Consider the following 115,343-nt stretch of genomic DNA (forward strand, 5'->3'; position numbering starts at 1 on the left):
AATTACGAAATAAATCAAGGGAATACCAAAAGCAATATAGTAACATCGGAAAATACTCACCAACAACAACATACAGTGATTATCAAGCTACACAGAAAGGGCTCGGGTTAGATGGAAATTCGAATGAAGAATTTACATGGAGCGATGAAGAAATTAATCGTTTTTTACCAAAAAAACTTAGAGTCAGTTAGTGCAACAAAAGCTTTGTTCCTACGTTTAATTATATATTTTTGCAAAAAAAAAGTAAATTATAGAAATAGAAGCATGATACAATCCCTTTCTATAGAAAACTTTCTCTCATTTAAAGATGAGGTAACTATAAGTTTTGAAGCAACCAGAGATACTCATCTGGAGGATTTTCATTTAGTTGAAGTTGCTAAAGGTATCCGGCTACAAAAATTAGGAATAGTATATGGTTATAACGCTTCTGGGAAATCAAACTTAATTAAAGCATTCGAATTTTTGAACAGTTTTTGGTTGAGTATTGCCGACAGCAAAGACGAAGCTACAGGAATAATTCCGTTCATGTTAGACAATGAAAGTAGAAATAATCCCTCGTCTTTTAAACTTACATTTTTTCAAAACGGCATCAAGCACCGTTATTCATTGAAAATCACCGATGATATTGTAGTAAGCGAGAAGTTAGAATACTACCCTGGTGTCCAACCTGCTATGATTTTTGACCGAAAATTTGAAAAGGGAATTTCAAAAATAGTTTATGGTCCGAAAATCAAAATAAGTTCTATTGAGGAAAAGGAGATTGCCATAAAATGTATTCCTAATATTTCAGTTTTTGCTTCATATATTCAGGTAAATACAGTGATTAATGAGATTGAACTTGTTGTTGATTGGATACGGACAAGAATTATGCAAACGATTGAGCCCTTAACTGTTTTGCAGAAATTTTCGGAAACCCTTGTAGGCGAAGACAAAAGCTTTAAAACGTATGTTCTTGATTATTTACGAGAAGCTGATTTTAACATATCCAATATTAAAAGCGAAAAAATAGAGGAAGAAATTCCCGAAGAATTTATTGCAAGAGCAAAAATGATTGGAATACCGGAAAATGAACTGGCAAGGCTTGAAAAAGAAAAAGTAATCAGGATAACTGATACAGAATTTGAACATTCTGTTATTAATAAAGGTGAAGAACAACGGCATTTCTTACCCATTGACTGGCAATCTGACGGGACAAGACGTGTTTTTGGTTTATCCGGGGCAATTTATAAAGCAGTTGAACGGAATGCCTTTCTACCGATTGATGAAATTGAATCAAAACTTCATCCAAGGTTAGTAGAATATATTTTGGAAAAATTTCTAAAAGAATCTGAAAATGCACAGTTGTTAATTTCTACGCACTATGATAACCTATTTGATGAAGATGACCTACTACGGAAAGACAATTTTTGGTTTACGGAAAAAGGAGAAGACGGAGCAACAAAACTTTATCCATTAAGTGGGTTCACAGGTTTAGGTAGGATTTCTTCACTTCAAAAAGCTTATAAATTTGGGAAATTTGGTGCTGTTCCAAATATTGATTAGCCTGTATGAAGCTTCGAGAATCAATATACGTAATAGGTGAAGGGTTAACCGAAAAGTACTATTTTCAACATCTTAAAAAATTAAAATTTTATTCTTGTGTGGTCCGTCCAAGGTTCTTTTCAAGCAAGAATAGCATTTATTACCTTGAAAAAAGAACAAAAGAATTATTATCTGCTGATGTAAAAGTAATTTGTGCTTTTGATGCGGATGTCTCCCAAAGGAACAAAGAAGAACAATTGAAACTGCAAAGATTTATTGCCAAGTATAAAAATAATGACAAGGTAATTCTTTGTGATAGTCTGCCATCTATCGAATTTTGGTTTTTATTGCATTTCAAAAAAACGAATAAACATTTTGAAAACTACAATGCAATAAGAGATGAATTGAAGAAATATATTACAGACTACGACAAAACAGAGAAATATTTAATGCAGGATAAATGGGTAAAAATTCTTATACTTAAACAAGAAAAAGCTATTGACAATATTAAGAGATTAAAACAAAATAATATTTCATATACAAATATTTATAAAGCGATTGAAATTCTTGAGAAATAGAATACTTCTGTCGTAAATAAATTTGTAACCTCATTAGGCTATCAAATATGCCCAAATTTACCAACGAAGTAATCGAAAAGAAAGTTACTTTCGAACATTTAATAACCACAAATTCCGCTATCGGAAAGACCCCGAGTTTGAAATAACCGATAATTTCACCACTTCGATAAGCGCCGTTAAAAACCGAAGAAGCATCATTAAACTGGATGAGAATTTCCACCTATCTGTCCACGACAATCGAGATTTGGTTGAACAAGAATTTGATGAAAAAGAAAAATTCTATAAAGTTTATTATCAGCAAGAAAAATAATAGGAGCAAAAAATCTGGGATAAAGATTGATCCCTTAATTTTAATCGCAAAAATACAGGAGTACCATGGACAAACAACAAGGTTAAATCCGCTGGATTTGATTCAGAATCTTCCTTTTAGTTCCTAAAACAAAAAGCGTATTCCAAATCAAAACCTTGCCTGAAGTCCCTGCTATCCTGTGAATGGTAAGCAATAAAATTATTGTTTAACAATTTAAAGCTTACTGTTATGAAAATCGATTATTTCAAAGTTTCCGAGATTAAAGTGTCTTATACTGACAAAGTAAAAGCATCAGAAAGACCTCAAATTGGCGCATCAAAAGATGCTGCTCATATTTTCAAACACATTTTTAAAGATTGTATTCAGCACCATGAAGAGTTTTATGTAATGCTGTTAAATCGTGGCAACAAAGTTCTTGGTGTATCCTGTATTTCAAAAGGTGGAATTTCCGGGACCGTTGTCGATGTAAAAATAATTCTGCAACTGGCTTTAAAAGCAAACGCATCTTCTTTGATTGTTTCTCATAATCACCCGAGTGGTAACCTTACCGCAAGTGCGGCTGATGTAAAAATTACCGAAAAACTAAAGAATGCCTGTCAGCTTATCGATTTAAGTCTTCTGGACCATCTGATTGTTACAGATGAAAGCTATCTGAGTTTTGCTGATGATGGATTGTTATAAATCCACTTCATAGAAAACAAGGGCTACTCGTATTGAGTAGCCCTTGTTTTTTGTGCTTTAAGTTTCCCGACAACCTTTGTTTCCCAGCTCATTGTTCTTTACAATACAGTCAGGATTCTACCCTGTGATTTTCAAAAACAATTCTTGTATCAAATGATTAATGAACGGGGATAGTACACGAATCATAAAAAATGAAAATTTGGATTAAAAATATTTTCTATCTTTTAAGGGCCATATACATATACTTTAATACACTTATAATGAAAGACGTATTCCGTTTTAATGAATTCTTTATTCATCAAAGATTAATTCTTCAGCTCCTGGACTCCTATCATAAAACGATTCTATCGACATTGCTTCAAAATACTAAATATTATGATGATCACCTGAAACAAACCTTTATTAACGATTCATTTACTGAAGTTATAACGAAATATTTTGCAGCAAAGAAAATTAAATCTCTGGAAGAATTATTGATAACCAACTCTAAACTAAAAAAGGGGCAAGTAATCTGGTTTTATAATAATTTTTATTTCAAAGGGATTGTAAAGGCAAGTAAAGATTTTGAAAAAGGGAAATTACCAGCTTACGCGGAATTTCACATCCATCTCAAAAGATATAATAAAACCATAAAGGGGAAATACAACTATGAACACGTGCATTGGTGTAGTGCAACAGACAGGTTATCTGGACATAAAAGTAAATTCGTAGTGGCATATATTGATGGAATACAAAAAAATGAAATTGTATTAAGGCCAATGTTTATTAGTGATCGATTCTTGAAAGATGAAATTTTATATGAATATGATTCACCTTCATTAAAACTTGATATTAGTGAAATTGACGAATTTAATCAAGTAGAATGTGTTCCTCATGATTACGAAGAACTTGATATTCAAAAGAACAAGGATATTTCAGAAGAAAGAATTAAACACTCAATTGCAGAAATATTATATGAAAATAATATTCCTAAAGACTGGGGAGGAGAATCTTCGGATTTATTTACCAATCATATTCATATCGATGGAAAAAGATACAATGCTGCGTTCTTGCTAAAAGGACCATCAAAATTCCATCAACTGACAGTTAAAGATTTAGGTGTTAATGGAAATCAAATTGTTCGACTGTTTGATGAACCAGCGGAAATATTAGTTCTACAACACTGCCACTATATTAAAGCGGAGATTTATAAGACCATGGATGCGTTTGCATCAAGATTTGATAATATTAGGAGGTATTGCATTATTGATGGAATTGATACGCAAAGATTATTGATGGCTTATGAGAAAATATAGGAAGGCAACCAAAGTTACCTTCCTAATTTACAAACCCTATAAATACATCAAAACCGATTGACTGGCTTCGCTGTTATCAAATCCTTGCTCTTTACTATAAAACGCTGGTGCCTCCCCCCATTTTTCTCAAATAGCTCAACTACCAATTCCTTTTTGTCTGGTATTGTAAATGATTTGAAAACAAAAACGGTTGCTTCGACAGAATTACCATCAATAGTAGTCAGGTGATTTAAAGCACGAACCGGTCTTATAACCGTCTCCTGAATGGCTGTTCTTTTGGCAACTTTCTTGTCCACTATCTTGAACGTGAGAAAATCAATTTTAAATGGGATATCGGAACAATTTTCCAACTCGGTGCGAAAGTAGATCAAACCGTTCTGGCTGTACAGGCCGGTTAATGCAAACTCAATTCCAAACTGTTTGCTATTGATATTTTTGATTTGTTTCTTCCTTGTCCCGTAAATTTTCTCCATAGACAATTGGATATTTTGAGGTGTTTTATTTCCAAGCTCAACAAGTTGTATCTCCAGAGAGTTTTCCGGCTGGTTTCCCAACTTGTATTCATGCAAGAAATCTTTCATTTCGATATTCAGCTTTGCGGGATTTTCAGCGTAATTGACAATAAACGAGTAGAAACTGCCCTCGTCGGTTATCACTGAAAAGTTGGTTTCTTCTTTAAAATCCTTAACCGAAGCTTTTACCCGGACCACATTTTCTGCACCATCGGCTTTCCCCGCTATGATATTTGAAGAACCAAGATCGATATAGGTTATAGCTGCCGGGAATAGAATATGTACAGTTTTATTGTAGGTTACTTCAATGTTGTAGGATGAAATTACCCTGTCTTTGGAAATAACTTTGGTGTACTGATTTTGAGCAAAAAGTGAAAAGCTGCTCATTAGTAATATTGTTATTAATAATTGTTTCATGATGATCGTTTTATAATGAATAAATTGAATTTTATTTGGCGGGCATCAGCAATATCCGGTGCCCTGCTTTTAGGGTAACTTTTGTGGTTCGAAGTTTTTTGGATACATACTGCGATGTCCCTTGTATAAAACTTCTTCCCACATCGGCTGCCAGTTGTTCGCTTGCAGTTGTCCCTTGGTTTATACTTATGCTTGTCCCTGCATCGCGCCCCATAGTAGCAGTAATTTCCTTTAAAGCACTGACCTCAACCGAACCGGGAATAAACAAACCAGGCTGTCCGTCGGTGTCGTAAGCTGTGAGTTGCACCAGGATGATATTTCCGTTTTGTTCCAGCGAATTGATAAAAATATGTAAGCGTTCCCCCTGTATCCGGGCAATACCCGTGATCAAAGCATTCTTTTGAAAATGTAGTCCTTCGGTTTCAATGGCTTCCAGTAATCTTAGCTGCACATTTTGTCCGTTAACCAATTTTTGAGTGCTGTTTACACAGGCATTAATTGTATTACGTTCTGTGGTTTCCTGTTTGTTCTCTGCCGATATGAATGAATAGTTTCGGGGCTGTGAGACCTGCTTTAGAAATGCCGAGTCAGAAACGGATTGTTGCAATGCTGTCGTTGTGCTTTTTGTTGAGACCAGAACCGATTCTGCAACATTTTCATCTGTTTGCAGTTTGGCAGGGTGATCAGTTGTCGGCACGGTAGTGCCTGGTTGTACTGGCGCATTATTTGGCATATATTTGGCTGCCATCTGGTATGATTTCTCCATTAACAGAAGTTGTTCATCTATGCTGTTGTCTTCCTGCTTTTCTGCCAGTTGTTGCTTCAAAGCTTCAAGCTCTGCCTTTAGTTTTTCATTTTCAGGATTCGCCTTTGGTTTTTCGTAAAAGCTGCCCAGAGTATTGTTTATATTGTTGTAAGCAGAAGCAGAATGCTGAATTGCCCGTTTTGGGTGTTCGCTCCCGGAATATTTCTCTGACAGGCTTGTTTCAGCTTTGGCGGAGGAAAGCAAATCGAATTTTGTTGGTTCATCCTTTTTAATCATCGACGAGAAATCATCCAGCGAACGCACCGGCTTTTGCTGAAAAAGTGCTGCCTGCTCAAAGGCATTGATTTTATCCTTCAGTAGATCCTCTTCCTGCGGTAGTGGGATCTCTGTATTCAAACCAATTACTGTTTTGTTTTCCTCTTTGTCCGATGGCTTAAATATCAGCCATAGACTTGCCCCAAAAACAAGGAACATCAAAGCAAATACCGCGTACTTCTTTAGCATCTGTTTTTGCCCCGGCTTCAGGAGTGTTTTATTGTTTTTGTCCATCTGTTAAATCTTTTAAGTGATTAATGATACTGTCTTGTGGTAAGTCAAGTGGAGTGATGTGTTCAATCTGAAACAGGTCTTTTAATTTCGGATCGCGGAACGAATCCCAAAGAATAAGAGCAAAAAGAAGCGTAAACAAAACGCACATCCCTAAAACCACCATCCTTCTATTTTTCTCAGGAATTCTGTCACAACTCCTTTTGAGTTTTTCCCGGCTAAGCCGTTTCAACTCCGAAAATCTTTTCTGCATGGTGTTACCTTGTTACCGTTTGAATATCGTTGTTGTGTATTACCTCAAAGTTCTCCACCGTAAAACCATGTGGGTTATTATCGCTGCGAACCGAGTTGATAAGACTGCACTTTGTCACCAGGTTTCGTTCCGTGATATTGCTTTCGCGAATAATTACCTGACGAGCATAGGTAGATGCCGTGTACGGATAGTTCATAAAATCAACAACCACACTATCCACCTGTAGTGTCTGATTGATATTTCCAGATATAATCCGGTTGTAATAGCCTTTTTCAAGCAGATCTTTGTAATAGGTATACACGCTTTTATCTGCCAGAAACATGGCCCGGTTGATGTTCGACTCAATGGCATTTTTATCGGGTGAAAGCGTAAAAAACAACTCGTGGAAACGCCGGATATGCTCCCGTGCCTCTACCGGCCTGTTTTGTGCCAGATCCTGAGAAAGGGCGAGAATTAAAGATTTTCCCTTGTCCAGCACATAGATCTTTTGCCGTTGTTGTTCTGCAAAGCTATAGGCACTAAACACTGAATATCCGGTAATGCCTGCACAGAGCAGGATAAACACCATTCCGAAAAAACGGATGTGCCTGAAGCTTGTTTCGATATTTTTTAATGATTTAAATTCCATAATTCTTTTGTGATTAATTTTTCATTAGTTTTCCTGTCATATTACCGGCCGATGCACCGGCAACACCTGCAGCCATTGACGCCGTTTTTCCTGCCGACGATGTCACATTCTTACCGTAATTTCCCATACCACCAGCCATAATGATCCACCCGGCAACAGTTGGAATAGTGAAATACCCGATGATACCGATAATCATAAATACAATGTAAACGCCGTTGGACGCTTCGACTGAATACGTAGCATCGGCCTGTAATTTATCAATATCGGCTTGTAGCATCAGCACCTGAATACGGGCAAGGATGGAACTAAACAAATCAGAAACCGGTAACCAGAGGTACACGGAGATATACCGCGAAAACCATTGCGTCATGGTGGACTGAAAGCCATCGTAAATACTGATGGCAAAGGCAATCGGACCAAGTATGGACAATACGATCAGAAAGAAGGTGCGGATGGTATCAATAACCAATGCCGCTGCCTGAAACAGCAATTCCAGAATTTCACGAAAGAAATCGCGAATGTTCTTTTTCATGTTGTACAAACTGCGCTCGATATACATCCCTGACATAGTTGCCAGATCTGACGGACTCCAGCCCAGTTCTTCCAGCTGTTTGTCAAATTCCTCGTTACTGACCAGGTAAGCTGTTTCCGGATTTCGTTTCATGGCTTCCACCTCCAGTTCCTCTTTTAAATCGCGGTACTTTTCCATATCAAAAGTCTGTGCTTCCAGCATTTGGTTAGTACCGACAACAATTGGGCTAAGCACCACGTTGATCGTCCCCAAAACAAAACCGGGGAAAAACATGATACAGAGACCAATGGCAAAGGGACGTAAGAGCGGGTAAACATCAATGGGCTCGGTGCGTGACAGCGACTGCCACACACGCGAAGCCACATAGAACAATGCCCCCAACCCGGCAATACCTTTTGCCACACCTGCCATGCTGCTACACAAGGGTGTCATCTCAAGGTAGAGGCTGCGTAATATCTGATGTAGGTTATCAAAATCCATTACCAGTATCTTTCGCTTGAGTCACCATACAGCGCCAACATCCTTTCGGTATCGCCTTTCTTTTGCGCCCTCAGGTACGAAACGGCAATGTTTTTATTGGTGTAATAGCTCACTAAATTCCGGTAATGTTTTACTGAATCGTAAACACTGTCTATCACATCCATCCGCTCTTTGTCGGTCAGCGAAAGTGTGCTGGCATTTACAATGCCTTTCAGATCATTCAGCAGGTAGGCGCTTTCTTCCAGAAGTTTGGTATAGCCAAAGGCAATTGCCCCCAGTTCTTCCAACGAATAGTTTTCATCCTGCAACATCCGCTGATAGGCGTTTATATAGATATCGGTAATCTCGCCTACCATCAAAATGGTTTGCTGCACTTTTCGGGCATCTTTCACCAGGTTGTTTACCGCCTTTAGTGCATCGTAATAGGCTTTGCCCTGCTCATAGACCTTTTTCACTTCCTTGAAGTTTTTGATCACATTCGAAACGGTATTGGAAGTTTGGATAATCTCCTTGGCCGTATTGGCAATACTTGTGGCCGTATTAATGGGATCGTTTACAACCCATTGGGCTTTCAGGTTTAGAGAACCAAGCATGATCAACAGCCCCGCTATAACTAATTTTGTTCTCATGTTCTTATTGATTTGAATATTTACGAATTGCGTTTGCTTGCCGCCAGTTGTTTAATGGCAAGCTCAATATTCCCATCCAATTGCTCCGTTAAACGGGTAAGTTCCAGTTTCTCGGTTTCTTCGGTGGTGTAAGTGTAGTATTCCTCCAAAGAAACTTCAGTAGCATAAACCGCAGATTGTACACCTCCCAAACCAATCCAAACCTCCTTGTACAAGCGTTGCGGATGGTTGGCAAGATTGATGGATAGAATCTGAGATTTTTCTTTTTCTGTTAATCCAAGTAGCTCCTGAATGGAGGCAAACTTGTTCATGTACTTACGCTGGTCAAGCAGGATCTTGCAATCGGAGTTATTGATGATACTTTCCTTCACAATTTCCGAAGCAATAATATCATCCACTTCCTGTGTTACAACTATTGCCTCACCAAAGAATTTACGTACGGTCTTAAACAGATATTTGATGTACTCTGCCATTCCTTCCTTGGCAATGGCCTTCCAGGCCTCTTCCACTAAGATCATCTTGCGGATGCCTTTTAATCGCCTCATCTTGTTGATAAAAGCTTCCATGATGATGATCGTCACAATGGGGAAAAGTACTTTATGATCCTTTATATTATCCAGTTCGAAAACGATAAAACGTTTGTTCAGCAAATCCATTTGTTTGTCTGAATTCAGCAGGTAATCGTATTCTCCGCCCCGGTAATAAGGTTCCAGGACATTCAGAAAATTGGCTACATCAAAGTCCTTTTCGCGCACCTTTTTCGATTGGAGTAACGCTGTGTATTCATCGCGCACAAACTCAAAAAAGGTATTAAAAGACGGAGCCACCTTACCGTCCGATTTTAACTTCTCGATATACAGGCTAACCGCATTTGACAGTGCTACCTCTTCGGAACGTGTGGATGCCTCATCCTCACTTTTCCAGAGGGTAAGGATCAGCGTTTTTATACTTTCCCTTTTTTCAATGTCAAACACACCGTCGTCGGTGTAAAACGGATTAAATGCAATCGGGTTATCCTCGGTATACGTAAAGTAAACCCCGTCTTCGCCCCTGGTTTTATAATGTATTAAATCACACAAACCTTTGTAGCTGTTTCCGGTATCGACCAGAAGAACATGTGTTCCCTGCTCGTAATATTGCCGTACCATGTGGTTGGTAAAAAAGGATTTCCCGCTGCCCGAAGGACCAAGAATAAACTTGTTCCGGTTGGTTATTATTCCTTTTTTCATTGGCAGATCGGAAATATCCAGATGCAAAGGTTTACCGGTTAAGCGGTCCACCATTTTTATGCCCACCGGCGATAATGAACTTTGGTAATTGGTTTCACCGGTAAAAAAGCACAAAGCTTGCTCGGTAAACGTGTAAAACGATTCTTCTGCAGGAAAATCGGCCGCATTACCGGGGATGCCTGCCCAATACAGGGTTGGAACATCAACCGTGTTGTACCGTGGTTTACATTCCATCAGGGCAATTTGCGAGCCCACATCATTTTTTATCTGTCGTAGCTCCTCAGATCTGTCGCTCCATGCAAGCACATTGCAATGCATGCGTACCGAAACCAATCCTTTGCTGTGTGCTTCATTCAGGTATTCGTCCAGCCATTGTTTGTTAATCTGGTTGGCCCGGCTGTACCGGGAGAGCGAAAGCATATTACGCGCCATTTTCTCGAAACGGGCAAGGTTGGCGGTGTGGTCGTCGATAAAAATGTACTGGTTGTAAATATGGTTGCATGGCAACAACAAACCTAACGGAGCGGCATACGAAAGCAAACAGGAACTCCGGTCAGTCGACAGTTTTTCGTAGCGGCTTTCGGTTGATACTTTAGCAGGCAGATCGTCTAAATCGGAAAGCGTATGAAGTATCAGCGAGTTGTCGCCGATTTTCAGTTCTCCCGGATTTAAGATAAGATCTTTCAATACATTATTCTGCCCATGGGAAAGTGAAAAATACTTTTCCACTATTCCCTCATGGGCATCAGTCCCGGTAATCTGGTCGGCTGTTAAGCGCCTGAGTTTTACAAAATCGCTGTCGTTAACGATTTGCTCAAACTGGTTGACAGCTTCCACAAAATGCAGGACTGTTTCCTTATTTTTTATCTCTTTGGGCACAATAAATCCCCTGCCCAGCGTACTGAAATTGCTTTGTTGTTTGCTGCGTTCCTTTGTTGTTTTGGTAAGGAACAAATAACAGGTGTGGTTTAAAAACGGACGCTCGTTGAAGTGCCATTCGAACGATGAACTTAAAAAACTTAAATCCTGTTGTGGCTTTTCGGTTTTGTAGTTCTCTTTGATGTACCAATCCTGTTTATGCACGATGGAATAGTCGGGCAACACCTTTATTGCCTTGTTCCATACCGAATGCATGGCTTCGTATTCTTCCGTTGTTATCGTAAATAGCTCCGGGAGCTTTACCTCAAAAGCAATGGTTATATCAGCATCTTTGCTGATAATACACCCCTGCTCCACTGCAAGCAACGGAAACCGGCTTTCCAAAATGGCAGCTTTTAGTGTGTTTCTCATACTGCCTCCTTTCTGTTGGTTTTGAACAAACGGGGAATACTACGGCGGTTGATAACCCGGCGTGGGAAATTATGCCTTGCCTGTAATTTCATTAACCCGTAACGCCCGAATTTTCTATTTAATGAGAAGGTGAGCCAGACAACCACAAATGCCAGAATAAGCCCGGTAAAAATACAGGCCCATTGGTTGATACCGGCCAGGTACATAACAATGAAAACCACGAATGTCCCCAGCAGGCCACCTGCAAAAAGAAACAGGTACTGGCTTTGCAGACCTTTAAACTCGGCCGGCTTATTTACCCCTTTATTGATGGAATACACTGCCATAGTTTATAGGAAGAAGGAACGTAAAATAGTGGCAGCAACAATCAGGAAAATACAGGCACCAAACCAGGCGGCTGCAGTTTTTCCGGTGTCAGGATCTCCACTTGAAAATTTACTGTACACTTTTACACCACCAATCAATCCCACAATGGCACCGATGGCATAAATAAGTTTTGTTGCCGGATCGAAATACGAGGTGACCATATTGGTGGCTTCGGTGATTCCGGCAGAGCCATCGCCCTGGGCAAAGATGGCAGTTGCCAGAAAGGTGAAAAATAAGGTGATGGATATTTTATATGAATTGATTTGTTTCATAGCATTTTGATTTTGCTCCCCGATCCCCCGGACCAGAGACTGTTTTGCTTTGATTTTTTGATAAAAGTGTGGTGAATATCACTCTGCGAAGGATCAAATTTTACCCGTAATCTATTTCTTTCATGAGCTACTCCATTTAGTTCGTATTCAGACAGCAGTTTTGCTGCCTTTGAACCAAATGTATGGGCTTAAAAGCTGGGGGAAATAAAGCTGGATGTAAGTGGTTGTTTGTGGCTGTGTTTGGCGTTGGTGAATGATCATCCATGACTCAATACAATACCCCATATCCAAGTATCAATAAAGGATTCTATTGGGGGATTATCTGGATATTACATTGAGCTTTTTATTGGATATGATGAGAGATCTATATATTTCTAAAATAGAATAGAAACTTATCATTTCTGATATTTATAATTTATGAAGGAGAGGAGTATTATTTATTGTTTTTGACGATCTCATTAAACTTCCGGTTATAATTATCGGATTCCAGAAATACGTAACACCTTTCACCCTTTATAACCTCACCTTTAAATTGTTGATAAAATGAATTTTTCGGGTCTGATTTTGATTTTCGTTTAGTCCCATTAATATCAAATAGATTGGTTATGGAATCTGAGACCAATTTCCTTTCACCATCTTTTACGTTTGGAATCCATCCCTTTTTACTTAACTCTAAAAATAGTTCACACAGCTCTTGCTGAGAACCTAACCATTCTATGGATTTATTCTTATTATTAACTAGAGTAATTTTACTTGAAGTTCCTAACAAAGTCTCAATATCTGGATTTAAAACCATTAAACGAGCTTCTATAAATTCGATAAGCATTTCTGTTATAATATCTGCAATTTTTTTTGTTAGCTGAATTCCCCAGAAAACACTTAATTGTATTGAATCGTCAGACAATATACTTTTGTAAAGTTTTAATAAATTTTTTAATATAATTGATTCATCCTTCACACCATAAAAGAAGTGAAGCTTCTTTGTATTTTTTAAATATTTCTCGTACCAAAAGATTAATTCATGAAAACAGTCTTGCACATATTCATATATCAACCACTCATCACCTTCACGTATCTCAGGCTTGGCAAATCTTTCCTTTACTTTCTCTATGACTGAGTTTTTTATAATCCCATCAGAAGATATCTCATTGTACAAGTCAAACAGTTCTCTTGTATAAATTGACATGCCAATGGATTGCGATTGAGGCTCTACGTGATAAGGAAATGTACGAAATATCTCATTAAATCTTAGCGTAATATTCTCTTTGGAGAAGTCATGAATAGAATTTTTCCTTATTAACCATACCTTCTTTTCGTAGCTAGTTAATTCCTTATTGATTCGGTCTAAATCATCTGAAAAATGGTCGTATTCTGTAATCATTTTTTTATTTCAAAATAAATATAAATGTTTCAGTGGTGCAATTACGGCCGACTTACGGTAAGTCAAACTATAACTGCGGAAAGTTTTATTTAACCTTTAAAATTTATTCCGACGGGACTTTTTCTGGGATAAAAGTTAGTTAATTGCATAGGAGTTATTTATTGCCTCCGTCGGTGTTCTTCCAATCTCCCAAGGATAAACAGATAGAAAACCATACTCAACACTAACTGAGTTTCTCTTTTTTTTGGTATCAGAAAGGTTTGACACAAACATTACATCATATCTTGTTTTAAAGGTTTTATCAATACTATAAACAATACACGGATCTACAATTGCTGGCGAACGATCTTGCCCATGAATATGACCAAATTGCCATTTATTTAGCTCTACCTCTGTTCTTTGAACGCGAGGCAATGGTTTTATTCCTTTTACCTGAAGGCTCTTTTTTTGAAATAATGATTCAATTTTAGAATCAAAATCAACAACTTGGGTAAGGGACATTTCAATTAAGGTCAGAATATTCTCCTTATATGCTTTCTTTTTTGATTTGATACCAGTATTAACCCTTTTGACCATCATCATATAAAAAACGAATTCGTCAAATAAATAGTTAATTGTTCTTTCTGTAACAACTTCCCAGTTATATAAATCATCTGACCGAAGAAAATCCACACCGAGCGGTTCTGTGAAGGCTACTTGGTGCTTCTTTCGTTGATACCTATATATTGGCTCACCATTAGACCATAGGTCTATCTCGAACATTTTAAAAACGTATCTATTAGCCAAGAATTTATTGAGTTCAACTTTATATTCCATATTGCCAATTATTATATAATTACTTAAGCATAAAATTGCACTATTTAAAGCAATGATACATTACAAACCTTTTGGTACTTTTCAACATTTGGCAAATATGTTACCTGGTTTGTTCTTAGAAACGAATAATCCGAAATTTCTTTTAACGAACAAACTCACCAATATCAAATCCATCTAAGCCATAGTCGGACACAGGGTCATCATTATGCCCCAACTTCCCCAAATGCAAATCAATTAAACTGGAAATACGTTTTTGATAGCTTTCGGAAGTTGCGGCCAGTTGCTCTACCCAATCGGTATTTTCATTTTCGTAAAGTAACTTCCCGGTTTGGATTGGTTTTTCCGATTGCTCATTTTCGACCTCGGTAACTACCTCCATCATTTCTTCAAAAGTTAGATCAACCAAAGAACCGTTGGCAATGCCAAGTTCTTCCAATTCTTCATCGAGCTCAACGTCCTCATAATCCAGAGCGACTTCAATATCCAGCTTTCCTGTGGAATTTGAATGGGATTGAATCTTTCTGTCCGTATTCAAAACGAAGGTGCTTTTCCCTATAATTCCACTTTCATCTGATAAATTGCTTTTTCTTTCTTCATTGGCAACAGGAGACGAAGAACGCTTCCAATCCTTAAAGAAAATACTTAGAAGAATGATTATCCCGACTATTACAACAAATTCAATCATAACTTCTGCTTTGGGTTAAAAAATACCTTCATTGTTTTCGTTGTATCGTTTGACTATTTCTTCCTGAAATTCGTCAAAATGATGTGTCAGTACATTATCGATATAATTATAAATTGAAATCTCATCCTTACCGATTACTCGGATAATTTGCTGAATTCGTTTATGATATTCCTGCCGGATGGGAACATTCTTTCCAAAGCGTGCCTTCGTTTTGGAATCTGAAAGGAAAAGCTCATCATAAGCCTGATTTGTCTGTTTCTTTTTTGCAACAGTTGTTGGCTTTTTCTCCTTCGCCTTTCCTGCCTCCGGTTTTTCATTATGAATAGTGGAGATGATAAATTCTTCATCGATCTCGTCGGGATTATATTTTTTTCGTGCCATGTCTATTATTGTTTAATGGTTTTTAGGATTTCATCAGCCAGTGGAATCAGGTTACTTCCTTTTAAAAGGCTATTGTGAGCCGGAAAAAGTGTTGAGCGAAATACAGGCTTATGGACGGAAGTCAACTCCCTGCGAAATCGTTTTGAATCGGGCACAAATGTTTTCAGAATATTTAAGCCTAACTCGCCGATTACATTTTCATAAACATCGTAGAGTTCGTTTTTCTCCCTCCCATCAACCATATTCCAGATCAGGAATAAACCTTTGATATCGCTCTTCCCAACGCTAATCAGATTTTCATTCAACATAGTGGCAAATTTCAGTGTGCTTTCCATTACCACACGGTCGGCACTTACCGGCGAAAAGATATAATCCATTCCACCCAGTGTTTTTACCACTCCTCTGCTATTTAAAGTTCCCGGGAGATCGAAAAATATTATATCGGGCTGAACCGTAGCACCGTCGATCAGATTTTGTGCGACATCAATCGCATCTTCAGGCATACTTTTTTCAACCTGGTAAGCCTTTCGTTTCAGCGAGGTAAATTGTTTGTAGGCCAATTGTTTGTAATAGTTATCCTTCATCACCTGTTCCATATCGCGCTGCCGCATTTCAGCAATACTGTGCTGCGGATAATCACAATCCACCACCGCAATTTCCAGGCCTTTTACATAGTGCAGATAACTCGACATTAAAACAGTAAACGCTGTTTTCCCGACACCTCCTTTTTGTGTGCTGAATGCAATAAATAATGTTTCTTTTTCCATGACTTTTGTTTTTTATAAGTAAATTATTTCTATAGTTATTCAATCAAATAGGATAATATCAGTATCATTAATTGATTAATGAGCTGTGTAAATGAGTTTGTGTTGCAATGTTCAATTAATGAAGTGTTGCAACGTTTCAACATTGAAATATTGGACCCCTTAAGCTCTTCATTGTTGCATTATTTAACTATTCAGTTCTTTGCCAAAATCACTTTTTAAATATTTCGTTTGCAACTTGTTTCTTTCCTATTTTATTTATTCCGACTAACATAACTTTGCTTACACCAACCATTAAATAATCCATCATTTCACCGACCAAATGAACAAATAAAAAGCTACCAAAACCGCGCTTTTTACAGGACTGGAAGTACTTGTCCTTCTCTGGCAGCATTTGGCTTATTTGCGGATAATCAGAATTCAAAACACCCATTTTACCTTTGTTTCCAACAATTTTTAAGAGTAAAAACATGATTGGTAAAACGGCTTTGCCCAATAACTTTTATGGTAACGCTACAAGGTGTGCACTGGCACACGGCAAGTTGTGTTTTGAGTAACTCAAAACGTTCCGAGCAACTCGGAACCACTTGCCCCGTTGGGGAAAATCATCACTCCGAAGTCGTATGATTTTTTATAAGAATTCCGGTAATGATTAATGCTTTAAATACAATAAAATGGGTACAGAAAAAAGAAGAAATAAACACAAAGGGGGACGTAAACCGAAAAAAGATCCGTGTATACATCGCTATGCTATTAGCTTAAATGATGTTGACAATGCACGATTTCTTGCTCTTTTCGAGGCATCGGGAATGGAAGTTAAAGCACATTTTATTACTGCCTGCATTTTTGATAAGCCCGTTAAAGTGGTAAAAATCGATAAGGGATCGATGGATTATTATATGCGCCTGACCTCATTTTATTCTCAATTCAGGGCGATTGGCGTGAATTACAATCAGGTTACCAAAGCAATAAAAAACAACTTTTCGGAGAAAAAGGCACTGGCTTTTCTTACCCAACTACAGAAAGCAACATTTCAACTGATTGCGATAAACCAGAAAATATTGGATTTAACCAAAGAATTTGAAAAAAGATGGTTGCAAAAATAAGCTTAGGAAGTTCGATTTATAGTGCATTGGCGTACAATCAGGGTAAGCTAAAAAAGGATGCTGCTTCTGTTTTACTGGTCAACAAAATGATTGAACCTCTCGATGGAAAGTATTCCATTGGATTATGCACGAGTTCTTTTGAACCGTATTTGAGTGCCAATAAACGAACCGAAAATCCGGTTATTCATATTTCGTTAAATCCTGATCCAAAGGATAAGCTAAACGACGAACAATTCTCTCAGTTGGCTGAACAATACATGGAAAAACTGGGCTATGGAAATCAACCCTACATCGTTTACAAGCATGAAGACATTGACCGCCATCATTTGCATATTGTTTCAGTAAAAATTGACGAGACAGGGAAAATGATTCGGGACAATTTTCAACACCGGCTATCCATGCGTATTTGTCGGGAACTGGAGCAGAATTTTGAATTAACACCTGCCAATGAAAAACAAAAGAAAGGAATTTACAGCTTAAAGCCGGTTGAATTCGAAAAGGGAAATCTAAAACAGCAAATTGCCAATGTGATTCGTCCTGTATCGAGGACTTGGAACTTTCAATCGTTTAATGAATACAAGGCCTTGCTCTCATACTATAATGTTCATGCTACTGAAGTGAAAGGAGAAAAGAACGGGAAACCTTTTCATGGGATTGTTTATGCGGCATTAGACAATAAAGGTGAAGTATTCGGGAATCCAATCAAGTCATCAAAAATTGGAAAATCTACGGGCCATGAAGCTTTACTTATTCAAATTGAAAAGTCAAAAGAACAGATCAGAAATAAAAAGCTAAAAGAGCAGCCTAAGGAAGTAATTTCCAAGGTATTTCATAAGTGTGAGAATAGAAAAGACTTCGAGGACCAATTACTTAAACATGGTATTTCTGTGCTCTTTCGGGAGAATGATTCCGGGCGCATTTACGGAGCAACCTTTATCGATCACAAGCAAAAGTTTGTGTTTAACGGGTCACGTCTGGGTAAAGAATTTTCTGCCAATGTTTTTAATGTACGATTTGGCGTAGAAAACAATACGGATGAACAATTCAAGTCTCCAGACCAGGATCATTCAGAATTTCCAGATAACAAAGATTCAAGCATTGAGAATCTGACCGGATTGTTCGGTATTGAGACTCTTGGCGAGGATTACCAGGAGGAAGCTTTCATTAGAAGAATGAAACGAAAGAAAAGAAAAAAACGAAAAAGCTAAGCTATGCAAAACGAAGACGATGTAAGAGCCCTTGCCAAAATAATTGAGCTAATCAGGGCAGTGAGTATCCTGATTTTAATATTTCATATTTACTGGTTTTGTTACGAGATCCTTGTTGAGTTTCATGCAACAATTGGCATCATCGATAAAATTCTGCTGAATTTTCAGAAATATACCGGAATCTTTTCAATCCCAATCTGGTCGAAGCTGGCAAGTTTTGTTTTGCTGGCGATCTCCTGCCTGGGAATACGAGGTGTAAAAACGGAGAAGGTGACCAGGACCAAGATTCTGATATTTCTCGTTTTCGGATTAGGTTTCTATTTCTTGAATGGTTTTATACTGAAACTTCAAAACTCGTTAATAACAAAAAGTATTCTTTACATCTTATCGTTGTCAATTGGATATATCCTGCTTTTGAAATCGGGATTATGGATGAGTCGCTTATTAAAAAATAACCTGATGCAGGATGTTTTTAACGACGAAAACGAATCATTTATGCAGGAAATGCAATTAATGGAGAATGAATACTCTGTAAACCTTCCCACGCGGTTTAAACATAAGGGAACAGATTACGATGGATGGATTAATGTGGTGAATCCTTTTCGGGCAAGTATTGTTTTGGGTACTCCTGGTAGTGGGAAATCTTATGCCATTGTAAATAATTATATCCAGCAGCAGATTCAGAAGGGTTTCAGCATGTACATTTATGATTTTAAGTTCGACGACCTGAGCGTAATTGCTTACAATACGCTATTGAAAAACATTAACAGATACGAAATACCACCGAAATTTTATGTAATAAATTTTGATAATCCGGAATGCAGTCACCGCTGTAATCCTATTGCCCCGGAATTTATGACTGATATTGCGGATGCTTATGAATCGGCTTATACCATAATGCTGAACCTGAACAAAACCTGGATTCAGAAACAGGGTGACTTCTTTGTTGAATCGCCTATTATCCTTTTAGCTGCCATTATCTGGTATTTGAAGATTTATAAAAATGGAAAGTATTGCACTTTCCCCCATGCAGTGGAATTTTTGAATAAAAAGTATGCCGACATTTTTACTATTCTAACTTCTTATCCTGAATTGGAAAATTACCTATCTCCTTTTATGGATGCCTGGGAAGGTGGTGCGCAAGACCAGTTACAGGGGCAGATTGCCAGTGCCAAAATCCCATTATCACGAATGATTTCTCCTCAACTTTATTGGGTAATGTCTGGTAACGATTTTACTCTGGACATCAATAATCCCAGTGAACCGAAGATCCTTTGTGTTGGTAATAATCCCGACCGTCAGAACATTTACTCTGCAGCATTGGGACTGTATAATTCTCGCATAGTAAAACTCATCAATAAAAAGGGACAGTTAAAAAGCTCAGTAATTATTGATGAGCTCCCGACTATATATTTCCGTGGACTGGATAACCTGATTGCGACAGCACGAAGCAATAAAGTTGCGGTTTGTTTGGGATTTCAGGATTTTTCGCAGTTAAACCGGGATTATGGCGACAAAGAAGCAAAGGTTGTTATGAATACCGTTGGAAATATCTTTAGTGGTCAGGTGGTTGGTGAAACTGCCAAAACTTTATCGGAACGATTTGGGAAAGTATTGCAAAAGCGCCAGTCGATGACCATTAACCGACAGGATAAATCCACTTCTATTAACACTCAGATGGACACCTTAATTCCGGCATCGAAAATCAGCAACCTTACTCAAGGAACTTTTGTAGGTGCCGTTTCCGATAACTTTGGCGAACGTATAGAGCAAAAGATTTTCCATGCAGAAATTGTCGTTGACAACGAAAAGGTGGCCAGAGAAACAAAAAATTATAAGCCTATCCCGGTTATCACAAACTTTACCGATAAAGACGGGAAAAACCAGCTGCAACAGGAAATTAATTTCAATTATTCACGCATCAAAAGCGAAACTGCGCAGATTGTAGTGGATGAATTGGAAAGAATTAAAAACGATCCGGGATTGGGGCATTTGATAAAAAATTAAATATATCAAGGGCTATCCATTCAAGGTATGCGAATGTGGAGAATAATTTTTTTAAACAGTTTATGAGATAGTGCTAAGAATTATCCGGAACTTCCTTATATCATTCCTTTTTTACACCAATAATACAAGCTGCAACATTCTTCCAAATTTGTTTCGTGTATGGAATATTATTCAGGATTTCTCTTAATTGTTCTTCTGCAAAGACTATATCCTTTTCTTTCTTTAAATCATTCAAATAATATCCTTTTCGCCTATTGGCCTCTCTTTTTAAGTAAAGAAACGGATTTAAAATATCTAACCATATTTGCGAGTAGGCATATAAATCAATCGAGAAATCGTCTTCCTTTTTAGCAGATGATTTAAAAGTTCTCAGCACTTTAGTAAGTAAGCTTTTTCTTTGGTAGTCCCCTTCCTTTTGGGCTTTTTTTAATTGTTTGTTCATCAAATGTTGTGCAACAAATAAAGCTCTCTTTCTTTTGTTTGGCAGGCTTGCTATTTCTTGTTGCTGTAACAGTTTTATATATTGCTTTAGGCTATGGCTTGTCGTTTCATTCCATTTGTCTTCTTTGCTTTTCCAGTCACTTTCCTTAATGTTTTTTATATGAGTTCGCAGAAGCTCACATATAACAGGGAGCTCAGTATATATTTTTTTATTGCTGTCTATAAAATACCATTGGGGGACAATATATTTATTTCCTCTTAATGCAATAAACAGCCATGGTTTTTCAGATTCAGCTACACTCACTTTCACCTTCACTGAGGCATCAACGCCCTTTAGTGCTTCATATTCTTGCTCTTTTATTAAAGGAGAATCTCCTCTATACAAATCATGCACAGGCTTAAAAGCATCTTGGAAACCAGACCAAGAAATATCTTCACTTTTCCCCTTTTTTAGCTGCGATATCATTTCTTTAGCATCATATTCATAAGGCAACACCTCTCCAATTAATTCTTCTGGGAAATCCGTGTTAGAACCGATAAGCACTTCTGCATCCCGAGATGCTTTTGCCAGCCTTTTATCTGCTTTTAATTTATATTGCTTCCCATCTTTTGGCCATAATATTTTTATTTGTTTGTGTGGACTATCAAGTCTATCAATTCTTCCTATGCGTTGCTCTGCAATACGCAAAACACTAGGCATATCGAGAAATATCATGGTCGATATTTGTTGAATATTAATCCCCTCAGAAACTGAATCAGAACAGAGCGCTATAATATCCTCTTCTTTGGAGCCTAATACAAATTTGTCAAGTACTTTTTCTTTTTTTGTTGAGCCTGTAATCACTACTGGCCTGTATTGCGGATATTGCTCTTTGATGAGTTTATTGAAATAGTCAAGGGTTACCACAATATGATCAAATGCAATTACAAACTGTTCTTTTTTTATGTAATCGATAATTGTCTTAATTTTTGTTTGCTCCCTATTTTCACTTAGTCCCGTACTTAAATCTGCTATTTTTTGATATATTTCTAACTCCTTTTCACATACCTCACGATATTCTTGAAGATTAGTAAGCCAACTCGGTAAATCTATACTAGTAAAATTGCTTTTTGGTAATGTATCCTTCTGGTCATTAATTTTCTGAATAAAGTTACCGGAATAAGACTTTGCTGTTTTAAATCTAAATTGTTTCTCTACATATTCAGTTCCTTTAATATGTTCCAACAAAGCAACCTTCGAAGATCTCAAAGTTGACTGTATGTTGTATCCGGCAAGTGCAGCCGCCATATCAATTCGCTTTTCGATATATTCTTTGTGATTGTACTCGTAATAGAAGTTCGGTTTTTCAATCCTTTTCAAGTAAACAATCCCGGTTAAATTTTTAGAAATTTCAATAATTTTTGAAACTATTGCTTCATCGTTTTTAGATTCTCCTGTTTCGTATAATTTATGATCTTGCACGGGAAATTTGCACGGTTCATCTAATTTATTCAAGTAAGCTGCCTGATTCTTATTGATCTCTTTGTTAATCTCATTTTTGGTTCTTCTTACCATTAATTTACCAATGAAGCGCTTTAATGTCTCATAATCCTCCTTTCTACTCAACATTCGAGGATTCTTCAAATGATAAAACTGCTCAATTTCCTTATCTGAAAGGTTATCTACTCCCAATAACTCTACAATGCGTAATAAATCTTTTGCCCTTTTACTAATGGGAGTCGCTGTCATCAATATTATATAATCAGCCAGGTTTTCTGAGATTTTTCTACTTCTGTTCGACTTCACATTTATTAAATTGTGTGCCTCATCCAGAACCAAAATATTTGCATTTTTTATTTCCTTTACCAATTGTAGATGATCAATGCTACTTACATTGGAAAGTTTTCCAATTGAAATCTGATTATTTTCAGCAAACCGAATACTCTGAAGGTCATTTTCCCAATTCTTTACCACCAGAGGAGGACAAACGGTAACAGTATAAGACTTATCTTTTCGACCTGCTTCCCATAATTTGTGCTGTAAAGCCAATTTTAGTGCATTAACCATTTTTGTCTTTCCAGCACCAGTAGGATCAGCAATAAGTACACAACCTTGTTCTTGTAAAATATTTAATGCCTGCACAATTCCTTGTAGCTGGGTAGGCCATAACTTTAACGCATCCAGCCTAGCCTGTAAGTCAGGCATATCCTTAAACCAACTAGTATCAATAAGCTCAGTTATCGCTCTGGCTAAGGCTTCTTGCCAACTTACCACCTTCAATAATTGCTTTAATAGTTCAATTAACTCCTTATTGTATTCATATCCCTTTTGGAAATAATTATTTGCAATTTGGCTAATATTCTTAAAGTGAGCCTCTCCCTCATTTATTCTAATGTTAGCCTCTAGCTGAGTCCTTAATCCGTTGAAACTAAAGTTTGATGATCCCAGTATAGCATGTTCATCGCCGATATATAGTTTAGCATGTAATCCGGGAAGTATTCTGAAAGTTATGTAGCCTTCATTTATGTAATTTATTATTTTAAAGACATTCCCTCCTTTGAAGATCGAATAACCTTCATCAAGCCAATAAGATTTAATTTCTTTTGAAAGTTTAATTTCTCCATAACTTTTTCTTGCCCTTGTATCCGGTTCTGTCCCTAAAACAACCCTAACATTTTTTGTTTTTGCACCTCTATGTTCTTCTGAAAAAAAATCAATGATTTGGGCTAATGACGTGAATCCTGTAACTATTAGATATTTTTCTGAATTATTAATGTCTGTTTTTACTTCACTATAAACCTCTTGCTTATTAATATTAATGGGGTAGCCTGAGTGCGCTGGCCATTCCATCTCAGGTTGGTCAAAATTCAATACTCCTTGCTTTTCTAAATTCTTTGCAGTTAATCTTCTAGGTCTTCCCATTTAAAATTACTCTACATTAGCTTCAATTAAGGCTATCATCTTTTTTATACTATATCAATTCACGATAAAATGTGAGGCAAAAACAACTTTACGTTTAATTCAGTAATTGCTTCAGCATGCTTAATCAGATACTCAATTTCCCAATTCTTTAACTTTGACAAACTTGTACCAATTCCTCGTGCTTTAGATAGTTCCTGTTGAGTACAAGCTTTTGATAAGATATCTTCATAACCAATATTGCTTTCTAGTTGAGTTTTGATTTTATTCCAATTTCCGGCTTCTATATCTTCATTCGAAATTTCGTGAGCTTCAATTACGGGTATAGCAATGTTGCCATCTTTAAGCATGCGAACGAATTCGGGGATAGAGCTTTCAACGTCAAAACTTAACGACTGGTAGGCTACAATTGAATTATTATCCCTTCCTCGATAAAGGCTGTTCATCATTTGCAACTTTTTTATCCTTTCCATAAAAACGTCACTTGTATGAATAAGAAGAGATATTAAGTTTCTATAGTTCCTTTTAAATGGAAATCCTTGGCCGGCATCACTAACAATTACATTATTGCAATAACATGAACTATTCGATTGCGTTAGTTTATGTATCCCTTGATTATCATACACACCGCCATCGACAAGTCTCGGATTAATCTTTTGAGCATCCTCTGGGTTTGCAAAATACTTTGAAGGGATTCGTACTGGAGTAAATGCAAAAGGAACGCATGTTGAAGCCATTACTGCTTTTGCAACAGGAAACTCGTCGTTTTTCAGTTTTACAAAATTATTCTTCTCATGATCATTGTAAAAAGAGTCTGTCATTCTTGTCCTCTCGAAGGTAAACAACCGCGTTGTTTCCATATTAGTAGAATTCAACACTGTTTTCCATCTGTCAGTAAAATCTTTTAACTTCTTTCCCTTAAAAAATATCCTGTTATAGATCCGTTCAATGATTGAACTCAATGGAAGAATATAAAACTGAGCATATGCAAGTATCAAAATCATTAGGGCAACGATAGCAAGATTCAACCAGCCTGGAGTATTGAAGAACGGGAATACAGCATTAACAATAGGAACCAGAATTATGAAGATGCCTAATAGAAATCGAGGAGCTATAATTACTCTTCTTATTATTCCTTTTTTCACTCCTTTTAGGATTACCTCTTCAAATTTCTCACCATAAAGTGCATAGCAAGCCCCTGTAATAGAACCTCCAGAATTCGTCGAAATCACATCTATCTTCTCAAGTAGTTCTAACTTTTTTAATGCACGAAAAGTCCCAATGTGATATGTCGCAGCCCTGTAGCCACCACCGGAAAGGGCCAAGCCTAATTTTGAGTCATTGCTGTTACTTTCCATATTTTATAAATTTGCGGAATCTTTATTTATTGCTCTAATATCACTTAATCGGATTGCAATAAAAGAGACTTCATTTTACGTTGAACTTATCTCAGAATTTATTTCTTTACCTTTCCAAAAGTCTCCAACTCCATAAACTTCGATTTAAAAAGACCAGAGGGCATTTTCTTTTTGAGTAGATTGTGAAAGTTCTCATCATGTGTTGATAGGATGATTTGCTTTTCCTGATTTACCACAATACTTCTAAACAAGTCAATCGTTGAAAGGATATTAATACTATCCATTGATTGAATTGGGTCGTCAATGAATATGCAATTAATAGGACTTTCTTTATCGTCTTTTGCATTTAACGCTTTAGCTAAGAAAATACTAAGACTTAAAATGTTGAGCTGTGCTGTACTAAAATATAAATTAGGAATTATTGGAGCATCTTCACTGTCATTTCTATAAAGACAAACATTTAGTTTTGGTTTATTTTCTTTAAAATCACAAACAAACTTTATTGTTTTATAATCGGGATGAGGGTCAATCCTTTTATATAAATCATTGATTAAATCTTCATAAAAGAACGAACGAACTTGGTTGTCCAAATAAGAAGAAACTTTTCCCTTTTCTTGTTCTAATAATGGTTTAACCTTCTTTTCAAGAAATCTTTTTTCTTTTAGTAATTCCGCTTCTTCTTTTTTGGCTTCCTGATATTCTAAAAAAGGTTCAACGTCCTTTTTTAACTCTTTAAGTAAATTGAGATTGAGAATCTTTTGCTTTAAAGATTCAATTATTTTAAGCTCTTTATCCTTAATGTTTTCTAGTTGGTCTGTTAGCTTCTGCTTATCCTGTTCATTTACGACAAAACCGAATTGGGTTTCTAACTTCCGCTCAAATGAGATAATAATTTTCTGTAGTTCTTCAAGTTTGAGTTCTGCTTCTTTAAGTTCCTTTTGCACCAACTCTTCTGTCGTATCTTTTAGAGTCTCATCCAGCTCTTTTTGTTTGTTATAAATCTCCTTTTTAGTTGTGGAAATACTTTGTAATTCCTTTGAAATAGTAGCTATTTTCTCTGAAAGCTTTTCAGTGGTAGTTTCTTGATCCGGAAATTCAACATTGAAGAAACTAATTATCGCTTTGTAATTTTTATCTTTTTTAAGCTCTTCAATTGTTCTTCTTAACACATCTGCTTTTCTTGCTATATTTTCATCGTCTGATAACAATTGTTTTAAATCAGATTGTGTCTTATTTAAAGCATTATTGAGCTCTTTAATTTTAGTTTCAAAAGCTCTAAGGTTATCAACTGCATTCTTTCTGTACTCGTCAAAAGACAAACCGTTTAATAAGTTTTTCAGTTCATCGATTTCTCCTTGTAGAATTTTGCTATCCTCTTCTAAGGTTTTCAATAAGTTTTTACTTGTATCCATTTCTTCATGCATAGATGCAAGAGACTCTTTTTTATCTGAAATAATCTTTTGGATAGCCTTTCTTAATGAGTCAGTTTTGACTTTAGAAAGCTGACGTTGTTTGCTAACTTTTGTTTCGATTTCACTTCTGGATTTTAATAAATCAGATAGCTCTTTAGAAAGGAATTTATTATTCGAGATTTTTTCAGACAGCTCATAAAAAGAACCATATACCTGACTGCATAGAGGGCAAGTTGAGCTTTGGGACTTATCTGCAATTTCTGCCCCCTTAGCAATAAAAGCTTCGATATCCTTTGCCAATTCTTGTTGCTCTTTTATTTTTAGTTTGAGAAGCTTTAATTCATCATCTTTTTCTTTTATTGACTTTTGAAGTCTTTCAATGTCTTGTAACGCTTCTTTATAGTCAATAAAGTCTTCTTCGTAAGGTGAAGGATATTTATTAATACTTAAATCTTCTAAAGATCGTTCATAATTTGCAGTTTTGAGATCGACAAATTGTTTCTCCTTGAATTGTATTTCTATTTTCTTTTTAAGTTCATTTATATCCCGTACTACTTTTATATACTTCACATTATCTTTTGTAGTCTTGGACTGTAGGTTTTCTATTTTCTCCAAATGCTCACGTTGAGACTTTAACTGCGTTTGTGCTTGGTTTAATTCGGTTTTCGTCTTTGCTTCCTTTAACTGTAGAGCTTTTATTTTTCTGTCAGTTTCTATTTTCCTATCGTTTCCTATTAATATTTCTGATTCATTTTCTTTAATCTCAGTTGAAACTTTCTCATAGAAGGGGAACATTTTTATTAGTTCATTCAAATGTTCCTCTTTTCTGAAAAGCTCTTGCTGTTTTTCATTCAGATTTGCTCTTTCTGCATTCAGGTTTTCTTTTTGCCTAAACTTTTTAAGCTTAGCATTAAGCTCTTCATTTCTTTTATCAAGCTTTGTTCTTTGATCCCTTGAATCGTAGTAGATTTCAATACTTTTTATTGAATCTCCTCCTGCAAATACTTCATTTAAAAATTGAATAACGTTTTCCTTATCTACTTTCTCGGAGTTTAGGACATTGATTCTTTCTGTTAAAGTGTTTGCCAGACTTACGGATTCATCAATTGTATAAAATTCATCAATTGTTTTTAGCTTCTCTCCAGAGTCATTGAGTTCCTTAATTTTTTCATTTACCTTTTTCAATATCTCCTTGTCTCCTTCAAAATTAAGTTCCAATTGTTTGCTTCGTAGCTTTATCTTTAACTCTTTGATTTTACCTTCACATTGTAAAATAAGATTAACGACTTTTTTATAATATTCAGCTGTTTCTGTATCTCCAAAATAACTCATAAACTTCTCATATCGATCCTTGGGATCATCGACTTTAAGAAAAGCGTCTATCCATTCTTGAGACAGAATAACCGTCTGAAAATATTCATTTTTAATCTTACTCCTGTCAAAATGAAAATCAGTACTGTTACTTCTTCTATTTGAAGGAACTTTTCGAGTAATAGGATTTGAACGTTGTGTTGTGTACAAACGAACTTCAGAAGCAATGCTTTCATCTTCCACATATCTGTTTCTTAAAATCCATTGTCCGCGTTTGTTTTTATATAGTTTACGTTCGTTCGTAGCTATATCTTTTGGTTGAGGACTCTTCAAAAAACGGTCAATACTGTTTGTTATACCGTACTCCACTGCATCATAAAACGAAGTTTTCCCAAAACCGTTGGGAGCATAAATTGAAACGAAATCTGCTGTATCTTTTTCTTTAGCATCTTCTATTTCAAAGTCAAACGTGCCATCTTCAACACTTTGATATGCTCTAAATGCCTGTATTTCTACTTTCTTAAATTTCATTTTTCAGTGACTTTTCAATTTCTTTAAGTACCAAACCCATATATTCAGATTGCTCCATTTTTTTTGAGGGAGCCTGAATCTTATTTAGAGCATCATAAATGATTGAATTTTTTTCAATTCCCTTTATATCATCCTTAACCTCTTCGATAATATTATCAAATGCTATATGCTTTTTGAATAGCTCTTTTTGTCTGTCATTATTTAATTCATCTTGGTAATTATCAATAACAATTTTTCGGCTAGAAACCGTATCGTGCTCGATTTTGTGTTTTAAATCTTTATTGACTGACTCAGGGGTAATAAAAAATAGATAAAGATTCCAAATTTCAAATTCTGAATGTAACTTGGATTGGAAATATACACCAACCTTGTTCCTAATATTTTCCCAGTTTTTTTCTACCTCTTCTTCATGATCACTCAAAATAAAGAAGCTATAGATATCTCCACCAAATTTTTCCTGAAGTATTTCAAATTTTGAATTAGGGAAAGATTTCTGTAAAATATCAACAATATCACTGTTCATGATCAATAAGGATTTTATATTCGTTTTTCAATTTTTCTAATAAAACATCATCTTCAAGAATATCTGAATACTCTGCGTGTTTACTGACTATGGCTTTCTTTTTAAAATATTCGATGTGAATAAATGTATAATCCTCTAAAGGAAAATTTATACCATCATCAATTTGTAGTAAGTTTCTCTTAAGCTCTCTTTTTCTAGTTTTAATTGCACTGGCTATATGAGGTATGTTTTTCTCTAATATGTATGTTTCTCCATCATCAGGCGGTGTTGAGATTCCAACAACTACTAATCCATCTTTTCTAAGACCTTTAAAATCTGAATATACCAAATTGGTTAATTCATCAGACCAATCTCCTTGATAATCGGTGTAAACTAATCTTATATCATTGAAAATATCATCTAAATCACTTTCTGGAATTTCTTTATTCTTTAAAATGTTAAGAATAGTGAGAAATTCTAGCCAGATTATCCATATATGTTTTGAATGAAGAACCTCATCTTTCTGTTTGAATAGTAGCAATCGAGATTTAAAAAGGTTCTTAATGCACAAGGGAGTAATTGAGCTTTTAACAACAAGCTCTGTCTTGTCTCTAAGAAAGTTTTTGACAAAGAGTATGTCTTCCTCATAAAAACCAGCTCTTAAATTAAAAGCCTCATCTTTTAAGAAAGAGAAAGATTTTAAATGATATGGGAGAATAGGTGCGAGTAAATCAGGATGCTTTTCAATTATTTCATCAAATGCCGAAAGCAATGTAAATCTAATTTTCCCCAGTTGTTCACTAGCACTAGCCATTCTGTTTTGAATACCAGAAATGAACAACTGACCATTAATGATTTTCAATATACAGCCACCAGAATCTCCTCTTACTTCCTCAATAATTGGATTTCCAGGTATTCCTGCTTCGAATTGCAAATTTTCCCTCGGGTCAAATATTTGTATGTGATCATTTCTTCTAAACCACTCACTATTTTTATCAGGATTCTCGTTTCTTCTTATTTCTGGATAACCTAGTAAGTGAAAATCGTTTTTAACGTCAGTTAGTCTGTCAAAACGATATATCTTATCAAATCCTTCGATATAGTCAACTTTAATCAATGCAACATCTATATCACTATTATCATGTATGAAGTAATTTACTCCCAGAGTAGTACTTTCAATTGTTATTTTTTTAGAAACCCAACCATTGCCATTGAATTCAAAGTAAATAACATCATCAATCTGCCCCCCATTCTTATCGATATTATGCTTAGCGGTAAGAATATAAAGATATTCATTAGTCATTGGTTGTAAAATACACCCAGATCCGCCATTAACTATTGCACAATGTTTTCTTGCAGCATCTATGTTCATGATTAAATAGTCGTTTTCAATTGAGAGGTTTCATAGATTCTGAAGTCAGGAAAATCGCTTTTGTCTTGTAATGAGAAAATCGCTTTGGCGAGATCTGGATAGTTAAAATATATTTCACAATCATTTTTTTGATTTATCAGTCTGGCTAAAAACTGTTTATTTGGATGAGAATGTTTAGCTCCATTGGTTGAAATAACATATTTATTTGAGTCTATTAGCCTGAGTAATTCATTATTATTATTTGCTTTACTGCCATGATGAGCAACTTTTACAAATTCACATTTTAGAGGATCGTGTTCTGAACAACCCAATGCTTTCATACTGGAAACAACAACATTTGGAAACGAATCTGCTAAGAAGAGATAGTTTTTACCATCGAATGAGAGAATAAAGCTTATAGAACTTCCATTGTGTTTAGAGGTGTCTTCTTCAAAAGTATCATCCTGAATGTGTTGGGCTAAAGTTTTTTTGTAATCATCTTTGTGTCCAGACGTATCCAATGAATCTGGTTCTTCTTTAGTCCATTTTCCAAGTAAATCTTTTAGTCTGTCCTCATCTGGAGATAAAATTTTAAAATCTAAGCCATAAATTGATATTTCATCTCCTGTTTTAATAATCTTCTCGTCCCAAATGCCAGGTTGACTTTTTAGAAAATCCTCGAATTTAACTCCCTGAGCAATACTTGTGTCAGTACTTGAACTCCTGTTCAGTTCAATCGAATTATCGTATTCAATATCGCAATCGGTTTCAAACAGTTTTTTTATAGTGCGTCCAGAATTGAACCATACTTTTCGGACCAGATCAAGAGCATCCTTGTCGGTTTCAATCCACTTTAAAATTCCACCAATATGATCATCATCAACATGAGTAAGAATTAATAAATCAATACGTTCACCATTCTCTTTTATAAGTTTGAGTTCTTGAAACAGGTCGTTGTATTTAATTCTTCCTCTGCTCTTTTGAGAATAGGTATTACCATGACCTCCATCAATTAAAACATTTCTATTAATTGTTTCATCTTTAATAGTGATAAGAATAGCATCACCGTTAAAGGCTTGTAGGAATTTTATTTTCATAAATAAATCTGTTAAATCTAGTTTTATTAACCTCTACTGTAAGTTCACCAAAGACAAGTACAATTGTATTCATCCTATTCTTCAATATAAATTGCTTTTAAGGCTTATATTGAATCCTACAACTATGTTGAAATATATTGATTGTTAAAATACTTGCATATTGGGTTACTAATCACCCATAAAGTTAAAATAGAAATTAATATGATTGTAATTGCATATTGAAAAATCTGATTTTTTTTATTAAAAGCAGTAACGGGATTAAAAGATACACTGGTTATTCCTTTCTATTTTAATTGCTATCTCTTGCAAAAGAAACCTGCTATAGGCTAGTAATCATTAAATCTATGTCTTAAAATAAACGGGGGATTATATAATTATTAACACCTAAGGTATACATTGTATGAGTATAGGAAAAGTGATTCCAAGAGTTAAGTTCATCTGTCCATAATGACATCAGGGCATTATGAAAATTCCCAAAAGGTTTTTACTACTTTTGTCCACTCAGTCTTGTGAAAAAGAAGCGGGGATTCTATAGCAGATAGCAGTAGGGTCTCTCAGTTACGGACACAATACCAAAACTCTTTGGGGAAAAACTAAAGCTATAATTTGAGCTTAATTTTCTGTGTTTCAGCACTCATAAATGTCAACACCGCCTCATAATCTTTGAAGAAAAAATTCGATACTGCCCCAGGTGGGCCCACTTGTCTTCAAAAGGGTATGATTTGTCTTCATTACCCTTTTGTTTTTTTAACGACTTTTTCATATACATTTTCAACTTTCACCTAATCTCCAATAATTTATCGGATATATTCATGTTTTATCAAATATTTTATGGGTGATCCGTCTTCTCCGAGGTATTCAAAATTGAATTTTGACAATTATGCCGCGATTCTTTTTGAGTCCATATTGAATCATTTATGAGCCAGTTGAGTCAATTATGAGCCAATTGAGCCAATTATGAGCCAATCAATTTATAAGACGTTCCTGCTCCAACTTCTCCTGACCTTTCTAATAGCTTGAATTTTTCAATTAATTCTGTCAAGTCCCGTGTTGCAGTTGCTTTTGATACTTTGCAAATCTCCTGGTAAATTTTATTTGTTATGCTTTTATTTTCTTTTAGATATTCTACAGCCTTTATTTGCCTTGTACTTAATCCTATTTCAATTAAACTTTTTTCGTTAAACTGATTCTTTAAAATTGTTACACTAATTCCACCTGAAGCATACTCAATTATTGGCTCAGGGAGTCCTGCCTTCTTACATTCGTTTATGATTTTTATTGTTCCACGTCCCCATGCTTCAATTAGTCCGCCTTTAAAAAATGTACTTGCAAGAATTGGATTATGAGGACGAGATGAATGTTTCTTTTTCAAATCCTCAAAGGTCAAATCCTCGGGCAATGAGCCTTCATTCCAAACAATGAGTTTATCGTCGTAAACACTTATTTGAATTGGTGCACCCATGTAGTCCCGATGTACGATTGCATTCAAAATAACCTCACGAATCGCTTCATAAGGATATTCCCAACTTTCTACGCGCTGTAACCCTTTGTAAGAAATTGGAGAAACAAAAAACTTTCGATCAAGAACTTCCAGAACTTTATCAGCCAGTTGAAAAGCATTTCCTTCAATTATTTCCTGAAAACGTAGGTCATCATCGGTTTGCCCAAACCTGCCAATTTTTACAAAAGCGTTAATGAAAAATCTACATGGATTTTTACCAAACAAAAGTATTGCAGAGCGTTTTAACTTATCATCTTCCAGCAGTAAAAGGTTGTCAAGTATTTGCTCAAGATTTTCTTCCTCAGCAATAAAAGGCAATCTTTTACTTGTAGTAGCTCCTTTTTTAAAGGCATGAATTGCTGAAAGGTCAATATCCTCAAAGTTAGCACGTGGCTCAACAACATCATCCCACGTTTTACCTGCTTTCTTAAGCAGAAAATTATTTAGAGCATTTCCTTTAAGTTCTTGTTTAGTGCTTCCGCTTCTGTAATGATATTTTCCTTGGTATGAGATGAGTACATCGTATGGTTTTACATCAATCTCAATATAATCTTTTCCGTCTTCCTCTTTTAAATCGACGTCGCATATTATTCCAAGTTGTGTTTGAATTTTGTTGGGAATATCTTCCATTAATCGTTTTGCCTTTGCAACCCCGACAATTTCTCCATTGTCATTTTTACCAATGAATATCTTTCCTCCTTTGGCATTGGCAAAACCGCAAATCCATTTAAGATATTCATCCCTCCAACCTTCTTTCCATTCTATATTTTGACTTTCTGGCATCTATTTTAGTAGTTTGTTATAATATCGTTTCCGTTGTTTGAACATTTTCTCAAAGTAATCAATTTTTGAATCCCTGTAATCAAAAATTACCGGTGGATTTTTTGAACGTTGAATCCGTCCAATGTATTGAATTAATTTTCCTTCGAAAGCAAATGGATAAACAATAAATAAGCACTCCAGGTTACTAATATCGATACCTTCTCCAAAGTATTGACCTGTAGAAACTACAATTTTGAAATGTCCCTGTTTTATTTGTTCAATTTTACTCTTTCTGGCACTTTCCGAATCATCTCCATGTATCGTTATTGTTTCATATTTATCTTTCAAGTATAGATTTAAAATATTGACATGTGATTTTCGCTCTGACAATATCAGAATTGTTTTAAATCTGTTGGCATTATTTTCAATGTCATGAAGAATCAGCGAATTTCTTTGGGTGTCATGAACCAAGATCCTCGAAATAGTTTCGTATTTGTCAATTTTGTAATCGAATGGTGCGAAAAGCTCTGTTTCCTTGATGTTGATTTCAGTTTGAATATTCCTTTCCGCTAAAAACTGCTGTTGGTTAACTTGATGAAGAATATTTCCGATATAAACGAAAATTAGTTTCTGGTCGTTGTTTTTTCTTTTGGGTGTTGCAGTTAAACCATACAAATAGAATGCATTAAAATTGACAATTGCTTCACGAAATGATTTTGCAGGAATATGATGGCATTCATCAATGATTATTGTTCCAAAAGCATTTGAAATTTCGCTATAGTCATCTAATCTCGATAAAGATTGAATCATAGCAATCGTAATCTGTTTGCCAATCTTTTTCTTTTGATTTCCAAATTGTCCTATTTCTTTCTTCGGAATTTTTAGGAAATCCTGAATACGTTCAAGCCATTGGTCAAACAACTGTTTCCTATGAACGATGATTAGAGCAGGTTGTCGTTTTTCCGCAATTATTTCGAGTCCGATTACTGTTTTACCTGAACCGGGTGGTGAGACAATTACTCCAAAATCTTTTTCACGTATTTTTTCTAGTGCAATCTCTTGATGGTCCTGTAACATAATCTCCGATTCAAAATCAATGGGATCTTTTTTTTCACGGTTATCAATTATTTTGAAAGGAATCTTTTCTTTGGCGCAGAACTGAACCAATGATGCTGAAAAACCTCGTGGAATCATTACTTCATTCTCTGATTCCTCAATTAACTTAAAGAACTTTTCGGTATTAAAAACACTCTTCCCAAGATTCTTCTTGGCTAAATAATCAGAGTTGTAAAAATTTAATTGTTCTCTCAGAAAAACGATTAGTTTTTGACTTAACTGAGCCCTTTTAAGGTAAATCTGATTACTTATAACGATTCCCAGTTCATACGGTTTGTCAGACTCTGGGGAGGATATAAAAACATCATTAGGTCGAGAATCAAATAATTTTTCGTAAAGAGTTTTTAGTTCCGAAATAGAAACCTTTTTAATTGATTCTAAAAATTCCCATTGATTCTCAATTGGTTTAAAATCTTTAGGGTTTATGAAACAAGAATTCCCATTTGCCAATGAATTCCCTTGGAAAGGAAGTGCAATTAGGTTTCCCATTCCTTTGCCCGAATGATAATCCTGATTCGGAAATAACCTGTCGAAACTTGGTTCTTTTTCAAAATGCGAAATAATATTTGCGTGTCGCAGCAACTCAAACATGATTTTTCGGCTTTGTTCTGCCGGAAAAGCATATTCGAAGAATACCCACAAGTGACCTCCATATCCGGAACGTGAACGTTCTATATAAGATGGAATTTTAAAGATTGAGCAAGTATCGTATAGTTTTAAAATTGTTTCTTTCCAATTTTGTTTATCAAAATCAACTACAATAAAAAACGAAGTATTGTCTTCGAGTAAGGGGTAAATACCACAGGTTTCCTTCCCTGAAAAGTGCGATTCTATTGCAGAATTATCGAATGGTAAATACTCTTTGTTTTTGTAATTTTTAAAAGTTCCTCCCTGAGCTTTGTGTCGATTATAATCCGTCCAATCAACTTTATATGCTGGTATATAACCACTCCGTCCATCCTTTTCCCAACGAACTGCATATATGTCTGTCCTTCCTCGGAATAGTGATTTGTATAGGTCTATATTATTTTCTGCAACCATATTACAAATATAAATATTCCCACAGCAATTATATTCGTCTCTAATTCTGACTATCAGTAAGTAGAACTGGCGTGAATTATTGTGTATTAACAGTCAGAAGAATTAACCTAGTATTTAAATCACTTATAACCTGAGTTTCCTTTTCTGATTTTCAACACTCATAAACTTCAATACTGCCTCATAATCTTCAGCTAAATTGTTCGATACTGCCCCAGGTGGGCCCACTATTTAGAATAGTAAAATTCATAAAAATGCCTGTTATCAATGGATAGCGGGCATTTTTCGTTTTCACACAAAGGTAAAATTCACAATTATTCCCTATCTCCAGGTGGGAAATTCGGGAGTATTTTTCAAAATACGATCCTATTTAGTGGATAATTAATGAATTAAAAATGTGATTCAGCCCCATGTAGGATCATCCAATTACCATATCCAATTTTTACTTATAGTACTTGCTTTCTAAAAGGCTTATATGTGAATCTTTCATTTTGCCAGATTCCTTAAACCTGAGAAACTATTAAGAACTAAAACACAGGCTGTCTCAGTTTAAGTTATTGGACAGCCTCTTCAGAAACTAAAACTACCTATTAACCTAAAACTTTCGGTATTCAAAATCAAGTAAACTATTAGCTTCCTGTTCCACAAACCTCGCCGAAGCAATATCCCAGTGTAATAATTTCTTCGGGAAACGATTTGCAATTACACCCAATAGAATTGACTCTGTAAGGCGTGCTGCATATGTAAACGAAGCACTGCACTCATCTTTACCCAAACATGTGTCGACAAACTGATGGTAGTGGTCGGCTTTATCTATTTCAAGAAAACTAATGGATTCATACTTTCCGTCTACAATTAATTTTGGATAATCCCAGTGTGGAAGAAGGAGGTTTCCTTTATCACCAATAAACATAGCTCCCTGATCAGGAAGTTTCTCATTATCCGGCAATTTCAAATCGGCATGTTCCATGGGAGCTCCCGGACCATCGGACCAAATCCATTTAAATTTATCAGTTGTATATTGTGTTCCCTGGAATTCGTAAGTCACCACATTGCGTTCAGGATGACCGAAGCCAGTAGGGTTTCGACATTCCGTCATAATGGTTTTTGGCACATCCAAATTAAGTGCAGTATAAGGCGTATCAAAAATATGCACTCCCATATCACCTAAAGTTCCGCAACCGTAGTCCAACAACTTTCGCCAGTTTCCAGGATGATAAAACCCTTCTTTATAGGGGCGTTCTGGCGAAGTCCCCAACCACAGGTTCCAATTCAATGTTTCAGGAACAGGATCACTTCCTACAGGAGCTTTTCCATCGTATCCCCAATTTTTTGGAGACCATGCACGAACCGTATTTACTTTGCCGATAATTCCTTGCTGAATTAAGGCCACAGCTTTTCGGTACATATCGCTTGAGTGACACTGAATACCCATTTGGGTAATAAGGTTATTCTCTTCGGCATATTTACGCATCGCTCGTGCTTCAGACACATGATGAGTGAGCGGTTTCTGGCAATATACCGGTTTACCCATTTGCATGGCCAACATAGATGCCGGTGCATGGGTATGGTCGGGAGTTGACACTATTACGGCATCAATATCTTTCCCAATATTATCAAAAAGTACCCGGTAATCAATAAAAATTTTTGCCTTGGGGTATAACTTATTAGCTTCTGCCAGACAAATGGAATCGACATCGCAAAGTGCGGTAACCTCAACCATCGGGTGCGAAGCTATTGATCTCAAATCGGAAAGCCCCATTCCTCCAACTCCTATATGTGCAGTTCGCAATTTCCCATTTTTTGTTAATGCCCATACTGATGATGGGAGCATAGTTATGGAAGCAAATGCTACTGAATTTTTCAGAAAATCTCTTCTTTTCATTTAATATATTTTATCATTGAGCATTGACAAAGAAATAAAGGATTGTTCTCCTTTACCCGAATCTGTAATATTATAGTTTTCGAATCTTCAAATTTCTAAATTGTGTAAGGCCACCATGATCCTGTAACCCGATATGCCCTTTCTTAGCGATACCGTAGTACGGTGCATCTTTCCATTTACATTTGTTTTTACGTTCTTTCCATTCTTCGGTCCAAAGTTCATATTCTACCACCCTTTTTCCGTTCAAATAGTGTTCTACTTTGGATCCGTTAACGATAATGCGTGTTGCATTCCACTCGTCAATTGGCTTTATTGCTGCACCAATTGGTTTTTGCATAGCATAATTCGATCCACTATATTGACTGTCGCTAAGTTTTGTTGGCCAGCCGTTGTCATCTAATAACTGATATTCAGGTCCTGATTCATAAATTTTATCAGCAACACCCTCCTGCACACGGTAAAAAACACCGCTATTGCTTTGCGGTGCGATTTTCCATTCAAGATATAACTCAAAGTCTCTATACTTCTTTTTAGTAATAATGTCTCCTCCATGATCGCTACCAACACCAGAGTTATAAAGAATGCCATCAATTACTTTCCATCCTTTTACTTCTCCACCCTGGAAAATTTTCCAACCATCAAGATCATGTCCGTTAAAAAGTAATTCCCAACCAGCCTTTTTTTCGGCTTCAGTTAAAGTATTTAGTTCTTGTGCATTTCCTAAAAATGCAGTTACCAATATGGCTGCAACAAATAAAATTGACTGTTTCATATTATCAAGATTGATAATTCATAAATTATTTAAATTAAACATACTCCTATTTAATGGGACTCTTTTCATTCTTTATTTGCATTTAAGTTTTATCAGGCATCGATCTTTATGTATCGTTACAAATAATCCGACAACCTGTTTATTTATTTAGCTATATCTTTTATATAAATTTTTAGCTAAACAAGAGACTTAAATATCAACATTATTCATCAAACTTTTGGCAATTGCCAGTTTTTATTGTAATTGAGTTTAATAAGATCGTTTGCAGCGGCCTCGTTAAACAACATCGTATCATTATTCCAGTGAATACGTTGCCCAACACGATAAGCCATATTTCCCATCTCGGAAACGATAGCCGTTTTTGCGCCAACTTCAACCGAAGCATTTAAGGTGCCGCCTTTTCGAATACATGACAACAGGTTTTGAACATGCTCATCCAAACCATCGCCATAATTCTTCTGGGCCTTAGCTTCAAAAAATGGTCCTTTCAATTCGTTACTGCGGTCGGGTAAAATTTCGTAGCCACTTCGTGTAACAACCAAAGTTCCTTTTTGCCCAACAAAAGCAATACCGTGTGCTTTTTGGTACGGCCCTATTCCCGGATTCAAGCCACACTCCCAAATCATGGTATGTTTTGGGTATTGATAAATGGCCTGCTGAATATCAGGCGTTTCAATGGCTCCCGGTTTGTGATAAAAAATACCGCCACCCGGAGAAATTGATTCGGGCATACCGGCATCCATGGCATACAAGGCGAAATCGAGCAGGTGAACGCCCCAATCAGTCATTGCGCCGCCGGCATAATCCCACCACCAGCGAAAGTTGTAATGAAAACGATTCATATTAAACGGACGTTCTGGTGCGGGGCCCAACCACATGTCGTAATCGACATAATCCGGTGCTGCAGAATCTTCCATTACCGGATACGCCGTATCGTAACCTTTGTATATCCAGGCTTTTACCAGGTGAACCTCACCCAGCATTCCTGACTTTACAATCTCAGACGCTTCAAACCAATGTCTCGAGCTGCGTTGCCACATGCCTACCTGGCAATAAAGTTCAGGGTGTTTTGCCTGGGCAGCCACCATGGCATTACACTCTTCAATGCTGTGCCCCATCGGTTTTTCCACATACACGTGTTTTCCCGCGTCCAGTGCCATCATCATCATTATGGCATGCCAATGATCGGGTGTACCTATAATTACCGCGTGCACATCTTTGTTGTCCAGTACATCTCTGAAATCGGCGTAAGTAAGTGGCCGTTTACCCGTCATCTTTTCAACTTCGGCAGCTTTCTCCTCCAATACTCTACTGTCAACATCGCAAAGAGCCACACAAGCTACATTGTTCTCTTTTCGTAAAAAGCTTTTCAGGTTGTTAAAACCCATCGAACGGCAACCGATAAGTGCCACATTTACCTGCTCTGCCGGCGAAGCACAAGCATTTAAAATACCTGGCGCAACTCCAATAGCGGCAGCAGCAATTGCCGACTGTTTAATAAACTCTCTTCTATCTGTCATTTTATTACTTTATTCGGTAACTGAATAGCTCCGGTTTAACTATTTCTAGTTAAACTACCGTTTTTAAATCCCCCATTTTTTATTGGGCACATCCGAAGTACGGATAACCAACTCGCCCCCTGCCACGATCTCCTGATGGGTTAACCAGTTTCGGCTAAGTGTTTCGCCATTCAATTCAACACTTTTTATATAGAAATGATCTTTGTTGTAATTCTCAACGCTGATTGTAAATGTTTTTCCGCTTTCCCAATCCAGTTTCACCGATTTAAACACAGGAGCAGTTAAGTAATACACCGGCTCGCCAACATTAGCCGCCGACAAACCGAGACTCCGCAAAACGAACCACGACGACATTGTACCTGCATCATCGTCCATGGTGCGCAAATAGGCACGAGGTTGGTTTTTGTAAATGCGCCCAATATACGGATCAACTCCTTTACTGTTGTTATTAAAGTAGCACTGAACAACGGTATCGAGCAGCAATTCCCTAAACAATTTTTGTGATTTCCAGGGTTCTTTTGTTGTGTTGTATAATCCCGGCACCTGAAGATCGGGCTGATTGGCATGGTTGTAATTGTTCTCTTCGAAAAACCGGTCGAGCTGCTTCAGGAAAGCCTCTTCCCCTCCTGCCAGTTCCTTTAGCCCTTCCACATCAAAAGGCACAAACCAGCGATACTGCCAAATAGTGCCCTGATAAAGTCCCCTGGCCTGCATCCTGTCAATATCGTTTTTGGTAAGATCTGCAAAGTCTTTCAACCAGTACTGTTTATATTCCATGGCTTTTTGCCGGTATTTTTCGCTGAGCTTTTCATCTCCCGTAATTTTCAAAATTTCTGAAAGTGCCCAGCAATCGTAACTCGATTCCAAAGCTTTATCGGGCGATCCGTAATCCAGCGACTCCGCTTCTTTAAGCAAATATTCTTTAATCTCATTTAGCGGAACATCATAACCTTTTTTCCAGGCATCTAACAAAACAACCATTGCGTGTTCGGTGCGAACCGTTGGCGATGGTTCGTGTTTGGTTGCCCAGTTATCTTTTCCGTAGGGGTACAAATTGGCAATGGATTTTGCGATATCAGCATACTGATCTGGATAAAACAACGAAAGCATCGGAAGCTGTTCGCGGTAATTGTCCCAAATGGCCCAACCATTATAAATGGCGTCAGCGGTATGTTGTACCGAGCCATCAATGGCCCTGTAAGTTCCGTCTTCTTCCGAAACAAGATAAGGAGCCTGCAAACCTCTGTATAGCAACGAATAAAACAAGTCCACCCGATCTTCCTCGCCTGTTACCTGAATCCGGGTTAAAAGCCTGTTCCACTGTGCAGCAGCACTTAAGCGAAACTGCTGAAAACTGTTTTTTTGAATTCGCTCTTTGGCATAATCGGTATTTACAGATGAGAAGCCAACATAAACCAGGAGGTCACTTGTGTTATTCCCTTCAATCAGAAGCTGATGCTCACCGGCCTCAACAATCGATTGGCACTCCGGGATTTCCAGATAATAATAAATACGGTAAATTCCGCGGCTACATGTTGTTTTAGTATCAATCCAGCCACTTACTGTGTTTTCAGCAATGTGATGCTCCTCATCTACAAAACGTCCCGATAGTGCATAAGAAAGATCAACAAACAAGCCGTTATTATTTTGCGGAAAGTGATACTTATGAAGGCCAAAATTATGCGCTACAGTCATTTCCGATTTTATTCCGTTTTCGAATAAAACCTCGTAGTACCCGGGTTCTCCATGTTGCTTTTGTTTAATCAATTCGGTTTGAATATTACTGGCCAGAATTGGCTTTATCAGAATATTTCCACCGGAGCCGGTACACCCAACACCTTCGAGATGTGTATGTACAAATCCTTCGTACTTTTTGGCGTAATACTCGTAACCCGTATGCGTATGTGGCGAAGTAACCGGCCCAATACTCAGCATACTGAAGGGATATGAGGCCGATGGCGACATTTGCCCATGATCTCCGGATGTTCCGAGAAACACATTTACCGAATTGATTAATTCCTTAGTATCCGTTTTCGGAATATCCTGTTTAGTCTCTTCCGAAGAACAAGAAGAAACCAACAAAATACCGATAATCATCATTTGCAAAAACGCGATCCGCCTCATATCCTATGTCTTTCAAAAATCTAAAACTATTTATTCAACTCCCCATGATCTGTTGGCTTTGGGCCCCATTTCTACAACCAGTTTCCCACCGTTTTCAATGGCCTGGTGCAACAACCATGGCGTACTTAATTTTTCACCGTTTAACGTTGCCGACTGAATGTACTTATTTTCCTCAGAGGCATTCTTTGCTTCTATTTCAAAGGTTTTTCCATTCTCTAAACGAAGTGCAACATGTTTAAACATGGGGCTGCCAATCGAATACGCAGGAGTTCCTGGTGTTACGGGGTAAAATCCCATGGCTGAAAAAACAACAAAAGCCGACATTCCGCCACCATCTTCGTCTCCGGGAACTCCCATTAAATCGTTTCTAAACCACTCTTTAATCAGTTTCCGTATTCCTTTTTGTGTTTTCCAGGGTTGCCCGGCATAATTGTACAAATACGGAATATGCAACGAGGGCTCGTTAGCCATCGAAAACTGGCCAACATTTCCGGTTTGATCGGGTAATTGAGCATAAAAACCATATTTACTCCTTCCGAGCGATTCTGTAAATGTTCGGTCAAGCTCTTTTACAAATTGCTCATCTCCTCCCATCAACTCAATTAAATCCGGGATATTATGCTGAACATCCCAACGGTAAGTCCAACCATTATTTTCGCCATAATAGTCTCTTGCTCCCATTCCGCCCGAGAATTTATAATCAAAAGGTTCAATGAATTTTCCGTCTTTATCTTTTGGATGAAAAAACCTGGTTTTCTCATTAAACAGATTCCGGTAATTTAAAGAAGCTTCTTTAAAGAAAGCAGCATCCTCTTTTTTCCCCAACTCTTCGGCAATTTGCGATAAACACCATTCGTCATACGAGGTTCCAAGAGTTACAGCAACAGGCTGACGCTTTTCGCCGGAAGTAACCTCCTGAATGGTTTCTTTCTCGCCCGGATATAAGGCGGGAATATAGCCATGTTCTTTATAAAAATCGTCCAGCTCGCCGGCAGGTTTCCCCGACCAGGGCGCCAACGTTTTTTCGGTAATTGCACCTTTACATGCCTCGTAAGCTTTTTCAAGATCAAAATTTTTCACCCCTTTACGGTAACCATCAATAACCGTAGCAACTCCATGATTGGAATTCATACGGCGGCTGTCGCCTGTAATTTCGGGAAAAGTTGGCCACCAAAAGTTATCCATCTGTTCCGACATTCGTACAAAAGAATTCAGAATATCCCCCTCCTTCTTTTTATCAACCAACACCCGCAGCGGATGATGCGCACGGTACGAATCCCAAATCCAGTCGTCGGTGTAAAACGGACGGCCTTCGTCGTTATGAACGCTCTTGTCAAATGCGCTGTAGTAACGTCCGTCTTCCGAAATACACACCGGACGCTCGTAGCAACGATACAACGATGTGTAAAATACGGTTCTTTCGTCGGCAGTACCGCCCTCAATACTTATTTTACCAAGTTCGTTGTTCCAAATTTCCCGGCCAATATTTTGAAGTTCAACAACCGATTTTCCAACCACTTCACGCTCCATATTGGCTTTGGCCTGATTTTCATCGATAAATGAAATTCCGTAATGAACAGTGAGCTTTTTTGTTTCCTTCGGATAGTTTAGAACAAGGCAGGCATTTCGGCCTTCCATCGTTTCCGATTCTGCCAGCTTACCATCTTCCAACTTCGAAACGCCGGCAGGTTGTTCGCCGGGCACCAGGTAGATATAAACCTTTGTATGGTTGGCAATCCACTGATAACCACTTAATGCATTTCCATCCCAGTTTAGTGCGCCATTCCCCGAGCTCAGAATCAGATACGAAGGTGCATCCTTTTCAAACTCGATTTGGTATACCGCCGACTGGTGCGACAAGCCATAATCAACCTGAATTTGCTGCTCATCGAGGTAAACAGCATACGAATAAGGCGTGAGTTTTTCCTGGTCGTAACTGTAGTTTATAACCGGACGTAACTGATTTTCGCTTCCCTGAAACGGGCTTAAACGAAAGGCCGAACTTCCACGATGGCTGGTTACAACCAGGGGCAAAGCGTGTAATCGCACACTGGTATAGTCGCCACGCTCGGGATAAACACGTAACATACTGTTGGGCAAATGAATCGTTGGGAATGTTGGCACCAGCAGGTGGCTGATGTTTCCCATGTAAGGATTCACAAAATCTACAGGTTGTTTTGCACTTTCTGTACTGATGCCTTCACTTTTTACACACGAAAAAGAAAAAGCTGCAATGCTTATAAGCAATGCTTTTTTTAAAATAGGTATCATTGGTTTAAATATTAATTTGTTAAGTAATTCCCCCAACTCTATTTCTGAGTAGTGGCAATTACGCCCCGAATATAACCTATTGACTCCGCAATTCCCATAAAAGGGTTATCCATGTTGCGTTCGTGCTCCAAACTTATCATTCCATCGTACTTAACTTTCCGTAGCATGTTAACCACACCCGGAATATCAATAATTCCACGGCCCACTTCAACTGAATAGCCTTTGCCCGTGTTGCCGGTTACGTCTTTTAAGTGTACATCAAAAATTCGTGTATGGTACTTTTTAATGTCTTTAACAACATCGTTTCCGTAGCGTGTATCGTGGCCAATATCCAGGCACATGCCAATTCTCGGATCCAAATCTTTTACATGATCCCACACATCTTTTGCATCCGGGAATTTATTAATATCCGGGCCGTGTAGGTGAATGGCGATATTAAATCCATATTCCTTTACTTTTTTATCTACGTAAGGTAATAAATCGTATTCCGGCACAGCAACAATTAGTTTAACGCCCACTTTTTTAGCGTATTCAAAAGCACGGTCGATTTCTTTTTCCGATTTCATGTAGATTGGGCCAACCGCATAGCCTTTTATTCCATTGTCATCCAATTTCTTCATAAAGGCATCTATCTCGTCTTGCGAACTGTTAAGCGGCAAATGAAAATCTTTAATACACAGGTTATGTACATCTGTACGCTTCAGGGTTTCAATGGTCTTATCAATATCAAATTTAACAAAGGTATAGCCTGCTATTGCCACTCCAAATAGTTCGTTTGTTTCGGGTGCCGGTTGCGGTGCGGGTTTTCTTTCGGCCTTTACAACATTGCTGGCAAATAATACTATAATTAAAATAACTGCTAATCTTTTCATTATATCGAATTTTAAAGGAACTGCCAATGCGAATTTCAGAATCAGTTCCTGTTATTTATGAATCTTTCTATATCAAAGTATCGAGTGTGGTCGGTCAGCCGGAGAGGAACCAAAATCGTAATTAGGCGTGCTGCCCATTACAAATTTAATTGCTCCGCCATCCATTATATCCTGATGCCTGATGTAACTTTTTGAATAAGGCTGACCATTAAGTTCAACTGCCTGGATATAAACATTTTCGTCGCTATTATTCACGGCTTCTACCGTAAAGCTTTTCCCTTCAGGAAGATTAATACTGGCCTTATCAAATAAAGGACTTCCAAAAACATAAATGCCATTTGATGGATTTACCTGGTAAAAACCAAGTGACGACATAATGTACCAGGCCGACATTTGTCCGCAATCTTCGTTGCCAATTAAACCATCGGGCTGATTGGTGTAAAACTCATTAAGAATGTAACGGATTTTCTCTGCTGTTTTCCATTGCTGCCCGGCAAAAGCATAAAGGTAAGCCATGTGATGACAGGGCTCATTTCCCTGTGCATACATTCCAACCAGGCCGGTAATATCAATAGAAGCATGTTCTCCCATGTCACCTGTAATGGTGAATAAGGAATCGAGTTTTGTGGTAAAATTCTCATCGCCACCAAATAATTCAATTAAGCCTTCCGGATCTTGCGGAACCAGGAAGGTATATTGCCAGCCATTTCCTTCCGAGAAATCGCCAACCATATGAATCGATTCCATCGGATCGTAAGGAGTTGCCCACGAACCATCTGCAAACCGGGGATGAACAAAACCGGTACTTTTGTTAAAGTAACTTTTATACGATTCCGATCTTTCAAAAAAATATTCGAAGTCTTCTTCTTTCCCCAACCCTTTTGCCATTTGAGCAACACTTCGGTCGTCTATCGCATTTTCCAGGGCTACAGAAGTTGCTTCGCGAGCTTTTTCCCGGGGAATAAAGCCGTATTCCATCAACGGTGCAATACCGCGTTGCAATTGAAAAGTTCCGGATGCTTTTAAAGCTTCAAAAGCCAATTCTTCGCTAAAACCATCAAATCCTTTTTGCCAGGCATCAACAACCACAGGCGCTGCACTGTAGCCCAACATCGCATTGGTTTCATTTCCCATCAGGTGCCATTGCGGTAATTTGCCTTGCTGCTGGTAAATGGCCAACATCGAGTTTATAAAATCGTTCACCCTTTCCGGCTGCACAATTGTCAGCAGTTCATGCTGTGTACGGTACGTGTCCCACAACGAAAACACCGAATAGTTTTGAAATCCCGGATTGCTGTATACTTTTTTATCGGTACCCCGGTAACTCCCATCGGCATCGTTGAATAAAACCGGTGCAATAAACGAATGGAACATGGCAGTGTAAAAAATCTCTTTTAGTTCCGGGTCAGCAGTTTCAATTTCAATTTTTGAAAGTTCTTGATTCCATTTCTCTTCTGCCTCTGATGCTATTTTGTTGAAATTCCAACCGGTTGCTTCTGCAGTTATATTGGCCAAAGCATTTTCTGAGCTTATCGGAGAAATACCAACTTTCAAAATCACTTCTTTAGGATTACCCGCAAAAGAAATTACTCCTTTTGCACCCTTTGCTTTAATAACATACTCACCGGCCGGAGTTGTATCGTCATACACCTCCAGTTTTTCAATTTCGTGGTTGCTTTTTAGGGTAAACCAAAGACGCTGGTCTTTTGCCCATCCTTTTGAAAAACGATATCCTTCAATGGTATGTGCATCAACTTTTTTCAGAAAGGTATCAGTTGATCTATCGCCGTTTCCTTCTTTTAAATCGATAACAACATGGTTATCATTTTCGGATGGGAAAGTATATTTATGAATGCCTACTCTTTCAGTTGCTGTCAGCTCTGCTTTAACGTTATATTTATCGAGTAAAACCGAATAATACCCTGGCTTTACCTCCTCGTTATCGTGACTGAAATATGAAGCGTATGCATTGCTTATGTTGTCTTGTTTTCCACGGTTAACACTCACCTCACCGTGTACGGGCATCAACAAAACATCACCCAAATCAGAACCGCCGGTTCCGCTTAGGTGTGTGTGTGAAAAACCAATTATAATACTGTCTGAATAATGGTAGCCCGAGCACCAATCCCAACCTTTAAAAATATTGCTGGGACCTAGCTGAACACCACCAAAAGGCACACTTGCTCCCACAAAAACATGCCCGTGCCCTCCTGAGCCGATAAACGGATCAACATGTTTAGCTAAGCTTTCTGTATTCTGGTCTGATAGTGAACACATACAAAACGCAGGCAGCAAAAACAGTAGCAATACAAATTTCTTTAATCTCTCTTTTCTCATCATTTAGTTGATTTAAGTTTTCTGAACAGGTTAAATTGTATTTCGCATAAAAGGCTGTAAACTTTGATTAAGGAAAAACAGAACTCCCCTTCGTGCCAAACGCACTCCGGGAAGTTCTTAAAAACCTATGCTAACCAGACAATATATAATCTGCCTTATGAATAATTCTTACTCGTAACCAGGATTCTGCTCCAAAACAGCTCCTGTATTCAAATCGATTTCTGTTTGTGGAATAGGCCACAGATTTTGATAATCCTGAATACTTAATCCAGGATTGCCCGGATTGTTGTTGTACTGACGCACACGTTCAACCAGTTTACCTAAGCGCATAAGTGTTAACATACGCCATTCTTCGGTATATAATTCGCGCGCTCTTTCATCCAGAATATAATCGATAGTAACATCGCCGGCTGATACCGGTTTTGCATTTGATCTTTCTCTTATTTCGTTAATATCTGCCGCTGCTTTTCCGGGTTCGTTTAATCCCAGGTATGCTTCAGCTCTTATCAAATATGTTTCTGCCAAACGAATCGCGTACACATCTTTGTGGTTTACACCACCTCCGGCTCTCGACAAATCGGTGTAGTGATCGTTTGGAGCAGCCGCCTTCATAAAATAAGGATAAATGTACTGGTTGGTATCTTTAAAAGCACTTGAACGCGATTCGTACAAGCTCCAGTCAATCTCCATTCCGTCGTATGCTGAATTTGGATTATCGAAATAGAAATGTCTTTTAATACAGGCTTCTGAATTTCGGAAATCGTTATCCCAGTCGCTTCCCCAAATTTCGTAAGCAGTATAATTTGTGGGCCTTGTCCAGGCCACCGGGCGGCCTAAAGTGTCGCTGTACCCGGTATAAGAACCGTCATAAAAATCGCCTCTGAAAGCTTTAAATCCGTCTGGCGTATTTCCCATTCGGTAATAAGCGCACCCAAAACCCCTTTCGCCGGCATAAAAACCTCCGCCAGTTACATCCGGATCGTTTTGAATAACCCAGATTGCTTCTTTATTACTTCCGAGGTTGTGGTTTTCTTTGGTAAATAAATCGAAATAAACATTCTCGGTACCAAACAAATTAGGTTGCGAGCCAAAACGCTCCCGCATTAAATCGTAATCGTAATCGTTAATTACATGATCAGCCGCCTCAACAGCCAACTGAAATTTGTTTTGTGCCAAATAAGTTTCACTCAACATGTGCCAGGCAGCTCCCTGGGTTAAGCGTCCGGCAGCAGCTTCATTTCCACTTATCGGCAGTTTTTCTGCGGCAAAAGTAAAATCCTGTTCCATCAGCTTATAAATATCCGCTTTTGGAGCTCTTACAAAATCAGTTTTAGGAGTAACAACCGGCTCAGTTACAAGCGGCACATCGCCATACAATGTAACCAGTATACGATAACTAAATGCGCGGAAAAAACGGGCTTCGGCTAAGTATTTATTCTTACGATCCTCGTTTTTCCACTCCAGGCTCTCGATACCGGCAATAACAGTATTTGCCTGATAAACCAAATCAAAAGCTTTGGTCCAAAACCTTTTTGGCAAATCGCTGGTTGGTGTAATATCAGTGTCCCAGTTACTCATGTAACCTCCGGCAGGGTCTTCGCCAAAATAAGCCATATCGGTACCTAAAGACACAAAAACAAACATGTATTTTTCGTTAACTGCCGAATACCAGTCGCGGCCAAAACTGTATAATCCAACAACACCCATTTCAACATCATCCGGAGAATTAAAGGCATTTGTTGTAGAAATAAAATCAAGAGGAGTTTCATCAAGAACATCTTCGTTACAAGAGTTCATCCCCAGCAGCAAGAGCACCAAAACGATACTCGCGCTTATATATTTTTGTATTAAATTCTTCTTTTTCATTTTATTGTTTCTAAAGTATTAATAACTGATTGTTTGATAATTACAATAAGCATTTTGATTAAAAACTAATATTTACACCAGCCACAACACTTCTCATCATCGGGCTTCCAGTTTCAGGATCCCAACCCGACCAGTCAGTCCAGGTATAAAGGTTTTTTCCGCTTACATATACTTTCAGGTTATCAACTTTCAGTGCAGATAACAGGCTCTTATCGAAAGTATATCCAAACGAAACATCTTGCAGGCGTACAAAACTTTTGCTTTGGTAAACTCCCGGATTTCTTTTTGGGTTGTAATAAATACCAGGAGCGTCATTCACCGGACGATCGGGGCGCCAGTAATCGCGAATTGCAGTTCTGTTTAAACGATAGGCATTGTCGGTTGCTCCGGCAACTACAGCACCCGAATTATTTCCCAGGTAATAATTGTTACCACCCTGAATAGAATTTAGGAAGAAGCTGAATGTAAAATTCTTATAGGTTAAAATATTATTCATACTAATGCGATAATTCGGATCAGTAGTACCAAGAATTTTACGGTCTTTTTCAGCGGTAATTTCGTCATCGTCGCTTAAGTCGCGTACTTTAAACTGGCCAGGGTAATAACCTTCCATTATGGTGCCGTTAAACAGATCTTCTTCCTGCCAAACGCCATCATTTACATAGCCGTAAATTGTACTGATTGGCTCGCCTACAAACCAACTGTTTCCAAGATCTTCGGTAACCTCATCATACAGTTTGGTAATTTTATTCCGAACCAAAGAGAAAGCAAAAGCAGTCTTCCATTTAAAATCGCGGGTTCTGATGTTTTCGGTCACCAAACTTACTTCAACTCCACTGTTTTCAATTCCGCCAATATTTGTCCAAACACTTGAGTTACCGGTTGTTCTTGGTATTGATCGTTGTACCAAAACATCTGTTGTTTTTGCATTATAGGCATCAATGGCACCTGATATTCGGTTGTCGAACAGGTTAAAATCACCACCAACGTTGAAAGAAGCTGTTTTTTCCCAACCTAAGTCGGCATTTCCTAATGAAGAAGCATAAAGCCCAACAGCGGTAGAACCATCAAAAACGGTAGATACGCTTCCCATTTTCGACTGGCTGGCATAACGTCCAATTCCCTGGTTGCCGTTTACACCGTACGACAAGCGAAGTTTTAAGAAATCCATCCACTCCTGCTGCGCCATAAATGATTCTTCGGAGATTACCCAACCAAGAGACAACGAAGGAAAGTTTCCGAATTTAGTGTTGTCGCCAAAACCAGAGAATCCATCACGACGGATAGTGGCAGTAAGTAAATAACGGTTGTTAAAACTATAGTTAATCCGCCCCATGTACGAGATGGTATTCTCTTCGTAGGCAGACGTTGAGAGCTCCTGGTTTTCTCCTAACTCAAGTGCATTGTATCCCAAAATTTCATTGGCAAAACCATAAGCATACAAATACGATCCGTCTCCTGAAACATTTTCGCGGCTATATAAGTAATTTATATTCAATTTGTGTTTATCGGCAAAAGTTCGGTTGTAGGTAAAAAGGCTGTTTAATAACCATGTTCTTTGATTGGAGTTGTCGACATAACCAGAGCCATCGGTTTTTGATCCGTTGGCCATTGAAGTTGGGTAATAACGCGCTGTTTTATCAAAATCGTAGGTTTTCGAATAATTGGCTTCGTATTTTAAACCTTTCACCCAAGGCACTTCAACAATTCCTTTCAATACCAAGCTAAAATAGTCGCGTGGCGAATTATCGTCAGCCAACAGGTTACCAAGTGGGTGGTAATTGTACGATTCTCCGGCAATGTAAACCGGGTAATTTCCATTTTCGTCGTACATATTTCCGAGTGGGCTTGCCTGTAAAGCATATCCGGCCGAAGCACTTACGCCCGAATAATCGCGGTGCGAGAAAGTTGGGTCGAAACCCAGTGTTAACCACTCTGCAATTTCACTTTCAAAACGGCCACTAAAAGTCAGGCGCTCATAATTGTCGTTCAGTAAAATTCCCTCTTGTTCTAGATACGAAGATGATAAGTAATAATTTGTACGTTCCGTTTTTCCGGAAACACTTAAACTGTACGACTGTATTGGTGCCGTTTGAAAAACCTCATCAACCCAATCAACCTCTTTTCCTGCCAGGTAGTTAAGTTGCTCTTCCTCTGTTCTCAGGTAGGTTGCCACTAAATCGCGGTCGGTAACATCCGGTCTAACAGGACGTCCTTCGGCGCTGGTAGGGTTGGTTTTGTACCAATCATATAAATCCTGCTGATAATAGTAATCAACCAGGCGAACAGCATACTGCTCCGCATTCATTACATTCGTACGTTCGGTGTTTGATAATCCCTGAACGCCATAGTAGGCATTGAACGTAAACTTAGGTTTTCCTGAAGTTCCTTTTTTTGAAGTAACAACCAACACCCCATTGGCCGATCGCGATCCGTAAACGGCAGCAGCACTGGCATCTTTCAAAATATCAACCGATTGAATATCGTTGACATTTAAATCGTTAATACTTCCGTTGTAGATAATACCATCTAAAACAATTAGCGGCTGGTCGCTGGCCGACAAAGATGTTCTTCCCCTGATTGAAAAAGAACCGGCATCACCCGCACTTGATCCGCCTGAAGCATTTAAACCCGGAGAATAACCTTGTAAAGCCTGCACCAAACTGGTATTTGCTGCCTGCTCTTTTCCATCCATCTCCATGCGCACAATAGAACCTGTAAGGTCTTTTTTCTTTTGTGTACCATATCCAATGGCAACTACTTCCTCCAGTCCAATTGTTTCATTTTCCAGTTGCACATCAATAACTGTTTTACCTGCAACTTCTACTTCCTGATTCTTCATCCCTACGAAAGAAAAAACCAATGTTGCATTGGTGGGTACGCCATTTAATGTGTACTGTCCGTCAACGTTTGTTGTTGTTCCAACTGTTGTTCCTTTCACTAAAATTGTAACGCCCGGAAGCGTTTGTCCACTTGTTTCTGTCACCTTACCTGTTACTGTCAGCATATTTGTCACACCCTGAGCATTAACATTTTTCAGCATAGAAAACGAGCAGAAAAAAATTAAAAGGAAAAACATTGCTGTCTTTCGCATTACATTAATTCGTTTAATGTGATTCATTGTCTAAAATTTAAATAGTTTATATAAACTCCATAGTTCACCCAATATGGGTGTTGCCATTTACTTTAATTATCATCATGATGTTTGAATAGAGGAGGAGCACAAACCAAAGCAAGAGTGTTAAAGAAATATCCGGTTAGACCAGGAGGAATACCCCTCCTGATCATTTAACCGGCTACCTTTTCTCTTTTTTTTATGAAAATTATTAGATGTATTTTTGTTTGATGCTCTATCCGGCCGTGCTACAAATCGTCTCCATACAGAGAAATTTCTCCGATGTTCACGCAGTTTGTATTTTGCCAGTTCGGGAATTTTACCAAAATGCGGACATAGCGTACTTTTCCACCAATCTCATTCAGATCGAAAGTAAAACCTTCGTTCCAGGCATCTTCGTCTGCCGAACTTTTGGTTCCGTATTTAAATCCGGATGGTTTTTTAATCTCAAAATCACCGAGTTTATGCCAGTCTTCCTGCCAGTTGTAAATTCCGTCTTCCGGTGTTGCTTCCACAAAGTTTTCGGCCTTGCTGTTGGTGTTACTTACCACGTCAACATAATTTGTATCGTCTTTACTGAGATAATCAACCGGATTATTTTGCACAACGTAAGTGGTTGAATAGTAATTCTGGTACTCTTCTTCTGTAGCAAAATCATCTTGCGTTTTTAATTCGTCAACTCCCCATACCTCAATAAAGCGTGCACTATGGCCGGTAAAAGGACTGTTATCGGTTCTTGGCCAAATCTTAAACTGGTACAAAGTGGCTGGTTTTCCCATATCAATTGTAAACTTATTCGGGAACCTAAACTCAATTCCTTCGCCAGAAGCGTTAGTATAATCAACAGTGTGCAAGATGGTTCCATCTTCACCATTATTACGAACTCCCCCATCGAAAATAGCAGAAAGAGGTCTTCCATTGTTTACGGATGTATTATCACCTGGTTTATCACTTGTACTAAAATCGGCTTTATCGATTTCGCGCTGAAATTTAGGCATCACATATGTAACTTTTGCAGTCGCGAATGTGTCAAGCCCATTTTCTGGTAAATAGCATGAATAGATATAAATTGTGTCGCCGGTTGACAATCCACTTACATATGATTTATTATCATCGTTGGGAACTTGTTGTTTTACGGTACTACCGTCTTGTTCGTACTCCACAACAGAATAAATTAATTCTTTATTGCTCACTTTATTCCACTGAATCTCCATTTCTGCAGTTTCGAGTTTTGCAATCCCTTCAACGCCCCTTTTACGGATGTTTTCAGTATAGAGGTCTCCCAAAACAGAAGCGGTAATTTCTATCGGCATTGAGATATTTCCCTGTTCATCCTGCATCTCGAACTCAAAAACATAATCGTTTTCTTCCATGTTCTCGATTATTGTTTCGTCCCAGAGACTACCAGTAGAATCAGCTACTGCATTCAACGGCACTTCAACGCTTTTTTCGCGTTCGTTCCAGTAAATTACAGTTTTTGTTGTTCGGGGATCGTTACCAACACGCCATCGAAACTTAATCCGATAATTACCCGGAAAAGCAATCATTGAATCTACTTTACCGATATATATCGTTTCGCCTTCTTCCAGATATTTTTCGTGCAAATAATTCTGATCCTCGCAAGAAAAAATAAACAAGGACAAAACAACTATAACTGCTGTTAGAAAATATCCTTTATTTCGATATGAATATTTCAATTTTATATTTTTCATCTTATAATTTTTTTGATTGTGACTATTCATTAGCAGCGCCACTTGCATCGCCAAAAACAGAAATTTCGGCTGCGTGCATTGCGGTTGTTTTAGCCCATGTTTCTTTAACTACAAACCTCAAATAGCGAATATTTGTAGCATTTTCTTTAAAATCAAAGTCAACCCCGGCTCTTGAAGCAGCTAAATCTTCTTCGGTATTTGTACCAACTCTGCTACCTGAAGGCTTTACAACTTCGCACTCTGATATCAGTTTCCAGTCATTTGTCCACTGATCAATATCTGCATAATATTCATCATCAATTTCGTGGGTTAACGAGTCAGTTCCATACACATCGAATAACCTCAAATTGTGCTGACTATAGGCATAATCATAACGTTCCCACAAAACGAATCTGGAAAGATTTCCTGTTACTCCAAGATCAACAGTGAAAAACTGAGGAACAGAATAGCCTGCAGCTGGATCGGTATGCCAGATTACATCGGTTGTTCCATCCCACAAATTTGAAACAGGACGGTTACTCCTTGTCGATACGTTATCTCCTATCAGGTGTCCGTCTGCAAAAAACTCTTTGCTGAATTCCTCTTCAAACAAAGGAGATATTTCCACTTTTACTGTATCCGACTTATTCTCGTATTTGTCCACAAGGCTTAAAGCGAACAAACGTTTATCAGTTGTATAGCCATGTAAACTTTTAGTGCCACTCGCAGCCGATGTATAGTAAATATCCTGTAATTCCAGTTCGCCTTCGTCGTTTGCAGCAAGGAAAGAGATGCCCACAAGAACTTCGGCCGGATTTTCCCAGCTTATTCTGGCTCCTCCATAGGTAGGAGTTACTACAAACGATTCCAAAACTGCTTTCATTGGCGAAGGCAGTGGAATAAAACTAGCCTCGTATGCTTCTGATATATTTTCGCTATGATCAACCACATACAGCGACACCTGCAACTGAGTTGTATCGCTCAATCCTTCAATTTTCAGGCTCGAATTATAAACCGATGAATTAATCGAATACGCTTTACCATCATATGCATACTCGCAACGAACGTAAGAGATGTCTTCTTCCTTAGGTAAATCATAGGCAATCAGTGCACCTCCGTATTGTGGCGTTATCACAACATTCGAAAGTCCGGATGGCGCGATATCATCAACAGGAATCTGCCCTACCGAGGCTTCATCGCACGAGTTAGTGCCGATTACAATGAGGCACAACAAGAAAACTGCGATGCCCACATTCTTTATATTATTAAAATATGCTTTTTTCATTTGTTTGTTGTTTTAAATAATAAACAGAATTACCATCCCGGATTTTGAACAAGGTTGCTATTTACAGTAAGCGTACTATTCTTAATCGGCCAGAGGTAGTTGCGATAAGAGAATCCTCTACTGGTTAGGTATACAGTTCTCTGATAATAGTCTTCGGCAGTTGTTCCCTGATAGTCCCAACCTCGAACAGGCTCGTTCATTACATCCATAGCGTCTGTCCAACGACGTAAATCGAAAGTGCGTTGTCCTTCAAAAGCCAACTCAATAAGACGCTCACGTTTTATGATATTTCGCATTCCTTCTTTTGTATTCGGATCATTCTGGAACTCAGCTCCTGCCATTTGCCATGTTTCCCGTACACCTTTTAATCCGGCACGAGCACGGATTTTGTCAACCATTTCATATACTTCTTCTGTTGGCGTACTATTAGATTCGTTTAATGCCTCGGCATACAACAAATACAAATCAGCTAAACGATAAATAGGAATTGAGAAACGATAAGGACTTGGGGATGGCGATTGGGTTGGGATACGGTAACTCACCTGTTTTTTTACAAAATACCCGGTTGAGATATGGGCCTTTTCGTAAATAAAACCATGCGGCTCGCCACTTTTGTTATGAATGATCAGGGGATTTTCTTCATCGTTGTTAACTAGTTCATAGATCCCTCTGTCGAAACCTAAATTGGCGTAAAACCTGGGTTCCCGAAAATAATTCAGGTTCGCTGTTTCACCTCCTTGTTCCACATAATATTTATGAAAACTTCCGGTATCTTCCCGCGTAGCATAACGGTCATCGTAATTCCAGTTCGGGTCTTGTTCTATCGGCAAACCATTACTTGTATAGAATAATTCGGCCATTTTCATTGTAGCACAAATTTCGGCAAGAGAACCTCCCCCGTTGTCGTAATCATAAAACATTGGAGTACAACGATTCTGAAAATCGTTATTGCTTTTCATACATGGCCAAATAATTTCAGGATTTAGATTTACCCGCTCGCTGGCAACTCCTCTCAGCGTATATTTTAAGGCTGTGGTATCCGACATTTTCTGAAATCCCGGATCAAAATGGAATAAATCATGGCCGGCAAGTTCGCAGGTGTCAATCGCATTATTAATGGCAACGGCTGCTTTTTCCCATCGCGCCTGAATATCTGAACTACTGCCATCGCCACCGATTAAGGTAACACCTCTGCTATCCACAAAACCATCATAGTAACTAAATGATCCGTTAAACAACGGACTTGCAGCCCAAACCAAAGCTTTTGCTTTTATGGTTAAAGCGATCGGAATTGTCATTCGACCTGCTTCCTGGCTTAAATCATCAACTTGCAATGGCAAATATTCTATTGCATCATCAATTGTTCGGGTTATAAAGCTAACAACGCTGTCAACCGGCTGACGATGCACTTTTACCTCATCAGGATCGGCACTTACTTCAAGACTCTCTTCTACAATTGGAATTGGACCATAGAGTTGCATTAAAAACAAATGGTAATAGGCCTTTAATACCTTTACTTCTGCTTTCCAGGTGTTTCTTTCCCAATCCTGCAAATCGGGCACTTTATCGATGTTATTTATAAAAATGTTACAGTTGCGAATGCTTGTCCAAAGGTTTTTACCTCCGCGTTCGCCGTCCCAATAGTTTTGATAAGGCGCAGAACTGTTTTGAAAACCTCGTGCAATATATCCGCCATTCGAATTTTTAAACAGGGTTATATCTTCATCCCACCAATAATCGTCGCCACCAAAATTGCCGGGATAATTTCCAGCATCAGCAAAATTTGGTAAACCATTATAACAGGTATAAAAGAACTTCTCAGAGTTTGCTCTATTCGAGAAAACTGTTTCCATGGTTGCAGTACCATCAGGAACTACATCCAGGAAATCAGAACAATTGGTAAAAGCTATACTTGTTCCGATAATTAAGACTATTGCTTTAAAATATTTATTTAACTTCTTCATTTGATACTTTTTTAAAAATCAATAGTTGCTCCAAGATTTATAACACGCTGAAGTGGGTAAGCCAAACCGTTTCCACCCATTTCAGGATCCCATAATTTGAAAGCCGAGAACACTGCCAGGTTACTACCCGACACATAAATACGGGCATTACCTAATCTGCACTTCTGTACAAAATTCTTAGGAATCGTATAGCCAACCTCTGCAGTTTTCAATCGTAAAAAGGAACCATCGCGCATAAACCAGGTATTCCTTTTGTTATTATTATTGATTGTTGATTCTGATAAGCGAGGCCACAAAGCATAAATATCTCTATTGTTCTCCGACCAATAACTATCGGCATAAACCTGCAACATTGAGCGGGTTGTTGTAAAACCATCAATACCGTTTTTAACGAATGGCGCTGTTGCGCTGGGATCAATCCAAAATGAAGATCTGGCAGAACCCTGGAAGAAACAGGAAAAGTCGAAGTTGCCATACCCAAGTGAAACTCCAAATCCATAATTTATCTCAGGAGTTGTTGGGAAACCAATTGGCACCTGGTCCTTTTCGTCGATAATGCCATCGTTGTTGATATCCTTGTATTTAATATCACCGGCCAAGTAATTATCAAACTGTGTTGGAGAGTTTGCCACTTCTTCATCGTCGATAAACAAACGTTCAGCCACATAACCCCACTGTTGCGATACACTTTGCCCAACATGCGACCGCCACGGAGTATCTTTGTAATCTGGCTCTTCAAACACTTTATACTCACTTGTTGCGTAAGTAAAGTTTCCTCTAAGAATCATCCACAATTTTGAAGAAAATGATTTGGTATAGTCAACCGAAAACTCGCATCCGCGGCTGGCAGCTTCGCCAATATTTGCACTTGGTGTTACCTCTAAGCCCATTGTTGTTGGAATGTCGGTGCGGCGTTGCAAAATATTACTGCGGTATTCATGAAAGAAATCTGCCTGAATTTCCAACTCGTTCCAAAGATTCAGCTCGGCTCCTAAGTTTGTTTTACGGCTGATTTCCCAGGTGATATTCGGATCAGAATAGCGATTTATAGCGATTCCCGGACGGGAGAAACCAAAATCGTAACCGGCGGTATACCCCCTGTCGCCGTTGTTCATATCAATATCGGACATGTAAAAGAAGCGATCGCTGTTGCTACCAATTTGGTCGTTACCCACCAATCCGTAAGTTGCTTTCAGTTTTAACTTCGTAATTGTCTTTTTGTAAGGCATCATAAAACTCTCGTTTGATACCATCCATCCTAAACCGGCAGATGGGAAGAATCCCCAACGATGGCCTGAGTCAAAACGTTCAGAACCATTATATCCGAAGTTTGCCTCAAGAAAATAGCGGTTGTCGTAACCGTAAGTAAAACGTCCGGCAAGCCCCATATTTCGGTATGGTAATGATAGTTGAAGGCTATTGGATATACCATCATGCTTTTCACGCATTGTAAAAACCATTAAGCCTGAAATAGAATTCTTTTCTTTTATAACCTTCTTGTAATCGACAGCAGCTTCTACATACATAGTTCCCACCAATTCTCGTGTACCCGGCTCATAGTTCAGATAATCTGTTCCATCATCAGGATTAAGGTTAATAAGCACGTAATCATCAGGATCTGGTGTTTCAGCTACATTGTACCAAAACGGACTATATTGTCGACGTATCTCCAGTAAAGAGTACCTGTTTATATTGAATAAACCCCTAACCGACAATCCTTCAGTTAAAAAATCAAGATCTTGATTTACCTCAAACTGGGCGTACATGTTTGAGCGGTCTTTTGATTTGTATCCCTTAACCATTTCGGCATATGGATTCAAATAATTTCCGGTGTCGTAATTTCCAAAAAGAATATTCCTGGTGTAGATATTGGCTTCATCCGGTTCGTAGTATGGTAAAAAATAAACCGGGCTGGCATTCAGCACTTTTTTGTACAAATCGCTACCACTAACCAAGGGCCCTTTATAGGTATCGAAATCTCCGTTTAACCGTACAGTGATTTTTGTAGATTTAGAAAGGTAAACATTTACGTTTGAGCGTAATGAGTACTTATCTGAATTAATATTATTATCGTAATTCTGACGAGAGTCATTCTTTAATATCCCCTTATCATTAGTGTACTTGGCAGCAATGTAATAGTTGGCCACTTTTCCACCACCACTAATATTAAGGTTATAACGCTGATTGAATGTCCCACTTTTAAACAACATGTCATCCCAGTCAACCTGCGGATATCTCAACGGATCAATGCCTCTCTCAGTATAATCAATCTTCTTCTTGCTATAAGGCAAGTTTATATCACCGCGAGTTACAATTGCCTCGTTGTGCAGTTTCATAAAATCTATCGGATTAACAAAGTCCAGCTCTTCTGTAGGTTGCGAATAGGCCCTTTCCATTCTAAATGAAATTTTAGCCTTTCCTTCGCGCCCTTCTTTGGTGGTAACCAAAATTACACCATTAGCACCACGGGCACCATAAAGAGCTGTAGCATTGGCATCCTTCATAATAGAGAAACTACCAATATCATCGGGCGTTAAACGGGAAAGTTCTCCTGTACTCATTTCAACACCATCAATCAAAATCAGCGGATCTTTTTTACCTGTTCCAAAGGTTGTAACCCCCCTGATAAAGAACTGGGCGTTATCCATATCCGGCTCACCTGTTGTTTGGTACGAAATCATACCGGCAATACGCCCCGCAAAAGCAGTTGTAAGGTTACTTGCCGGAATTTTCAGATCTTTTGGCGAGATAGTAGAGATAGAAGAAATCACACTTTCTTTCTTTTGTTTTCCGAAGGCTACTACTGTTACCTCATCTAACTCATCCAGTTTTTCCTGTAATGTAACTACCAGGTCCTGTTGTCCGGTGTACTTTACCTCCTGTTTCTCCATCCCAATGAATGAAAAAACAAGTTTATCACCTACCTCAGCTTCAATGGTAAAATAGCCGTCAGCGTCGGAAATAGCACCTCCCAAGGTACCTTGAATAATTACGTTTGCGCCCGGAAGTGGGTCACCATTTTTATCTACAATCCGTCCTTTAATGGTTTTGGATTGCAGACTCTCTGTTTTTTCAGAAATTGAATTCCGAATGGGATTACCGGACTTTTTGTTCCAGTTACCTCCCGCAAATACGTTAATGTGAATTAAAAGGATAAGGGATAAAATCCCGAAAGCCTTTAATACAAACCAACACGTTGATTGTACCTTCACGTAAGAACAATACGGTCTGATTTTTTTCATAAAATATTAATTTGAGTTTAATTAAGCATCTCTGCAACAGCGCTAAACCGCCGCGCAGCGTTTATTTAATTTTGAATAGTTTGTTTATCGTGTGCTAATTTGAATCTCTGCCCCGTTTTTTAATTCTTTCCAGTCAATCCAAAGCGGATCATGTTTTTTTCGATTTATCATCAGGCTTCGAATTTCAGTTGCTTGTTTTGAGCCGCCGGAAATAAGCAGCTCGCCTTCTGGCAGTTCTATAGATATTTCTGAGAAGCGTGGAATATTAACCGAAAAACCACCAACTCCGGGCACCATCGGATACAAGCCAACTGAAGCAAACACATACCAGGCTCCCATTGTCCCTAAATCGTCGTTACCCGGCAATCCAGAAGAACTACTGTTGTACATTTCGTTAAATATTCGCTGAATTACTTTGTTTGTTTTCTCCGGCGAGTCGGTCCAGTTATAGATCCACGGAACCTGAAAATCGGGTTCGTTTCCAGCGGCAAACCAGTCTTCTTCGTACGATGCATCAAGTCGTTCAAAAAGTGTATCCAGGCGTGCTTCAGCAACCTTTTTCCCGCCAATGGTATCAATCAGGGTTTCCAAATCGTAGGGAACCATCCAGAAATAATTCTTGTAAGTTGCTTCACGCCAGTCGTGGTGAATGCTTTTCCACTTTCCGTTTTCGTGACGCGAGCAAAGCCAGTTGATTTGCGGGTTATATAAATTCTTCCAGTTGTTTGATTGTTGTATAAAAAATGAAGCTTCCTCCTGGTTTTTCAACGCTTGCAAAACAAACTGTCCAATGGCATAATCGGCCGAAGAGTATTCCAGAAGCATCGATGCCGGAGCTATTCCTTTTTCATTGTATGATCGTAAGTATGGGCGAATCTCGCGATCCTGCGAATAAAGCCTTGGAATAGTCGCCCCTCTTTTCATATGATAAAAAGCTCTTTCGGTGTCGAAATCAGTGGCTCCGAACGCATACGAATTTGAAATAAGGATTGGCGTTGGATCGCCCTGCATAATTCCGGTTTCGATATTGGCCAAAATCCAGCGGCCATAACCTCCGGCCTGATCGGCAAAATCAACCAACGACTGCATCATATCGCTGGTTTCTTTCGGATAAAGCATGGCTACCAGTTGAGCCTGCGTGCGATAAGTGTCCCAAACGCTAAATGAGCTGTAAACATCTCTGCCCGCTTGAGCTTTATGAACCTTATAATCAGCGCCAATATATTCGCCGTTAAAATCACTTACCAGGTTGGGATGTATTAATGTGTGGTAAAAATGGGTATAGAACTGAACCAGGTCATCTTCATTTTCACTCGCTACTTTTATTTTCGCAAGGTTATCGTTCCACACGTTTTCGGCCGACCTGCGGTACGCATCAAAGCCATCTTCGTTTGCCGAGCGGCGTAAATTTTCGCGCGCATTTTCAACAGATACATAGGAGATGGCTATACGGTATTCAACCTCCTGATCATTTTTTGTATCAAAAGAAAAATAAGCGCCTGAGTTTTTCCCATAGGCGAGTTTGGCTGAATCGAGCATATTCTTTTTCATCCAAACCCCGAAACCATCAGCTTCTCTGTTGAACTCGGCAGCAAAATAGATCTTGTAGGGTGTTGGAGCTCCGCAAAATTCGCCTCCATAACTAAATCCTTCGCAGCTTGTTGAAGAAGTAATTTCAATGCGGGCATTGTCAACAAAAGTTGCACTAACTCCGGCGCCGATAATAACTGTACCCTTCTCGCCGCCGAAAGTAAAACGTGCAATTCCTGAACGTTTATTAACTGTAAGTTCTGCCCTTGTATTATCTTTCATTAATACTGACAGGAAACCGGCATTTGCCTGATTCACTTCAACATAAGGCTGAAACTCATCCATATCGTTGGGCGATTTTTTCAATTCGCCAGTCAAGGGCAAAACCGGGAAGTTGCCCATATTAGCACATCCTGCGCCACTTAGCTGGGTAATTCCAAACCCTCTTTGAGGTGTAAAAAAGCCGGGAGAGAATTGTACCATTCCAAAAGGATAAGTTGCCCCGATGTAACTATATCCACACCCCAGCCCGTCGCCTTTGCTACCTATCTGCGGGTCTACCAATTGCGCATAAGATTGCGCGTGTATATTCCAAACATTCAGGTATAGCGAAAGGAATATCAGAAACAAAATTTGCCTGGTTTTCATCAATATGTTTTTGATTATTGATTAGTTTGCTGACGATCCGTCAGCGATGATTTTTTAAAATTTGCAGTTACACTTTTGGGGTCCAGCCTTTTTCGTATTCGCGCCCCCACAATTTCATGGCATCGCGATCGAAAATCCGACCGTTCTCAGGATCTACTTCAAAAGATTTTTTAATTCGATAGCCGATATTGACGTAGTGAGTGAGCATCTGGCTCTTGGCGCCCATTTCTATCGGAGAATTCAGTTTATTTGTTTTTCCCCGGATTGCATCAAAGAAATTAACAATGTGTGCATCGGTCATTGAGCCGCCACCTCCAAGTGCTGTTCCGGCCTCGTCGCCGTCTGACTTATTATTGGATAGCAGTTTCCCTCTGCGATCGTATACTTTGTATCCATTCCGGTCGATAAAAACCGAACCATCAGTACCATAAATAACAGTTCCTCTGTCGCCACCATAAGTTTTATGCGAGTTTCGGCTCTTGCCATCCCAGGCAATTACCTTATCGTCAGGAAAACGAAAAGAGGCATAAGCCGTGTCGTACATTTCCCAGCCATCATTCTTATAATGACGCTTCGCTGCCTGAACGTCAACAAATTCAGGATAATCAACATTCAATGCCCAACGGGCAACATCCAGCTCATGTGTTGCGTTGTTTCCCGATTCGGCTGTTCCCCATTTCCAACCATACCAGTGCCAATTGTAATCCCAGGTATCGTGTTTGTACTCTTCGTGCGGGGCAGGTCCCTGCCAAAGGTCCCAATCCAATCCCTCCGGTACAGGTGCCGGTTTTGGAACAGAAACTTCATTCCTGTTATTTGAATAAAATGCTACAGCTCTGTACACATCTCCAATCCTACCATTGTGAATGTCATTTATAATTGCTTTTGTATAAGCTGAAGAACGCTGTTGGTTTCCCATCTGAATTAACCGGTCGTACTTCTTCTGCAAGGCAACCAAAATCTCGCCTTCCGCAGGATTATGCGTACATGGTTTTTCCAGATAAACATGCTTACCGTGCTCCATGGCCAACCATGCACCAGGTGCATGCCAGTGATCGGGAGTAGCATTAAAAACAGCATCTACTTTTTTGTCCTCCAAAGCAACCCGGATATCGTTAATCAAAATGGCATCGCCCGAAACCTTTCCTTTTAAGTTATGTGCAACCCGTTCGCGTTGCTTTTTCATTACATCACAGATATAAGCTAAGTCAACATTGTTGCTCGAATCCTTCACCATATTGTAATAGGCACTTACCCGGCGTCCGCAGCCCATGAATGCCACTTGCAAACGGTCGTTGGCGCCAATAACCCGTGAATAACTTTTGGCCGACATAGCCATTGCCGAACTTCCTAAAACAACCCCTGTTGTTCCTGCTGCTACATTTCTTAAAAAAATTCTTCTGGATGATCCCATATCTATTCTATTATTATTCTGATAAAAACTCGATCTTCAACAATCACTTGTTTCCCATCTCACGTTTTCAAAAGTATCATCGCAAATATTCTTCTTGAGTTGTTTTTGTTTCATATAGGGTTGTTTTTGTTTCAAATGATTATTTTTGGCAATTCTCAGTAGAAATAATTGACACATCGGAATGCAAAAAACACTTATACGCCTCTTTTTCTTACTCTTAGCAACATTACTGTTTGAAACAAATTCGTCGGGACAATACATCCGTTTCGACCATTTTGATACACGGAGAGGGCTATCTCAAAACAATATCAATGGCTTAATAGTAGATTCTACGGGCTATGTTTGGATGGGAACCATTGAAGGGATTACACGTTTCGATGGAACCAATTTTGATATATTTCGCTCGGTTCCTTTCCAGCCAAACACACTTGAAGGCAACTATATTGAAAAGGTATCATCGTGTCCAAACGGAAATGTTTGGATTCATATTCAGGACAGAGGATTAAATCTTTACGATGCCAAATACGACAACTTTAAAGTATTTCATGATAGTTGTTTTTATCCTGGAGATGCGGTTCATACCACAAGCCTGTTGTCGGCACTGGATACCTTACTGTGGTTTACTGATCCGAACGGACTTTATACCTATAACCTACCCGAAAATAAAACGACAAAACTAAAATCGCCACCCGGAAGAAACTATGTTATTTATACAGGACATAATAACGTTTTGCTTTGGGGGTACGGAGGTATATCTCTTTATTCACTTACTGAAAAAGCAAAAGCTCCGCGGCTAATTATGAAACAGCAGGTTTTTAATATATCCCAGGTCTTTAATGATTCGTTGGTGGTAATAAATACAGGTAATCTTGAAATTCTTAATTTAAAATCCGGCGAAAGAAAACCAATTCCGCACAGCGAGGAACTTGACAGGAATATAAACATCAACGGAATTCTGGCGCTGGCAGCGTATAATAACGAAATTTGGGTTGGGTTAACCACAGGCCTTGTACAAATTATTATGAATGGCGATACTGCAAATCGTGTTTCTAAGTATTCATACGATCCCTTTAGTGAATACTCTTTTCATGGTCAGGATGCCAAAAATTTTGCTTTTGATAAATCGGGTAACTTATGGATTGGAACATCGAAATACGGTGTTAACTTTTACTCAAGAAAAAGAAACCTTTTTAACCATCATCCTATTTCGGTACTTTCAAAGGCAGACCAGGAAATTGATCCAATAAGGGCAATTTGTAAATCTAAGGATGGCAATATCTGGGTTGGCTTCGATCGTTTAGGGTTAGTCCGAATTACACCTGATAATCAACAAGTTTTATATTCCGACATTTATCTCCCCGGAAATACAACGCAAAATCTTGAGAACATCCGCTCAATCTATGAAGATTCAAATGGTAACCTTTGGATTGGCTCCGGCAAAGGATTATGCAGCTATAACCCGGAAAATAACCATATAGAATACACCTTAATTAAATATGGTTGGGAATGGCCGGATGTATGTTATCGTATGCTCGAGTTTACTCCAGGTAAACTTACTGTCACGAATCGGTTCGGAATAGGAATTGTAGATCTTGAAACAGGGACGTTAACAAAACTGAAAATGCCCGAAACCTATATTTCAGCCTCAATCAGAAGTATTGCCAAAGACAAGAATTTAAATTACTGGTTTGTGTCAGGAGACTTGGGGATGTGCAAATTCACACCTCAGGGAATATTAACTTACTACACTTACGAAAAAGATAATTTTACCGACAGCAAACTTTATTCGCTTGAAATAGTGAATGATACAATGTGGATAGGAAGTAACACCGGGTTAATGGCATTTGATTTAACCGAAGAAAAAGTTGTAGCGAGTTATTTCGAATCGGACGGATTATCGAATAATTTGATTTACAGTACCATTCATGCAAATAACGAATTATGGATGAGTACCAACCGCGGAATCAGCCGGCTAAAATTAGGCGACTTTTCAATAGAGAAATACCTTGGAGACGATCTGTTCATGGATGATGCGTTTTATCTCGATCCAAGCGGTAAAATATATTTTGGAGGCTATGATGGGTTTATAAGTTTTATACCGGAAGAAATCACGAATAACACATCGCCTCCAACTCCAATTATAACCGATTTGTATTTGAATAATCATAAAATAAAGGTTGGAGAAAAAATAAAGGATCGTATGATTCTCTCGAATTCAATTGAAAAGCTTAAAACCTTAGAACTTGATTACAGCTCCAGTTCATTTTCACTGGTTTTTGATGCATTTCCCTTTAACTATCCCGACCAAACCATTTTCAGATACCGACTGAGCGGACAATCTGATGACTGGGTTTTGGTACCTCAACAAAGCAACCAGGCCGTGTTCTCAAATCTGTCTCCGAATAACTACACTTTTGAAGTTCAGGCCAGTGAGAACGGAAGAAACTGGAGCGCTGCAAAACAGCTTAACCTTTCTATTATTCCCCCTTTTTATAAAACGTCGTGGTTTAAAGCTTTATTGATATTCTTTATTATCACCATACTGTATGCAATACAACGAATTCGTTTTCATACAATTAAACGTTGGAATATGCAGCTTGAGAAAAAGATAAAAGAACAAACTTTTTCGATAGAAGAACAAAAGAATAAGATTATTGCCCAAAAGGAAAAAATGGTAGCACTTAACCAAAAACTGCACGAAGCAGATCAGGCTAAATTAAGATACTACACCAACCTTTCGCATGAATTCAGAACTCCACTAACAATAATTATGGGTAATATCGATCAGTTAAAAGATCTCGGTGTTAATCAATTCATTCTAAAAAACATCAGGAGAAGTTCTGACAGATTATTTCGCCTGGTGAATCAATTTATCGATCTGCACAAATTTGATCATGGAGAGCTAAAACTACAGGTTTCAAATTTCGATATTGTTTCGTTTACCAAAGAAATTGCAGATACCTTTAATGATTATGCCCAGCGCAAAAACATTACCATTCAATTAATAAAACCACATGAAACCATTCCCCTTTGGCTCGACAAGGATAAGACAGATAAAATAATTTACAACATTTTAACCAACGCCATAAAATACACCAATGAAGGAGGCACGATTTTAATCGACTTTGCAAAACAGGAAAACGGAGTTGAATTAAAAATCACCGACACAGGAATGGGTATTTCAGAAGAAGAACAAAAAAATATTTTTAATCGTTTCTTCAGAAGTGAAAAAATAGATACTTATACCGACGGACACGGAATGGGTTTAACACTTGTTAAGGCTCTGGTTGAAATACAAAAAGGCACAATCACTTGTAAGAGTCAGGAAAACGTAGGAACAACGTTTACAATATTTTTTAAAGATGGGAAACAGCATTTCAAAACATCTGAAATTGTTGACGAAGAATTACTTCCAAACATTAAACAGGTTGAAAAACAGGCAATTATAGAAATCGATCCGGGAAATCCTTCCGGAGAAGAAATATTACTGGTTGAGGATAACCCGGAATTACTCGAATATTTATCATCTCTTTTAGGAAAATATTACAAAATACAGGCTGCCACAAATGGTAAGGAGGCAATCGAAAAATTAAAAACAAGTATTCCTGAGTTGGTTATAACAGACCTAATGATGCCGGTAATGGATGGACTTGCGTTATCAAAAAATATCCGGGAAATGCCCGAAACCCGTTTTATTCCCATTATAATGCTTAGTGCTAAAACCGATGTGTCGTCAAAAATTGAAGGCTACAAAACCAGTATTGATGATTACATTGAGAAACCATTTAACCCAAATCTTTTACTTTCCAGAATAAATAACATCCTGAATAAATACAAGGACATAAGGAAAGATGTTGAACAATTTTCAGCAACCAAAAACGATAGCTGGAGTGAAGATGATAAATCATTCTTCAAGAAGATACTGATCATTCTTGACAGTAATTTTTCTGATCCTGAATTTAATGCTGACACTTTTAGCAGCTTAATTGGGATGAGCCGGGTTACTTTCTACCGGCGAATGAAAAAGCTAAACCAGGAGAATCCCGGAGAATTTATTCGCAAATACCGCTTAAAGAAAGCATCAAATCTGATACAAGAAGGAAGTAAAACAATTAGCGAAATAGCTACAGAAGTAGGATTCCAGAGTCTTCCTCATTTCCGAAAATGTTTTAAAGATGAATATGGCACAACACCATCAGAATACAAAAGTTAGTTTATTAATGATATTAAAATAGCCTGGCTCACGATTTATGCTAACCAGATGGCAGCCTACATTCTCAATGGCAGCGTTGTTAATCGGGATGGCAAACAGTAAAGCGATTACACTTTGTACCACGCATAATTGAGTAATGTGTATCACCGGTACCAACAGGAGCCTCAAAATTCCAGATAACTGATACTTTTGCATGAACACCCTTTAATAAATATGTAAATTCACCATTAGAATATACTTTTAGTTTGTCAACGTCAACATCCTTTTCACGAAAATCAGGATATTACTCTATTTGTGTAACCTTAGTGAACATCTCGTGTGTTAAATCGGTAGTCCAGTGTTTTGCTGAAAGTATCTCAACATCTGTTTTATTTAAGATTATTCCAGGAAATGCTTCCCACTGAATAAGATCAACCAAATGAGTTGTAACAACAACAATGCCTTCGCCTTGTTGTTGGGTATCAAAAAACCATGCTGGTCTTTTAAGCAGCTTGCCAGAAACGCACTTAAAAAAGTGATGAACACTCTCTTTTGTTATCGCAGGCTAATCTTCCGTACCAATTTGCAATGTACCAAAAACCTCTTGTTTTAAGGCCAATTCGCGTTGCAAAATAGCTGTTATCATGTGGCGTTCAGTCATAATATCATACAATAAAACCCCATTATTTTCAGCCACGATAAAAGCTTCTTCAAGTTTCGGAAACTCATCCAGCGAAATCACCATTGGCTTGTCGGCTAAAACATTAATTCCCTCTATAACTGCTTTCAAAATGTACTAGGTTTTTTTATGCATCGTTTCCGGCAGCATTTCGGAAAGGTCGTACGGTGAGTAGGCTATTATATCCAAAGAGTATACTGAGCAGTATGATTTGGTTGTATAAAATCATTCAAACACCTCATTGTTTTCATTGAGAGTTTTTTTTTAATATTGTATACAAGTTCAATTACAGCTTGTCAGTTGCGAAACACTACAAACCTGTCATACAGATAATTAAAATTATTCCAACGCGTTATATTTTTTTATTTCTTAGAAGGAATCTCAAACAATTTCTGCAAATCTTCGCGGCTCATTTTCCAGTATTCAATACGCGGATTCATTTTCACCTTTTCGTTGTACTCATCTATAAATTTCTGATTCAGCTCATCACGGTCCTCGTAATTTGCTCTGAGTTCTTCCAATTGTTTATGAAGATCGGCCTGCACATCGGCATAAGCAGGATCGTTATAAACATCGTGCATTTCATTCGGGTCTTTTTCCAAATCGAACAGCTCCCAATCGTCCATATCATAATAAAAATGAATAAGTTTATACTTATCTGTGGTTATTCCGTAATGACGCATCACATTGTGTTCCGACGGATGCTCGTAGTAATGATAGTAGTGTGCTTTTCGCCAGTTTTCGGGTGTTTCGCCTTTTAATATTGGCAGCAAACTCTGACCCTGCATATCGGCAGGCACTTCACCACCGGCAACATCTATAAGTGTTTCGCCAAAATCAAGATTCGATACCAAGGCGTTGTTCACCGAACCGGCTTCGATGGTTCCCGGCCAGCTGACCAGCAATGGTGTATTTAACGATTCTTTGTACATCCAGCGTTTATCAAACCAACCATGTTCTCCAAGGTAAAACCCCTGATCTGACGAGTAAATCACAATCGTATTCTTATCCAGTCCACTTTCTTTTAAATAATCCAGCACTTTACCTACACTTTTATCCACTGCAGAAATACAGGCCAGGTAATCGCGCATGTAACGCTGAAATTTAAAACGAACCAAATCTATTCCCTGTGGATTTTCCTTTTTGAATGCTTCGTAAATAGGTCCGTAAACTGCATCCCAGGCTTTTAACTGCTCTTCATTCAAGCCTCTTCGTGGCTGATCAGTCATTTTCAGATCCCGGTCCAAAGTCATTACATCGGCAATACTCATGTAATTTAACGATGCAGGTTCCCTTGTTTCATACTCATCAAAAAGTGATTCAGGTTCCGGGAAAGTTGTGTTCTCGTACATCCCCAATTCGTTTGGTCCGGGATCCCATGCGCGGTGCGGAGCTTTGTGCCACATCATTACCATAAATGGCTGTGTTGAATCTTTTACCGACTGTAACCAATTGATGGTTTTATCGGTAATGATCTCAGTGGTGTAACCTTCCATTTGGTACTCACCTTCCTGGTTGATAAACGTGGGGTTGTAATAGGCTCCCTGCCCCGGCAAGATGTCGAAATAATCAAATCCTGTCGGTGTCCCTCCAAGATGAAGTTTACCAATCACAGCTGTTTTATAGCCATTCTTCTGCAGTTCTTTTGGAAACGAATTCTGACTAAAATCAAATTTCGATCCCATTGTATTATCGATAAAACCATTTTGGTGGCTGTACTTTCCAGTAAAAATAGTTGCCCGCGACGGGCCGCAAATCGAATTGGTTACCAAACACTGGTTAAAGCGCATTCCTGCATTCGCAATCCTGTCGATATTTGGCGTTGGCGCCAGATCTGCCAACGGGCCGCCATAAGCACTTATTGCCTGAAAAGCATGGTCATCAGCCATGATAAAAAGAATATTGGGGCGCTGATTTGTTTTTTCTTCGGTGCCGGATTTACACCCTGTCAGAAAGAATGAAAATACCATAAAGCACAGTACTATTCTAAAAAATTTGATTGATTTCATTTTTATTGGATTATAGATTTTTGTGACTTTTGTTTTGCCAAATTAAAGCGTTTCCGCATTTCTTCTATAAGTTTATTCTGATCCGGGTGATCTATTAAATTTTCGAGTTCTTCAGGATCTGATTTATGGTTGTACAATTCTTCGTTACCGCTATTAATATCCTCTCCCCAACGCGTATACCTGTACTTCCCAGAAACCAATGTACCTGCATTTCCCCTGTTGGTAATTGTGAATGCTTCGGCATCATTATCAACCAGGTTCCCTTTTTCAATGTATTTAACAAGACTTTCTCCCTGCAGAATTTCCGGGGCTTTATTAGAATACCCCCCCAATTCAACCAGTGTTGGATACAAATCGATCAACTCGGCTATCGACTCACATTTTACTCCATACGTTTTTTCCATTCCAGGAACTGAAATAACGAGTGGCACCCTTACGGTTCCTTCCCACAAACTGGTTTTTGCCCAGCAATCATGTTCACCCAGGTTGTATCCATGGTCGGAGAGAAAAACGACAATGGTATTTTTACGCAAATCCAGCTGATCCATTGTATTTAAAAGCCGCCCGATCTGTTCGTCCATAAACTTAACACTAGCCATGTAAGCACTTATGGTTTTCTTTTTTTGAAGTTCGTCCATTCCCCAGATTTTGTCATTTTGTCGTACCAGCGCCTCTTTTGGAACATTATCTCCTACTACAACCGGAGGAAGAACACTCTCTTCGTCGGGATAATTTGCAAAACAGCTTTCAGTAGAAATCAAAGGGACATGCGGTCTCACAAATCCTACAGCCAGGAAAAATGGTGCATCAGGTTTTATCTTTACCTTGTTTGTGGCTCCGCTTGCAACTTTTTTTGCACGACTCTCAAGAATGGCAATTGCCTGATTGGCTGCTAAATAATCGGTTTGGAAATACCGGAGCGAATCGGGTAAAATTAGGCGCGCAAAATTTGATCCGTAATGTAGGTTTTTGGGTGAAAGTAATTCCAACTCTCCGGGACTGAGCGTTTCGGGTCCCATAACATTAAAGGCGTAGTCCCAGGATTCGGGCTCGTCTCCTCCGGGTTCACCACGTTCAATTCCGCCGGGTACACCCATATGAAATATCTTTGAAACACGTGCTGTAAAATAGCCTTGCTCCCTGAAGAAACCAGCCATTGAAGGATGATCTTTCAGTGCCGGATTGATTTTTTTATAACTCCCGGGAGTGTCATCATTACCCAAAACACCATTGGTAGCCGGATACAAACCACTCATAATTGAAGCCCGCGAAGGTCCGCAAAGCGGATACTGGCAGTAGGCACGAGTGAACATTACTCCTTCTTTTGCCAGCCTATCGAGATTTGGAGTGTGTTCATCAATCCCCAAATACGGACCAATCCTTGTGTTTAAATCATCTGAAAATATCAGAAGGATATTGGGCTGAGCATTTATAAACATTGGAGCCAAAATCAATAGTAGTAAAAAGAAATACCTCGAAAGCGAGGTATTTCCTTTTTGGTATAATTGGTTTAGATTAAACAAAGCCATTGTCTTTAATTATTGTTGCGGTTTCTTTGTTGTTCCTGATGGTCGAGATATGCTTTCAGGTATTTTTGATCCAGCTCATCGCTATCGCCGTACTTGGAGCGAGTTTCAGTAAGCTTTTCGTGAAGCATCTTTTGCACATCGGCATACGTCGGATCATCGTAAATATTATGCATTTCCCGGGGATCTTTTTCCAAATCGTACATTTCCCATTCATCTACATCGTAATAAAAATGCATCAGTTTATACCTGCTTGTTGCCACTCCGTAATGGCGTTTTACCATATGTACAGCCGGGTATTCGTAGTATGTGTAGTAAATAGCGTCGCGGAACTCAGAAGTTTCGCCACTAACCAACCGGCGGAATGACTCGCCTTGCATACCGGCAGGAACTTCAATACCGGCATAATCCAGAAAAGTAGGTGCAAAATCGAGGTTTTGTACCAGGTTGTCGATCTTAGTTCCGGGCTTAATTTCATTGGGATAGCGAACAATCAATGGGGTTCGCAATGACTCTTCGTACATAAAACGTTTATCAAACCATCCATGTTCGCCGAGGTAAAACCCCTGATCGGAAGTGTACACAACAATTGTATTTTTATCCAGACCTGTTTCTTTAAGGTAGTCGAGCAGTTCTCCAACACCATCATCAACTGATTTTATGCAACGCAGATAGTCTTTTATGTAGCGGTTAAATTTCCATTTTGCCAGCTCTTCGCCTTCCGGTTTATTTTTCAAAAATTCCTGATTTTCACTTTCGTAAGCTGCCATCCAGTTTGCACGTTGTTCCTCGTTCATTCGCTTTAGGTCCGGAACAAAGTTGGTGCTGTCGCCATTAGGATCGACAATAAATTTGAAATCGTGCCCCCACATCATATCACGGTTGATTTCCATTTCCTGTTCTTTTGCCGCCGAACCACGATCCGAATAATCGTCGAAGAAAGTTTCCGGTAATTCGAATGTTTTATCGTCGTAAAGATTTACATATTCCGGGGCAGGAAGCCAGTTGCGGTGTGGGGCTTTTTGATGATACAATAGACAGAAAGGTTTATCCTGATCGCGTTTATTTTTTAACCAATCAAGTGCTGTTTCAGTAATGATATCGGTTACATAACCTTCTTTTCGAACGCGTTCTCCTTCAATCAGGAAATCGGGATTGTAGTATTGCCCTTGTCCTGGTAAAACCATTGAAAAATCAAATCCCTGGGGAATTCCGTCAAGGTGGATCTTCCCGATCATTGCAGTTTGGTAACCATTGGACTGAAGTATTTTAGGGAAATTAGACTGATCCCAGTTAAAGGCCTGTACATTATCCACTTTCCCGTTAATAAAACTGTGTTTACCTGTTAAAAGCACAGCTCTGCTTGGCGCGCATAATGAATTTGTTACGCAAGCACGGGTAAAAATAGCTCCCTCGTTTGCTAACCTATCGATGTTAGGCGTTTCGTTTAATCCATAACCGTAGGCACTAATGGCCTGGTAGGCATGGTCATCGCTCATGATGTAGATAATATTGGGATGCTGCGAAGATTCCTCACTCTTAGAGGGTGCACATGAGAGAACTGCCGTACCCAACACTAAAAAGGCAATAAACAATTGAAATTCTCTGATCATAACATATATTTTAAAGTATTCGGTAATATAAGCCGATATTTCAAGCTATAAAGGGATAGCTTTCAGATAAACCGAAAGCTACCCTCTAATTTTAACTAACTAAACTATACTATTCCCATCCGGGATTTTGTACCAATAATGGATTAGCATCCAATTCTGTCTGTGGAATTGGCATTAAATTCATAGCATCCTTGAAATTATCTTTTATTTGTAATTTCTGTGCTGCTTCAAACGAATCAGTGAATTGACTTTCATTTTCAGCATGTTCAAACATTCTTTCTTTTAGAATATCCCAACGAACCAGGTCAAACCAACGTTTACCTTCATGCACGAGTTCCATCCAGCGTTCTCTCCTGATCCATTCAGTAAGGTTCTCTTTCGTTTTATCTCCGGTTAAAATTCCCTCCGGATCGTCTTGATATGCCCTGTTGCGTACGCGTTGAAGATGGGTATATGCCGCATCAGGATCACCACTTTCATTTAAAGCTTCAGCATAAAGTAAAAGTGCATCTACGTATCGCAGAACAAACATGTTTACTGCTGAGTTTGGCGCATTAAACTCATTCTCATCCCATGCTTTAGTAAAAATTGGCAGGTCTACATAGTAGATTGTTGGATCAATAGGACTGGTAAACTCTTTACTGAAGAAAACAAATTTTCGTTGATCTTTATCACTATACTGAGCATATAGTTCTTCAATAGGTATATCAGCCTCGTTCATTTGGTTTCGCCCTGGTATTTGCTGTGTTTTATAGGTAGCCTGAAGTGCATATTTAGGGCCTGATAGCTGCATATCACCATTTCCATTTGATGGAGGCGAATCAAACTGTACCGAAAAAACACACTCTTTACCATTTTCTGTGGCAACCCTGTAATTGTCTTTTACATCGTCCCACAAACCGTAACCATAACTTCCCTCGTTGTTCACGACTGCGCCGAGCTCGGTTACGGCAGCGTTCCAGTTTTTCATGGTTACGTAAACATATCCTAGCAGTACTGAGGCAGCACCCGAAGTTGCTCTGCCAACATCTGACCCACTATAGCTTTTAGGTAAAGCTTTTGCATCGTTAAGGTCGGAAATAATTTGTGCATAAACATCAGCAAGCGGCATACGGGCAGTAACCGTTTCGTCAACCGATGTGGATAATGGTAAAGGAACATCGCCAAATGCGCGTACAAGATTGAAATAGTACAATGCCCTCAAAAATTTAGCCTCATTGATTAACCTGGTTTTCAAGGTTTCATCCATTTCGATATTCGGAACTTGTTCCAGTGCATTATTTGCCCTGAAAATTCCGGCGTAACTATCTCTCCAAAAGTTATTAATAAAGGTATTATTAGGAGTGTAACGCATGTACTCAAGGTTTTGTAAGTATTGGTTAGGCATACCACGGCCATTTTTTTCATCATCAACCGGGAGGTCGAAAACCAAAAACATTAGTCTTTCATACAAACTGTATAAGCCATTATAAATTGAGGTAACTGAAGCAACTGCGCCCGACTCGTCGGTGTATACATTGCTAACTACATACCTGTCAACAGGATTCTCTTCGAGAAAATCGCTACATGAATTGAAAAGAGTTGCAGGTATAAGTATTAATAGGATGCATATAATTTTTTTCATTTTTCAAGTTTTAAATGTTAAAAATCAATTTGTACTCCAAACATTACTGTTTTGGATTGCGGATAAGTACTGTAATCTTCACCCATAGTAAGATTCGAAGCACCATGCAAACTAACTTCAGGATCGAAGCCTGAGTAGTTAGTGAACGTAATAAAGTTGTTCAGCGAGGAGTACAAGTATAGGCGGTCAGCAAATTTCACCATACTTTTTGGGAAAGTATATCCAAGCACAATGTTCTTTATTTTCAGATATGAGCCATCTTCGATGTAATAGTCATTGAAAACGATCTGGCGGTTGGTACTGGCCAGCGGAAGTTCATTGCTTGGATTTTCAGGAGTCCATCGGTTCACCATTTCTGCATAAACATTTTGCCCTCCGGTAGGCAGGGTTAATTGTGTTTTATCAAAATTCAGGATATCGTTTCCAACCGACCATTGCATAAATATGCTGAGCTTGAAATTTTTATATGAAAAATTATTATTCATACCTCCAATAAAATCGGGTAAAGCATTTCCAATAACCTGTCTGTCGGCATTATCTACCACGCCATCTGGCGCTCCGGTGTATTTGCCGTCGTCAGGATTATCATCTTCACTTGAAACATCCTTATATTTTCTTCTACCCGGTCCTACCTGACTAATTGTTTGGTTTAAGGTTTCTCCTTCCTGAATGATACCATCAAATTGCCATCCGTAGAAAGCACCGATGGATTCTCCTACAAATATTCGTCTCGACCAAGGATCGATTTTTAAGTGTCCCTGGTCTACACCGACATCTTTATACAGAACACCTGCAAGACTAAGAACCTTATTCCGGTTAAGAGATAGGTTAAAATCTGTATCCCATTTTAGCTCTCCTTTCAGGATATCACCTCTTATCTCCAGTTCGAAACCCTGGTTTTGCATGCTTCCAATATTGTTTAAGTAGGTAGTAAAACCGGTTGTGTAAGGAACCTGCTCACTGTAAAGCATTTCTGTAGTTTTCTTATAATAATAATCGAGCGTTAATCCCAATCGGTTATCAAAGAATGCAACATCTATTCCGGCATCGAACTGGGCTGTTTTTTCCCATTGAAGATCGGCATTTGCAATTTTGTTCGGGCTAACACCAGTAGCCAACGATCCATCTCCGAACGTATAGGTTTGGGTTCCGGTTGTTGGTAATGAGTTATACAGACCAATTTCCTGATTACCTGTATAACCAAAACTTGCACGTAATTTCAGGTATGAAAACAGGTTAAGATCTTGAATAAATTGTTCTTCACTGGCACGCCAGGCTACAGATCCGGATGGGAAAAAAGCATACTTGTTATTTTCTCCAAACCGGGAAGATCCATCAGTACGCCCCGCGATAGAAGCAAGATATTTTCCCTTGTATGAATAGTTTACACGGGCAAGATAAGATATTAGACCCCATCTTGTTTTTCCAGATTCCGGGCTATTGTACGTTTCGGCACCCTGAAGACTGTTTTCTTGCAAAATATCATTGGTAAATCCCTGAGAAGAACCGGAAACGTATTCAAAAATATTTTCCTGGAAAGTGGCTCCAACAACAGCACTAAGCGAATGATCGCCAAATTCGTTTATATAACTTAAAGTATTCTCGTTTAACCAGTTTTGGTTTAAGTTATACCTGATGGTCCCACTTCCGTTTGATCCCTGGCCTTCGTTTGTATTGCTCGGAAGGTAGGTATCGTTTTTAACATTTGAAATATCTGCTCCTCCTTTAATCTTTGCAGTTAAGTTTGGCGTGAGTTTAAATTCTAAAAATATATCTCCGAGTATACCGTTTCGTTGTGTTTGCCGAACTACTTCATTCATTGTAGCTACCGGATTGTTAATGATAATACCATCGTTAACCAAGGTATATTCACTGGCACTTGAACTCGGAAGGAAAGAGTACCCCTGCCCCGAATATATTGGCAGTATTGGACTAAATTGAGTGGCACCGTTTACAACACCTAATCCATCAACGTTTTGTTGATTGGAAAAAATCCTGAATGCAGAAATATGAGTACCTGCTTTAAGCCAGCTATTCATTTGGCGGGTAAGATTAATTCTGGATGAAAAGCGTTCAAAATCTGTGCTTTTTATAATTCCGTCTTGTTTGGTATAACCACCGGTAATCGCATAACTCGTTTTTCTGTCACCACCAGTAAACGATATATTGTATTCCTGCGTAGGGGCCACCTCGAAGACTTCGTCTTGCCAATTTGTTCCTAATTCCGGATTGTTTTTTATTTCTTCCAAATCGGCTGAAGAATAAATCGGAGCACTACCCTCATTGGTATAGGCCTCATTTTTTAATACGGCATATTGGTATGCATCCATTACATCCATCTTTTTAGTAACACTCTGAAATCCGTAATTGGCAGAGAATGAAATTTTGTCATTTCCAACAGTACCCGATTTTGTTGTGATAAGAATTACACCATTTGCAGCTCTTGCTCCGTAAATTGATGTTGCGGATGCATCTTTTAATATTTCAATGCTTTCAATATCGTTTGGATTGATATTCGCGATACCACTAATATTTGACGAACCAGCTGCCGTTCCGGCATTTCCGCTTCCTGCTCCAGCATAAATTGGGAAACCATCAACAACATACAGCGGTTCGTTAGCACCTTGCAACGATGTTGTACCACGAACCCTAACGGCAGGTGCCGATCCGGGAACTCCAGATGACTGAGTTACCTGGACTCCCGCTGCCCGTCCGGCCAGAGCCTGATCTATCGATTGCATTTTCACGTTTTCAAGATCTTCCGTTTTAACCGATGTAACTGATCCCGTTAAATCACTCTTTTTAATGGTTCCATAACCAATCGCTACCACTTCGTCGATTCCTATGGCGTCTTCTTCCATGGTTACATTGATCTGGGCTTGATTATCTACGGTAATTTCCTGCATTTTCATTCCTACAAACGAGAATTTCAATACCGCATCATCCGGGACTTCAGGAATTAAATACACACCATCAATATCAGTAATCGTTCCCAAAGTGGTTCCTTTAATAATTACTGTTACCCCTGGTAGTGGGCTTCCGGATCTATCTATTACTTTTCCGCTTACAGATCCTTGTTGGGGAGCTATAAAGGTCTCATCGGATAAAAGCTCCGGTGTTGCCAAAACAATTATCCGGTCCTTGATAGTGTACTCCACATCAGTACCATAAAAAATAGAGTTTAAAACATCATCAATCTTTTTATCATCAACTTCCACAGATACTACTCTGTCTGCATCAATGACTTTGCTGCTGTACATAAAGTAGAATTCGCTCTGATCTTCGATAGCTCCAAGAACTTCTTTTACTGTTGAATTTTCAATTGACAGGCTTAGCTTTTTAGTTTGGGAATAGGTTTTGCCGGCAAAGGCAGTAACCACTGAAATTAGGATGAGTAAGTTAGTTAGTTTCATTATCATCATAAGTTTCTTAAATCCAGGAGATATTCCATTCCTGAACGTACACGTTATATTTTTCATAAATTTGCGTTGATTAGTTTGTAACTACCCTATACCGTCATATAGGGTTAAAAATTTAATCTCGACAGGGAAGTGTTGGCGCATTTCCCTGTTTTTTTAATTTAGGTTTTCCATAGGCAAAATGTTCTTTTAGTTAGATTTAATTAGTTATTATTTCTTATCTAATATTATCCTTTGTTTTGAATAAGTTCCATCCGGATTCTTCTCTCTTTTCAGAATGGAATACTTAATCGGGCTGGCAAGTGTCATTAAGTCCAGAATCTGATAAAGAGGCTCATCAATTAAGGTTACCGTATAATTGTAATCCATTATCGATTCTTTCACGATTATCTCCACGTTAAACATTCGGCTCAATTTATCTGCGACTTCGGTTATTGGTGTCTCCTCAAATATTGTTACTCCATCAATCCAGGCAATAAACTTATTTACTTCACCTGTTGAGGTTTTTATTGTGCCATCACTTATATTAAAATCGGTATGTTGTCCGGGAATCATGACTCCTAATTCCTCATTGGTTTTAGCATTTTCAATTCGCACTTTGCCTTTTACTAATGTTGTCTCAATAATATTTTGGTTGTTATACGCTGATACATTAAAGGATGTTCCCAGGACCGCCACGTTTAAAAACTCCGTTTTTACGATGAAAGGCATATCTTCTTTGTGCGTTACTTCGAAAAAGGCTTCACCGGTTAAAGTAACCTCCCTGCTATCACCATTAAAAATCTGTGGGTATTTAATCTTACTTCCCGAATTTAAATGTATTACGGTACTATCAGAAAGCTGAACAACTGTTCTAGATCCCATTGGAGCTATAACTTCTAAAGAATCAGTTATATTCCGAAAGTCATTTTGTGCTATTTTGTTTCGCTCAGAAATGGTGTAAGAAAAAAGTAATAGAACCGGAATCAACAGAATCACTGCAACCCGGGAAATCAATCTAATAACCTTTGAATAATTCCACTTTTCGTTGTGTGTTTGCAAATATCTTGTGTTATCCGATTCAATTTCATTTAGAATATTATCAAATATTGAATCTATTCTTTGATCATCAATCTCAACATTATCACATGCCGATTTCCAACACTCGATAACCTCATCTTTTGCATCTTCGCTCCATTGCTTACTTTTCACCCAACGGATTACTTCTTCCAATTCAGCAGGAGAACATTGATTATTTAAATATTTAACTATTAGCTCCTTATTCATCTTTTTCAATTGCTAAAACTCTTTCTTTTATTCAACAAGTAGATATGTACTGAATAACCATTTTATGCTTGTTTACTATGTAATACGTTTAAACCTGTATAAGGGAGTATGCTCTGGCAAAAGAATTATAAAAAAAGGTGCATAAACAGGAGGGCTGCAAACATGTTGTTTTGCATATTCGTTTTCAAATATGACAAGGTGTTTGCCATATGTTTTTTTACTGTAGTAGCCGATATATTTAATTTTTCACCAATCTCCTGATATGTTAATCCGGATTCTCTACTTAACTTATAAATCTCTTTTTGTCGTGGAGTCAAGGCATCAATTAAATAACTAACCTGCTCTTTTAAATCATTAAATTGAATTTCATCAATCAGTTCAGGAGTCTTTTTCTCTTTTTGTAATGCAAATAGGTGCTCCAGATATTTTTTTTCATTTATACGCTTTCGGAACAAGCTGATTGTTGAATTATAAGCGATAGTAAACAAGAAGGATTCAAATGATGAATAGGCGTCAATTGTTCTCCTTTTTTCCCATATTTTAACAAAGACTTCCTGAACGATTTCTTCCGTATCCGATTCCTGTTTTATAAAACGGAAAACAAAACTGTACAAGCGTTTACTATAACGTTCATAAAGATTATAGAATGCAACTTTATCGTCCTGTTTAAGTCGCAATAACAGTTCAGTATTGGTTTTATTAGTTTTCATTCATTTAGGCACACACAAAATATGAATTTAATGTTATATAAAAAAGTGAATTTCAAAGCCTTCTCTTAACTCCTCCAAAAGACATGTTTCGTTGGGATCAATTCTGTTGTGAAGGATGTTATTAGTAGGTCTATTATTGACAAAGAAGAGCCTTGTTAATATGAATTCGTTCCATGTTGTAGTCAAACGCCTCATTGTTTTAGTACGGAGGATCCTCATTATGTATCCAAGTTCATATACGTGAGGTAAACAAAAGATCTAGAATTATGGAGTTGTGGAAACTGCCCTACTCTATCGTATTGATTATGTATACATTAAAAAACGATTTAAAAACGGGCAACCTACTCTAACAGGAAGTAAAATTCACAACTAATAGTAAAACCCAGGGGCACAATCCAAGATATTTTTAAAACGACAAAAGCGCCTAAATCAAAAATTTAAGCGCTTTTATTTTGCAATTGTATTTATGAAAGAACCAAACTTTATAAAGTAATGGTCATTATCGAATGAGGTAAACTTTCAAGATCGGTTGATTTGCCATTTATCAGCAATTGGTAGTTGAATTTTTCTTCTGATCGGTTTAGTACAACAACAGCAATTGACCCATCAGGATTTACAAAAGCAGTTGCCTGCAAATCGGTGCGACTTGATGATGTTGCAATTCTACGTGCTCCTTCTTTTACAAACTTTGAAAAATGCCCTATGTAATAGTAGCTGTTGGTATAAATTAACTCGCCGGTTTGCGTATTGGCGTGTATGGGCGCAAAACATAAGTTACCAACATGGTTTGGACCGCCGTTTTCGTCCAGCAGGATGTTCCAGTCGGTCCATGCAACGGTTCCGCTGTTAAAATCATTCAGCATCGAGTAGCCATAACGTTCGCCCAAAGCCCAGTCGTTAACCCGGTTTATATCAAACGCTTCAACACAACCTTCTGTAAAAATGAGTTTTGTATCCGGGAAAGCATCGTTTACAAGTTTTGTGTTTTCAAACTGCATATCGCCACCGGTCCAGGGTTCGTACCAGTGAAAACCAATTCCCCAAACATACTTTGCAGCTTCCGGATCGCTTAAAATAGTGGTAGCACGCTGATAAACCTGGTCGCGGTTATGGTCCCAGGCGATTAGTTTTTTATCGCCCATTCCATTACTGTGCAAAGTCGGACCAAGATATTTCTTTATAAAATCGCGTTCCTCATCGGCAGTGTACACGCATGATTCCCAACGTTGAACAGCCATCGGTTCGTTTTGTACCGAAAGGCCCCAAACCGGAATATCGCGTTTCTCGTACTCTTCGATAAACTTTACGTAATACTCTGCCCATGCGGGTTTAAACTGTTCCAGCAGTTTTCCTCCCTGCAAAACGTTATTATTGCTTTTCATCCAGGCCGGAGGGCTCCACGGGCTAACAAATATTTTTAGTTCGCCACCTGCCGCTTCAATTGTTTCTTTAATAAACGGAATTCGGTATTGTTCGTCGTGCTGAACACTAAAAGTAGTCAGCAACGAATCGTTCTCCTCCACGTAGTTGTAAGATGCGCTTGAAAAATCGCAACTGGCAATATTTGTGCGTGAAAAGTTATAGCCAATTCCTTTTTCCTGGTCGAAAAAGGCAGTAAGGATTTCCTGACGAATATTTCGTGGCATTTTATAAAATGTTTCGGCCGAAGCATCGGTTAAAGCAGCTCCTATACCTTCGATGGTTTGAAACTTCTTTGCCGGATCAATCAGAACAAAAGGCTGTGTTTCCAAAGGCTGGCCGGCTACCTGCAGACTGAATTCACCAATTGCATCTAAGCGAAGATTGGTATCTTTTGCGGTTACATACACGTTTACTTTTTCGGGATTTACAACTACCGGTGGCTGCTCCACTTCTTTATTCACTTCCTTGTTCGTGCATCCGGCAATAAATAAACCCGATACAGCAACAACACCAACCACCGTTTTCAAAATATTCTTCATGATCATCTTCATTTTCTTCGTTCAACATTCTTTTCAGAAATGCCAAAAACGTCTAACAAAAAAGGCTGTGAGACCTCCCAATATGGGAAGCCCACAACCTTTTATATATCTACCTTTTCTCTCTTATTTTTTTGTAACTGTTAAAACTGCCTGATCGTTTCCTGCCGAAAGATCAACCGTAAATACATAAGTTGCACCATCTTCCAGGGTCACTCCATCAACCAAACCAAGGTTACCACTGTCGCGGCCATTTGTACCGTCGCCAATGAATACGATGTCGCTTGTTGTTGAAATGGCGTCTCCTCCAAATTCTCCGCCCCAGCCTTTTTGGTGGAAGAATTTAAAGTTAATTCCGCCGGTACTGATATTTGTACCTCCAACTACAGTCAACTGGTATTTTTTGTCGCCAATTGGAGCCATACACAATGCATTGTCAGGACTCCAGCCCACAGTCTTATCAGCAAACGATGGTTTTCCAACATTCTCGCCAATCACCCAAACGGCACCTGTTCCGTCAGCATTTAAAACAGCGGGTGTGTTGCCATCCAAAGCCTCTATTCTGAAATAGTTCAACTCCAGATTAGCCGTTACACGGTATTTTCCTGTGATAGGAACAAAAGTGTAAAGCCCGGCTTCCTGCGTGGCCAGATAATCAGCATCGATCCACCAGTCGGCAATATTTCCCAAACCTTGAATACTTACCTCCTGCCCTTGCGTCAGCTCAACATCAAGTTGATAATTGTTTTTATCAACCATGTTCATGTTCTCTCCGTTAAGCAGGATTTCGAAGAATGGCCCGGCCTCGTATGTTTTGGTATTAAATGTTACCGAGTAAGTTCCACCCACAGGGCTTACAAAGGGGATATATGTAGAAACCCCGTTTGTAACCGCACCCGCTTCCCAACCAAATACGATTTCAGTCCCTTTATCATCAACCACCGGCGTTTTAATGTAGGCCGACAAATCGGTTGACGGGAATGCTTCCGTAGCCGCATACTCATTTGCTTCGCCGGTCGGCAACATAGGGTACGTCGCGTTTTCGCTTACCAAAATAAGGTAAGGGTATTGCGCACGCGTAATCGGCACATCAAAAGTTTCAATACTGCTATTCATTGTTGTGTTGAGCAATACAAACTTCAATGTGGCTGTACCATCAGGAATATCTTTCTCAAAAGGAATTTCTATTGTACCTGAATATTCACCATTTTCTTTTGTGCGAATTGTCGTTCTTTCCACCTCTTCTTCGCCAAAATAAAGAATGGCAGTTAGTGTCGATAGCGAAATTTCGTCGCTAACCGAAACAGTAAACGGAAGTACATCTCCGAAATGTACATCGGAGAATTGGTTCTCAATTTCCATAACGGGATTTCCCGCCGGTTCGATTTCGCTGATATCGTCGGAGCACGACAAAACAGCCAAACCCAAAATGCTTAATATGAAATATTTTAAGTTCTTCATTGCGTTAGTTTTTATTTTTTCCATTGGTATGAAATAACCGATTTAGCAGGCACTTCGTAACTGAAGTGATTGGTGCCATCGTCGAGTGTTATCATTTTTGAAGCCGAATTGCTGTTTAATAAAACCACAGCATAAGTTCCGTCGGTGTTTTCGAATGCCGAGTAGTAAAATCCGGCATCAGAAAAACCCGAAGTGCCGATACGCACCGCACCGGGCTTAACTACCGACGATAAATGGCCGACGATGTAATAGTGCGAATTACGTGTAATTGATGAATAGTTGGCTCTGTCGATATCCACCGCGCCATAGCAAGTCTGGCATCCGCCGTCGCGGTTGGGGCCTCTGTCGCTATCAAGCATCAGATTCCACACAATTACTCCTTTACACCAGTTATTTACGGTTCCCAGTGCCACTTCGCGCATGTCTTCAATTAAACGATTTTGCAGGTTGCGGCCATCATTCCAGGTACCGATAGATGTTTCGGTGAATATTAATCCTCTTTCAGGATTTTTTGCATGTATATCAAGCAATTCATCCTTGTTTCCACCATAATTGTGATAAGCTGCTCCCGCCACAAGATCTTCGTCGATACCAGCATTGTAAATTTTCACCGGGTAATCATTCTGCTCACCCATGTTGTCGTAGTTGTAATTGTGGTCGAACAAATAAATTTTAGTGTTCAGTGATGCGGCTTTAAAAGCAGGCACCAGGTTGTTTTTTACAAAATCAAGTTGTTCTTCCCAGCCCATATATAACGATGCTGAATTACCTCTGTTAAGCGGTTCGTTTTGTGGCGTAACCGAGTAAATATCGATTCCGTATTCCTTTAAAACCTGAATCCACTTTACAAAATACGTGGCATAATCGGCATAATACGCCGGATTTAACTGACCGCTTGTCCACGAGTTGAAGGGTTGCAAATCGGTAAGATTATTCACCTTCATCCAGCGAGGGCACGTCCATGGCGATCCCAAAATTTTAAGATCAGGATTAATGGCCTGAATTTCCTGTAAAATCGGAAGCACGTAATCGGTTTCTTCCGAAGTGAGACCGAAGTTTTCAATTCCTTTGGTATCGCAACAGGTGTATTCGCTCAACGAAAAGTCGGAACAACCGATGGAAATACGAACGTAACTGTAACCCATTCCCTCTGTTGGCGAGAAGGTTTCTTTCAGAAACTTCTCCCGGTTATCTTCTGTCATCTGTAACAGGTTATAACAGGTTGAGCCTGTAATTGCCGCTCCAAAACCATCCATGGTCTGGTACCGTGTTTCAGGCTCCAGGTTAATGGTTGATGGCGACATATTGCTTTTATCGCTAAAGTCAACCGCTTTTGTGGCAAAATCCTGCGAGCGAGTATTGGTAGTTATGTAAAGCGTAACATCTCCTGTTTCCGGTTCCGGTTGCTCAGGTTCTTCAATGTCTCCACTGTTATCATCGCTACAGGCTACAAAACCACAGCAAAGCAGCGCTATCAGCAAGATAAATTTTGTATCGAATAATTTCCTCATCGTATTAAAGCGTTACTTTTTCAATGTTTACCGTGTTATCGTTTAAGTTGATGGTAAAACGATAGTTGGCTGATTCAATCGCAGGATCATTCTCACCATTCGGGATGGTCCAGTCGTTATCACCCGATATGATCTGCTCGCCGGTAAACGTAAACTGACCTGCTTTTTTCTCATTTGCCCAACCGGTATTTTCAAAAGGTTTGAATCCGGCAAAATGATCGTGATCGCCCGGCGTAAAGAATGTTCCCTGGTAAATGCCATCGCCAATTTGACGCAGCAACACGTAATTCAGCACATTTCCGAAACCCCAGCTGGTATGAACGCGGGTATGGCCCGGGTAAACAGCGCCAATTGCATCGGTGCTTACGTTTGTTGGATAACCCAAACCATAACCACAAGCCAGCAGGTATTGCGGATATGCAGGATTATCAACGCCAACAAAAATGTTTTTACGAACCGGGTTGTAATAAATGGTGTATTCACCGGTTACTCCAAGGAAAGTTACACGGCTGTCGGCTGTGCGCTCGAAGAAATCGGGATTGTAAATATTCGCTGCATCGCCCAACTGCCCAAACACGGTGTAGGTTTTTCCCTTTTCCAGTGTGCGTGTAAGCGTGCGGAAAGCTTCGCCGTTAACATCCTGATTACCAAATGCAGAAAGAGCCAAATCATCGTCACCCAATTGGCTTCCGGTGGTTGCCGCTGTAAAAGCGAAATTGTCGAAAACAAACGTTTTTGTGTAATCGGCATCAGGCGTGTATACAAAAGCCGACTCGCCACTTTGGTCGATCATGGCCAATTTTCCATTCACATTGCCATAAACATCGCCACTGTAATTAATCGTATAGTCTGAATTGAGCTTTTCAGCAATTTTGTAATTCACCGATGTTTCCAGTGTTAAGTCGTTGCCCACAAACTGGTTGTTGTCTGATGACTCTAAACTAACCACGCTACCGTTGTCGGTAACCAGGTACAACCGGCTGTATATCGGGCGATTCCCTGTCAGTTCTGTAATTTCAGTACTAACCGAACCTTTGAGCACATTCCGGGCTTCCAACTTTATCTGAACCGCAGAATTATCGGCCTGATCGGCTAATAAGGGAACATAAATCGCTTGTTCAACCTCATAATCGTCGCCGGCTAATGGAATTTCGCCACTTACAACAGTTCGTCCTTCCGACACCAGCTCGTAAGCCAGCGAAGTAAGCATGGTAGCCGGATCGGTAATTCTTGCCGACAAGGTAATTGAATCTCCAAATGTAAAGCTCGAAGGGCTAACTGTGGCCGCCTCAATAAAAGGCGTAGATTCTTTTCGGGGGCCGTATTCGTCTTCGCACGAAGCAAATAACAGGGCAATTATCCCGGTTAAAATAAATATTTTATATAAAGGTTTCATTTTTCTCTCTTTTATATTTTTCGGTTTGAATACTAATATCCGGGATTTTGTACCAGGTTTGGATTCTGGTCAATAATATCCTGCGGAACAGGGAGGATATACGACAGGTTTGTAAACGGATAAACCTGTGCCGGACGTCCTTCGTCTTTGGCGTATACTGCATTCATTACTTCCTCAACTTTTTCTAAACGAACAAGGTCGAACCAGCGCTGGCCTTCCATTGCCAGCTCAAGGCGGCGTTCTTTCATATAAGCCTCAGTAATTGCCTCCTCGCTCGCTGAAGCTGATGCAGGCAGATTGTTCAAGCCTGCGCGCTGGCGGGTTTGGTTGATAATCTGAGCTGCGCCACTGTAATCTCCTTTTCCGATCAGCGCCTCAGCTTTTAGCAAAAGAATATCGGCATAACGCATTTTAATTGTACTGTTGTAGGCACTGCGGCACTTGTACATAAACGCATAATTATCAGCAGGATAATAAATATTCCAACCACAGCTGTAAAAAACCACTGTTTCGGCGTAGCGTTTGTCGCCAACTTCGCTTTGAAAAGCTTTGATCAGATCGCGTGATGGAGTGATCCACTTCGCCCAGGTGAAATAGAAAGTCCAGTCGTTAAGCGGACGACCATACATCCAGGTTGCCCAGTTGGTATTTCCCGGGAAATATTGTGCTTCATAAATGGTCTCCTTTGTATTACGGGCTTTGGCATCAATTGCCTTATTTTCTTGTGAAGGTGGCGAGTTTGGATCTGTTAGTATTACACCAAACAAATCGCTGTAATCGTCAACCAGTTCATAACCATCAGCAGCCAGTTCATCGGCATATTGAATTACTTTGTCATAATCGCGCAAAGGTTTTTCGGCATAAACTTTAGCCAGTAAAGCACGGGCAACCGATTTCGAGAACTGTGTTTTATCCTGCGGGTCGTTAGCAGGTGCATATTGCAAACCTTCCAAAAGGTCGGCCTCAATTTGCTGATAAATAGTTAAAGCATCGGTTTGTGGCGGGAAATAAGCCGGGTAAACATCGTCAATGGTTTCTGAAGTAATATCGCCGGCAACTGTTGTTACCAAAGGAACATTTCCCCAAATGCGAACCATATCAAAATAGATCATCGCCCTTAATATTTTCGCCTCGACTTTATACTGAAGCTTTTCAGCATCTGTTAAGGCCGGATCATTTACATCGTCAATAAAACTGATCAAGCGGTTGGCCTGGGCAATATTTCCCATGTGGCTGTTCCAGTCTCTTCTCAGGTTGGTGTTCGATCCTTCGATTGAGTTTACCTCGAAAGGTGTAGTTTCAGCGCCTGGTGAACCTGCATAAGCATTATCCGAGTGCGATTCGGCCAGCAATAACATGTCGAGATACCAGTGCTCCTGGCTGTTTTTGTACAAATTAAGTAGTGTCTGCCTGTGCGCTAAAACGTCAGCTTTATCTTCAAATACAACCTGAACGCTGTCCTCGCTCACTCCTTCAGTTACATCCGAATAGGTATCTAAAGGATCATAATCCATGGAGCAAGCTGCCAGCAGGGATATGATAAGAATGGATAAAATATATCTTGTCTTCATTTTCGTCTTATTTAAAATTCAACATTCAACCCAAAAACAAAAGTCTTACTGTGTGGGTAGGTTCCCCAATCGATACCCTGAACGGCACCACTGTTTCCCCATTGGTTTACTTCAGGATCCATTCCGCTATAGTCAGTAAGCGTTAACAGGTTGGTTGCGGTAACATAAGGTTGCAAACGCGAAACTCCCAGTTTGTTTAAAATTCCGCCACTGAAGTTGTAAGAGAAAGTGATGTCTTTTACACGCAGGTAACTGCCGTCTTCAATAAAATAACTTGATGGCTGCATAACAAAACCGGCTTTTGGAACATCGGTAATTTGTCCTGGCGTACGCCAGCGGTGAAGCACTTCTGTAGATTGGTTTTTCAAATCGTACATCCCCATCACATCACCTTTCGATGCATTAAAGATGTCGTTTCCAACAGCTCCCTGCAGAAACACGTTTAGACTAAAACCTTTGTACGCAAACGAGTTGGTTAAACCAAAAGTAAAGGCCGGGTTCGGGTCGCCAATATAGGTTCTGTCTGACGCTGTAATTTTGCCGTCTTCATTTGTGTCGCGGTACATCAGTTCTCCTGTTTCAGGGTCAACTCCATCGCTTATATAACCGTAGAATCCACCCAACGCACGACCTGGTTCGTTACGAACAACACGAATTTGGTGAAAAGCATCGGTAGTTTCAGCATCATAATAAATCTGCTGCAATTCAAGGCTTTTCAATTCGTTTGTGTTATGCGAAATATTAAAGTCGGTGTTCCAGGTGAAAGCACCTGTAAAGTTGCGTGAGCTTACCGATAATTCAACACCACGGTTCATCATTTCACCTTCGTTTCGAACAATATTGCTTGATGCTGCAGCACCTGCCGGCAACGAAACATACATCAGCATATCCTCAGTGTGTTTCGAATAATAGTCCATGGCAATCGTCACACGATCAGCAAACAGCGTGGCATCCAAACCAAGGTTAATTTGCGAAGTCGTTTCCCATGTTAGGTCGGAGGTACGAAGGTTAGCCTGCGTAATCAATGGCAAGGCATCTTCCTTCCCGGTTTCGAACCAGGCCTGACGGGTGATGTTGTAACGTTGCAAATAAGCATAGTCGCCAACTCCCGACTGGTTACCGGTTTGTCCCCAGCCTCCTCTGATTTTCAAGTCGTCGATCCAGGTTAATCCCTGCATAAATTCTTCCGATGACATACGCCATGCTGCCGAGAAAGACGGGAATGTTCCCCAGCGATAATCGGGATGCAGTTTTGAAGAACCATCTTCACGAATATTGAATGTAAAAAGGTATTTACTTTCGTAATTGTATGAAAGACGTCCGAAAACAGACATAATTCCCCAGGCCGAAGCGCCGGACCCTGTACCGTTCCACGAAATTTTATTTGCCGCGTTTAAAGTATGGATATTATCATCTTTATAGTGCGAGCCATTAATATAGCTTTGCGACCACTGCGAATCGGTCCATGATGAACCGGCCATTGCTTCAAAATTGTGTTTATCGGCAAAGGTCTTTTTGTAGGTCAGTACATTATCGAAAACCAGCAATGTATTGGTGCTTCGGGTATCCCAGGCATTTCCCCAGTCATCTCTGTCGGCACCATGTACCGGAGGATTAAAGCCGGTATTTTTTCCATTACGACGATCTAAGGTGAACGACGATTTTAACGTTAATTCAGGTAAAAAAGTAATGGTTGAACTACCTGAAGCAATCAGGCGGTTTTCGTTATTCTTATTGTTTTTACCATTTTCGATCGATTCAATCGGGTTTACAATATTTTGCCCGAAGAAAGTGCGGTTATACAACCCGGTTTGAGGATCGATAATGTTTGAAGCAGTTGGCAGGTTAACCACCGCCAGTACTACACCACCACGGTTTGATCCGGCACCGGTAGTTACTCCGTTACGGGTATTATCCGAATACGACAGGTTTAACCCGATATTCAACCAGCTACGCACCTGGCTTTCGACGTTACTCCGCAGGTTATATCTGCGGAAAAATGCAGAGCTAAGCACCCCTTTTTCGTTCAGATAACCTCCGGAAATAAAGCAGCGCGTTTTATCGTTACCATCCGAAATCTGTAACTGATAGTTTTGAGTGATGCCGGTTCCGTATACTTCATTGAACCAGTCGGTTTGATCAGTAGTACCTTCAGGAATTGCTCCAGGGCGAATTTCGTCCATCAACTCTTTATACTGCGAGGCATTTAACGACTCGATCTGGTTGGCAACACGGCTAACTCCAAACTGCGTATTCAATGAAATTTTTGCTTCTCCACTGGCCTGCTTGGTGGTAATAAGAATTACACCGTTTGCTGCTCTCGATCCGTAAATAGCCGCCGATGAAGCATCTTTCAGAATTTGCATACTGGCAATATCCATTGGCGAAAGGAAGTTGAGGTTATCAACCGGAACTCCGTCTACCACGTATAAAGGGCTGTTGCTTCCGTTAAACGAAGTAGTACCACGCACGCGAATAACCATTTCGCCACCGGGAGCTCCGCTGGGCTGGTAAACGTTAACACCTGCCGCTTTCCCCTGAATAGCCTGCGCTGCCGATACAATCGGACGTTCGTCGATCTCTTTGGTTGAAACTGTCGAAACCGCTGTGGTAACGTCTTTTCGGGCAACCGAACCATAACCGATTACCACCACTTCGTCCAGTTGCTTTAAGTCTTCTTTCAACGATACATTTATCTCGCTTTGGTTACCCACAGTAACTTCCTGCGAATTATACCCGATAAATGAAAATACAAGAACAGCATCACTACCGGGAACCGTAATCCTGTAATTACCGTTTGGATCGGTAAGCGTTCCCTGCAACGTGCCTTTAATAACAATATTCACACCTGGTAAGGGATCGCCTGATGCATCGCTTACCACTCCTCTAACATCAATTGAATTTTGTGCATGCACTGAGAGATTAAATCCCAATAACAACACCAAAAAGAAGAGAGGAATTTTAAATTTTAAGAGTCTTGTCCTCATAAAAGAATTTGATTAGTTAAATATTTATTATAAACAGAACCTATTCCCCGACCCGGGAAATAGTCATAGACTTTGCATATAAAAATTAGCTCGAAAGACAAACTTTCATTGCCGTAGTTCTTCATCGTAAAGCTTATCTGTTTTCTCAAGCACAAATCTATCGTTTGAATTGACCGCTATTTTTTTAAGGGATAGGAAAGTGGATTAGGGAGAGACAACAAAATATTCAAAATGCTCTATAGCAGGCTCTTGGATCTTTTGGTATGCAAAATAAAAGTGGATCAATTGGAAAGATGAGTGAACGAATAAGGGGGAGTTATGGGAAGTAAAACCGAACAAAATTGATTTCGCTCTTTAAAACATTAACACCAAACAGGATTAAAACAGATTCGTCTGTAATTATCGAATTTGTATAATCATATCTTCGAAATCGTTACGGGATTTGGCGCGGTTTTTTGTTTTTGCCCGGTAGTTATAAATGGTATTTACCGAGTATCGTAAAAAGTCGGCAATTTGCGAGCTGTTAATAATTCCCAACCTTATCAATGCCAGAATTCGCAATTCGGTATTTAGTAGCTCTTCTTCGTTTAACTCAAACTTTTCTTCATCAAGCAGCATCTCGTTCACCTTTTCTACAAAATGTGGGAAAATGCGCAAAAATGCCTTATCAAAATTCCGGTAAAGTTCTTCTGTTTCATCATCCATCATTTCTTGCGAACGGGTAAGCGCATGCAACTCGGCAACCTGGCCGTTGGTTATCTTTTTGTTTACCAAACGACGGAAACCATCCATTTTATCAATATAGGTTGAGCAAAGTTTTATAAAGTGCGCAATATAAACCTCTTTAATTTGGTTCGATTCCGAAAGATCTACATTCACGATTTGCAGCTGATCATTTACTTTCTGAAGCTCTGTGTTCAGGTTTTGTAAACTAGAATTGGCCTTTTGCAAATACTTTCGGGTCTCAGACAAACGCCTCATCTGGCTGTAAATATAAACAAGCGCAACAGTTAGCAAAAGCCCCAAAATACTGGAGAGTAAAAGGTAATTTTGTAGTTGCCGGTTTTTCTTTTCAACGGTTGCCTGATAAGTTCTGTCGATTAGCGACAATATTCCGGCACTTTGTAAACTACGGAGACGTGCGTTATAAAATACAGTTTCGCTCCACGAAAAACGAATGTAGTTGTAAGCACGTTCCATATCATTTTCCTGAAACAGTATTTCTGCCAGCATCCACAACGAGGCATGGTCTTTTGTGGCCGACAATATATCGGACAAAGCCGACTGAGCAAGGTAATTCTTTAACCCATCGGTGTCTTTTATTCTCCGGTAGGTTAACGAACGGTTATAACTCGCTATTGCAAACTCGCGCGTACCCATCGTACTGTTGGCCAATATAGTATCATTTAAGCTAAGCGCTTCCTCTATCTTTCCGGCGTTACGCAGTCTTTCCTCTTTCAAGGCATAATACAAATCATTTGTTGAAGTAAGTACATTATAAAGCGAATCTGTGTAACGATTTGATATCTGCCAGTAGCGATCGGCGCCCTTTTTGTTTTGCGTATAAAAAGCTAATTCAGAGTAAACATGTCGGTAAGTATTGTAGTATTCACTCAGTAAATCTTCAGGAACTTTTTCTTTTTCAATGGAAGAAATTAAATCAACAGCCTCAAGATACATCCCGGTAGAAGCCATCAGATAAGCCAGGTTAAGCTCGCTTTCGTATAACAGAGCGGTATTATCCAGGTGTTTGGCAACATCTATATTCCGGTTTTTGTAGTGTATCGCCGAATCGCAAATGTATGGTCGGTATTCATCATACAATTTCGCATTCAGCCGGTACTCCTCAATGGTATTGGGCGAAACCGTACGCAATTGATTCTTCAGCGCCTGAATCCGATCTTCCTTCTGCTGTTGATAAACCTTATGATTTTCGATAGCTGCATCCAAACGGTTCAAAAGTGAATCAAGGGGCGATTGCCCCAGAACCGCACCGGGATATAAGAATACAAGGCAGATAAACAATCTGAAAAATTTCATAAATGGTTATTCCGTTTTCTAAACATGCACAAAATAAACATTTTTCATTTCATTTTATACATCGTCCTAATTCTTGGAGAACTCGTAATTCTCAAATAGTTTCAAATGGAAATTAAAGCACAATCACTCCCTCAATCTTATCCACTTTCTCGGTTATCACAATAATTTGGTCGGCCGATTCCATTAACGCCACACAGGTAACCGATACGTGTTTCAGATTATCAGTATGTTTAAAGGTTACTTCACCTTCAGTTGGCAGCAAAGCTTTTACCTGATCAACTTTCCCTTCTTCATTCGGAATAATAAACTTAAACATATATTTCAACGGCCATTTTTCAGATTCCATCAGCCGGTAGCGCAGATTTTTATATTTATCCATTTCCTTATCTTTCACATCCATTTAATAATACAACCCACATTTCTTTTCGTTCACTTTTTAACCTAAAATCTCAATATCTTTTTGGGTTACAAAATTCAAACCGGAGCACAAAGATTAGATTTTTAGCCAAATTTCACCACTTGATATTAATATTGTATTTTAGAAACGTGTTATTAGATAATATCCACCAACAGCCCTGAGTTTTGAAAAAGAGTTTACTCATACTGCTTCTCGTTTTTCCATCACTTGTTTTTTCGCAAGTGAAAAGGTTCGGTGTTCCGAATATACTGAATTACCCCAAAGCGGATTACCGGGCCGGTACCCAAAACTGGGGTGTTGCGCAAGACCCGAATGGATTTATGTATTTTGCCAACAATCTTGGCCTGCTTCGTTTCGATGGTTTGAACTGGGATTTGTATAATGACTCCTTCACCTCAAATGTTCGATCGGTGTGTATTGATGATGATGGAGTTATTTATATCGGATTAGATGAGGACTTTGGAATTTTTGATCCTAATTCCCCGGAAGGCCCGGCATTTAAGAGTTTGACCGATAAGCTGCCTGAAGATATTCCGGAAACAGATGTGATCTGGAAAATATACAACACTCAGTATGGAATTGTATTTCAATCATATAGCTATATTTTTATTTACAGGGATGATAAAATTGATATAATTAGGCCACAAAAAGCATTTTACTATTCGTTTTATATCAATAACCGGCTCTTTTTTCACGAACCCGGAGTTGGTTTATTCGAGTACATTAACGGATTTGTAAATAAAGTACCATGGGCCGATGAGCTGAAAGATCATGAAATTCAATCGATGGTTAGCTTTTTCGAAAATCATTTGCTCATTGGAACGGCCCAGTCGGGTTGGTTCGAATACAAAAATGGAAAGCTAAGCAAATGGGATGTTCCGGCCAATACACAAACCGAAAACGATGTTTTGTATTGCGGTATTAAGCTCGATGGAAATAACCTAGCTATTGGCACCATATTAAACGGGCTCATCATTGCAAATTCCGAAGGCGAGATCATTCAGCATTTAAACCTGAATAACGGCTTACAAAACAATACGATTTTAAGCCTTTGCAACGATCGGTCGGGAAATTTATGGCTTGGGCTAGATAATGGTATCGACTACATCGAGCTAAATTCGCCAATCAGTTATACGTCACGTTCTGAAAATATTGGAACAGGCTACTGTGCAGTCATACACGACAACCTGCTATACCTTGGCACCAACCAGGGGCTTTTTACCAAAAAGTTCTCTACTATTGGACAGGACAATACCGAGGTTTTCAAAATAATTCCCGGTACGGAAGGACAGGTTTGGAGTTTAAAAGTTATAAACGGACAATTACTTTGCGGACACAACCTGGGTACATTTGCAGTAAACGGACGAGAAGTGCGGCAAATCAGCGATGATCCCGGATTATGGACTTTTATTCAACTAAAAAATGATACCAACTACGCTATTGGTGGTAGTTTCACCGGCATATCCCTGTTTCAATTCGACAAGGGGCAATGGGATTTAAAAACAAAAATAAAGGGGTTTAGCGAATCGAGCCGTTTTCTGTCGGAAGATGAGGACGGAAATATTTGGGTTAGTCACGGAGCTAAAGGGGTTTTCCGCGTTACCTTAAATGCCCAACGCGATTCGGCAACCAATGTAAAACTTTATGGCACAAAAGACGGACTTCCTCTCGATCTGATGAATATACTGTTGAAGTTCGATAATACGTGGTGCATCTCAACAGTTGATGGAGTATATAGTTACAATGCCGCGGCCGACCGTTTTGAAAAAAATAAATCGTTAAACGAAATTTTCGCCCCATATAACCGCTTGAAATATATTGAAAAAGACTTTCGGGGAAACTACTGGTACATTGCTGAAACCGAGGTAGGAGTACTGCATAAAAACGATGATACCAGCTACACAAGAATTACAACTCCATTCCAGCAATTACGCAACAAACTGGTGCGCGAATGGGAATTTTTATATGTGTTCGATTTAAATAATGTATTTTTTGCCACCGAAAATGGTTTTGCACATTATGCTTCGCGAATTGTTACGTCATACAACCAGGCGTTTAAATGTTTTATTACACAAATTGATGTTCCCAATCTTGATACCGTTGTGTACCCCGTAAACCAACTCGACCCCACTGAGTTTCCTTTTCAAAAAAACGCCTTTCGTTTCAATTTTTCAGCTCCTTTTTATCAAAATCCCGAGCAACTGGAGTTTAGCTATTTTATCGATAACTACTCCGACTCATGGTCGGTGTGGTCGAACGATAACTACCGCGATTTAACCAACCTGCCCGAAAACGATTATGTGTTTAGGGTAAAAGCCCGAAACAGTTTTGGCGTTGAAAGCGATGAAGCTACTTTTTCATTCGTGATCACTCCCCCATGGCACCGCTCAAAAACCGCTACTTACATTTACATATTAATTGTGTTTGTAATAGTTGTAATAATTGCCTGGTTTATTAATAAACGCTTCGAAAAATCGAAACAAAAGGAACGCAAAAAACACGAGCAAAAATTACGGGAAAAAGAAAAGGAATTTGAGCAACAAGCTGTACTGGCCGAAAAAGAGATTATACGATTAAAAAACGAAAAGCTTGAAGCACAAAAACTTTCGCTGGATAAAGAATTGGCCAACCAAACGCTTAGCATTGTAAATAAAAATAAGTTCCTGATGAAAATTAACGAGGAACTTAAACGGGTTTCCAATGAAACTTCTGACGGGGCTGTTAAAACAAAAATGGCGATTCTAAAGAAACGTATCGACAAGGAAATCGACAACCAAAATCAGAATCAAATATTCGAGAGTTATTTTGAAGAAGTACATGCTGATCTCTTTGAGCGTTTAAAAGACAAATTCCCTCACTTGTCGCCAAAAGATTTGCGTCTTTGTGCGTACATCCGAATGAACATGTCGACCAAAGAAATCGCTACCCTATTAAATATCTCTGACAGAGGCGTAGAAATCAGCCGTTATCGCTTGAGAAAGAAAATGGAGCTTTCACGCGAATTAAACCTTTCTACTTTCCTACTGAACGTATAGTTTTAGTTTCCTGTTGTATAGCATATTATTTTATGAGGTATTTGCATATGACAATTAGCAATTGCTATATGTCTATTATTCAGCTATATAAAATCCTTATGATGTATTTTTGATGTGTTACAAAATATGCTATGTAGTGTTTTTGTTGAGCTTTTTTTTCTTGCCTTTATTTGGATAACCTGATATTTAAAATGTGAAATTTTGTTAATACTTTAAAATTAACTACTCTTGTATTTGTATAAAGAACAATAAGACTAAAATTAATATAACTAATTATGAATCTAAAAATCTATTCTTTAAAGTCCCTCATACAGCCTTTCACGTAAGTAAAAGAATATGATCGACTTTACACACTTTGCGTGGTGCGCAATTATTATCCATTAATACTATTATCAAAATTAGATCTATGAGAGAAAAACTAGTAATGAGAAAAATGCTCCTGTTATTTGTGGGTACATTTTTCGTCTTGGGGGCATTTGCCCAGGAAGTTGTTCTTAAGGGTGCGGTAACCTCTTCTGACGATAATCAACCCTTACCGGGGGTATCGATTACAGTTGAAGGAACCACAAACGGAACAGTTACCGACTTTGATGGGAATTATACATTAACTGTACCATCAGATGCTATGCTTGTGTATTCCTACATCGGAATGAAACCACAAGTTATCGGTGTGGAGGGAAGAACTGAAATCAACGTGCAACTCGAACCTGATTTGTTTAACGTTGACGAAGTAGTAGTTGTTGGTTATGGTGTTCAGAAGAAAGCTTTAACCACCGGTGCAAACATAAATGTTAAAGGTGAAGATATTGCGGAGCTTAATACAGGCTCAGCAATGGAAGCTTTGCAAGGTGTTGCTGCCGGTATTAGTATTACACGTAACAATGGTGCGCCAGGCGCTGGAACCCGAGTAACAATTCGTGGTTTAGGAACCATCGGTAATTCAAACCCTTTATACATTGTTGACGGTGTTGCAGTTGGCGACATTGACTACCTGAGTCCTTCGGACATTGCTTCAATTGATGTATTAAAAGATGCGGCATCTGCAGCCATTTATGGTTCGAGAGCTGCAAACGGAGTTGTGCTGGTAACCACTGTAAAAGGTAGCGAAGACCGACCAGCAAAAATTACTTACGACGCTTATTATGGTGTTCAGAATATTTACAAAAATCTGGATCCGTTAACTGCTCAGGAGTACATGTACATTATGGACGAAGGCTACATGAACGATGGCAAGGCTCCAATAGATTGGCAAAAGGAGATTTCAGGGAACAACTGGCTTAGAAGCAACTATGGCGATGCATTAGCCGACCAGTTAGGTAATGATGTGTGGAACGCACTTCAGAACGGTTGGGAAGGTACCAACTGGATAGATGAAATTACCAGCAGTAATGTTCCGATGCAAAGTCATGCTTTGAACATTACCGGAGGAAGTAAAGATATTACCTACTCTGCAGGGGTTTCGTATTTCGACCAAAAAAGTATTATCGGAAGTGAAATTACAGATGCCGGATACAAAAGGTTGACAGCGCGATTAAATACAGAAATGGTATTGAAAAAGAATAAGAATCACAATATTATTACTGTTGGTGAAAATATCACTTATACCAATACTGAAAACAGAAGTGCCAGAACCGGTAACATTTACTGGAATGACTTGCACAACGCTTTGGTTCAGCACCCGTTAATGCCTGCTTACTGGCAACCGGCTATTGATAATAACATCAACGAATTTGGTTTTACGCCAACCATGGATGACATAAACCAGGCAACCAACCCTATTGCCTCGATGTACTATGCTACAAATTACAACTATGGCAAAGGAAACCGCGTTGTTGGAAACGTTTATGCAATAGTTGAACCTATTAAAGACTTAAAATTAAGATCTTCATACGGACTTGATGCATGGTTTGGTTGGGGCAGATCGATGAACCCGACTTACCGATTAGGAACGCTTTATACTGATGCCACTGACGGAGCTTCTCAAAACCAAAACCTGGGAAGTAACTGGACATGGACAACCACACTTTCATACGATCGTAAGTTAGGAGACCACGATATAACAGGGTTAGTTGGTTATGAGTTACTTCAGAACGATATAAATATGGAAGTAGGAGGTTCAAGAAATAATTTATTATTCCCCGGAGATCCTCGCTACGCCTATATTAATAATACCGAAAGTCCGTCTTCAATCAGCGAAATTAATACATGGGGAGCTGATTGGGCTGCCGGTGGCGGCGGTTTAATGTCGTACATGGCAAGAGCGCAATACAACTACAAAGAGAAGTACCTGCTATCTGTTACCATGCGTGCTGATGGTTCTTCTAACTTTGCCAAAGGAAACCGTTGGGGATATTTCCCTTCAGTATCAGCAGGTTGGGTACTTACCAGCGAAGATTTTATGGAAAGTACTTCAGACTTTCTTGATTTCGCGAAAGTGCGTTTAAGCTGGGGACAAAACGGTAACCAATCAATCGACAACTTTATTTACTCGTCACAAATAACTTATGCTTTCCCTGGTTATTTCTTTGGAGATACAAAACCGGTATCGGGAACAACAGCCTATCCGTCAAAAGTTCCAAACCCGGATGTAACCTGGGAAACCTCGGAGCAGTTGAACATCGGACTTGATGCCAGATTATTGGATTCAAGACTTGGTATTGCCTTAGACTGGTACAAGAAAACCACAAAAGACTGGTTGGTTGTAGCTCCTATTTTGGGTACCTCAGGCGCCGGTGCTCCTTTTATCAATGGAGGAGATATTGAAAACAAAGGTTTTGAAATGGTTATAAACTGGAGCGACAATATCAGCGATTTTAGATATAGTGTTGTTTTAAGCGGTGCTCATAACAAAAACGAAGTAACAAGAATTGCCAATACCGATGGTATTATTCACGGACCTTCTCATGTAATATCACAAGGTACAGCAGAGGTTTCAAGAGTTGAAGAGGGATTCCCAATTGGTTATTTCTACGGATACGAAACAGATGGTATTCTGCAGAATCAGGATGAAGTTGAAGCATATGTTGGACCAGACGGATCACCTTATTTTAATGATCAACGCCCTGGAGATGTACGTTTTGTAGATAAAAACATGGACGGTATAATCGACGAAAACGATAAAGGCTATCTGGGAAATCCTAATCCTGATTTGGAAATGGGATTGCAGTTAAACCTTGCTTATAAAGGATTTTACGTTAATACCACTTTAGCCGGAAAATTTGGAATGCAGGTAATGCAATCGTACCGTTCATTTGCTGATAGTCCAACACAAAACTACACCTCATCTGTTTTTGAACGCTGGCACGGCGAAGGTACTTCTAACAAAATGCCACGACTATCTTCTGTATCAAACCGGAATCAGCAATACGTTTCTGACATTTATATGCATGATGCAGATTATGTGAGAATCAACAACCTGACATTTGGATACGATTTTAGCAAATTACTCTCAAGTTTTGAGGCTGTTTCAACGCTTAAAGTATACGCTGCAGTAAACAACCTGCACACTTTCACAAGCTATGATGGAATGGATCCTGAAGTTCGTTTCGGACACGATGCCGGTTGGGCATCCGGAATTGATCTTGGATTATACCCACTACCAAGAACAGTTATGTTTGGAGTAAATGTTGCCTTTTAATTCTAAAAATTGAAAATGATGAAAAAACTATTTTATATAACATTCATTGCAGGTCTTGTTCTTGCAACGAGTTGTAGTCAGGATTATCTGGATACCGATAATCTATACGGAAAAAGTTTAGAAACCTTTTACAGCACTCCTCAGGATATAAAGGAGGCAATGGCAGGGGTTTATAATGCAATCTATACGCCTAATGTACACAGTAACGAATCTGTTGCTGCAAGTTTGATGTCTGATTTAATGCTTGGCGGCGGTGGTGCTGATGATAAATCGGCAAAATGGGTTGATAATTTTGAAGACCCGGCAGAAGATACTTACAGAGATATGTGGGTACAATGTTACAATGGTATTTCAAGGGCAAGCGCAATTATCGAAAAAACAGCAGCAGCTGACTTTTCGCCATATTTCAGTAGTCCGGAAGAAGCTCAGAATTATAAAGATCAGGCAATTGGAGAAGCATTGTTTATGCGTGCGTTCTACTATTTCCGCTTAGCGAAATTCTTTGGTGGTGTACCTTTAATCGTTACATTCGATGCACCACGTGACGTTGCAAGATCCACTTATACCGAGACTTTTGCGCAAATTGCATCAGACCTGAAACTCGCAATCGAAACTATGCCATCGGTTCCGTTTGCTAGTATCCCGGAAGCGGATTACGGACATGCAAACAAATGGGTAGCACAAGCTTACATGGCAAGAGTATATTTGTTTTACACTGGTTACATGACCAATATTGAAGGGCAAGCTACAACCGAACTTCCCTTGGTTGAAGGCGGATCAGTATCAGCCTCTGCTGTTGAAAGCTATTTAGAAGACTGTATTGATAATAGCGGTTACGGACTGGTTGATGATTTCAGAAATCTGTGGCCTTACTCTTACGTAAACATTGCAGCTAATGATACAACTGTATTGCCATGGGCACACGAAAACGGACTATCGTGGGTAGGCCAGGATGGTCACACACCTACTTTTGGTCGTGGAAATAAAGAATCCATGTTCGTTCAACGATTCTCTTTCGGAGACTGGGGATGGTCAAATGGAAATATCTATACCAACAGACTATCATTATTCACAAGTATTCGGGATAATTCTTTGGTACCTTTTGGTCAGGGCTGGGGATGGTGTACTGTTAATCCAAGATTGTTTACCGGATGGGATGATAACGACCCAAGAAAACTGGGTTCAATCCTTCAGGTTGGCCAGGCCGACCAGGGTACCGGCGACTATGTGGGAGATAAAGGTGATCATGAAACAGGATTTTTCAACAAGAAATATACTGCCATTCAATACTGGGATACTGATGACCAGGCCAATGTGGGAATGTTTGTTCAGTTGTACAACTGGGGAAATACAGATATGCAGCTGATGCACGCACAAGACTTTATTTTCATGCGTTTTGCCGATGTATTACTCATGCACTCTGAAGTTACCGGAACTGCCGATGGAATGAACGAGGTAAGAGCCAGAGCAGGATTAGATCCGGTTTCTTATTCTCTTGATGCACTAAAAGAAGAAAGAATGCACGAATTGGCTTTTGAAGCTTTACGTTGGTTCGACCTTGTTCGCTGGGGAGACGTTAATACTGCTTTTAACGAAACAATACCTGTTAGAAACTCAGGAAGCGACGCGAATTACTCAGTTACCTACAGACCGGAAACCAAAGGATTAGTTCCAATTCCGGAAACGGAAGTGAGGTTAGCAAATGGAGTTTATGAACAAAACCCTGGATGGTAACAGGTTTTAATTTTAATAGAAAGAGATATGAAACGAAATAATATAATACAAGGTATTTTTGTTGCATTGCTGGCGCTGATGATTGTGTCGTGCGATGCTATTGTAGACGAACAATTCCTTGAAAACAGTACAACTGTTGAAGGCGTTGAGTTAGTTGCTACTCAGAACTCAGCGAATGGAAATACGATCGAATTAAGTATGAATACGCCGGGCGTTACGGGTTACTGGAATTACAACTTAGGTGTAGCGCTAACCAATAGAGTTGAAATTGTTTATCCTATTCCGGGAACTTCAACTTTTACTTTCGTGGGAACTTTAGGTGCTGAGTTTTTCGAGAAAACAATCGACGTAACAGTTGATGTACTTGACACTCCACTTGAGCAGGATTGGTACGACCTTGTGAGTGACAATACATCTGCAGGTAAAACCTGGGTATTTGATGGTACCGGCGGCGATAATGGCTTGTGGTGGTTTATGTCCGACCCGGGTAACCCTTGGGGAGTATGGTGGAATGCCGGTGGTACCTGTTGCCCTCCGGGTGATGCAAACGGCAGCATGACTTTTAACCTTGATGGGGCAGCAAATTATATTTATGACGATGGCAACGGAAATGTAACCAACGCTTCCTTTGTGTTGGATACAGAAAACCAACAGCTCCATTTTAACGGAGCTTCAATATTGGGTTACGATGCAGATCGAGTGAATCCCAACGGTGTTTATAATATTGTTGAGCTTAGCGAAGACAAGATGGTTCTTTTTACACCAACAAACGGTGGAGGCACCGGTTGGACCTGGGTGTTGGTTCCTGCAGAATAATAACAATCAGAAATTTAAAAATTTGGCTGTTGAGCCAATTCAGTTTGATAGTTTAGTTAGATAAATGGGGAGAGAAACTCTCCCCATTTTTATCAACTTTCTATTTTAAGAGTATTATTTCAATAAAACTCAGTACGGCCGATTGCCTTTAGTTTAGTGTTAAGGGCCATATATCTTATCATAATATCTTCTTCCTCATAAAGGAAAAGAACTTAATACCTAACTACTTATAGAACTGATGAAACTTCTTCTTTCCATATTATGTACTCTCCTCTCGGCTCTAAATATTTTCGGGCAGGTTGGCGATTTACTGTGGGAAGACAATTTTAATACCGGCCAGCTCAAACTTGAGAACTGGAACATAGAAACAGGAACGGGCGTTAACGGTGATTTTGGAACCGGCCAGCTGGACCGCGCTACCAACCGCGAAGAAAATATCAGTTTTAGCAACAACGTGCCGGGAGCCGAAGATGGCTGCCTGGTAATTACAACACGAAAAGAATTTTACATCGACAGAAATTATACCAGTGGCCGATTAAACACAGCCGGTAAAAAATCGTGGGGACCAGGACACCGTATTGTGGCCAGAATATTTCCGCGCGACGTAAAACAAATGGGACAAGGCTTTGCTTTTTGGATGATGCCCGACGAAATCCCTGAGGGCTGGAACAGTTTGATGTGGCCGCAAGGTGGCGAAATCGATATTATGGAATATGTTGGATCTATTCCCTTCCATAATCTCGGCAGCGTACACTACGCCTGGTTTTGGCAAAACAACGAATGGGCCGACTGGAACCATGGACACAAGGGATTTTATTACAGCTACAAAACACAACAGGTCCCAAATCCTGCCGAACCCGGTTATGGGAATTATCCGCCGGATGAAAACGATTCGAATGCCGGAAGCTATGGATTTCACGAGTACGGGATTGATTGGTATTCCGACCGGATAGAGTTCTTTATCGACAACAAGGTATACCACATCCATTACTTAAACGATGGTGGTGCTTTCCAGGTAAATGGTGAAGATCAAACTGTGGTTTCACTACGCGATGGAAAACGAGTTGGTATTTCTGAATATTCCAATCACTTTAGCGAATGGCACCCTTTCGAACACAAAATGTACCCAATTTTAAGTGCCGGCGTTAACGGAAGAGACTATTCGTATGGAGGCCCGGTAAATGACGATGCCGAATTTCCCTGCTCCGTTTTTATCGACTGGATAAGGGTTTACAAACTCGATATTAATGTGGGCATAGAACAAAATACAGCAAGGAAACTTAAAATCTACCCCAACCCGGCAAAAGAGAATTTTACGGTTAAAAACCCAGGCACTTTCGAAGTAAAACTGATCGATATAGCTGGAAATACTATACTGCAAAAAACTTTCAGTAATTCCGCAGAAATTAATACCAGCGGCTTTCAAAAAGGACTGTACATGGTAATGATCGACATTGGAAACCGATCTGCCTCTGAAAAAATAGTAATTCAATAAAAAACAATATGCGTAAAACATTTAACAAACAAAAACGAAACTGGCCCTGTTTATTGGCACTTCTTATTCTTATTGCTCCTTTAAAGGGATGCAGCGAAGAGGGAGCAGATGCCGGTTTCACAGCCGATTTTTCGTATTCATTTATTGATGATAACAACGTTCGGTTTACCAACGAATCGGAAGGAGACTACCTGAGAATGAACTGGAATTTTGGTAACGGCCGCACGGAATCAACAACGACAAAATCTCAGTCGTACGATGTTTATTATCCTGAAGCAGGAGATTACAATGTAAACCTTCTGGTAATTGGTCTCGATAGCGAACAAAAGTCAGCCTCAAAATCAATAAATATTACCAACACCGATTTTGCTATTAGTTTTACCGCCGAAGCAGATGCAACCAATCCGAACAATATCAATCTGAAAAACACTTCGGTTGGCGATTTCGACTCTTTTCAATGGAAATTCAGAGATAAAACCATTGAAAACGAAACGAATGCTGTGGCCTATTTTCCCTATGCAGGAACGTACACTATTGAGTTAATTATTACCAAAAACGGAGATACTTTTTCTTCAACAGAAAATATCACCATTGCTGCCAACGATTCAGAATATTTCTCGAAACTGGAGCTGGTTTGGGAGGATAATTTTGATGGGAACGCTGTAATTACCGACAACTGGACCTTCGAAACCGGCTCGGGTGGCTGGGGAAACAACGAGCTGCAAAATTATACGGCCGGAGACAATGCTGTGGTTAAGGATGGCATTCTTACCATAAAGGCAAAAAAACTAAACGAAGCTAAAGTTGCCGGATCGTACACCTCATCGCGAATGATAAGCAGTGGTAAAAAAGAATTTACCTACGGCCGAATGGAAATCCGTGCTAAACTGCCGTCGGGAACAGGAATCTGGCCGGCAATCTGGATGCTGGGCGCCAATATCGGTACAGCAGGCTGGCCCGCATGTGGCGAAATTGATATTATGGAATATGTGGGTTACCAACCCAATACTGTTCATGCAACGGTGCACACTTCGGCGGGATATGGCGGAAACGGCGACGGCAGTAGTAAAACTCTTGAAACTGCTGAAGAAGAATTTCATGTTTACGGCCTGTTCTGGACCGAAAAAGAACTGGTATTTTATACCGATTCTCCCGAAAATATTACACACCGTTATGCGCCCTCAAGCAAAAACAACGACAACTGGCCGTTTAACAAACCACATTTTTTTATCCTGAATGTGGCAGTTGGTGGTAACTGGGGAGGAGCCCAGGGAATTGATAATGCCATTTTCCCTCAATCGATGGAAGTGGATTACGTTCGTGTATATCAGGAAATGTAGAACAAATACTAACTATAATGAAGATTAGAGCTTTAATATTAATTATTGGAACCTGGCTGGTAACAGGTTGTACAGCAACATTCACCGAGAACCCTGATCCGGTAGAACAAAAGATCAGCAGCCTGCTGAGCGAGATGACACTTGATGAAAAGATAGGCCAGATGCAGCAGGTTAACGACGGTTTTTTTGGTGACGAAGAAGCCACAAAACAAGCCATCAGAGATGGCAAAGTTGGATCGTTTCTAAATACGACAGGTGCCGATCGGGTTGCAGAGTATCAACGCATTGCTTTGGAAAAAAGTAAACACGGAATTCCTTTGCTTTTTGGGCGCGATGTAATTCACGGCTATCGCACGATTTTCCCTATTCCGCTGGGCATGGCCTCATCGTGGGAGCCAGAACTGGCTGAAAAGGCTATGCGTATTTCGGCAATCGAAGCCTCATCGATGGGAATTAACTGGACGTTTGCACCGATGATGGATGTTACCTGGGATCCGCGCTGGGGACGAATTGCAGAAAGTTGTGGAGAAGACCCGCTGCTAACATCAGAGTTTGCAGCTGCCATGGTAAAAGGATTTCAGGGCGACCTGGGCGATCCAACAGCAGTTGCAGCCTGTGCCAAACACTTTGTTGGTTACGGAATGTCGGAAGCCGGCCGCGATTACAATACCACTTATATTGCTGAACCGCTGCTTAGAAACGTTCACCTACGCCCGTTTAAAGCGGCAGTTGATGCGGGAGCTTTAACTTTTATGTCGGCATTTAACGACTTAAACGGAGTGCCAACCTCCGGAAATGAATTCACGCTAAAACAAATTTTGCGCAACGAGTGGAACTACAAAGGAATGGTGGTTAGCGACTGGGGATCGATTGAAGAAATGATTAACCACGGTTTTGCTGCCGATAAAAAACAAGCCGCCGAAATTGCCGCCAAAGCCGGTGTTGATATGGAAATGGCAACAACCTGTTACACTGATAATTTAAAGACATTGATTGAAGAGGGCGCGATTACAGAAGATATGATCGACACTTATGTGGGCAATATTTTGCGTGTAAAGTTTAAGTTGGGATTGTTTGACAAACCTTACGACAATCACGTTTCAACCGACACCATTCTGGCACCAAGCCATTTGGCGGTATCGCGCGAAGCAGCACGAAAAAGTATGATTTTGCTGAAAAATGACAATAACACTCTGCCTATCTCAAAAAATATTCATTCGCTGGCCGTAATTGGCCCGCTTGCCGATGCTGCACGCGATCAGCTGGGAACCTGGATTTTCGACGGGCAAGGCGAAGACTCAACAACACCAAAACAAGCTTTTGGCGAGATCCTTGGCTCAAAGATGAACTATGTTTCCGGGTTGGAATACAGCCGCGATAAATCGACAAAAGGATTTGCCGAAGCTATTGCGGCCGCTAAACGTTCTGATGCCATTTTATTCTTTGCCGGCGAAGAGTCTATCCTTTCGGGCGAAGCAAATGCACGTGGTATTATTGATCTTCCGGGAGTTCAATCGGAACTGATTACCGAATTGAGAAAGACAGGCAAACCGCTTATTTTGGTAGTAATGGCCGGAAGACCGCTGGGAATTGGTGCAGAAATGGATATGGCCGATGCCGTACTTTATGCCTGGCATCCGGGAACGATGGCCGGCCCCGCAGTAGCCGACCTGATTTTTGGCGACTATTCGCCTTCAGGGAAATTACCTGTAACTTTTGTAAAAGGTGCCGGGCAAATTCCGTTTTATTACTACCGCAAAAACACCGGTCGCCCGGCTACCGAAGATGATGTTACGTACATCGATGATATTCCGAGAAATTCGAAACAACTTTCGCTTGGATTTAAATCCATGCACATCGATTACGGTATTACACCTCTCCTGCCCTTTGGATATGGTTTGAGTTACACCGAGTTTAAATACGAAAATCTTAAACTATCGTCAAACGAAATGGCAACAGACGGATCGATTACCGTTTCGGCCGATATTAAAAACATTGGCAACTTCGAAACGGAAGAGATTGTACAGCTTTATGTGCACGACAAGGTGGGCAGTATTACTCGCCCCATTAAAGAACTAAAAGGTTTTGAAAAGATTAACTTAAAACCGGGCGACGTTAAAAACGTAAGCTTCGAGCTTAAAGCTGAAGATTTGCAATTTTTTAACGGCGATGATTTTGTAATCGAACCGGGCGATTTTGAAGTTTGGATCGGACCGAATTCTGACGAAGGATTAAAGGGAGCCTTTAAGTTAAAGGAGTAACTAACTATTAACAACAAAGGGTGAAAAACATCCTTTGCTAACTAACACTGCTAGCAGGCATTTCCATTTGCGAAATGCCTGTTTTCTTTTTTTTCAGTTTACAAAGCCACCTTAAACTCAACTTTCCAAAGTCCACGGAACTCATTCAAGGTATAACCCGTTGCCAAATCATTCGGGTACAATTCATTCAGCTTTGTTTTGGTTGCCTCGTTGATATCTGTTTCAGGGTTTCCATGACATTTTAAACAGGCCGGCATCGCTGTTGTTATCTGCTTGTAATAAACCAAATCACTGCCATTTTGCAATACCGTGTCGGCCAGTTGATTGTTGGCAAAAAGTTTCCACATCTGTTTTTCCTGCTCAGTATTAAGCGCATTTTGTGGATTACGGTTTTTGGCCGAAACTCTTGAAATGTCGCAACCAAATACACGGTTTAAACTATCTACAATTGAGCTTGCTTCAAGGTTACAGAATTCAACTGCGTATTCCGGCCCGCCGGTTTGAATGGCTTTTCCCACATTAGTCAAAAGCACAGCTTGTACATTGGCAGTAATTTCCTGTCCGCTGTTTTGATACTTTTTATAGGTCTCCGTATCCAGTTTCGGAGAACAGGAGAAGCAAAAAAATAGCAGCAGAATTGGTAAGATTTTGTTTGTCATAGCTCACATTTCTTAAATAAATGGTTCAAAATATCTTTAATTCGTAAACTGCAAGTTCTGCTTTATTTGTTAAATCACAAAATCAACTATCTTTGCGGCATCAAATATTCTTTCAAAGGGTGTTTGCTTATACAGAAGAGTGGAGAGATCGGGCTCTGTGAAACTCTGGCAACCTTGTTCGGCAACCGGCGGACAAAAAGGTGCCAATACCCGGCCGGAAACGGAATTATAATTAAAACACAATCGATGAAGAAACTGCACTACAAATTATTTTTTACAAGCTATCTGCACGGGGCAAATATGTGTATGCGTCAGCGGTTTTAACCGCATAAAATTAGCTGAGTAAAGAATATCAATACAAACTTTTAAATGAAGACAGTTGCCGGTTTCGAAGATTCATGCTTCGGTATCCTGGCTTCCAACTTCCGACTTTTTAAAATATGTCGACAACAAAAACTTACGAAGAGATTAACCAAAAACTGAAGGCCGGAAAAGCAGTTGTTTTAACCGCCGAAGAAGTTGCACAAATGGCGAAAGAGTTAACGCCGGAGGAAATAGTTGAGAAAGTTGATGTAGTAACCACTGCAACCTTTGGCGCTATGTGCTCATCGGGGGCGATTATAAATTTCGGTCACGCGAATCCGCCAATCCGGATGGAAAAAATACGGCTGAACGGCGTTCCATGCTACGAAGGTCTGGCTGCGGTTGATTCATACATTGGCGCCACTGCCTGTAACCCTGACAATCCGGAGTACGGGGGTGCACACGTTATTCAGGATCTGCTGGAAGGAAAAGATGTGGTTTTGGAGGCCTGGGCAAAAGGCACCGATTGTTATCCGCGGAAACATATAAAAACCAAAATCAACATTAACACGATTAATGAGTTTACCTTGTTCAACCCGCGGAATGCTTATCAGAACTACAATGTGGCGGTAAATACCACTTCCACCATAAAATATACCTACATGGGCAGTTTGCTTCCGAATTTGCGCAATGCCACCTACTCTACTTCAGGCGAATTAAGTCCACTTCTGAACGATCCGGAGTTTAAAACCATCGGGCTGGGAACACGCATATTTTTAGGAGGAACACAGGGTTTTGTGGTTTGGCCGGGAACACAGTTTCATACCACGAAACCAAAAAACGAGCTGGGAGTTCCGGTTACCAATGGCGCTACCATTGCGGTAATGGGCAATCTGAAAGAAATGTCGGCCGAATACATTCAGGCTGCATCATACGAGAAATACGGGGTGAGCATGTTTGTGGGAATTGGTATTCCGATACCGGTTTTAAACACAGACATTGCCAAACGCGTATCGATTAACAACAGCCAGATTGAAACTTCGGTTCTTGATTACGGGACGGTTGGAACGCCCAAACTCGGGCAGGTTACCTACGAGGAATTGCAGTCGGGAACCATAAAAGTGAAAGGTAAAAAGATAAGAACCGCGCCGGTTGCCAGCTTAAAAAAAGCACGCAAAATTGCTGATGAACTGAAGAAATGGTTGCAAAACGGAGAGTTCGAAGTAACCAAACCCGTACACATGTTCCCGTCAAATACATCGCTAAACGGACTAAAAGAAATGGAGGTTGACAATGATTAAAAAAAGATACATACTGAATTTCCCTCCGCAAAGCGGCGACAAAGCGTTTACTTACCACTTGGTGAAGGAATACGATATCCGGATAAATATTCTGAAAGCAGAGGTATACCCCGGGAAACGCGGCAGTCTTTTACTTGAGCTGCAAGGCAAAAAAGAAAACATTGAAAAAGGCGTTGAGTACATTAAAAGCCACAAAATCACCTGCGAATCGCTCGACAAACGTATTCGCTGGAAAGAAGAAAAATGTATCGACTGCGGAAACTGTACCGCCGTATGTTTTGCCGGTGCATTAAACATGGACAAGCAGTCGTGGAAACTGGAATTCGACAAAAGCAAATGTGTAGTTTGCGAACTTTGTATTCCGGCTTGCCCGCTAAACCTGTTCGAAATTGATTTTAGATAGAAAGACGCATTTTCGCAAAATCACGATTTTTAAACGATGAATATTTTTGAAGAACGTACATACCGCAGCCAGTTTAACACCGACCGTTTTACAGGTTTTGAAGTAAAATACCTTGAAACTGATCTTTGGATCGGTGTCGATCCGGCCTCTTACAAAGAAGAGATGCAGGAAGTGGCTTTGGCAAAAGCGAAATCGTTGCGTCAAACTTTCGATGATTATATCGAAAAGGAACCGTTTTTCAGGAAAAGCCTGAAACCTTTTCAGCCGTCAGACTTTGCTCCTGAAGAAGCAAAAGAAATGGCGCTGGCTGCCGAAAAAGCGGGAATTGGTCCGATGTCGGCAGTGGCAGGTTTGTTTGCCCGCGAAGTTGGAGATGAAATTTGTAAAAACTTTTCGGTGAAGGAGCTGTTAGTTGAAAACGGTGGCGACATTTATTTGCTTTTACAGGAAGAATTGATTTTATCTGTTTTTGCAGGCGAATCCATTCTATCCGAGCGTATCGGGCTGGTAATTCCAGCAGGGAGTAGTACCTTTGGTATTTGTACTTCGGCCGGAACAGTTGGTCCCTCGTTAAGTTATGGAAAAGCGGATGCCGTTGTGGTGGTTTGTGAAGATATTCTTATGGCAGATGCGCTGGCAACGGCCCTGGGAAATAAGGTTAAAACACCTGACCACGTTGAGAAAGTGATTAAACAGGCAGAAAATTATAAAGAAATACAATCGTTGCTCATTATTTGCGAAGATAAAATCGGGATCAAAGGAGACAACGAAATTCGAATATTGAAGTAGATGAAACAAACGATAAATTAAATAAGATGCTTGACCTACTTATTCAATTCCCCCTTTGAAGGGGGCCAGGGGGATGAACATATTAATTTTAAAACCATGTCCGAAGATTTTTCAAATAATAATTACAATAAAAATCTAAAAGAACATGCCAGAAAACTTAGAAGTAATTCAACACTGGCAGAAGTCATTTTATGGGACGAAGTTTTAAAACAAAAACAACTAAAAGGATATGCGTTTTTAAGGCAAAGACCAATAGGAAATTATATTGTAGATTTTTTCTGTAAAGAGTTGAAAATGATTATAGAACTGGACGGAACAATTCATCGGTTTCAGAAAAGTAAGGATAAAAAGAGAGAAGAGGATTTACAAGCAATGGGATATAATATTATACGGTTTCATAATGAGGAAATTCTAAAAAATATTCATAATGTGAAGATATCTTTGGAACTTTACATTGAGGACATAAAAGTGTAAATCACCCCTTAATCCCCTCAAGGGGAGATCAGACAAAACAACGGCTACAAAGAAATTGAAAGAGAGAAAAATGAAGATAAAAAGAGACATACGGGAAGAACTCAAAAAGAGAGTATTGGTATTGGATGGAGCAATGGGATCTCTGATTCAGGAATATAAATTGGAAGAGGCCGATTACAGGGGCGAATTGTTGAAAGATCACCCCAGTGATATGAAAGGGAACAACGACATGCTGTCGCTGACTCGCCCTGATGTTATTTCGGAAATCCATGAGGCTTATCTGGAAGCCGGTGCCGATATAATCTGCACCAACACATTTAATGCAACCAGCATTTCGCAGGCCGATTACTATACTGAAGAGTATGTCTATAAAATGAATAAGGCTTCGGCTGAGATTGCCAAAGAACTGACCGATAAATTCACCTTGGCCAATCCGGATAAACCACGTTACGTTGCCGGATCAGTTGGTCCTACAAACAAAACATTATCACTTTCGCCTGATGTAAATGATCCCGGTTATCGCGCCATCTCATTCGACGAGTTGAAACAAGCGTATCGCGAACAGGTGGAAGCATTACTTGATGGCGGCGTTGATCTGTTACTGATCGAAACAATTTTTGATACGCTAAACAGCAAAGCAGCCATTTTTGCCATTGAAGAAGTTCTTGACGAAAGAGGTATAAATATTCCTCTAATGGTTTCTGGAACCATTACCGATGCCAGTGGCCGTACACTTTCCGGTCAAACGCTGGAAGCTTTCCTGAACTCGGTTTCGCACGTTGATTTGTTAAGTATAGGACTAAACTGCTCGTTGGGAGCTACCGATCTTCAGCCGTACATTAAAGAACTGGCCGGGAAAGCACCATTTCATATTAGTGCACACCCAAACGCAGGATTACCAAACCAGTTTGGCGAGTACGACGAAACACCGGAAATTATGGCCGGCCACATCAAACAGTATCTCGATAATAACTATGTAAATATTATTGGTGGTTGCTGTGGTACAACACCTGCTCACATTAAGGCATTTGCCGATATGGCTGCCAAAGCAAATCCGCACCATCGGGCCGAAGCGACCACTTATACAAAGCTGAGTGGACTGGAGCCGGTTACCATCACCGAAAACACCAACTTCCTGAATATTGGAGAACGTTGTAACGTTGCCGGATCGCGTAAATTTGCACGACTGATCAGTGAAGAAAAATATGAGGAAGCGCTTACAATCGCACGTCACCAGGTAGAAAATGGGGCACAGGTGATCGACGTAAACATGGACGATGCCATGTTGGACGCCGAAAAAGAAATGGTGACTTTCCTGAACCTGATTATGGCAGAACCCGACATTGCCAGGCTTCCGATTATGATCGACTCGTCGAAGTGGCATGTGATTGAAGCAGGGTTAAAATGTTTGCAAGGAAAAGCTATTGTAAACTCCATCAGTTTAAAGGAAGGCGATGAAGTTTTTATCGAGCAGGCAAAAAAAATTAAACGCTACGGTGCAGCAGTTATCGTTATGGCATTTGATGAAAAAGGCCAGGCCGACAACACCGAACGCCGCAAAGAAATTTGCAGCCGTGCTTATAAAATTCTTACCGAAAAAGTTGGACTGCCTGCCCAGGATATAATTTTCGATCCGAACGTGCTGACGATCGGTACCGGAATTGAAGAGCATAATAATTATGCCGTATCGTTCATCGAATCGGTGAAATGGATAAAAGAGAATCTGCCGCTGGCAAAAGTTAGTGCCGGTGTAAGTAATGTTTCGTTTGCTTTCCGCGGAAACAATGTGGTACGCGAAGCGATGCACTCTGTGTTCCTGTTTCACGCGATAAAAGCCGGTCTCGACATGGGAATTGTAAACCCGGGAATGTTGCAGATTTACGATGAAATCCCAAAAGACTTCCTTGAAAGAATTGAAGACCTTGTATTAAATCGTAGGCCGGATGCAACGGAAAGATTGCTTGAATTTGCCGAAAGCCTGAAGTCGACTTCGAAAAAAGAAGAAAGAAAAGACGAATGGCGCGAACTGCCGCTTGAGAAACGGATTGCTCACTCGCTGGTAAAAGGATTGCCCGAATTTGTTGACGAAGATATGGCCGAAGCCGTTCAGAAATACTCGCCTGCATTGGATATTATCGAAGGTCCGTTAATGGACGGTATGAACATCGTTGGTGAGTTATTTGGCTCAGGAAAAATGTTCCTGCCTCA

76 protein-coding genes, 1 pseudogene and 1 riboswitch (2 of these 78 cut by a window edge) are annotated in these 115,343 nt (G+C 39.4%); of the genes and pseudogenes, 21 read left to right on the plus strand and 56 right to left on the minus strand.

What is annotated here, in order from left to right:
* The 5 genes from G4420_RS18895 to G4420_RS18915 all read left to right on the plus strand — a co-directional run.
* Positions 1-191 carry the end of an SLATT domain-containing protein gene (locus tag G4420_RS18895; protein WP_163325511.1) on the plus strand. Its footprint begins 400 nt before the window's first position, so the window shows 191 of its 591 coding nt (coding positions 401-591); its start codon lies off the left edge, out of view; the stop codon is at positions 189-191.
* On the plus strand, positions 124-1,542 hold the full coding sequence (locus G4420_RS18900) for an AAA family ATPase (RefSeq protein ID WP_163325512.1): 1,419 nt from the start codon (positions 124-126) through the stop codon (positions 1,540-1,542). The genes G4420_RS18895 and G4420_RS18900 overlap by 68 nt, the downstream gene beginning before the upstream one ends.
* Positions 1,543-1,547: 5 nt before the next feature.
* The gene (locus tag G4420_RS18905; RefSeq protein WP_163325513.1) at positions 1,548-2,099 is read left to right on the plus strand and encodes an RloB family protein; all 552 of its coding nucleotides are present in this window, start codon (positions 1,548-1,550) and stop codon (positions 2,097-2,099) included.
* 538 nt (positions 2,100-2,637) lie between these two features.
* Positions 2,638-3,090, plus strand: a complete 453-nt coding sequence (locus G4420_RS18910) for a JAB domain-containing protein (protein ID WP_163325514.1) — start codon at positions 2,638-2,640, stop codon at positions 3,088-3,090.
* 260 nt (positions 3,091-3,350) lie between these two features.
* Positions 3,351-4,385: a hypothetical protein gene (locus tag G4420_RS18915; protein ID WP_163325515.1), complete on the plus strand. Its 1,035-nt coding sequence runs from the start codon at positions 3,351-3,353 to the stop codon at positions 4,383-4,385.
* Positions 4,386-4,432: 47 nt separating this feature from the next.
* Here the strand turns inward: G4420_RS18915 and traN are convergent, their stop codons facing one another.
* From traN to G4420_RS18990, 15 genes are all read right to left on the minus strand, one after another.
* A complete protein-coding gene (traN, locus tag G4420_RS18920) occupies positions 4,433-5,314 on the minus strand; it encodes a conjugative transposon protein TraN (protein WP_163325516.1) in 882 nt (293 codons plus the stop codon).
* Between the two features lie 31 nt (positions 5,315-5,345).
* On the minus strand, positions 5,346-6,629 hold the full coding sequence (gene traM, locus G4420_RS18925) for a conjugative transposon protein TraM (RefSeq protein WP_163325517.1): 1,284 nt from the start codon (positions 6,627-6,629) through the stop codon (positions 5,346-5,348).
* Positions 6,613-6,879: a TraL conjugative transposon family protein gene (locus tag G4420_RS18930; RefSeq protein WP_163325518.1), complete on the minus strand. Its 267-nt coding sequence runs from the start codon at positions 6,877-6,879 to the stop codon at positions 6,613-6,615. Before G4420_RS18930 ends, traM begins: the two co-directional genes overlap by 17 nt.
* Before the next feature lie 4 nt (positions 6,880-6,883).
* Positions 6,884-7,507 carry a conjugative transposon protein TraK gene (gene traK / locus G4420_RS18935; protein ID WP_163325519.1) on the minus strand — a complete coding sequence of 208 codons (624 nt, stop codon included), beginning with the start codon at positions 7,505-7,507 and terminating at the stop codon, positions 6,884-6,886.
* Between the two features lie 13 nt (positions 7,508-7,520).
* Positions 7,521-8,519: a conjugative transposon protein TraJ gene (gene traJ, locus G4420_RS18940; protein ID WP_045029408.1), complete on the minus strand. Its 999-nt coding sequence runs from the start codon at positions 8,517-8,519 to the stop codon at positions 7,521-7,523.
* Entirely contained in the window at positions 8,519-9,148 is a 630-nt protein-coding gene (locus G4420_RS18945) for a DUF4141 domain-containing protein (protein WP_163325520.1), read from the minus strand. Before G4420_RS18945 ends, traJ begins: the two co-directional genes overlap by 1 nt.
* A gap of 20 nt (positions 9,149-9,168) precedes the next feature.
* Entirely contained in the window at positions 9,169-11,667 is a 2,499-nt protein-coding gene (locus G4420_RS18950) for a TraG family conjugative transposon ATPase (protein WP_163325521.1), read from the minus strand.
* Positions 11,664-11,993, minus strand: coding sequence for a DUF4133 domain-containing protein (locus tag G4420_RS18955; RefSeq protein WP_163325522.1), 330 nt, complete (start codon positions 11,991-11,993; stop codon positions 11,664-11,666). Before G4420_RS18955 ends, G4420_RS18950 begins: the two co-directional genes overlap by 4 nt.
* A 3-nt stretch (positions 11,994-11,996) precedes the next feature.
* Entirely contained in the window at positions 11,997-12,305 is a 309-nt protein-coding gene (locus G4420_RS18960) for a DUF4134 domain-containing protein (RefSeq protein ID WP_204273748.1), read from the minus strand.
* A 433-nt stretch (positions 12,306-12,738) separates the two neighbouring features.
* Positions 12,739-13,686, minus strand: a complete 948-nt coding sequence (locus tag G4420_RS18965) for a hypothetical protein (protein WP_163325523.1) — start codon at positions 13,684-13,686, stop codon at positions 12,739-12,741.
* Between the two features lie 135 nt (positions 13,687-13,821).
* A complete protein-coding gene (locus G4420_RS18970; protein ID WP_163325524.1) occupies positions 13,822-14,502 on the minus strand; it encodes a hypothetical protein in 681 nt (226 codons plus the stop codon).
* Between the two features lie 142 nt (positions 14,503-14,644).
* Positions 14,645-15,187 (minus strand): hypothetical protein, encoded by a 543-nt coding sequence (locus tag G4420_RS18975; protein WP_163325525.1) that lies wholly within the window; start codon positions 15,185-15,187, stop codon positions 14,645-14,647.
* Between the two features lie 15 nt (positions 15,188-15,202).
* Positions 15,203-15,568, minus strand: a complete 366-nt coding sequence (locus G4420_RS18980; RefSeq protein ID WP_163325526.1) for a DUF3408 domain-containing protein — start codon at positions 15,566-15,568, stop codon at positions 15,203-15,205.
* Positions 15,569-15,573: 5 nt separating this feature from the next.
* Complete coding sequence (locus G4420_RS18985) at positions 15,574-16,335, minus strand: ParA family protein (RefSeq protein WP_163325527.1); 762 nt, start codon at positions 16,333-16,335, stop codon at positions 15,574-15,576.
* Between the two features lie 208 nt (positions 16,336-16,543).
* Positions 16,544-16,828 (minus strand): hypothetical protein, encoded by a 285-nt coding sequence (locus G4420_RS18990; RefSeq protein WP_163325528.1) that lies wholly within the window; start codon positions 16,826-16,828, stop codon positions 16,544-16,546.
* 178 nt (positions 16,829-17,006) lie between these two features.
* On the opposite strand from G4420_RS18990, the gene mobA reads away from it, so the two are divergent.
* The 3 genes from mobA to mobC are packed head-to-tail and all read left to right on the plus strand — an operon-like array spanning position 17,007 to position 20,653.
* On the plus strand, positions 17,007-17,438 hold the full coding sequence (gene mobA / locus G4420_RS18995; RefSeq protein ID WP_163325529.1) for a conjugal transfer protein MobA: 432 nt from the start codon (positions 17,007-17,009) through the stop codon (positions 17,436-17,438).
* The gene (gene mobB / locus G4420_RS19000) at positions 17,423-18,646 is read left to right on the plus strand and encodes a conjugal transfer protein MobB (RefSeq protein ID WP_163325530.1); all 1,224 of its coding nucleotides are present in this window, start codon (positions 17,423-17,425) and stop codon (positions 18,644-18,646) included. Before mobA ends, mobB begins: the two co-directional genes overlap by 16 nt.
* A 3-nt stretch (positions 18,647-18,649) precedes the next feature.
* Positions 18,650-20,653, plus strand: a complete 2,004-nt coding sequence (gene mobC / locus G4420_RS19005; RefSeq protein WP_163325531.1) for a conjugal transfer protein MobC — start codon at positions 18,650-18,652, stop codon at positions 20,651-20,653.
* 100 nt (positions 20,654-20,753) lie between these two features.
* On the opposite strand, the gene G4420_RS19010 is transcribed toward mobC, so the two are convergent.
* The 23 genes from G4420_RS19010 to G4420_RS19120 form a co-directional block, all read right to left on the minus strand.
* Positions 20,754-23,996 carry an SNF2-related protein gene (locus G4420_RS19010; protein WP_163325532.1) on the minus strand — a complete coding sequence of 1,081 codons (3,243 nt, stop codon included), beginning with the start codon at positions 23,994-23,996 and terminating at the stop codon, positions 20,754-20,756.
* A gap of 59 nt (positions 23,997-24,055) precedes the next feature.
* Positions 24,056-25,351 carry a patatin-like phospholipase family protein gene (locus G4420_RS19015; protein WP_163325533.1) on the minus strand — a complete coding sequence of 432 codons (1,296 nt, stop codon included), beginning with the start codon at positions 25,349-25,351 and terminating at the stop codon, positions 24,056-24,058.
* Between the two features lie 98 nt (positions 25,352-25,449).
* Entirely contained in the window at positions 25,450-28,605 is a 3,156-nt protein-coding gene (locus tag G4420_RS19020) for an AAA family ATPase (protein ID WP_163325534.1), read from the minus strand.
* The gene (locus G4420_RS19025) at positions 28,595-29,128 is read right to left on the minus strand and encodes an ABC-three component system middle component 1 (protein ID WP_163325535.1); all 534 of its coding nucleotides are present in this window, start codon (positions 29,126-29,128) and stop codon (positions 28,595-28,597) included. Before G4420_RS19025 ends, G4420_RS19020 begins: the two co-directional genes overlap by 11 nt.
* On the minus strand, positions 29,118-30,479 hold the full coding sequence (locus G4420_RS19030; protein ID WP_163325536.1) for an ABC-three component system protein: 1,362 nt from the start codon (positions 30,477-30,479) through the stop codon (positions 29,118-29,120). The genes G4420_RS19025 and G4420_RS19030 overlap by 11 nt, the downstream gene beginning before the upstream one ends.
* Before the next feature lie 2 nt (positions 30,480-30,481).
* Positions 30,482-31,555 (minus strand): ComEC/Rec2 family competence protein, encoded by a 1,074-nt coding sequence (locus G4420_RS19035; protein WP_163325537.1) that lies wholly within the window; start codon positions 31,553-31,555, stop codon positions 30,482-30,484.
* A gap of 955 nt (positions 31,556-32,510) precedes the next feature.
* Complete coding sequence (locus tag G4420_RS19040; protein WP_163325538.1) at positions 32,511-33,839, minus strand: ATP-binding protein; 1,329 nt, start codon at positions 33,837-33,839, stop codon at positions 32,511-32,513.
* Entirely contained in the window at positions 33,840-35,975 is a 2,136-nt protein-coding gene (locus G4420_RS19045) for a DEAD/DEAH box helicase (protein WP_163325539.1), read from the minus strand.
* A gap of 592 nt (positions 35,976-36,567) precedes the next feature.
* Positions 36,568-37,857, minus strand: coding sequence for a Gfo/Idh/MocA family protein (locus G4420_RS19050; protein ID WP_163325540.1), 1,290 nt, complete (start codon positions 37,855-37,857; stop codon positions 36,568-36,570).
* A 70-nt stretch (positions 37,858-37,927) separates the two neighbouring features.
* A complete protein-coding gene (locus G4420_RS19055; protein ID WP_204273749.1) occupies positions 37,928-38,629 on the minus strand; it encodes a 3-keto-disaccharide hydrolase in 702 nt (233 codons plus the stop codon).
* 209 nt (positions 38,630-38,838) lie between these two features.
* Complete coding sequence (locus G4420_RS19060; protein WP_163325541.1) at positions 38,839-40,149, minus strand: Gfo/Idh/MocA family protein; 1,311 nt, start codon at positions 40,147-40,149, stop codon at positions 38,839-38,841.
* Between the two features lie 63 nt (positions 40,150-40,212).
* On the minus strand, positions 40,213-42,273 hold the full coding sequence (locus G4420_RS19065) for a glycoside hydrolase domain-containing protein (protein WP_204273750.1): 2,061 nt from the start codon (positions 42,271-42,273) through the stop codon (positions 40,213-40,215).
* Between the two features lie 30 nt (positions 42,274-42,303).
* Positions 42,304-44,544, minus strand: a complete 2,241-nt coding sequence (locus tag G4420_RS19070; protein WP_163325542.1) for a GH92 family glycosyl hydrolase — start codon at positions 44,542-44,544, stop codon at positions 42,304-42,306.
* A 38-nt stretch (positions 44,545-44,582) separates the two neighbouring features.
* Positions 44,583-45,416 (minus strand): sugar phosphate isomerase/epimerase family protein, encoded by an 834-nt coding sequence (locus tag G4420_RS19075; RefSeq protein ID WP_163325543.1) that lies wholly within the window; start codon positions 45,414-45,416, stop codon positions 44,583-44,585.
* 72 nt (positions 45,417-45,488) lie between these two features.
* The gene (locus G4420_RS19080) at positions 45,489-47,756 is read right to left on the minus strand and encodes a GH92 family glycosyl hydrolase (RefSeq protein WP_204273751.1); all 2,268 of its coding nucleotides are present in this window, start codon (positions 47,754-47,756) and stop codon (positions 45,489-45,491) included.
* Between the two features lie 165 nt (positions 47,757-47,921).
* Positions 47,922-49,619, minus strand: coding sequence for a RagB/SusD family nutrient uptake outer membrane protein (locus tag G4420_RS19085; protein WP_163325544.1), 1,698 nt, complete (start codon positions 49,617-49,619; stop codon positions 47,922-47,924).
* Positions 49,620-49,677: 58 nt separating this feature from the next.
* Positions 49,678-52,740, minus strand: a complete 3,063-nt coding sequence (locus tag G4420_RS19090; RefSeq protein ID WP_163325545.1) for a SusC/RagA family TonB-linked outer membrane protein — start codon at positions 52,738-52,740, stop codon at positions 49,678-49,680.
* A 242-nt stretch (positions 52,741-52,982) separates the two neighbouring features.
* On the minus strand, positions 52,983-54,446 hold the full coding sequence (locus G4420_RS19095) for a DUF4998 domain-containing protein (protein WP_163325546.1): 1,464 nt from the start codon (positions 54,444-54,446) through the stop codon (positions 52,983-52,985).
* Positions 54,447-54,468: 22 nt separating this feature from the next.
* On the minus strand, positions 54,469-55,710 hold the full coding sequence (locus tag G4420_RS19100; protein ID WP_163325547.1) for a DUF5000 domain-containing lipoprotein: 1,242 nt from the start codon (positions 55,708-55,710) through the stop codon (positions 54,469-54,471).
* Positions 55,711-55,739: 29 nt separating this feature from the next.
* Positions 55,740-57,674: a RagB/SusD family nutrient uptake outer membrane protein gene (locus G4420_RS19105; RefSeq protein WP_163325548.1), complete on the minus strand. Its 1,935-nt coding sequence runs from the start codon at positions 57,672-57,674 to the stop codon at positions 55,740-55,742.
* An 11-nt stretch (positions 57,675-57,685) separates the two neighbouring features.
* Complete coding sequence (locus tag G4420_RS19110; protein WP_163325549.1) at positions 57,686-60,916, minus strand: SusC/RagA family TonB-linked outer membrane protein; 3,231 nt, start codon at positions 60,914-60,916, stop codon at positions 57,686-57,688.
* Positions 60,917-61,000: 84 nt separating this feature from the next.
* A complete protein-coding gene (locus G4420_RS19115) occupies positions 61,001-63,094 on the minus strand; it encodes a GH92 family glycosyl hydrolase (RefSeq protein WP_163325550.1) in 2,094 nt (697 codons plus the stop codon).
* Positions 63,095-63,161: 67 nt separating this feature from the next.
* Positions 63,162-64,508, minus strand: coding sequence for a Gfo/Idh/MocA family protein (locus G4420_RS19120; RefSeq protein ID WP_163325551.1), 1,347 nt, complete (start codon positions 64,506-64,508; stop codon positions 63,162-63,164).
* A gap of 181 nt (positions 64,509-64,689) precedes the next feature.
* Between G4420_RS19120 and G4420_RS19125 the strand changes: the two genes are divergently transcribed.
* The gene (locus G4420_RS19125; protein WP_163325552.1) at positions 64,690-68,721 is read left to right on the plus strand and encodes a hybrid sensor histidine kinase/response regulator transcription factor; all 4,032 of its coding nucleotides are present in this window, start codon (positions 64,690-64,692) and stop codon (positions 68,719-68,721) included.
* 79 nt (positions 68,722-68,800) lie between these two features.
* On the opposite strand, the pseudogene G4420_RS23620 reads toward G4420_RS19125, so the two are convergent.
* From G4420_RS23620 to G4420_RS19205, 17 genes and pseudogenes are all read right to left on the minus strand, one after another.
* A pseudogene (locus G4420_RS23620) lies at positions 68,801-69,259 on the minus strand (putative oxidoreductase C-terminal domain-containing protein).
* Between the two features lie 6 nt (positions 69,260-69,265).
* Positions 69,266-69,490 carry a hypothetical protein gene (locus G4420_RS23305; protein ID WP_204273752.1) on the minus strand — a complete coding sequence of 75 codons (225 nt, stop codon included), beginning with the start codon at positions 69,488-69,490 and terminating at the stop codon, positions 69,266-69,268.
* 251 nt (positions 69,491-69,741) lie between these two features.
* Positions 69,742-71,388, minus strand: coding sequence for a sulfatase family protein (locus G4420_RS19135; RefSeq protein WP_163325553.1), 1,647 nt, complete (start codon positions 71,386-71,388; stop codon positions 69,742-69,744).
* 2 nt (positions 71,389-71,390) lie between these two features.
* The gene (locus G4420_RS19140; protein WP_204273753.1) at positions 71,391-72,917 is read right to left on the minus strand and encodes a sulfatase; all 1,527 of its coding nucleotides are present in this window, start codon (positions 72,915-72,917) and stop codon (positions 71,391-71,393) included.
* 5 nt (positions 72,918-72,922) lie between these two features.
* Entirely contained in the window at positions 72,923-74,527 is a 1,605-nt protein-coding gene (locus G4420_RS19145) for a sulfatase family protein (RefSeq protein ID WP_163325554.1), read from the minus strand.
* A gap of 109 nt (positions 74,528-74,636) precedes the next feature.
* On the minus strand, positions 74,637-76,151 hold the full coding sequence (locus tag G4420_RS19150) for a RagB/SusD family nutrient uptake outer membrane protein (protein WP_163325555.1): 1,515 nt from the start codon (positions 76,149-76,151) through the stop codon (positions 74,637-74,639).
* A 17-nt stretch (positions 76,152-76,168) separates the two neighbouring features.
* The gene (locus G4420_RS19155; RefSeq protein WP_163325556.1) at positions 76,169-79,564 is read right to left on the minus strand and encodes a TonB-dependent receptor; all 3,396 of its coding nucleotides are present in this window, start codon (positions 79,562-79,564) and stop codon (positions 76,169-76,171) included.
* Between the two features lie 216 nt (positions 79,565-79,780).
* The gene (locus G4420_RS19160) at positions 79,781-80,836 is read right to left on the minus strand and encodes a FecR family protein (protein WP_163325557.1); all 1,056 of its coding nucleotides are present in this window, start codon (positions 80,834-80,836) and stop codon (positions 79,781-79,783) included.
* Between the two features lie 125 nt (positions 80,837-80,961).
* Positions 80,962-81,546, minus strand: coding sequence for an RNA polymerase sigma factor (locus G4420_RS19165; protein WP_163325558.1), 585 nt, complete (start codon positions 81,544-81,546; stop codon positions 80,962-80,964).
* A gap of 482 nt (positions 81,547-82,028) precedes the next feature.
* Positions 82,029-83,507 (minus strand): glycoside hydrolase family 30 protein, encoded by a 1,479-nt coding sequence (locus tag G4420_RS19170; protein WP_163325559.1) that lies wholly within the window; start codon positions 83,505-83,507, stop codon positions 82,029-82,031.
* Positions 83,508-83,630: 123 nt separating this feature from the next.
* The gene (locus G4420_RS19175; protein ID WP_163325560.1) at positions 83,631-84,965 is read right to left on the minus strand and encodes a DUF5121 domain-containing protein; all 1,335 of its coding nucleotides are present in this window, start codon (positions 84,963-84,965) and stop codon (positions 83,631-83,633) included.
* An 11-nt stretch (positions 84,966-84,976) separates the two neighbouring features.
* Positions 84,977-86,476 carry a glycoside hydrolase family 30 protein gene (locus tag G4420_RS19180; protein ID WP_163325561.1) on the minus strand — a complete coding sequence of 500 codons (1,500 nt, stop codon included), beginning with the start codon at positions 86,474-86,476 and terminating at the stop codon, positions 84,977-84,979.
* Positions 86,477-86,480: 4 nt separating this feature from the next.
* Positions 86,481-87,872, minus strand: a complete 1,392-nt coding sequence (locus G4420_RS19185; protein WP_163325562.1) for a hypothetical protein — start codon at positions 87,870-87,872, stop codon at positions 86,481-86,483.
* Positions 87,873-87,904: 32 nt separating this feature from the next.
* Positions 87,905-89,443, minus strand: coding sequence for a RagB/SusD family nutrient uptake outer membrane protein (locus tag G4420_RS19190; protein ID WP_163325563.1), 1,539 nt, complete (start codon positions 89,441-89,443; stop codon positions 87,905-87,907).
* Between the two features lie 11 nt (positions 89,444-89,454).
* On the minus strand, positions 89,455-92,430 hold the full coding sequence (locus G4420_RS19195) for a SusC/RagA family TonB-linked outer membrane protein (RefSeq protein WP_163325564.1): 2,976 nt from the start codon (positions 92,428-92,430) through the stop codon (positions 89,455-89,457).
* 399 nt (positions 92,431-92,829) lie between these two features.
* The gene (locus G4420_RS19200) at positions 92,830-94,470 is read right to left on the minus strand and encodes a DUF6377 domain-containing protein (RefSeq protein WP_163325565.1); all 1,641 of its coding nucleotides are present in this window, start codon (positions 94,468-94,470) and stop codon (positions 92,830-92,832) included.
* Positions 94,471-94,582: 112 nt separating this feature from the next.
* Entirely contained in the window at positions 94,583-94,849 is a 267-nt protein-coding gene (locus G4420_RS19205; RefSeq protein WP_246241693.1) for a DUF493 family protein, read from the minus strand.
* A 260-nt stretch (positions 94,850-95,109) separates the two neighbouring features.
* Between G4420_RS19205 and G4420_RS19210 the strand changes: the two genes are divergently transcribed.
* The 7 genes from G4420_RS19210 to G4420_RS19240 all read left to right on the plus strand — a co-directional run bounded on the left by G4420_RS19210 (position 95,110) and on the right by G4420_RS19240 (position 109,206).
* Complete coding sequence (locus G4420_RS19210; RefSeq protein ID WP_163325567.1) at positions 95,110-97,923, plus strand: ligand-binding sensor domain-containing protein; 2,814 nt, start codon at positions 95,110-95,112, stop codon at positions 97,921-97,923.
* A gap of 406 nt (positions 97,924-98,329) precedes the next feature.
* The gene (locus G4420_RS19215; RefSeq protein ID WP_246241694.1) at positions 98,330-101,560 is read left to right on the plus strand and encodes a SusC/RagA family TonB-linked outer membrane protein; all 3,231 of its coding nucleotides are present in this window, start codon (positions 98,330-98,332) and stop codon (positions 101,558-101,560) included.
* 18 nt (positions 101,561-101,578) lie between these two features.
* The gene (locus G4420_RS19220; RefSeq protein WP_163325568.1) at positions 101,579-103,294 is read left to right on the plus strand and encodes a RagB/SusD family nutrient uptake outer membrane protein; all 1,716 of its coding nucleotides are present in this window, start codon (positions 101,579-101,581) and stop codon (positions 103,292-103,294) included.
* A 27-nt stretch (positions 103,295-103,321) separates the two neighbouring features.
* Positions 103,322-104,110 (plus strand): hypothetical protein, encoded by a 789-nt coding sequence (locus G4420_RS19225; RefSeq protein WP_163325569.1) that lies wholly within the window; start codon positions 103,322-103,324, stop codon positions 104,108-104,110.
* Positions 104,111-104,348: 238 nt separating this feature from the next.
* Complete coding sequence (locus tag G4420_RS19230; protein WP_163325570.1) at positions 104,349-105,605, plus strand: T9SS type A sorting domain-containing protein; 1,257 nt, start codon at positions 104,349-104,351, stop codon at positions 105,603-105,605.
* 8 nt (positions 105,606-105,613) lie between these two features.
* A complete protein-coding gene (locus tag G4420_RS19235) occupies positions 105,614-106,945 on the plus strand; it encodes a family 16 glycosylhydrolase (RefSeq protein WP_204273755.1) in 1,332 nt (443 codons plus the stop codon).
* Between the two features lie 17 nt (positions 106,946-106,962).
* Complete coding sequence (locus tag G4420_RS19240) at positions 106,963-109,206, plus strand: glycoside hydrolase family 3 N-terminal domain-containing protein (RefSeq protein ID WP_163325571.1); 2,244 nt, start codon at positions 106,963-106,965, stop codon at positions 109,204-109,206.
* A gap of 98 nt (positions 109,207-109,304) precedes the next feature.
* On the opposite strand, the gene G4420_RS19245 is transcribed toward G4420_RS19240, so the two are convergent.
* Entirely contained in the window at positions 109,305-109,865 is a 561-nt protein-coding gene (locus G4420_RS19245) for a c-type heme family protein (protein WP_163325572.1), read from the minus strand.
* A 124-nt stretch (positions 109,866-109,989) separates the two neighbouring features.
* A riboswitch (SAM riboswitch) is annotated at positions 109,990-110,100 on the plus strand.
* Positions 110,101-110,305: 205 nt separating this feature from the next.
* Between G4420_RS19245 and G4420_RS19250 the strand changes: the two genes are divergently transcribed.
* The 5 genes from G4420_RS19250 to metH all read left to right on the plus strand — a co-directional run.
* Complete coding sequence (locus tag G4420_RS19250; RefSeq protein WP_163325573.1) at positions 110,306-111,469, plus strand: homocysteine biosynthesis protein; 1,164 nt, start codon at positions 110,306-110,308, stop codon at positions 111,467-111,469.
* Positions 111,462-111,872, plus strand: a complete 411-nt coding sequence (locus G4420_RS19255; RefSeq protein ID WP_163325574.1) for an NIL domain-containing protein — start codon at positions 111,462-111,464, stop codon at positions 111,870-111,872. The genes G4420_RS19250 and G4420_RS19255 overlap by 8 nt, the downstream gene beginning before the upstream one ends.
* 36 nt (positions 111,873-111,908) lie before the next feature.
* On the plus strand, positions 111,909-112,661 hold the full coding sequence (locus G4420_RS19260; RefSeq protein WP_163325575.1) for a UPF0280 family protein: 753 nt from the start codon (positions 111,909-111,911) through the stop codon (positions 112,659-112,661).
* 30 nt (positions 112,662-112,691) lie between these two features.
* Entirely contained in the window at positions 112,692-113,135 is a 444-nt protein-coding gene (locus G4420_RS19265; protein WP_204273756.1) for an endonuclease domain-containing protein, read from the plus strand.
* A gap of 70 nt (positions 113,136-113,205) precedes the next feature.
* A protein-coding gene (gene metH / locus G4420_RS19270; RefSeq protein WP_163325576.1) for a methionine synthase crosses the window boundary here: on the plus strand, positions 113,206-115,343 show its 5' portion. It continues 1,531 nt past the right edge of the window; only the first 2,138 of its 3,669 coding nucleotides appear in the window; it begins with the start codon at positions 113,206-113,208; the stop codon falls past the right edge of the window.

Source organism: Draconibacterium mangrovi (genome assembly GCF_010586825.1).
GTDB lineage: Bacteria > Bacteroidota > Bacteroidia > Bacteroidales > Prolixibacteraceae > Draconibacterium > Draconibacterium mangrovi.

What these genes read in the sequence shown, in the direction of transcription:
- G4420_RS18900 (WP_163325512.1), top strand. Translation starts at nt 124, where the DNA reads ATGAAGAATTTACATGGAGCGATGAAGAAATTAATCGTTTTTTACCAA.
- G4420_RS19145 (WP_163325554.1), bottom strand. Translation starts at nt 74,527, where the DNA reads ATGATCAGAGAATTTCAATTGTTTATTGCCTTTTTAGTGTTGGGTACG.
- G4420_RS19010 (WP_163325532.1), bottom strand. Translation starts at nt 23,996, where the DNA reads ATGGGAAGACCTAGAAGATTAACTGCAAAGAATTTAGAAAAGCAAGGA.
- G4420_RS19105 (WP_163325548.1), bottom strand. Translation starts at nt 57,674, where the DNA reads ATGAAGAAGTTAAATAAATATTTTAAAGCAATAGTCTTAATTATCGGA.
- G4420_RS18910 (WP_163325514.1), top strand. Translation starts at nt 2,638, where the DNA reads ATGAAAATCGATTATTTCAAAGTTTCCGAGATTAAAGTGTCTTATACT.
- G4420_RS19200 (WP_163325565.1), bottom strand. Translation starts at nt 94,470, where the DNA reads ATGAAATTTTTCAGATTGTTTATCTGCCTTGTATTCTTATATCCCGGT.
- G4420_RS19260 (WP_163325575.1), top strand. Translation starts at nt 111,909, where the DNA reads ATGAATATTTTTGAAGAACGTACATACCGCAGCCAGTTTAACACCGAC.
- G4420_RS19150 (WP_163325555.1), bottom strand. Translation starts at nt 76,151, where the DNA reads ATGAAAAAAATTATATGCATCCTATTAATACTTATACCTGCAACTCTT.
- G4420_RS18950 (WP_163325521.1), bottom strand. Translation starts at nt 11,667, where the DNA reads ATGAGAAACACACTAAAAGCTGCCATTTTGGAAAGCCGGTTTCCGTTG.
- G4420_RS18975 (WP_163325525.1), bottom strand. Translation starts at nt 15,187, where the DNA reads ATGATTGAATTTGTTGTAATAGTCGGGATAATCATTCTTCTAAGTATT.
- G4420_RS19040 (WP_163325538.1), bottom strand. Translation starts at nt 33,839, where the DNA reads ATGCCAGAAAGTCAAAATATAGAATGGAAAGAAGGTTGGAGGGATGAA.
- mobB (WP_163325530.1), top strand. Translation starts at nt 17,423, where the DNA reads ATGGTTGCAAAAATAAGCTTAGGAAGTTCGATTTATAGTGCATTGGCG.
- G4420_RS19240 (WP_163325571.1), top strand. Translation starts at nt 106,963, where the DNA reads ATGAAGATTAGAGCTTTAATATTAATTATTGGAACCTGGCTGGTAACA.
- G4420_RS19055 (WP_204273749.1), bottom strand. Translation starts at nt 38,629, where the DNA reads ATGAAACAGTCAATTTTATTTGTTGCAGCCATATTGGTAACTGCATTT.
- traN (WP_163325516.1), bottom strand. Translation starts at nt 5,314, where the DNA reads ATGAAACAATTATTAATAACAATATTACTAATGAGCAGCTTTTCACTT.
- G4420_RS18930 (WP_163325518.1), bottom strand. Translation starts at nt 6,879, where the DNA reads ATGCAGAAAAGATTTTCGGAGTTGAAACGGCTTAGCCGGGAAAAACTC.
- G4420_RS19180 (WP_163325561.1), bottom strand. Translation starts at nt 86,476, where the DNA reads ATGAGGAAATTATTCGATACAAAATTTATCTTGCTGATAGCGCTGCTT.
- G4420_RS19135 (WP_163325553.1), bottom strand. Translation starts at nt 71,388, where the DNA reads ATGAAATCAATCAAATTTTTTAGAATAGTACTGTGCTTTATGGTATTT.
- G4420_RS19075 (WP_163325543.1), bottom strand. Translation starts at nt 45,416, where the DNA reads ATGAAAAGATTAGCAGTTATTTTAATTATAGTATTATTTGCCAGCAAT.
- traJ (WP_045029408.1), bottom strand. Translation starts at nt 8,519, where the DNA reads ATGGATTTTGATAACCTACATCAGATATTACGCAGCCTCTACCTTGAG.
- G4420_RS19220 (WP_163325568.1), top strand. Translation starts at nt 101,579, where the DNA reads ATGAAAAAACTATTTTATATAACATTCATTGCAGGTCTTGTTCTTGCA.
- G4420_RS19245 (WP_163325572.1), bottom strand. Translation starts at nt 109,865, where the DNA reads ATGACAAACAAAATCTTACCAATTCTGCTGCTATTTTTTTGCTTCTCC.
- G4420_RS19035 (WP_163325537.1), bottom strand. Translation starts at nt 31,555, where the DNA reads ATGAAAATAAAATTCCTACAAGCCTTTAACGGTGATGCTATTCTTATC.
- traM (WP_163325517.1), bottom strand. Translation starts at nt 6,629, where the DNA reads ATGGACAAAAACAATAAAACACTCCTGAAGCCGGGGCAAAAACAGATG.
- G4420_RS18955 (WP_163325522.1), bottom strand. Translation starts at nt 11,993, where the DNA reads ATGGCAGTGTATTCCATCAATAAAGGGGTAAATAAGCCGGCCGAGTTT.
- G4420_RS19110 (WP_163325549.1), bottom strand. Translation starts at nt 60,916, where the DNA reads ATGAAAAAAATCAGACCGTATTGTTCTTACGTGAAGGTACAATCAACG.
- G4420_RS19025 (WP_163325535.1), bottom strand. Translation starts at nt 29,128, where the DNA reads ATGAACAGTGATATTGTTGATATTTTACAGAAATCTTTCCCTAATTCA.
- G4420_RS19255 (WP_163325574.1), top strand. Translation starts at nt 111,462, where the DNA reads ATGATTAAAAAAAGATACATACTGAATTTCCCTCCGCAAAGCGGCGAC.
- G4420_RS18965 (WP_163325523.1), bottom strand. Translation starts at nt 13,686, where the DNA reads ATGATTACAGAATACGACCATTTTTCAGATGATTTAGACCGAATCAAT.
- G4420_RS18985 (WP_163325527.1), bottom strand. Translation starts at nt 16,335, where the DNA reads ATGGAAAAAGAAACATTATTTATTGCATTCAGCACACAAAAAGGAGGT.
- G4420_RS19125 (WP_163325552.1), top strand. Translation starts at nt 64,690, where the DNA reads ATGCAAAAAACACTTATACGCCTCTTTTTCTTACTCTTAGCAACATTA.
- G4420_RS19155 (WP_163325556.1), bottom strand. Translation starts at nt 79,564, where the DNA reads ATGAAACTAACTAACTTACTCATCCTAATTTCAGTGGTTACTGCCTTT.
- G4420_RS18945 (WP_163325520.1), bottom strand. Translation starts at nt 9,148, where the DNA reads ATGAGAACAAAATTAGTTATAGCGGGGCTGTTGATCATGCTTGGTTCT.
- G4420_RS19195 (WP_163325564.1), bottom strand. Translation starts at nt 92,430, where the DNA reads ATGAGGACAAGACTCTTAAAATTTAAAATTCCTCTCTTCTTTTTGGTG.
- G4420_RS19205 (WP_246241693.1), bottom strand. Translation starts at nt 94,849, where the DNA reads ATGGATAAATATAAAAATCTGCGCTACCGGCTGATGGAATCTGAAAAA.
- G4420_RS19185 (WP_163325562.1), bottom strand. Translation starts at nt 87,872, where the DNA reads ATGAAACCTTTATATAAAATATTTATTTTAACCGGGATAATTGCCCTG.
- G4420_RS19225 (WP_163325569.1), top strand. Translation starts at nt 103,322, where the DNA reads ATGAAACGAAATAATATAATACAAGGTATTTTTGTTGCATTGCTGGCG.
- G4420_RS19015 (WP_163325533.1), bottom strand. Translation starts at nt 25,351, where the DNA reads ATGGAAAGTAACAGCAATGACTCAAAATTAGGCTTGGCCCTTTCCGGT.
- G4420_RS19030 (WP_163325536.1), bottom strand. Translation starts at nt 30,479, where the DNA reads ATGAACATAGATGCTGCAAGAAAACATTGTGCAATAGTTAATGGCGGA.
- mobC (WP_163325531.1), top strand. Translation starts at nt 18,650, where the DNA reads ATGCAAAACGAAGACGATGTAAGAGCCCTTGCCAAAATAATTGAGCTA.
- G4420_RS19095 (WP_163325546.1), bottom strand. Translation starts at nt 54,446, where the DNA reads ATGAAAAATATAAAATTGAAATATTCATATCGAAATAAAGGATATTTT.
- G4420_RS19140 (WP_204273753.1), bottom strand. Translation starts at nt 72,917, where the DNA reads ATGGCTTTGTTTAATCTAAACCAATTATACCAAAAAGGAAATACCTCG.
- G4420_RS19120 (WP_163325551.1), bottom strand. Translation starts at nt 64,508, where the DNA reads ATGGGATCATCCAGAAGAATTTTTTTAAGAAATGTAGCAGCAGGAACA.
- G4420_RS19215 (WP_246241694.1), top strand. Translation starts at nt 98,330, where the DNA reads ATGAGAGAAAAACTAGTAATGAGAAAAATGCTCCTGTTATTTGTGGGT.
- G4420_RS19165 (WP_163325558.1), bottom strand. Translation starts at nt 81,546, where the DNA reads ATGAAAACTAATAAAACCAATACTGAACTGTTATTGCGACTTAAACAG.
- G4420_RS19160 (WP_163325557.1), bottom strand. Translation starts at nt 80,836, where the DNA reads ATGAATAAGGAGCTAATAGTTAAATATTTAAATAATCAATGTTCTCCT.
- mobA (WP_163325529.1), top strand. Translation starts at nt 17,007, where the DNA reads ATGGGTACAGAAAAAAGAAGAAATAAACACAAAGGGGGACGTAAACCG.
- G4420_RS18905 (WP_163325513.1), top strand. Translation starts at nt 1,548, where the DNA reads ATGAAGCTTCGAGAATCAATATACGTAATAGGTGAAGGGTTAACCGAA.
- G4420_RS18970 (WP_163325524.1), bottom strand. Translation starts at nt 14,502, where the DNA reads ATGGAATATAAAGTTGAACTCAATAAATTCTTGGCTAATAGATACGTT.
- G4420_RS18980 (WP_163325526.1), bottom strand. Translation starts at nt 15,568, where the DNA reads ATGGCACGAAAAAAATATAATCCCGACGAGATCGATGAAGAATTTATC.
- G4420_RS19065 (WP_204273750.1), bottom strand. Translation starts at nt 42,273, where the DNA reads ATGAGGCGGATCGCGTTTTTGCAAATGATGATTATCGGTATTTTGTTG.
- G4420_RS19115 (WP_163325550.1), bottom strand. Translation starts at nt 63,094, where the DNA reads ATGAAAACCAGGCAAATTTTGTTTCTGATATTCCTTTCGCTATACCTG.
- G4420_RS19090 (WP_163325545.1), bottom strand. Translation starts at nt 52,740, where the DNA reads ATGAATCACATTAAACGAATTAATGTAATGCGAAAGACAGCAATGTTT.
- G4420_RS19060 (WP_163325541.1), bottom strand. Translation starts at nt 40,149, where the DNA reads ATGACAGATAGAAGAGAGTTTATTAAACAGTCGGCAATTGCTGCTGCC.
- G4420_RS19100 (WP_163325547.1), bottom strand. Translation starts at nt 55,710, where the DNA reads ATGAAAAAAGCATATTTTAATAATATAAAGAATGTGGGCATCGCAGTT.
- traK (WP_163325519.1), bottom strand. Translation starts at nt 7,507, where the DNA reads ATGGAATTTAAATCATTAAAAAATATCGAAACAAGCTTCAGGCACATC.
- G4420_RS19020 (WP_163325534.1), bottom strand. Translation starts at nt 28,605, where the DNA reads ATGAAATTTAAGAAAGTAGAAATACAGGCATTTAGAGCATATCAAAGT.
- G4420_RS19050 (WP_163325540.1), bottom strand. Translation starts at nt 37,857, where the DNA reads ATGAAAAGAAGAGATTTTCTGAAAAATTCAGTAGCATTTGCTTCCATA.
- G4420_RS19085 (WP_163325544.1), bottom strand. Translation starts at nt 49,619, where the DNA reads ATGAAAAAGAAGAATTTAATACAAAAATATATAAGCGCGAGTATCGTT.
- G4420_RS19170 (WP_163325559.1), bottom strand. Translation starts at nt 83,507, where the DNA reads ATGAAGAATATTTTGAAAACGGTGGTTGGTGTTGTTGCTGTATCGGGT.
- G4420_RS18960 (WP_204273748.1), bottom strand. Translation starts at nt 12,305, where the DNA reads ATGAAACAAATCAATTCATATAAAATATCCATCACCTTATTTTTCACC.
- G4420_RS19070 (WP_163325542.1), bottom strand. Translation starts at nt 44,544, where the DNA reads ATGATACCTATTTTAAAAAAAGCATTGCTTATAAGCATTGCAGCTTTT.
- G4420_RS19175 (WP_163325560.1), bottom strand. Translation starts at nt 84,965, where the DNA reads ATGAAGAACTTAAAATATTTCATATTAAGCATTTTGGGTTTGGCTGTT.
- G4420_RS19080 (WP_204273751.1), bottom strand. Translation starts at nt 47,756, where the DNA reads ATGATGAGAAAAGAGAGATTAAAGAAATTTGTATTGCTACTGTTTTTG.
- G4420_RS18915 (WP_163325515.1), top strand. Translation starts at nt 3,351, where the DNA reads ATGAAAGACGTATTCCGTTTTAATGAATTCTTTATTCATCAAAGATTA.
- G4420_RS19235 (WP_204273755.1), top strand. Translation starts at nt 105,614, where the DNA reads ATGCGTAAAACATTTAACAAACAAAAACGAAACTGGCCCTGTTTATTG.
- G4420_RS19045 (WP_163325539.1), bottom strand. Translation starts at nt 35,975, where the DNA reads ATGGTTGCAGAAAATAATATAGACCTATACAAATCACTATTCCGAGGA.
- G4420_RS19190 (WP_163325563.1), bottom strand. Translation starts at nt 89,443, where the DNA reads ATGAAGACAAGATATATTTTATCCATTCTTATCATATCCCTGCTGGCA.
- G4420_RS19250 (WP_163325573.1), top strand. Translation starts at nt 110,306, where the DNA reads ATGTCGACAACAAAAACTTACGAAGAGATTAACCAAAAACTGAAGGCC.
- G4420_RS19230 (WP_163325570.1), top strand. Translation starts at nt 104,349, where the DNA reads ATGAAACTTCTTCTTTCCATATTATGTACTCTCCTCTCGGCTCTAAAT.